Annotated in this window: 115 protein-coding genes, 3 pseudogenes and 1 riboswitch (1 of these 119 running past the window's edge); of the genes and pseudogenes, 82 read left to right on the forward strand and 36 right to left on the reverse strand. The window is 47.1% G+C overall.

Annotation, left to right across the window (positions count from 1 at the left end):
- Nucleotides 1-96: 96 nt before the first annotated feature.
- Together R7V76_RS09720 and R7V76_RS09725 are read left to right on the forward strand one after the other, a co-directional pair.
- Complete coding sequence (locus tag R7V76_RS09720) at nucleotides 97-288, forward strand: hypothetical protein (protein ID WP_318092266.1); 192 nt, start codon at nucleotides 97-99, stop codon at nucleotides 286-288.
- Nucleotides 289-608: 320 nt separating this feature from the next.
- Nucleotides 609-2,828: a P-loop NTPase fold protein gene (locus R7V76_RS09725; RefSeq protein WP_318092267.1), complete on the forward strand. Its 2,220-nt coding sequence runs from the start codon at nucleotides 609-611 to the stop codon at nucleotides 2,826-2,828.
- Nucleotides 2,829-3,050: 222 nt separating this feature from the next.
- Here the strand turns inward: R7V76_RS09725 and R7V76_RS09730 are convergent, their stop codons facing one another.
- From R7V76_RS09730 to R7V76_RS09750, 5 genes are all read right to left on the reverse strand, one after another.
- Nucleotides 3,051-3,593: an NADPH-dependent FMN reductase gene (locus R7V76_RS09730; RefSeq protein WP_440137045.1), complete on the reverse strand. Its 543-nt coding sequence runs from the start codon at nucleotides 3,591-3,593 to the stop codon at nucleotides 3,051-3,053.
- Nucleotides 3,594-3,671: 78 nt separating this feature from the next.
- Entirely contained in the window at nucleotides 3,672-4,655 is a 984-nt protein-coding gene (locus R7V76_RS09735) for a ring-cleaving dioxygenase (protein WP_318092270.1), read from the reverse strand.
- A 57-nt stretch (nucleotides 4,656-4,712) separates the two neighbouring features.
- Complete coding sequence (locus R7V76_RS09740; RefSeq protein WP_318092272.1) at nucleotides 4,713-5,147, reverse strand: MarR family winged helix-turn-helix transcriptional regulator; 435 nt, start codon at nucleotides 5,145-5,147, stop codon at nucleotides 4,713-4,715.
- A 170-nt stretch (nucleotides 5,148-5,317) separates the two neighbouring features.
- Nucleotides 5,318-6,055, reverse strand: a complete 738-nt coding sequence (locus tag R7V76_RS09745) for an alpha/beta hydrolase (protein WP_318092273.1) — start codon at nucleotides 6,053-6,055, stop codon at nucleotides 5,318-5,320.
- Nucleotides 6,056-6,105: 50 nt separating this feature from the next.
- Nucleotides 6,106-6,456, reverse strand: coding sequence for a hypothetical protein (locus R7V76_RS09750; RefSeq protein WP_318092274.1), 351 nt, complete (start codon nucleotides 6,454-6,456; stop codon nucleotides 6,106-6,108).
- Between the two features lie 390 nt (nucleotides 6,457-6,846).
- On the opposite strand from R7V76_RS09750, the gene R7V76_RS09755 reads away from it, so the two are divergent.
- Nucleotides 6,847-7,944: an ISL3 family transposase gene (locus R7V76_RS09755; protein ID WP_318092408.1), complete on the forward strand. Its 1,098-nt coding sequence runs from the start codon at nucleotides 6,847-6,849 to the stop codon at nucleotides 7,942-7,944.
- 336 nt (nucleotides 7,945-8,280) lie between these two features.
- On the opposite strand, the gene R7V76_RS09760 is transcribed toward R7V76_RS09755, so the two are convergent.
- On the reverse strand, nucleotides 8,281-9,000 hold the full coding sequence (locus tag R7V76_RS09760) for a peptidoglycan DD-metalloendopeptidase family protein (RefSeq protein WP_318092275.1): 720 nt from the start codon (nucleotides 8,998-9,000) through the stop codon (nucleotides 8,281-8,283).
- Nucleotides 9,001-9,230: 230 nt separating this feature from the next.
- On the opposite strand from R7V76_RS09760, the gene R7V76_RS09765 reads away from it, so the two are divergent.
- The 4 genes from R7V76_RS09765 to R7V76_RS09780 are packed head-to-tail and all read left to right on the forward strand — an operon-like array spanning nucleotide 9,231 to nucleotide 12,813.
- Nucleotides 9,231-9,929, forward strand: coding sequence for a cytochrome c biogenesis CcdA family protein (locus R7V76_RS09765; RefSeq protein WP_318092276.1), 699 nt, complete (start codon nucleotides 9,231-9,233; stop codon nucleotides 9,927-9,929).
- 37 nt (nucleotides 9,930-9,966) lie between these two features.
- Nucleotides 9,967-10,773 (forward strand): hypothetical protein, encoded by an 807-nt coding sequence (locus tag R7V76_RS09770; RefSeq protein WP_318092277.1) that lies wholly within the window; start codon nucleotides 9,967-9,969, stop codon nucleotides 10,771-10,773.
- A gap of 55 nt (nucleotides 10,774-10,828) precedes the next feature.
- Nucleotides 10,829-12,145 carry a sensor histidine kinase gene (locus R7V76_RS09775; protein WP_318092278.1) on the forward strand — a complete coding sequence of 439 codons (1,317 nt, stop codon included), beginning with the start codon at nucleotides 10,829-10,831 and terminating at the stop codon, nucleotides 12,143-12,145.
- The gene (locus tag R7V76_RS09780) at nucleotides 12,142-12,813 is read left to right on the forward strand and encodes a response regulator transcription factor (protein ID WP_318092280.1); all 672 of its coding nucleotides are present in this window, start codon (nucleotides 12,142-12,144) and stop codon (nucleotides 12,811-12,813) included. Before R7V76_RS09775 ends, R7V76_RS09780 begins: the two co-directional genes overlap by 4 nt.
- A gap of 61 nt (nucleotides 12,814-12,874) precedes the next feature.
- Here the strand turns inward: R7V76_RS09780 and R7V76_RS09785 are convergent, their stop codons facing one another.
- Nucleotides 12,875-13,447: a YdhK family protein gene (locus R7V76_RS09785; RefSeq protein WP_318092282.1), complete on the reverse strand. Its 573-nt coding sequence runs from the start codon at nucleotides 13,445-13,447 to the stop codon at nucleotides 12,875-12,877.
- Nucleotides 13,448-13,630: 183 nt separating this feature from the next.
- Between R7V76_RS09785 and R7V76_RS09790 the strand changes: the two genes are divergently transcribed.
- The 3 genes from R7V76_RS09790 to R7V76_RS09800 all read left to right on the forward strand — a co-directional run bounded on the left by R7V76_RS09790 (nucleotide 13,631) and on the right by R7V76_RS09800 (nucleotide 16,562).
- Nucleotides 13,631-15,145 carry a multicopper oxidase family protein gene (locus tag R7V76_RS09790; RefSeq protein ID WP_404277108.1) on the forward strand — a complete coding sequence of 505 codons (1,515 nt, stop codon included), beginning with the start codon at nucleotides 13,631-13,633 and terminating at the stop codon, nucleotides 15,143-15,145.
- Between the two features lie 94 nt (nucleotides 15,146-15,239).
- On the forward strand, nucleotides 15,240-15,566 hold the full coding sequence (locus R7V76_RS09795) for a four-helix bundle copper-binding protein (protein WP_318092283.1): 327 nt from the start codon (nucleotides 15,240-15,242) through the stop codon (nucleotides 15,564-15,566).
- A gap of 318 nt (nucleotides 15,567-15,884) precedes the next feature.
- Nucleotides 15,885-16,562 (forward strand): response regulator transcription factor, encoded by a 678-nt coding sequence (locus tag R7V76_RS09800; protein WP_318092284.1) that lies wholly within the window; start codon nucleotides 15,885-15,887, stop codon nucleotides 16,560-16,562.
- Between the two features lie 40 nt (nucleotides 16,563-16,602).
- Here R7V76_RS09800 and R7V76_RS09805 read toward each other — a convergent pair whose 3' ends face one another.
- Both R7V76_RS09805 and R7V76_RS09810 read right to left on the reverse strand, forming a co-directional pair.
- Complete coding sequence (locus tag R7V76_RS09805) at nucleotides 16,603-17,106, reverse strand: PCYCGC motif-containing (lipo)protein (RefSeq protein WP_318092285.1); 504 nt, start codon at nucleotides 17,104-17,106, stop codon at nucleotides 16,603-16,605.
- Nucleotides 17,103-17,267 carry a hypothetical protein gene (locus tag R7V76_RS09810; RefSeq protein WP_318092286.1) on the reverse strand — a complete coding sequence of 55 codons (165 nt, stop codon included), beginning with the start codon at nucleotides 17,265-17,267 and terminating at the stop codon, nucleotides 17,103-17,105. The genes R7V76_RS09805 and R7V76_RS09810 overlap by 4 nt, the downstream gene beginning before the upstream one ends.
- Nucleotides 17,268-17,533: 266 nt before the next feature.
- Between R7V76_RS09810 and R7V76_RS09815 the strand changes: the two genes are divergently transcribed.
- The gene (locus R7V76_RS09815; protein WP_318092287.1) at nucleotides 17,534-19,540 is read left to right on the forward strand and encodes a copper-translocating P-type ATPase; all 2,007 of its coding nucleotides are present in this window, start codon (nucleotides 17,534-17,536) and stop codon (nucleotides 19,538-19,540) included.
- Between the two features lie 142 nt (nucleotides 19,541-19,682).
- On the opposite strand, the gene R7V76_RS09820 is transcribed toward R7V76_RS09815, so the two are convergent.
- A complete protein-coding gene (locus R7V76_RS09820; protein ID WP_318092288.1) occupies nucleotides 19,683-20,180 on the reverse strand; it encodes a hypothetical protein in 498 nt (165 codons plus the stop codon).
- Nucleotides 20,181-20,435: 255 nt separating this feature from the next.
- On the opposite strand from R7V76_RS09820, the gene acnA reads away from it, so the two are divergent.
- The 10 genes from acnA to R7V76_RS09870 all read left to right on the forward strand — a co-directional run bounded on the left by acnA (nucleotide 20,436) and on the right by R7V76_RS09870 (nucleotide 31,819).
- Nucleotides 20,436-23,159 carry an aconitate hydratase AcnA gene (gene acnA / locus R7V76_RS09825; RefSeq protein ID WP_318092290.1) on the forward strand — a complete coding sequence of 908 codons (2,724 nt, stop codon included), beginning with the start codon at nucleotides 20,436-20,438 and terminating at the stop codon, nucleotides 23,157-23,159.
- Between the two features lie 66 nt (nucleotides 23,160-23,225).
- On the forward strand, nucleotides 23,226-23,690 hold the full coding sequence (locus tag R7V76_RS09830; protein WP_318092291.1) for a DUF3939 domain-containing protein: 465 nt from the start codon (nucleotides 23,226-23,228) through the stop codon (nucleotides 23,688-23,690).
- Nucleotides 23,691-23,886: 196 nt separating this feature from the next.
- On the forward strand, nucleotides 23,887-24,594 hold the full coding sequence (locus R7V76_RS09835; protein WP_318092292.1) for a hypothetical protein: 708 nt from the start codon (nucleotides 23,887-23,889) through the stop codon (nucleotides 24,592-24,594).
- 75 nt (nucleotides 24,595-24,669) lie between these two features.
- A complete protein-coding gene (locus R7V76_RS09840) occupies nucleotides 24,670-26,913 on the forward strand; it encodes an AAA family ATPase (protein WP_318092294.1) in 2,244 nt (747 codons plus the stop codon).
- A gap of 12 nt (nucleotides 26,914-26,925) precedes the next feature.
- Nucleotides 26,926-27,360: an acyl-CoA thioesterase gene (locus tag R7V76_RS09845; RefSeq protein WP_318092295.1), complete on the forward strand. Its 435-nt coding sequence runs from the start codon at nucleotides 26,926-26,928 to the stop codon at nucleotides 27,358-27,360.
- A 95-nt stretch (nucleotides 27,361-27,455) separates the two neighbouring features.
- On the forward strand, nucleotides 27,456-28,496 hold the full coding sequence (locus R7V76_RS09850; protein WP_318092296.1) for a M15 family metallopeptidase: 1,041 nt from the start codon (nucleotides 27,456-27,458) through the stop codon (nucleotides 28,494-28,496).
- A 17-nt stretch (nucleotides 28,497-28,513) separates the two neighbouring features.
- The gene (plsY, locus tag R7V76_RS09855; protein WP_318092297.1) at nucleotides 28,514-29,134 is read left to right on the forward strand and encodes a glycerol-3-phosphate 1-O-acyltransferase PlsY; all 621 of its coding nucleotides are present in this window, start codon (nucleotides 28,514-28,516) and stop codon (nucleotides 29,132-29,134) included.
- 203 nt (nucleotides 29,135-29,337) lie between these two features.
- The gene (locus tag R7V76_RS09860) at nucleotides 29,338-30,102 is read left to right on the forward strand and encodes a DeoR/GlpR family DNA-binding transcription regulator (RefSeq protein ID WP_318092298.1); all 765 of its coding nucleotides are present in this window, start codon (nucleotides 29,338-29,340) and stop codon (nucleotides 30,100-30,102) included.
- A 25-nt stretch (nucleotides 30,103-30,127) separates the two neighbouring features.
- Nucleotides 30,128-30,793, forward strand: coding sequence for a copper homeostasis protein CutC (locus R7V76_RS09865; RefSeq protein ID WP_318092299.1), 666 nt, complete (start codon nucleotides 30,128-30,130; stop codon nucleotides 30,791-30,793).
- 387 nt (nucleotides 30,794-31,180) lie between these two features.
- Nucleotides 31,181-31,819 carry a DUF975 family protein gene (locus tag R7V76_RS09870; RefSeq protein WP_318092301.1) on the forward strand — a complete coding sequence of 213 codons (639 nt, stop codon included), beginning with the start codon at nucleotides 31,181-31,183 and terminating at the stop codon, nucleotides 31,817-31,819.
- A 55-nt stretch (nucleotides 31,820-31,874) separates the two neighbouring features.
- Here R7V76_RS09870 and R7V76_RS09875 read toward each other — a convergent pair whose 3' ends face one another.
- Together R7V76_RS09875 and R7V76_RS09880 are read right to left on the reverse strand one after the other, a co-directional pair.
- Nucleotides 31,875-32,756 (reverse strand): NAD(P)-dependent oxidoreductase, encoded by an 882-nt coding sequence (locus tag R7V76_RS09875; RefSeq protein ID WP_318092302.1) that lies wholly within the window; start codon nucleotides 32,754-32,756, stop codon nucleotides 31,875-31,877.
- A complete protein-coding gene (locus R7V76_RS09880; protein ID WP_318092303.1) occupies nucleotides 32,753-34,501 on the reverse strand; it encodes an ABC transporter ATP-binding protein in 1,749 nt (582 codons plus the stop codon). The genes R7V76_RS09875 and R7V76_RS09880 overlap by 4 nt, the downstream gene beginning before the upstream one ends.
- 130 nt (nucleotides 34,502-34,631) lie before the next feature.
- On the opposite strand from R7V76_RS09880, the gene R7V76_RS09885 reads away from it, so the two are divergent.
- The 4 genes from R7V76_RS09885 (at nucleotide 34,632) to R7V76_RS09900 (ending at nucleotide 38,905) form a co-directional block, all read left to right on the forward strand.
- Nucleotides 34,632-35,072, forward strand: a complete 441-nt coding sequence (locus R7V76_RS09885) for a YaiI/YqxD family protein (RefSeq protein ID WP_318092304.1) — start codon at nucleotides 34,632-34,634, stop codon at nucleotides 35,070-35,072.
- Between the two features lie 78 nt (nucleotides 35,073-35,150).
- Nucleotides 35,151-36,794, forward strand: coding sequence for a sensor histidine kinase (locus R7V76_RS09890; RefSeq protein WP_318092305.1), 1,644 nt, complete (start codon nucleotides 35,151-35,153; stop codon nucleotides 36,792-36,794).
- Between the two features lie 21 nt (nucleotides 36,795-36,815).
- Entirely contained in the window at nucleotides 36,816-38,570 is a 1,755-nt protein-coding gene (locus tag R7V76_RS09895) for a sensor domain-containing diguanylate cyclase (protein WP_318092306.1), read from the forward strand.
- A 53-nt stretch (nucleotides 38,571-38,623) separates the two neighbouring features.
- A complete protein-coding gene (locus tag R7V76_RS09900; RefSeq protein ID WP_318092307.1) occupies nucleotides 38,624-38,905 on the forward strand; it encodes a hypothetical protein in 282 nt (93 codons plus the stop codon).
- A gap of 115 nt (nucleotides 38,906-39,020) precedes the next feature.
- On the opposite strand, the gene R7V76_RS09905 is transcribed toward R7V76_RS09900, so the two are convergent.
- Both R7V76_RS09905 and R7V76_RS09910 read right to left on the reverse strand, forming a co-directional pair.
- A complete protein-coding gene (locus R7V76_RS09905; protein WP_318092308.1) occupies nucleotides 39,021-39,992 on the reverse strand; it encodes a DUF4003 family protein in 972 nt (323 codons plus the stop codon).
- Between the two features lie 55 nt (nucleotides 39,993-40,047).
- Nucleotides 40,048-40,569, reverse strand: coding sequence for a DUF1836 domain-containing protein (locus tag R7V76_RS09910; RefSeq protein WP_318092309.1), 522 nt, complete (start codon nucleotides 40,567-40,569; stop codon nucleotides 40,048-40,050).
- Nucleotides 40,570-40,682: 113 nt separating this feature from the next.
- On the opposite strand from R7V76_RS09910, the gene trhA reads away from it, so the two are divergent.
- From trhA to R7V76_RS09930, 4 genes are all read left to right on the forward strand, one after another.
- A complete protein-coding gene (gene trhA, locus R7V76_RS09915) occupies nucleotides 40,683-41,330 on the forward strand; it encodes a PAQR family membrane homeostasis protein TrhA (RefSeq protein WP_247857523.1) in 648 nt (215 codons plus the stop codon).
- 119 nt (nucleotides 41,331-41,449) lie between these two features.
- Complete coding sequence (locus R7V76_RS09920) at nucleotides 41,450-43,177, forward strand: M3 family oligoendopeptidase (protein ID WP_318092310.1); 1,728 nt, start codon at nucleotides 41,450-41,452, stop codon at nucleotides 43,175-43,177.
- Between the two features lie 46 nt (nucleotides 43,178-43,223).
- Nucleotides 43,224-43,922: a ribose-5-phosphate isomerase RpiA gene (gene rpiA / locus R7V76_RS09925; RefSeq protein WP_318092311.1), complete on the forward strand. Its 699-nt coding sequence runs from the start codon at nucleotides 43,224-43,226 to the stop codon at nucleotides 43,920-43,922.
- A 30-nt stretch (nucleotides 43,923-43,952) separates the two neighbouring features.
- A complete protein-coding gene (locus R7V76_RS09930) occupies nucleotides 43,953-44,210 on the forward strand; it encodes a hypothetical protein (RefSeq protein WP_318092312.1) in 258 nt (85 codons plus the stop codon).
- A 40-nt stretch (nucleotides 44,211-44,250) separates the two neighbouring features.
- On the opposite strand, the gene R7V76_RS09935 is transcribed toward R7V76_RS09930, so the two are convergent.
- The 3 genes from R7V76_RS09935 to R7V76_RS09945 are packed head-to-tail and all read right to left on the reverse strand — an operon-like array spanning nucleotide 44,251 to nucleotide 46,022.
- Entirely contained in the window at nucleotides 44,251-44,655 is a 405-nt protein-coding gene (locus R7V76_RS09935) for a DUF350 domain-containing protein (RefSeq protein WP_026828679.1), read from the reverse strand.
- 12 nt (nucleotides 44,656-44,667) lie between these two features.
- Entirely contained in the window at nucleotides 44,668-44,844 is a 177-nt protein-coding gene (locus tag R7V76_RS09940; protein WP_290830598.1) for a hypothetical protein, read from the reverse strand.
- A 56-nt stretch (nucleotides 44,845-44,900) separates the two neighbouring features.
- Nucleotides 44,901-46,022 carry a GGDEF domain-containing protein gene (locus tag R7V76_RS09945; RefSeq protein WP_318092314.1) on the reverse strand — a complete coding sequence of 374 codons (1,122 nt, stop codon included), beginning with the start codon at nucleotides 46,020-46,022 and terminating at the stop codon, nucleotides 44,901-44,903.
- A gap of 254 nt (nucleotides 46,023-46,276) precedes the next feature.
- Here R7V76_RS09945 and R7V76_RS16735 point away from each other — a divergent pair.
- The 9 genes and pseudogenes from R7V76_RS16735 to R7V76_RS09985 all read left to right on the forward strand — a co-directional run.
- A pseudogene (locus R7V76_RS16735) lies at nucleotides 46,277-46,922 on the forward strand (GntP family permease); the annotation flags it as partial.
- Between the two features lie 86 nt (nucleotides 46,923-47,008).
- Nucleotides 47,009-47,716 (forward strand): annotated as a pseudogene (locus R7V76_RS16740) (GntP family permease); the annotation flags it as partial.
- A 32-nt stretch (nucleotides 47,717-47,748) separates the two neighbouring features.
- Complete coding sequence (locus R7V76_RS09955; RefSeq protein WP_318092317.1) at nucleotides 47,749-48,450, forward strand: CoA transferase subunit A; 702 nt, start codon at nucleotides 47,749-47,751, stop codon at nucleotides 48,448-48,450.
- Nucleotides 48,451-48,462: 12 nt separating this feature from the next.
- On the forward strand, nucleotides 48,463-49,125 hold the full coding sequence (locus R7V76_RS09960) for a 3-oxoacid CoA-transferase subunit B (protein WP_318092318.1): 663 nt from the start codon (nucleotides 48,463-48,465) through the stop codon (nucleotides 49,123-49,125).
- 5 nt (nucleotides 49,126-49,130) lie between these two features.
- Nucleotides 49,131-49,907, forward strand: a complete 777-nt coding sequence (locus tag R7V76_RS09965; RefSeq protein WP_318092319.1) for a 3-hydroxybutyrate dehydrogenase — start codon at nucleotides 49,131-49,133, stop codon at nucleotides 49,905-49,907.
- Between the two features lie 13 nt (nucleotides 49,908-49,920).
- Nucleotides 49,921-51,111 (forward strand): acetyl-CoA C-acetyltransferase, encoded by a 1,191-nt coding sequence (locus tag R7V76_RS09970; RefSeq protein WP_318092320.1) that lies wholly within the window; start codon nucleotides 49,921-49,923, stop codon nucleotides 51,109-51,111.
- A gap of 355 nt (nucleotides 51,112-51,466) precedes the next feature.
- Nucleotides 51,467-52,213, forward strand: a complete 747-nt coding sequence (locus R7V76_RS09975; RefSeq protein ID WP_318092322.1) for a methionine ABC transporter ATP-binding protein — start codon at nucleotides 51,467-51,469, stop codon at nucleotides 52,211-52,213.
- Nucleotides 52,206-52,868, forward strand: coding sequence for a methionine ABC transporter permease (locus tag R7V76_RS09980; protein WP_318092323.1), 663 nt, complete (start codon nucleotides 52,206-52,208; stop codon nucleotides 52,866-52,868). The genes R7V76_RS09975 and R7V76_RS09980 overlap by 8 nt, the downstream gene beginning before the upstream one ends.
- A 19-nt stretch (nucleotides 52,869-52,887) precedes the next feature.
- Entirely contained in the window at nucleotides 52,888-53,706 is an 819-nt protein-coding gene (locus R7V76_RS09985) for a MetQ/NlpA family ABC transporter substrate-binding protein (protein WP_318092325.1), read from the forward strand.
- A 95-nt stretch (nucleotides 53,707-53,801) separates the two neighbouring features.
- Here R7V76_RS09985 and R7V76_RS09990 read toward each other — a convergent pair whose 3' ends face one another.
- Nucleotides 53,802-54,746: a DUF2268 domain-containing putative Zn-dependent protease gene (locus R7V76_RS09990; protein WP_318092326.1), complete on the reverse strand. Its 945-nt coding sequence runs from the start codon at nucleotides 54,744-54,746 to the stop codon at nucleotides 53,802-53,804.
- 295 nt (nucleotides 54,747-55,041) lie between these two features.
- Here R7V76_RS09990 and brnQ point away from each other — a divergent pair, with 295 nt between their 5' ends.
- Both brnQ and R7V76_RS10000 read left to right on the forward strand, forming a co-directional pair.
- The gene (gene brnQ / locus R7V76_RS09995; RefSeq protein WP_318092327.1) at nucleotides 55,042-56,382 is read left to right on the forward strand and encodes a branched-chain amino acid transport system II carrier protein; all 1,341 of its coding nucleotides are present in this window, start codon (nucleotides 55,042-55,044) and stop codon (nucleotides 56,380-56,382) included.
- Between the two features lie 138 nt (nucleotides 56,383-56,520).
- Nucleotides 56,521-57,630: a glycerol dehydrogenase gene (locus R7V76_RS10000; protein WP_318092328.1), complete on the forward strand. Its 1,110-nt coding sequence runs from the start codon at nucleotides 56,521-56,523 to the stop codon at nucleotides 57,628-57,630.
- An 81-nt stretch (nucleotides 57,631-57,711) separates the two neighbouring features.
- Here R7V76_RS10000 and R7V76_RS10005 read toward each other — a convergent pair whose 3' ends face one another.
- The 4 genes from R7V76_RS10005 to R7V76_RS10020 form a co-directional block, all read right to left on the reverse strand.
- Nucleotides 57,712-58,641 (reverse strand): cation diffusion facilitator family transporter, encoded by a 930-nt coding sequence (locus R7V76_RS10005; protein ID WP_318092329.1) that lies wholly within the window; start codon nucleotides 58,639-58,641, stop codon nucleotides 57,712-57,714.
- Nucleotides 58,642-58,850: 209 nt separating this feature from the next.
- On the reverse strand, nucleotides 58,851-59,078 hold the full coding sequence (locus R7V76_RS10010; protein ID WP_318092330.1) for a M23 family metallopeptidase: 228 nt from the start codon (nucleotides 59,076-59,078) through the stop codon (nucleotides 58,851-58,853).
- On the reverse strand, nucleotides 59,059-59,640 hold the full coding sequence (locus R7V76_RS10015) for an SH3 domain-containing protein (RefSeq protein WP_318092331.1): 582 nt from the start codon (nucleotides 59,638-59,640) through the stop codon (nucleotides 59,059-59,061). Before R7V76_RS10015 ends, R7V76_RS10010 begins: the two co-directional genes overlap by 20 nt.
- Nucleotides 59,641-60,028: 388 nt before the next feature.
- Nucleotides 60,029-60,763: a peptidoglycan DD-metalloendopeptidase family protein gene (locus R7V76_RS10020; RefSeq protein WP_318092332.1), complete on the reverse strand. Its 735-nt coding sequence runs from the start codon at nucleotides 60,761-60,763 to the stop codon at nucleotides 60,029-60,031.
- A 338-nt stretch (nucleotides 60,764-61,101) separates the two neighbouring features.
- Here R7V76_RS10020 and R7V76_RS10025 point away from each other — a divergent pair, with 338 nt between their 5' ends.
- The 8 genes from R7V76_RS10025 (at nucleotide 61,102) to R7V76_RS10060 (ending at nucleotide 66,303) form a co-directional block, all read left to right on the forward strand.
- Nucleotides 61,102-61,560 (forward strand): NUDIX hydrolase, encoded by a 459-nt coding sequence (locus tag R7V76_RS10025; protein ID WP_318092333.1) that lies wholly within the window; start codon nucleotides 61,102-61,104, stop codon nucleotides 61,558-61,560.
- A gap of 149 nt (nucleotides 61,561-61,709) precedes the next feature.
- Nucleotides 61,710-62,585, forward strand: coding sequence for an SDR family oxidoreductase (locus R7V76_RS10030; protein WP_318092334.1), 876 nt, complete (start codon nucleotides 61,710-61,712; stop codon nucleotides 62,583-62,585).
- A 13-nt stretch (nucleotides 62,586-62,598) separates the two neighbouring features.
- On the forward strand, nucleotides 62,599-62,787 hold the full coding sequence (locus tag R7V76_RS10035) for a hypothetical protein (protein ID WP_318092335.1): 189 nt from the start codon (nucleotides 62,599-62,601) through the stop codon (nucleotides 62,785-62,787).
- A 129-nt stretch (nucleotides 62,788-62,916) separates the two neighbouring features.
- Nucleotides 62,917-63,207 carry a hypothetical protein gene (locus R7V76_RS10040; protein ID WP_318092336.1) on the forward strand — a complete coding sequence of 97 codons (291 nt, stop codon included), beginning with the start codon at nucleotides 62,917-62,919 and terminating at the stop codon, nucleotides 63,205-63,207.
- Nucleotides 63,208-63,353: 146 nt separating this feature from the next.
- Nucleotides 63,354-63,734: a GntR family transcriptional regulator gene (locus tag R7V76_RS10045; RefSeq protein ID WP_318092337.1), complete on the forward strand. Its 381-nt coding sequence runs from the start codon at nucleotides 63,354-63,356 to the stop codon at nucleotides 63,732-63,734.
- Nucleotides 63,727-64,407, forward strand: coding sequence for an ABC transporter ATP-binding protein (locus R7V76_RS10050; protein WP_318092338.1), 681 nt, complete (start codon nucleotides 63,727-63,729; stop codon nucleotides 64,405-64,407). Before R7V76_RS10045 ends, R7V76_RS10050 begins: the two co-directional genes overlap by 8 nt.
- On the forward strand, nucleotides 64,404-65,213 hold the full coding sequence (locus tag R7V76_RS10055) for a hypothetical protein (protein ID WP_318092339.1): 810 nt from the start codon (nucleotides 64,404-64,406) through the stop codon (nucleotides 65,211-65,213). The genes R7V76_RS10050 and R7V76_RS10055 overlap by 4 nt, the downstream gene beginning before the upstream one ends.
- A gap of 10 nt (nucleotides 65,214-65,223) precedes the next feature.
- Nucleotides 65,224-66,303, forward strand: a complete 1,080-nt coding sequence (locus R7V76_RS10060) for a hypothetical protein (protein ID WP_318092340.1) — start codon at nucleotides 65,224-65,226, stop codon at nucleotides 66,301-66,303.
- A gap of 71 nt (nucleotides 66,304-66,374) precedes the next feature.
- On the opposite strand, the gene R7V76_RS10065 is transcribed toward R7V76_RS10060, so the two are convergent.
- Nucleotides 66,375-66,872 carry a C40 family peptidase gene (locus R7V76_RS10065; protein ID WP_318092341.1) on the reverse strand — a complete coding sequence of 166 codons (498 nt, stop codon included), beginning with the start codon at nucleotides 66,870-66,872 and terminating at the stop codon, nucleotides 66,375-66,377.
- Nucleotides 66,873-67,059: 187 nt separating this feature from the next.
- Nucleotides 67,060-68,247, reverse strand: coding sequence for an MFS transporter (locus tag R7V76_RS10070; RefSeq protein ID WP_318092342.1), 1,188 nt, complete (start codon nucleotides 68,245-68,247; stop codon nucleotides 67,060-67,062).
- Nucleotides 68,248-68,451: 204 nt separating this feature from the next.
- Between R7V76_RS10070 and R7V76_RS10075 the strand changes: the two genes are divergently transcribed.
- From R7V76_RS10075 to R7V76_RS10140, 14 genes are all read left to right on the forward strand, one after another.
- Complete coding sequence (locus R7V76_RS10075) at nucleotides 68,452-68,877, forward strand: OsmC family protein (RefSeq protein WP_318092343.1); 426 nt, start codon at nucleotides 68,452-68,454, stop codon at nucleotides 68,875-68,877.
- Complete coding sequence (nagZ, locus tag R7V76_RS10080; protein WP_318092344.1) at nucleotides 68,874-70,112, forward strand: beta-N-acetylhexosaminidase; 1,239 nt, start codon at nucleotides 68,874-68,876, stop codon at nucleotides 70,110-70,112. Before R7V76_RS10075 ends, nagZ begins: the two co-directional genes overlap by 4 nt.
- A 58-nt stretch (nucleotides 70,113-70,170) precedes the next feature.
- A riboswitch (TPP riboswitch) is annotated at nucleotides 70,171-70,273 on the forward strand.
- Nucleotides 70,274-70,364: 91 nt separating this feature from the next.
- Complete coding sequence (locus R7V76_RS10085; RefSeq protein ID WP_318092346.1) at nucleotides 70,365-70,961, forward strand: thiamine phosphate synthase; 597 nt, start codon at nucleotides 70,365-70,367, stop codon at nucleotides 70,959-70,961.
- Nucleotides 70,958-71,947: an FAD-dependent oxidoreductase gene (locus R7V76_RS10090; RefSeq protein WP_318092347.1), complete on the forward strand. Its 990-nt coding sequence runs from the start codon at nucleotides 70,958-70,960 to the stop codon at nucleotides 71,945-71,947. Before R7V76_RS10085 ends, R7V76_RS10090 begins: the two co-directional genes overlap by 4 nt.
- The gene (gene thiS / locus R7V76_RS10095; protein ID WP_318092348.1) at nucleotides 71,944-72,147 is read left to right on the forward strand and encodes a sulfur carrier protein ThiS; all 204 of its coding nucleotides are present in this window, start codon (nucleotides 71,944-71,946) and stop codon (nucleotides 72,145-72,147) included. The genes R7V76_RS10090 and thiS overlap by 4 nt, the downstream gene beginning before the upstream one ends.
- A 3-nt stretch (nucleotides 72,148-72,150) precedes the next feature.
- The gene (locus tag R7V76_RS10100) at nucleotides 72,151-72,918 is read left to right on the forward strand and encodes a thiazole synthase (RefSeq protein WP_318092349.1); all 768 of its coding nucleotides are present in this window, start codon (nucleotides 72,151-72,153) and stop codon (nucleotides 72,916-72,918) included.
- The gene (locus R7V76_RS10105) at nucleotides 72,915-73,940 is read left to right on the forward strand and encodes a ThiF family adenylyltransferase (RefSeq protein ID WP_318092350.1); all 1,026 of its coding nucleotides are present in this window, start codon (nucleotides 72,915-72,917) and stop codon (nucleotides 73,938-73,940) included. Before R7V76_RS10100 ends, R7V76_RS10105 begins: the two co-directional genes overlap by 4 nt.
- A gap of 112 nt (nucleotides 73,941-74,052) precedes the next feature.
- A complete protein-coding gene (locus R7V76_RS10110) occupies nucleotides 74,053-74,442 on the forward strand; it encodes a hypothetical protein (RefSeq protein ID WP_318092351.1) in 390 nt (129 codons plus the stop codon).
- A gap of 84 nt (nucleotides 74,443-74,526) precedes the next feature.
- The gene (locus R7V76_RS10115; protein ID WP_318092352.1) at nucleotides 74,527-74,733 is read left to right on the forward strand and encodes a hypothetical protein; all 207 of its coding nucleotides are present in this window, start codon (nucleotides 74,527-74,529) and stop codon (nucleotides 74,731-74,733) included.
- A gap of 148 nt (nucleotides 74,734-74,881) precedes the next feature.
- Nucleotides 74,882-76,003: an exonuclease SbcCD subunit D gene (locus tag R7V76_RS10120; protein ID WP_318092353.1), complete on the forward strand. Its 1,122-nt coding sequence runs from the start codon at nucleotides 74,882-74,884 to the stop codon at nucleotides 76,001-76,003.
- A complete protein-coding gene (locus tag R7V76_RS10125; protein ID WP_318092354.1) occupies nucleotides 75,985-78,993 on the forward strand; it encodes an SMC family ATPase in 3,009 nt (1,002 codons plus the stop codon). Before R7V76_RS10120 ends, R7V76_RS10125 begins: the two co-directional genes overlap by 19 nt.
- A 10-nt stretch (nucleotides 78,994-79,003) precedes the next feature.
- A complete protein-coding gene (locus R7V76_RS10130) occupies nucleotides 79,004-79,795 on the forward strand; it encodes an aminoglycoside N(3)-acetyltransferase (RefSeq protein WP_318092355.1) in 792 nt (263 codons plus the stop codon).
- A 58-nt stretch (nucleotides 79,796-79,853) separates the two neighbouring features.
- Nucleotides 79,854-80,591: a Bax inhibitor-1/YccA family protein gene (locus tag R7V76_RS10135; RefSeq protein WP_318092356.1), complete on the forward strand. Its 738-nt coding sequence runs from the start codon at nucleotides 79,854-79,856 to the stop codon at nucleotides 80,589-80,591.
- Between the two features lie 29 nt (nucleotides 80,592-80,620).
- The gene (locus R7V76_RS10140; protein ID WP_318092357.1) at nucleotides 80,621-81,010 is read left to right on the forward strand and encodes a thiol-disulfide oxidoreductase DCC family protein; all 390 of its coding nucleotides are present in this window, start codon (nucleotides 80,621-80,623) and stop codon (nucleotides 81,008-81,010) included.
- A 184-nt stretch (nucleotides 81,011-81,194) separates the two neighbouring features.
- Here the strand turns inward: R7V76_RS10140 and R7V76_RS10145 are convergent, their stop codons facing one another.
- Nucleotides 81,195-81,509 (reverse strand): hypothetical protein, encoded by a 315-nt coding sequence (locus R7V76_RS10145; protein WP_318092358.1) that lies wholly within the window; start codon nucleotides 81,507-81,509, stop codon nucleotides 81,195-81,197.
- 122 nt (nucleotides 81,510-81,631) lie between these two features.
- On the opposite strand from R7V76_RS10145, the gene R7V76_RS10150 reads away from it, so the two are divergent.
- The 3 genes from R7V76_RS10150 to R7V76_RS10160 all read left to right on the forward strand — a co-directional run bounded on the left by R7V76_RS10150 (nucleotide 81,632) and on the right by R7V76_RS10160 (nucleotide 84,016).
- Nucleotides 81,632-82,375: a nuclease-related domain-containing protein gene (locus R7V76_RS10150; RefSeq protein ID WP_318092359.1), complete on the forward strand. Its 744-nt coding sequence runs from the start codon at nucleotides 81,632-81,634 to the stop codon at nucleotides 82,373-82,375.
- Between the two features lie 115 nt (nucleotides 82,376-82,490).
- Nucleotides 82,491-82,913, forward strand: a complete 423-nt coding sequence (locus R7V76_RS10155; RefSeq protein WP_318092361.1) for a MarR family winged helix-turn-helix transcriptional regulator — start codon at nucleotides 82,491-82,493, stop codon at nucleotides 82,911-82,913.
- Between the two features lie 74 nt (nucleotides 82,914-82,987).
- Nucleotides 82,988-84,016 carry a YhgE/Pip domain-containing protein gene (locus R7V76_RS10160; protein ID WP_318092363.1) on the forward strand — a complete coding sequence of 343 codons (1,029 nt, stop codon included), beginning with the start codon at nucleotides 82,988-82,990 and terminating at the stop codon, nucleotides 84,014-84,016.
- Between the two features lie 43 nt (nucleotides 84,017-84,059).
- On the opposite strand, the gene R7V76_RS10165 is transcribed toward R7V76_RS10160, so the two are convergent.
- Complete coding sequence (locus R7V76_RS10165; protein ID WP_318092364.1) at nucleotides 84,060-84,701, reverse strand: SDR family oxidoreductase; 642 nt, start codon at nucleotides 84,699-84,701, stop codon at nucleotides 84,060-84,062.
- A 204-nt stretch (nucleotides 84,702-84,905) separates the two neighbouring features.
- Between R7V76_RS10165 and R7V76_RS10170 the strand changes: the two genes are divergently transcribed.
- The 3 genes from R7V76_RS10170 to R7V76_RS10180 all read left to right on the forward strand — a co-directional run bounded on the left by R7V76_RS10170 (nucleotide 84,906) and on the right by R7V76_RS10180 (nucleotide 87,435).
- Nucleotides 84,906-85,727, forward strand: a complete 822-nt coding sequence (locus tag R7V76_RS10170) for a transporter substrate-binding domain-containing protein (RefSeq protein ID WP_318092366.1) — start codon at nucleotides 84,906-84,908, stop codon at nucleotides 85,725-85,727.
- A gap of 123 nt (nucleotides 85,728-85,850) precedes the next feature.
- Complete coding sequence (locus R7V76_RS10175; protein WP_318092367.1) at nucleotides 85,851-86,768, forward strand: ATP-binding cassette domain-containing protein; 918 nt, start codon at nucleotides 85,851-85,853, stop codon at nucleotides 86,766-86,768.
- 1 nt (nucleotide 86,769) lies between these two features.
- Nucleotides 86,770-87,435: an ABC transporter permease gene (locus tag R7V76_RS10180; RefSeq protein ID WP_318092369.1), complete on the forward strand. Its 666-nt coding sequence runs from the start codon at nucleotides 86,770-86,772 to the stop codon at nucleotides 87,433-87,435.
- Between the two features lie 46 nt (nucleotides 87,436-87,481).
- Here the strand turns inward: R7V76_RS10180 and R7V76_RS10185 are convergent, their stop codons facing one another.
- From R7V76_RS10185 to R7V76_RS10205, 5 genes are all read right to left on the reverse strand, one after another.
- Nucleotides 87,482-88,846 carry an amino acid permease gene (locus R7V76_RS10185; RefSeq protein ID WP_318092370.1) on the reverse strand — a complete coding sequence of 455 codons (1,365 nt, stop codon included), beginning with the start codon at nucleotides 88,844-88,846 and terminating at the stop codon, nucleotides 87,482-87,484.
- A 193-nt stretch (nucleotides 88,847-89,039) separates the two neighbouring features.
- Nucleotides 89,040-89,909, reverse strand: a complete 870-nt coding sequence (locus R7V76_RS10190; RefSeq protein ID WP_318092372.1) for a hypothetical protein — start codon at nucleotides 89,907-89,909, stop codon at nucleotides 89,040-89,042.
- Between the two features lie 58 nt (nucleotides 89,910-89,967).
- A complete protein-coding gene (locus R7V76_RS10195) occupies nucleotides 89,968-90,561 on the reverse strand; it encodes a DedA family protein (protein ID WP_012370129.1) in 594 nt (197 codons plus the stop codon).
- A 198-nt stretch (nucleotides 90,562-90,759) separates the two neighbouring features.
- Nucleotides 90,760-92,082 carry a Na+/H+ antiporter family protein gene (locus tag R7V76_RS10200; protein ID WP_318092374.1) on the reverse strand — a complete coding sequence of 441 codons (1,323 nt, stop codon included), beginning with the start codon at nucleotides 92,080-92,082 and terminating at the stop codon, nucleotides 90,760-90,762.
- A 140-nt stretch (nucleotides 92,083-92,222) separates the two neighbouring features.
- On the reverse strand, nucleotides 92,223-92,774 hold the full coding sequence (locus tag R7V76_RS10205) for a beta-class carbonic anhydrase (RefSeq protein ID WP_012370131.1): 552 nt from the start codon (nucleotides 92,772-92,774) through the stop codon (nucleotides 92,223-92,225).
- A 333-nt stretch (nucleotides 92,775-93,107) separates the two neighbouring features.
- Here R7V76_RS10205 and adhE point away from each other — a divergent pair, with 333 nt between their 5' ends.
- Nucleotides 93,108-95,702: a bifunctional acetaldehyde-CoA/alcohol dehydrogenase gene (gene adhE, locus R7V76_RS10210; protein WP_318092375.1), complete on the forward strand. Its 2,595-nt coding sequence runs from the start codon at nucleotides 93,108-93,110 to the stop codon at nucleotides 95,700-95,702.
- Nucleotides 95,703-95,808: 106 nt separating this feature from the next.
- On the opposite strand, the gene R7V76_RS10215 is transcribed toward adhE, so the two are convergent.
- On the reverse strand, nucleotides 95,809-96,219 hold the full coding sequence (locus R7V76_RS10215; protein WP_318092411.1) for an Lrp/AsnC family transcriptional regulator: 411 nt from the start codon (nucleotides 96,217-96,219) through the stop codon (nucleotides 95,809-95,811).
- Nucleotides 96,220-96,336: 117 nt separating this feature from the next.
- On the opposite strand from R7V76_RS10215, the gene R7V76_RS10220 reads away from it, so the two are divergent.
- Nucleotides 96,337-97,095, forward strand: coding sequence for an MBL fold metallo-hydrolase (locus tag R7V76_RS10220; protein ID WP_318092376.1), 759 nt, complete (start codon nucleotides 96,337-96,339; stop codon nucleotides 97,093-97,095).
- Between the two features lie 247 nt (nucleotides 97,096-97,342).
- On the opposite strand, the gene R7V76_RS10225 is transcribed toward R7V76_RS10220, so the two are convergent.
- Nucleotides 97,343-97,837 carry an SMI1/KNR4 family protein gene (locus tag R7V76_RS10225; RefSeq protein ID WP_318092377.1) on the reverse strand — a complete coding sequence of 165 codons (495 nt, stop codon included), beginning with the start codon at nucleotides 97,835-97,837 and terminating at the stop codon, nucleotides 97,343-97,345.
- Between the two features lie 47 nt (nucleotides 97,838-97,884).
- On the reverse strand, nucleotides 97,885-98,907 hold the full coding sequence (locus R7V76_RS10230; protein ID WP_318092378.1) for a phosphotransferase enzyme family protein: 1,023 nt from the start codon (nucleotides 98,905-98,907) through the stop codon (nucleotides 97,885-97,887).
- A 162-nt stretch (nucleotides 98,908-99,069) separates the two neighbouring features.
- Between R7V76_RS10230 and R7V76_RS10235 the strand changes: the two genes are divergently transcribed.
- The 9 genes from R7V76_RS10235 (at nucleotide 99,070) to R7V76_RS10275 (ending at nucleotide 111,431) form a co-directional block, all read left to right on the forward strand.
- Nucleotides 99,070-100,464, forward strand: coding sequence for a hypothetical protein (locus tag R7V76_RS10235; protein WP_318092379.1), 1,395 nt, complete (start codon nucleotides 99,070-99,072; stop codon nucleotides 100,462-100,464).
- A gap of 202 nt (nucleotides 100,465-100,666) precedes the next feature.
- The gene (locus tag R7V76_RS10240; protein ID WP_318092381.1) at nucleotides 100,667-103,384 is read left to right on the forward strand and encodes a bifunctional 2',3'-cyclic-nucleotide 2'-phosphodiesterase/3'-nucleotidase; all 2,718 of its coding nucleotides are present in this window, start codon (nucleotides 100,667-100,669) and stop codon (nucleotides 103,382-103,384) included.
- A gap of 84 nt (nucleotides 103,385-103,468) precedes the next feature.
- Nucleotides 103,469-103,984 carry a GrpB family protein gene (locus R7V76_RS10245; protein ID WP_318092383.1) on the forward strand — a complete coding sequence of 172 codons (516 nt, stop codon included), beginning with the start codon at nucleotides 103,469-103,471 and terminating at the stop codon, nucleotides 103,982-103,984.
- Complete coding sequence (locus R7V76_RS10250) at nucleotides 103,977-104,423, forward strand: DinB family protein (protein ID WP_318092384.1); 447 nt, start codon at nucleotides 103,977-103,979, stop codon at nucleotides 104,421-104,423. Before R7V76_RS10245 ends, R7V76_RS10250 begins: the two co-directional genes overlap by 8 nt.
- Before the next feature lie 12 nt (nucleotides 104,424-104,435).
- Nucleotides 104,436-105,305 carry an alpha/beta fold hydrolase gene (locus R7V76_RS10255; RefSeq protein ID WP_318092385.1) on the forward strand — a complete coding sequence of 290 codons (870 nt, stop codon included), beginning with the start codon at nucleotides 104,436-104,438 and terminating at the stop codon, nucleotides 105,303-105,305.
- Between the two features lie 154 nt (nucleotides 105,306-105,459).
- On the forward strand, nucleotides 105,460-106,584 hold the full coding sequence (locus R7V76_RS10260) for a GTP-binding protein (protein ID WP_318092387.1): 1,125 nt from the start codon (nucleotides 105,460-105,462) through the stop codon (nucleotides 106,582-106,584).
- A gap of 103 nt (nucleotides 106,585-106,687) precedes the next feature.
- Nucleotides 106,688-108,211, forward strand: a complete 1,524-nt coding sequence (locus tag R7V76_RS10265) for a cardiolipin synthase (protein WP_318092388.1) — start codon at nucleotides 106,688-106,690, stop codon at nucleotides 108,209-108,211.
- A gap of 159 nt (nucleotides 108,212-108,370) precedes the next feature.
- Entirely contained in the window at nucleotides 108,371-110,746 is a 2,376-nt protein-coding gene (locus tag R7V76_RS10270) for a glycoside hydrolase family 31 protein (RefSeq protein ID WP_318092389.1), read from the forward strand.
- Between the two features lie 169 nt (nucleotides 110,747-110,915).
- On the forward strand, nucleotides 110,916-111,431 hold the full coding sequence (locus R7V76_RS10275; RefSeq protein WP_318092390.1) for a GNAT family N-acetyltransferase: 516 nt from the start codon (nucleotides 110,916-110,918) through the stop codon (nucleotides 111,429-111,431).
- A 94-nt stretch (nucleotides 111,432-111,525) separates the two neighbouring features.
- Here R7V76_RS10275 and R7V76_RS10280 read toward each other — a convergent pair whose 3' ends face one another.
- On the reverse strand, nucleotides 111,526-112,107 hold the full coding sequence (locus tag R7V76_RS10280; RefSeq protein WP_318092391.1) for a DUF1643 domain-containing protein: 582 nt from the start codon (nucleotides 112,105-112,107) through the stop codon (nucleotides 111,526-111,528).
- Nucleotides 112,108-112,121: 14 nt separating this feature from the next.
- Complete coding sequence (locus R7V76_RS10285; RefSeq protein ID WP_290830738.1) at nucleotides 112,122-112,805, reverse strand: lytic transglycosylase domain-containing protein; 684 nt, start codon at nucleotides 112,803-112,805, stop codon at nucleotides 112,122-112,124.
- Nucleotides 112,806-113,224: 419 nt separating this feature from the next.
- On the opposite strand from R7V76_RS10285, the pseudogene tnpA reads away from it, so the two are divergent.
- The 3 genes and pseudogenes from tnpA to R7V76_RS10300 all read left to right on the forward strand — a co-directional run.
- Nucleotides 113,225-113,630: pseudogene (tnpA, locus tag R7V76_RS10290) on the forward strand (IS200/IS605 family transposase).
- Between the two features lie 5 nt (nucleotides 113,631-113,635).
- Nucleotides 113,636-114,727 (forward strand): IS200/IS605 family element RNA-guided endonuclease TnpB, encoded by a 1,092-nt coding sequence (tnpB, locus tag R7V76_RS10295; RefSeq protein WP_318092392.1) that lies wholly within the window; start codon nucleotides 113,636-113,638, stop codon nucleotides 114,725-114,727.
- A 204-nt stretch (nucleotides 114,728-114,931) separates the two neighbouring features.
- Nucleotides 114,932-115,343 carry the 5' portion of a hypothetical protein gene (locus tag R7V76_RS10300; RefSeq protein WP_318092393.1) on the forward strand. Its footprint extends 11 nt past the window's final position, so 412 of the gene's 423 nt are visible here — the first part of the coding sequence; the start codon lies at nucleotides 114,932-114,934; its stop codon lies off the right edge, out of view.

Here is a 115,343-nt window from a genome sequence, read left to right on the forward strand (position 1 = left end):
AAATGGATGAAGAAAGCTACCGGATGCGCTATCGGTCTACTATTTTTACAGAACATACAGAATGATCGAAAAGTGTTGTGCTTAAATCATCGTAAAATGACTTTTCTTCTTGACGGTCACACTTGCGTCAAATCGACGTGCTTTAATTTACGTAAACTGAATTATGACGTGACGGTGATCACAGACGGCATTACAAGTTATGATAAGAAGAAACTGCCGGAAATGATTGAATACTACACGAAAAAGGGCAGTCACATTGTTCAATTGAATGATTTAATTCGGAATTGACTAATGCAATGCTTTCGGGCAGATGAAGTTATTAAACATCATTAAAGAAAGTTATATAGAATTTTAAGTCAGTATTGATGTGAAATAATAAAGTAAGAAGGGATAATGGACTATTGATCAAACGTATATTTACTTTAATATTAATTTGGCTTGGGTTTTCCATACTTGTAATAACAATATTTAAATTTAATGTGACTATCTACATGATTGGGTACTTTGTAATTTTCTCAATCATTAGAATAAATTTACCCCTGAAATTGAATAGATTATTTTATATAAATTTACTGATTTTCAATATAGTTTTTTTTCTGATATACATAGTGGAAAGATTCTATATTGAAAATAACATAATAACCTTTGCTACTTTTTTAGGATTATTTTTTATCTTTTTAGATATATATATAACGTCTATAATCCTTTATATAGAAAAACATAATAATATTAATCTTATAGAAGAACCTAAACTAGAATTGCTACCTCAAAGAGAAAAAGAATTAATTCTATTAGAAGAACATTTAAATAAATTTAATGTTATAGGTTTGAACGGGGAATGGGGATCAGGAAAGAGTTTTTTAATGCAAAAATTAAAAGAAAAATTAGAGGATAAATATGAATATATAGAAATTGATTTATTAACAAGTAATTTAAATGAAGTTTCTGTATTTTTAATAGAAACAATTGAAAAAAAGTTGTTGGAAAACGGGATATTGCCTAGATATACAAATAATTTAAAAAGAAATTTATCATCTGTTAAACTTTTTGGTAAGTTTCAAGATTTAATAAGTATTACTTTAAATTCGAGTGACTTGAAATCTGGTGTATTTAAAAATTTTGTTAAAGAAACAAAAAAAATACAAAACAAAAAGCTCTTGATAATTTTCGAAGATATTGATCGAATTGAGAATAAAGAAGTGATGAAAGAAATTTTTTCTATATCAGAAAAATTTTCTGGCGATAATATTAAAATTATCTATCAGTATGATGAAAATATTTTATTAGAGAAAGAATTTACATTTCAATATTTAGAAAAATACATTCCATTTAAAATGTATCTAACGCCAATAGATATGAGAGAGATAGTAGATTTCCTAATAGACAATAGATATCAAAAATTTAACAGAACTATAGTTAAAAGTGACTTTGATTTTCTTCATATTTTATATCAATCTCGATTTAATATTCTAACAAAATTTTTAGGGAGCAAAATAGAAATTGACTTTCGTTTTAAGAATTTATCCTTTAGAAAAATAGAAAACATGATTTCTGAAACTACGTATAGAATTGAAAAACACAAAGATATATTAAAGTATAAAGAAACTATAATAACTTTTTTTGTAGTGAAACATTTTCTTCCAGAACAATTTCGAATGATTTGGAATAGTCATGAAGTAAATTTATTTGACATCTTTATTTTTAGAGACAAGGCGTATAATGAATACACTATATTAGATCTAATTAATTCTAATGAAGATAAGTACCAAGAATTATTTTTTGATAATAATAATTCGTTTAAAGATGATAACTCTATAAATTATTTTATTCTAAAACTATTCAATTATAAATTAATAAATGTTGCTGAAGTTAGTGATGAGCAACGTTTTAAACATTTAAAAAAAATTGAATCTAATAACCATAAAAAACAAAATAGAATAATAAAAAAGCTTATTTATGAAGGCAAATCTCAACTAACAGATGAAGAATTTTTAAAAGAAAAATTTGTTGAGATAGTCTTAAATAGTGATAAAGATAAATCTGTAGAGTATAAAAGATTTTTAGAGTATATGTATAATTTAAAAACATATCAAACAGATAACAGAACTGTATTTTTATTAGGTGAAGATAATATAGAATCTTTGTTTAAAGCATATAATGCATCTTATTCATCAAGCGAAGAATATTTTGATTTACTTGAATTTTATTTTGAACATATTAATAAAGAAAAAATTTTAGATATTAATTTGATCAAATCATTAAATAAGGTTAGCATTGACTCTGTAGATTCATTGATAAAGTTTATGGATATATTTAGTAACTTAGATAACAAATCAAATTTTAATAATCAGAGTGAATTTTATTCTCTTATAGAAAAAGTCATTGTAGAAATTTTCGGTATGGGCGTTGTAGAATCAAGTTATAATGTAAATTATTACGAACTTACTAATTTAAATAGTGAAAATTTAGAATTGTTTAAATCTAGTCTAGAAGAACTTAAAAATGATTTAGAAGAATCAATTATAAAGATGAATCAATTAGCATTGAGTAGCTTAATCGAAACACTAAATATTACCCTAAGATTTGTTGAGAAAGTACTTATTATAATAAACACTAAAACTAACTTTAAAGAAGATGAAAAAAAGTTTGTTACAACAACATTTAAAACTGAATTTTTAAACCAAAAAACTATAAATGAAATAGTGGATATGAAAGATCAAATTTCGAATCAAGAAATTCTTTTAAGAATAAATGATAACTTCAGAAATAATTGTTTAACCATTACGGAAGCAAGTATGCTAGTTGATATGCTGAAGTTAAACGAATAGATTGTTCATTATTTTGGTCTTGTAAAATCAGAGCGTCCGATCAGTTAGCAATTTTAATAAGCCAAAAAATACGCGCCTATTTAATTAGATACGTAGTTTTAGATCGCAAACAAACCCTCACTTCAATTTTGAAATGAGGGTTTGTTTGCGATCTGTGCTCTTTTTAAACTTTTAAAAGTTCTGTTCAAAAACTTTTTAGAATGAATAAATGAGTTTTAAAAATCAGCGGATCGTTTTTAAAGCGCCAGTCCAAGGGATGACTTGATCGAGCATTTGGTTGACAGAATCTGCTTGAACCGGTGCTGCTTTTAACACGGCTCCATTCTCAAAGTCAGTGAACAGCGAGAGGGCAGGGTGGACGCGGACGTCGGCGATCAACAATTCGCCCAAAATCCCGCGTAAATGTTCTGCTGCCCGGGCACCGCCGACCGAACCGTACGAGACGATTCCTGCTGCTTTGTTGTTCCACTCTACACGGAGATAATCGAGGGCATTTTTTAAGGACGCGGCAATCGAGTGGTTGTATTCCTGCACGATGAACACAAAACCGTCTTGAGCAGCAATGGCTTCAGACCAGGCGGCTGCACCGGAAGCATCCCCGTCTTTTTCACCGAGCAACGGTAATTTGTAGTCGGCAATGTCAATGATTGTATAGTTGGCATCTCCGCGTTTGTCCGCGAGCTCTTTGACCCAATTTCCGACTTGTGGGCTTAAGCGACCTTCACGTGTTGATCCCAAAATGATTCCAATGTTTAACTTTGTCATGTTCGTTTCCTCCTCTTGTTGTGGTGTTTCCTTTGAACCAAATAGTTTACTGAATAGAGTCAAGATAATTCCTCCGTTTTACAAATATTCTTTTTCGATCTTGCGTGTGCTGCGGACGGTATCAATCGGACGGACCATTTGTTCAATCTGCTCACGCTTCGCTTCCAGGAATGGGGGTAACGATAATTTTTCTCCGACTGTTTCATACGGCTCGTCTCCCATGAAACCAGGACCGTCTGTTGCCCATTCGAACAGAATGCCGCGTGCGACACGTGCATACAAGGATTCGAAGAAGAAACGATCGACGTAGCCCGATGTGTTGAATTGTAAGTTGTGCATCCGTTCGATCCATTCATTTAAAGCGGCTGTATCTTCGACCCGGAACGCCACGTGATGGACGGTTCCGAATCCTTGGCGTCCGCTCGGAAGGAGAAGGTTATGTTCGACGATGACTTGCGCACCGTTGCCGCCTTCGCCCATTTCAAACAGATGCAGGGATCCGGATTTGTCGATTTCCCGCATCAGCATCGCTTTTTCCAGGACGTCTTTTAACCGGTCAAATTCGGCAATCCGGATGTGGATCGGACCTAAGCCGGTGATGGCGAATTCCAGTGGAACGGGACCGTTTTGCCATGGCGTTCCGGAAGAGATGCCTGCGTTATGCTCATCTGAAATCAGCATGTACTGCTGGTCATCGAAATCGACGAACGAGAGGGTCTTCTTCCCAAACTGTTCTTTGATGCCGCGATGTTTGACGTCATATTTGTCAAACCGTTTGATCCAGTAGTCAAGTGCATCGTCCGTCGGTACGCGGAAAGCAGTTTTGTAGATTTCGTTTGTGCCGTGTGTTCCTTTCGGGATGCCTGGAAAATCAAAGAATGTCATATCGGTGCCGGCTGATCCTTTGTCGTCGGCGAAAAACAGATGGTAGGTCTGAATGTCATCCTGGTTCACCGTCTTTTTGACCAAACGCATGCCTAAGACGTTGGTGAAGAACGCATAATTTTTCTCGGCACTGCTCGTGATGGCCGTGACGTGGTGGATTCCTTTTAATTCATTCATGTAAATCGCTCCCTTAGTCGTTATTATCTCGAATTCGAGATATATCGTTAAAAAATTTTAATGATTTTGGGCTTGATAGCCTATTTTTTTAGCGGTCTTAATAAAAGATTCGATTTCTGCTTGATCAATCCCTTGGAAAACCTGATTAATGGTGTGTTCATGTTCCGGGAAAATCGTGTCCATCAAGTTTTGACCGTCTGGGGAGAGTTCCGCAAATGTCACACGCCGATCCTCCGGACAGGCTTTACGGGCGACATAGTTCTTTTTTTCAAGCTTATCAATCACGTAGGTGATGCTGCCACTCGTAATCAATACTTTTTTCCCGATCAGCTGAATCGGCTGCCTTCCTTTGTGATACAGCAACTCGAGTACCGAAAAATCTGTCGGATTTAAACCGGACTTCGCGACATCCTGTTTGATGACCTCATGAAGTGCATCGACGGCACGGACCATGACCGTCAGTGCTTTTAAGTTCGGATTCGGCTGTTCCATTTCGTTCACCTCTTTTATCTTCAATTCATATATCTTTAATTCGAGATAAATATACCATCTGTTTTTGAGTGCGTCAATTGTTTTGATTGGTTTCTGATTACAGATCTAGACAGTAGGACAAAAAGAGACAGCCCGCTGAGTGCGGACTGCCTTTAAAAGGGATGAATAGATCACCAGTTCAGTTTATTTAAAAACGCAAGAATGTCTTGATTGACTGCGTTCATGTCTTTCCCTAACGTCATTAAATGTTTCGAATGCGCAAATCCTTTAATCGCTTTTTGATCCGAAGTTACGCTTTGGAAAATCTTCTCGGCACTCGTCTTGTACGAGGGGTCATCCATTTCCCCATACATGACGCAAACAGGCGAGACGACCCGTGTCAACTGGTCTCTCGTCCGGTTAATGAGTTGTTCAAAGTCGGCTAGCGAATCAAAGGGAAGGTGATGAAGTTCTGCCATTTCAGATTCGATCTGCTGCTCCTCTTTTCCTTCAAGTTGTTTATACCGCCGGCCATAATAAACGATTCGTTCTTTTAGAACAGTTGCTTCCTTATACATCGGTACGGACATGGTTACTACGCCGTTTACTTTGGAATCCTGTCCCATTTTTAGAGCAAGTACACCGCCAAGGGAAAGACCAACGACTGCTATACTTTCAAACCCTTTGTCTTTTAACAGTTGATAACCGTCGAGTGCATCCTGCCACCAGTCGGATGGTCCATACGACAAAAGGTCTTCTGCTGTCAGACCGTGTCCACTCAATGTCGGAGCGTAGCAAGAGTACTGATTTTGTTGCAAGTAGCGGCCGAGCTTTTTCATGTCGTTTGGATTGCTGGTGAAGGAATGTAAAAGTAGAACAGCTCGTTCGCCGCCTTCGTAATAAAAGGGCTTTGGGGGTAATAATTTCATGGAAGAGTAATTCCTCATTTCATAGTAGTTCTCATTTTCATGGACGTACGTTAGTTTGGCTTCACTTCGTAATCAGATAAGATTGTATTTCCGTTAGCGATAAGCATCTCTGAGTTAACAAAAGAGTTTACTAGAAAAAGCAAATTATCTTTGCTGAAAACGGGATTAATCAGTAGTGCTTTTTGTTCAAAAGCAAAACGGTTTTGATCATAATTAATTATTAGGTCTTTTAACTTTCGTAAATCATTTTTTGAGAGATCGAACAGAATGACCGCTTCATGTATCGTCGTATCTTCCATTGCATCTGGATGTAAATTTCCGAGTAAAGTCAATAACGTACGATTGTGAAATTTTAGCTTTTCGATTTCCTCTATCAAATAAGTATAATTTTCATCTGACATATCTGAGCTCATTCTCCTTTGAGTACATATGATAATATTGTATCAATTTACCAATGGTTATCGTAAGAGATGTTGAAATTTCCTGAACAGAAATGAGTTGGAGGTGTCGATTAAATGCAGTTGCCTACACGACTTGGCACCGATGAGGCCAGCTATATTCTTGTTCTATAAAAAAAGACATAAAAAAAGGATATTTTGTATGAAAACTGGCTCATCACCATAAGGTGTGGTTGACACATAAAATCCATCGGATTTTAAATCGAACATAGAAAAAAAGCGAAAACCCCGGTATCGTAATTGTTGTCTAGACAAACCACGATTGGAGTTTTCTCCTTGTCCCAACAGTTTATCAAATTAATTCTTCCGCTTCCAGCCCTTTTTCAAATCCAGATGTCGTCCGATGAAGAACCGCACGTATTTCCTGTCATTCCTGATACACATGAAATCCCTTGTCCGCTATGCGAAAAAAAGACCATCTTGCATTCGAAAAAGCGTCGTCGTTTTCGACACGGTCATGCGTGGGGAGTCGGTGCCTTGTGGATCGAACTGGATGTCCCACGTCAAAGATGCCTCTCTTGTGATTTGACGTTCGTATATGACTACGGTCTCGGACTCGTCCGTACTTCTACCGAAGTGTTCCGAAAAGGCATCACAGAACGGTGCCATGGCCGGACAATTTCAGATGTTGCGCATGAATATGAACTTCCTTATACGACTGTGGAACGGTGGTTTTATCAGTACGCTTCAGTGGATACAGTGGGACAGGCGACACACATCCTCGTCGATGAGTTCGCCACGAGAAAAGGACACCACTATGCGACGATTGTTCTTGATGCTAAGACGGGACGTCTTCTGTCTATCGTCCCGGGCCGGGACGTATCGGCGATTACGGCTGCGCTTCAAGGTGTACTGGGAGATGTTCGTTCTGTCGTCAGTGATTTTGCACCTGCGATGGCGAAGGCAACTACTCGTGTCTTCCCGAATGCAGCACATGTACTGGACCGTTTTCATCTCATCCAGTTCTTCACGGACGCTCTTCGCCGTCGGCGTCGATTTTTGAACGAGACGAAACGCCATCATCATATTCGTGTCATTGACCGTGCACTGGCTTGTCGCCCAGAAATGTTGGCTCCAGAAGACCGAGAGGTCGCCCGTTCTTGTATTCTAGAAGACGCCTTTACTCAGGATCTATATAGAGGACTCCAACATATCCGGTATGTGCTGAAGGCAACGTGTAACAGGCAGGCTCACCGAAGACTGACGGACTGGCTGGACCGTTACCAGTTCCATCCGTGCGGACCTCTCGCAAAAATCGCGAAAGCGATCCGGGGTCGTGAGGAAGCGATGCGTCAGACCATTGTATCAAGGCTATCGAACGAGAAAATGGAAGGAACGAATAACAAGATTAAGCTCATCAAGCGTCGTGGTTATGGCTACCGAAACCTCGAACGATTCTTTTTGAGATTGTGCCTCGAGCTTGGTCATTAAAATAGCAACCACGTGTTATGGTGATGAGCCAAACGATTGATAAATAGGTAAAAAATGTTAAAAGTAAGTGATACTTTGTCAGCCATCAATCGGACTAAAAGCTAAAGTACTAAAGATACTGCATGGTGATGATGTTAACTGGAGAATTTGATAGACATCTCTCTTCGGTCTTCCTCACAAAAAAAGAGGAGATAAAAAAGTAATCCACTAGTTTGGTCACTGCTTGGTATTGCAACAACCTCAATCCTTGGATTCTTCGCACTCCATCGTCGCCTTTGGTAATGAAGTTAAAAAAGAAAAGATGATGCCCGAGGACATCATCTTTTCTTTTTTAGGTTACAAATAGTTCATTGGGTTGACACTATTAGCTGCAGAATAATTGCTGTATTTATAACTGTTTTTATGAATCTCGAAGTGTAAATGATTTCCGAACGAGTTTCCTGTATTCCCAACTGTTCCAATCTTCATACCTTTAGAGACTGTCTGACCACTTTTTACGGAAAGACTATTCATATGAGCATAAACGGTTACGTATTTTTGATTCTTTAGACTATGTGAAATCATAACGTGTTTACCATATGCACCACTGTTTTTAGATGTAGTGACTTTTCCACTAGCAGAAGCATATACGGGTGTGCCTTTTGCTGCAGCTAAATCAACGCCATTATGGAATGTATAGCCGTAAGTGCCATTAGATTTTCCGTATCCTTGGGTCAATCTTCCTTTAGTAGGAGAAGCAAAAAGAGAGTCATTATAAGACGCTTTTTTGGCAACATGGCTCTTATACTTCTTCAAATAAGAACTATAAATATACCGTGTGTTCCCTTTGTAAAGTACTTTTGTCCAAGCTCCTTTTTTTCCTAAATAAGAAAAGGTCTGGCCAGTGTTAGCGACGCCTACTATTTTGTAATTGAGAGAAGGACCAGTCCGAACACGAAGATCGTCTGTCTTCACTTTTACTTTATATGCACTACTTGCTTCTACTTTTGGACTATGCATTGAAAAAGTTGTTGTGAGTAAGACACTAGAAGCGATAAGTATTATCTTGTTTTTCATTAGTTGTACTCCTTTAAAGGTAAAGATACAGTGACAGACAATTTGTTAAAAGGAGTATAGCATCACTATATTACAAAAAAGTATATCAAATTCATTTCAAAAATTTGCACGAGATTTAATCAAAAAATACATAGATTTTTCACAAACGGATTTTATGATAAAAATTAAACACATTTCTTTTTATATATCTTCTAAAAATAAATCTATTATCAGAGTGCAGGAGGAATTCGATGGAGTTATCTTTTTTGTTAGCTTTTGGAGCAGGTTTTTTATCTTTCATTTCGCCATGTTGTCTGGCTTTGTATCCCGTTTTTTTATCTTACATTACAGGGGTTTCAGTTAGAGAGTTGAAAGAAAATGAAAAGTGGAACTGGAATGGAGTTCCTCATACATTAGTTTTCCTACTTGGATTTTCGAGCGTATTTTTAGTGATGGGTTTTTCAACGTCCTACTTGGCTGATTTTTTTATAGTGTATAAAGATGTTCTACGGATGAGCGGTGCACTTATTTTATTCATATTTGGTGTTATTCTGACGGGTCTATGGACCCCAACATTTTTACTGAAAGAACGAAGATTGAACTTAGGAAAAAGAAAGCGTGGCTACATCGGAACGTTTTTGGTCGGAGTCGGATCAGCTGCTGGATGGACTCCTTGTACAGGACCAATTCTCGCTGGAGTTATTGCTTTGATCGCCACGAATCCTAGTAATGGATTTTTATATATGCTCTTTTATGTTCTAGGTTTCTCCATTCCATTTTTCTTAATGTCATTTTTGGTGGGGAAGTCAAGATACTTAATAAAATATTCTTCAAAGGTTACGAAAATAGGTGGAGGGTTTATGATTGTATTAGGTATCATATTGTATTTCGATGGTCTAACGAAACTAACGACAATATTGATCGATTTTACAGGATTTAGAGGGTTCTGACGCTCTATTTTTTATCTCGAGAGGAGATGAATCATAAATGTTTGGTAAAAACGTCCTGATAACGGGTGTAGAGGAAAACTGGAAGGTAATGGAGAACATAAAACAACTTAAACCCGCAGGTATAGATATTCATATTTCTTCAAAAGAAGGATGGGTTCGAAAGCTACTTCCGGATTTTAAATATTTTGATTCATTTTCCAATAAAGAATCAGAAGAAGGGTATATTAGTAATCTGATTGCATATTGTACTTCTCAAAAAATCGGTTGGATTATTCCTTTGAGCGAACAAGAAGCATCTACGCTATCAAAAAACAAGTTAAAAATGAGAGAAAATAACGTAACATCTATAACATCCTTTGACTTGGATAAAGCAATACTTCATGATTCATTTTCGGTTCAAGGTAATACCTTCACCTTTTCTTTTGACCAAATAAAGAATGAGTATGAATGTGTAAAGCTGGGGAAAATTGATGCATATGTCGATTATCGATCTGATGAAGTGATTTGCTGTTTTATGAGAGAAGAGCATCAACGATACCAAGATACTGTACTTTCTTATGAGGTGTTTTCTAACTCGGTTTTGAAGCAGTGTGTAGAAATAATTGCTCAAAGGCTTAACATAAAGGGTTCTTTTTCTTTAGATTATCAACGTGATTCGGGAGATATGTATACGATTACAAGAATAGAATGCTTTATGACGCATTCTACTCGCGAGGCTATTTTAAGTGATTATGATTTCGCTAACTATTTGTGGAGCAATATTCAAGGAATTGTCCTTTTGAAAGAATCAAATGATAAAAGCCCTTTTGTGTATCGCTTAAATGAAGAATACTTTCTTTTCTAAATATCTATTTTGTTTTACTTCTGAATTTAATCATCTTAAATGAGAAAGGTACTTTATGAATAAACTTTCTTTTAAAATAACACTATTTTATTTTTTCGGGATTCTTATGATTTTCATCCTCTCATCTGCTATCGTATACAATATTCTCGAACATCAACAAGTAGAAAGTGAACTGGAGAGCCTTCAAGACAGAGGCAACAGTCATCGTGATGTTCTTTCCACAAACTTTGATAAGCAAACAGTTGAACATGTTGTTTTAATGGAGGAGAAGGCGATGACTGATGTGATTATTTTAGACAAAAATAATCAAGTCGTCGATTCCTCTAACGACGCCGAACGATTTTTGAATCCGGATTGGATTCAAAAAAAGGAAGGAATCGTAGAAGGAAATTGGAGACAGGGTAAATTTTTAGTGACAGTGAGTCCTATTGAAGATGGTGGTCAAATAATCATGTTGGAGTCAACAAAGTATATACAGCATTTGATGGGGGAATTGAAACAACAAGTAGTGTTCTCTCTATTCTTGTTAGTCCTTTTTCTATTAGTGAGTGTTTATTTTTTGAGTTATATCATTATAAAACCTCTTCTATCAATGAAAGAGGCGACGGTTAAGTTAAGTCAAGGCGAGGTACTGAAAATCAGAGAAGCTGAGAGAAGCGATGAAGTAGGAGATTTAGCACGAGCAATCACTAAGTTATCTGTTGATTTACGTCATATTCAAAATACAAGAAAGCAATTTCTGACTTCGATCACACATGAATTACGTACGCCGATTACCTATATCAAAGGATATGCAGGACTTCTCAAAAAAGACGAATCGAGATTTGGCGACATTATCTACGAGGAGTCCGAAAGACTTCAAGAATTGATTGAAGACTTGTTTGAACTTGCTAGATTGGAAGAACCACATTTTCAGATAGATCCTCAGATCACAGAAATGAATGATTTCTTAAAACAGATTAGTGAAAGAATAATTTTTAAATTTGAGGAGAAACAAGTGAAATTGATTCTTCAAATTAATAAAACCCCGATCTATAAAGAGATAGATCAAGCTAGATTCGATCAGGTTCTCTTGAATTTACTCGACAATGCGCTGAAATATACAGATACGAACAAACGCGTATTTTTAAAACTAGATGAAAACGTTATTGAAGTTATAGATGAAGGTGGCGGCGTGGATGAAAAATCACTCCCGTATCTTTTTGATCGTTTTTATCGAGTAGATTCTTCACGAAATCGTGAAACAGGAGGTACTGGACTCGGTTTAGCCATCACGAAAGAAATTGTTGAAGCGCACAAAGGGACCATTGTAGCTAGTAATGTAGAAAACGGGCTGAAGGTTGTCATTGACTTGAGGGGGATTCCAGGATGAGAACCATTGCTTTGGTAGATGATGAGAATCGAATGTTAGAACTGATTGAACTTTATCTGCAAGACAGTTATACCTGTATTAAGCTGAACAGTGGAAGACAAATATTGAACATGATTGATGTAGAGGAGCCAGACTTAGTCATATTAGATGTGATGATGCCTTTAATGGATGGTTTTGAGACCTGTCAAAGGATAAGGGAAGTTTCGAATGTACCAATCATTTTATTGACAGCACTCGACGGAAAAGAAGAAATCGTAAAAGGATTGCAACTGGGAGCAGATGATTACATTGTGAAACCGTTCGACGAGGCGGAATTGAAGGCAAGGATTCAATCGATTTTCAGACGAACTACAGTTTTTTCAGGATCAAAAATCGAATCGTCGGGTCTAATCTTAAATGAAGACGCCCATGAGCTGTATTACGATAATCATTTAGTCAAAGTCACGCCAAAAGAATTTTCATTACTTGCTAAATTATTAAAAAATCCAGAACGTGTCTATTCAAGAGAGGAACTGCTCTCAAGTTTATGGTTAGCAAATGAGTGGACAGATGAACGAACGGTCGATTCTCATGTAAGAAACTTAAGAGAAAAGCTTAGGAAACTCGAGTTTCCTATTGAAGACCACTTTCGGACAGTATGGGGAATTGGTTATAAGTGGGTTCCTTGAATAAGTGAAAAAGAAGACAAGAGAGGAACGGTTAAAAAACCGTTCCTCTCTTGTCTATCGTTCATTCTGCAGACAGTTCGTCTTCAGTCACCCACTTATGATTTGTCACTTTTTCACCTGTAGTCGATTCGAAATCAATCATATACACTGTTGTTTGCTTAGCTGAATCGATGGTGGCCGTAGCATCTTTCATTCCTTTCATATGATCCGCATCTACTTTTACTTCATCGCCTACTTCATAAGGAGATGACTTGGCATCTGCAATCTCTTCTTGAATAATCCATTTATGATCTGTGACACGTTTCCCACCATTTGTAGGGTCATAAGAAATGCTATAAGCAGTAGTATCATAAGCGCCTACAACTTTTGCTTCGGCCCCTTTCATACCTTCCATGTGTGCTTCTTTGATCATCGCCATGTCGCCAACCTTAAATTTCGGGTTTTTAGCCTCTTGGAGCCCTTTTGGGACCTCTTTTGATCCAGACATGTCCATCGTCGAATGATCCATACCATCCATATTTTTATCCATACTCCCCGTTGATTTAGAATCATCACCATTGCTTCCGCACGCAGCAAGTGCTAAAGAAAGCGAAGCAGCCATAGTTGTCATAAAAATCTTTTTCTTTAATTTCATAAAAATTACCTCCTGTTTTTTTATACTTTCCATAGACTCTATCACATAAATTTGCAGAAAGTTTGCAGAGCGTAGAAAAGTAGCACATTGGAAAAAATATAAAATTCATTGGTGGAAAGACATATTTCTTTCACAATCATTCTTTAAGTTAAAAATAATAATTAGTTGAAAGGAATGATCAATGTGAAGAAAACATGGTTAATCGCAACTATCGGTATCTTTACTCTCGTGATTATAGTGGGCGGTTCGTATTTACTTCTTACCCGAGGTACTATGTCAAATAACAAACAGCACATGGGATCTATGATGAATGGAGGAAACACTAGTACAAATCAGACTATGATGGAAGGTATGGGACATGGTGCGAGTGTCGATTTAAAATCGACTGAAGAAAAAGAGCGACGATTAAACATCCCTAAGATGCTAAAAGCCGATCGTGAAACCAAGAATTCCATTCAATACACGATTGTCGCTAAAGAAGGGGAAACACAGTTCTTTCGGGATGGTGAAAAGACTAAAACTCTAGGGTATAACGGAAATTATTTAGGTCCTGTAGTGGAGTTGAAAAAAGGAAAGACGGTAACAATCCGTACGGTGAATCGCTTATCAGAAGCTACTACATTCCACTGGCACGGTCTTGTTGTACCATCATCCGTAGATGGCGGACCACATCAGGTCGTGAAAGCTGGTGAGACGAAGGTAGTAAAGTTTAAAGTGAAGCAAAATGAATCGACATTGTGGTTTCATCCACATCCAATGGGTAAGACTGCTGAGCAAGTATACAAGGGGTTAGCAGGATTATTGTACGTAAAAGATGAAAAAAATAGTGAGTCAATATTCCCTCAAAAATATGGTGAAAATGATATTCCGTTAATTCTTCAAGATCGAAAAGTTAAAAATAAAAATATTCTTGACTATGCTGATGTAGAAAAAGCAGACGGGGCTTTAGGTGATACCCTTCTCGTAAACGGGACGATTAATCCATATTTTAACGTAAAGTATTCGCAACTTAGAGTTAGATTGATAAATGGATCTAATGCACGTAACTATACAGTAAAGTTGTCTGATGGTTCATCCTTCAAAAAAATTGCTGATGATGGTGGTTACATCTCAAAAACGAAAAACGTAAAGAAAATTGATTTAAGTCCAGGCGAACGTATAGAGGTATTGGTAGATTTTTCAAAAAGAAAAATTGGTGAGACGGTTGCATTGGAGACAAATGGAGTGAAAGTCGTTAACTTCAAGCTGAAGGAGAAACAAGGAACGAGCCTAAGTGCATTGGCACCGAAAAGTGTAAATGAAAAGCTGCTCAAGACCTCATCTAAAGTGAATCAGAAGTTAACTCTCTTCGGAATGGGCAAAAATGTTGAAATCAATGGAAAGAAGTTTGATGAGACAAGAATCGATATTAAAGCAAAAAAAGGAGAGACGGAAGTCTGGGAAATCTATAATAAAAAAGACATGATGGGCGGAATGACTCATCCTTTCCACATTCATGGAGTCCAATTCAAGGTATTAGAGCGAAACGGACAGAAAATGAATGAGCAAGAAACAGGTCTAAAAGACACTATCGCCATAAAACCTGGAGAACGAGTTAAGATTCAGATGACTTTCAAGGAAAAAGGGGTATTTATGTACCATTGCCATATCCTTGAACATGAAGAGAACGGAATGATGGGGCAGTTGAAAGTAGATTAAAAAATAGGTAGCTGTTTTCATCTTTTCTTCACAAATTAAGGAAATAGGCTTTGTGTAACTCAAATAAAAAAGATGAAAAATGGAGGTTTTTTAAATGAATACTGGGCAAAAAGAAGTCTTAGATGTTCTACACAACTGTATAGTGACTTGTAATGAATGTTTTGATGCGTGTTTGAGTGAACATCATGTTTCTTCGATGGTAGAGTGCATACGTTTAGATAGAGATTGTTCTGAAATTTGTAGTCTTTTAGTACAAGCTATTTCTCGAAACAGCAGCAATATCAGTGTTCTTGCTAGAAGCTGTGTTGAAATCTGTGAAAAATGTGCCGACGAATGTTCGAAACATGATCACGATCATTGTAAAAAGTGTGCTGAAGCCTGTAATGAATGTGCAAAAGTCTGTCGTAAATTGATTGCTTAAAGATTAGCGTAAAAAATGAAGGAGCATCTATGCCTCTATACTGACAAAAAGGTATGAGCTAAAAAGGTGATGCTCCTTTATTTATAAGAATTACGATACTTGGTTATGAAAAATCTCATAACCTTTATAGACCAGTAATATGGTTAGAAAAAAGAAGGATACATAGAGGACAACGATTAAACTCTTCATAAACGCTCTCATGAAAATCAACTCCATCTCATAGTTTGAGTTGATTATATAGAAAGTTCGTGAAATTTATGAGGAAATAGCTTAACAATCATTCAGAATTAAATTTTTATGTAAAAGGTGGTGACTAGGATGGATAAAATATTAATTGTTGATGATGAAATAAGAATGAGGCAATTATTAAGACTCTATCTAGAACCAATAGGATATGAATGTAGTATGGCGAATGACGGGATTGAAGCTTTAGAGAAAGTGAAAAAAGAAACCTTCGATTTGATTTTACTGGATGTCATGATGCCAATGTATGATGGGTTCGAAGTATGTAAGAAGATAACGGATTCTCATCCCGAAGTCCCTATCATCATGATAACGGCTCTAAATGACGCTGAATCCATCGTCAAAGGACTAGATGCTGGAGCTACAGACTATGTTACAAAGCCATTTAACGGGGACGTACTTCTAGCAAGAGTTCGATCTGTCATGAGAAGAAAAGCAAAGGAACCCGTTGTATACCAAGGACTTACGTTCGATGAGAGCAACGATTTAATTGTGTTAGATGGTAAGTCGATTGATTTCACACCCAAAGCACATGCGTTACTGAGGTTATTTCTTCAACATCCAGGAAGACTATTCAACAGATTGGAGCTTTACGAATTCGTTTGGTCTTATACATCAGAATCGGATCCAAGGACAGTGGACTCTCACATTAAAATGATCAGAGAGAAGTTAAGAGAGTTAGATTATCCAATTGATAGCCATCTGAAAACAATTTGGGGAAGAGGATATCGTTGGAGTGAGGATGAAACATAATGACACTCTTGCTAGATAAGCAAAAGTGTCATTATAAAAATCATAAAGGAGTGGGTGTCGGTTTCGAGTAGCCATCTTTATAGGAAGAATCGATTTCAGAACGAATATCTTTAATCGATTCTCCATCCCGTTGCTTCAAAATAGACTTTACAGCAATCTCAAGACATGTGCTGCATGTTGTCCCGTGGCTTGTCCATTTCACCGACCCATCCGTCGTATTTTCTTCTATGAAGCAATCATAATTATTTTTGTGATTGACTGTTTCACCACATCCACAATAACAAGGCATTTTCTCTAGTAGTTTACGATTTTTCGCTACAGCTTGATAAACATTTCGTACATCTTCAGGTTGAGTTTTTAAAAACGTAGGGAGTATCGACGATGAGGATGTTTCTTCAATCTTGTCACCGCTCATATGTTTCGCATGATTGACTTCCTTTGAAGGATTGTCAGTAGAAGACTTCGTCGGGTCTTGAGCACAACCGACCGCGATCAAGGATAGGCTAATAAGGCTTACGCTTTTTAAGAGTATGTTAAGTTTCACGATGCTATTCTCCCTCGAGATAATTTTGTAGGTGCATAAAACAAAGCCTTTGAATAAGCATTTTTCGTATTTTCTAGTAGCTCATTTTTCTGTGCATGATAATATCTATTCATCCATTCGAGCATAGTTTTCATTGGTTCAGTTAATTCACGAATCGTCATCAATCGTTTGATGTATACCTCGAACTTGTCCTTCAATACCTTTTAAAGTTCCAGCACTTGTTTTTTTACGCTAAATAGTCTTCTTCAAAAAAGGGTCTTATTTTAAAAGATATACCCTACCTGTATGATAGTTTTTAATTTTTAATGTGTCAAAATACATTTTATATATAAAAATAATTTAAAGAAAAACGATAGGTCACTCTATATGAGTAGGATATCTATATATATACCATACGGGTATACAGTACGTAAAAGGGGGCTTTCTTATGGATCACCATATCGATCACGAACATACTCAGCATGAAGATCAACAAATGGGTCCTTCACATCATGAACATGAAGGAATGATTGGAGACTTCAAGAAAAGATTTCTCGTATCGTTAATATTGACTATTCCAATCCTGCTACTTTCCAAAATGATTCAAGAGTGGTCGGGTATCAACATTAGCTTTCCGTATGACGACGTTGTTTTGCTCTCTTTATCCACAATTGTCTACTTCTATGGTGGATGGCCGTTCTTAAAAGGTAGCTTAGACGAAATGAAACAAAAAAATCCGGGAATGATGATGTTGATCGCTTTAGCGATTAGCGTTGCATACTTTTATAGTGTTGGCATCATCTTAGGTCTAGGAGAGGGGCATGACTTTTTCTGGGAGTTAGCAACGCTCATAGATATTATGCTTTTAGGACATTGGATTGAAATGAAGTCAATCATGGGCGCGTCTAACGCGCTACAAGAATTAGTGAAATTGTTACCCAGTATTGCGCATCGAATTGATGATGAAAAAATAGAAGATATTGCGGTGTCGGAATTACAGACTGGTGACGTGATTCTGATCAAACCTGGGGAGCAAATTCCAGTTGACGGTAAGATAATAAAAGGAGCAACGACAGTTGATGAATCGATGCTGACAGGTGAATCTCTTCCCATCGAAAAGAAAGTGGACGATAACGTAATTGCTGGCTCCATTAACCAAGAAGGAAGCTTGACCGTTGAAACGAAAAATACGGGTGAAGGCACATATCTATCAAAAGTAATCGAATTAGTCAGCGAAGCGCAGGCATCTAAATCTAAAACACAAAATTTAGCGAATCGTGCAGCAAAAATCCTCTTCTACGTCGCTGTTTTGGCCGGTGTACTGACATTCATCATTTGGCTTGCACTAGGATATCCGCTCAGTATTGCGATCGAGCGTATGGTGACTGTCATGGTCATTTCGTGTCCCCATGCACTAGGACTTGCAGCGCCATTGGTCGTCTCTGTCTCGACGGCCCTGGCTGCTAAGAAAGGGTTATTGATTCGAAATCGGACACAGTTTGAAGAGGCGCGGAAATTAGACGCCATTATTTTTGATAAGACAGGTACTTTAACGCAAGGTAATTTTGGAGTGACTGATATAGTGCCAGCTGATAAAATTTCCTCAACCGAACTACTTCGTCTAGCAGCTGGAGTCGAACGTTCATCCCAACATCCTCTTGCTAAAGGTGTAGTGAAAAGAGCAGAAGAGCTACAACTATCACTTCCATCGGTTGAAGATTTTATGTCGATGACAGGAATCGGATTGGAAGGAAAAGTAGAGGGTACATTAATTCGTGTAGTGAGTCCTCGATATATTCGTCAAGAAAAAATAACGATTGATGAGCTCGCTTTTGAAAAATTATCTGAAGAAGGAAAGACTGTCATATTTGTATTGAAAAACAAGCAACTACTAGGAATGATTGCACTTGCTGATTTAGTAAGAGAAGAAGCAAAAGAGACTGTGACTGCTCTTAAAAACAGAGACATAAATTCAATCATGCTCACCGGTGACAATAAAAAGGTCGCACATTGGGTTGCCAAACAGTTAGGTATTGACGAAGTTCATGCAGAAGTTTTACCTGATGATAAATCAAGACAAGTAAAAAACATCCAATCGGAAGGTAGGAAAGTAGCCATGGTCGGTGATGGCATTAATGATGCACCCGCACTGGCGCAAGCTGACGTAGGGATTGCGATTGGTAGTGGAACCGACGTGGCAGTTGAGACCGCTGATATCGTACTGGTCAGAAGTAATCCGAAGGATGTTCTCGCTATTCTTGAACTTTCCCGAAGCACTTATAACAAAATGATTCAAAACCTATGGTGGGCAGCTGGTTATAACATTATAACAATACCACTAGCAGCAGGCGTTCTAGCTCCCTATGGTGTGATCTTATCTCCAGCGATTGGGGCAGTGCTAATGAGTCTTAGCACCGTCATTGTTGCTGTAAATGCTAGGATGTTAAAAATATAAAAATATTATGTGACCTAATTCACCCTATCAAGTTAATTGTGATAATTACCTATTATTACAATTAACACGAATAAGTATATACAACTATCGACATCAAAAACGCCCCCGAAACAACGGGGGCGAAGCAACAATATTTTTTTAATTAAACCGTCTCATCCGTAAACGTTTCACCGGTCCGGCGCACGGTCGCTCCGAGTTCAGCGGCAATCGCGTTGATCGCTTCCGAATCCTCGTTGACCTCACTGATGATGATGACGCCGTAGTGGTCAGGATTAATTTGGTTGAGTGTCCGGTTAAACAAATCAAACGAATCGCGTTCGTTTTTTTCGTCACGGTTCGCGCCGATCAGGTAACCGGCGACGGAACCGATGAGCATGCCGAACGGTCCGCCGACAACGCCGACTGCCATTCCGATCATGGAGCCTTTAAACGATTGATCCTGTTGCGTGAAGTCGATCGCATCGATGAACGAGAAGCCGTCCGTCTCATTGCGTTCAGCAAGCACCATCTGTTCCATTTCAATCTCTTTGATTGCTTCGAGGTCCTTGATCGTCTCAAAACCGGTTTTGGCTTTTTCCAGATCGTTGAAAATAATCGTTGTGACGACGTGCGTTGCTTCATTGTTTTTATATTGTGCCATAATTTCCGCCTCCAGAAAATTCTGATGTCGTTCTACAATTTACTTGTACCCGTAACAGAACCATTAAAAACTAGAAACGGTGTGCCGTCATGAGCATATGATTGATATAGCTTCTCAATTAGGTGATAAGTAAAACTTATTGAAGGTCTTTTGTTCTTTCAAATTGTAACGGGGCTCATATTATACTATGATAGAGCTGTACAAGTAAGCGGTATCAGGGGCTTGATGTCGTCAACACTTAAAGGGGGAATCAGCATGAAGCAAACGCAACCATCGCAAGACGTCTTTGGTGCACGCCGTTCGTTTGAAGCAAACGGTAAAAATTACAACTATTACAGCATTGAAAAATTGGAAGAACTCGGTCTGACGGAAGTCAAACGTCTTCCGTATTCAATCCGTGTGCTGCTTGAATCTGTTCTTCGTCAACAAGACGGTCGTTCGATTACACAAGAGCATGTCGAAAACTTGGCGAAATGGGGAACTGCCCAAGTATCGAATGATATCGATGTGCCGTTCAAGCCGTCACGCGTCATCTTACAGGATTTCACAGGCGTTCCGACTGTCGTCGACCTCGCGTCACTCCGTAAAGCGATGCAGGACCTCGGTGGAGATCCATCAGTCATCAACCCGGAAGTTCCGGTTGATCTCGTCGTTGACCACTCGGTTCAAGTCGATTCTTACGGATTTGCCGGTGCACTCGCTGAAAACATGGATCTTGAGTTCGAACGTAACGAAGAACGTTACAAATTGTTACGCTGGGCGACAACAGCATTCGATAACTACCGTGCTGTACCGCCTGCAACAGGAATCGTCCACCAAGTTAACCTTGAGTACTTGGCATCTGTCGTTCTTGAAAAAGAAACAGCAGACGGTTCGGTTGATGTTTACCCGGATACACTCGTTGGAACGGATTCTCACACAACAATGATCAATGGACTTGGTGTCCTTGGTTGGGGTGTCGGTGGAATCGAAGCAGAAGCAGGGATGCTCGGACAACCGTCATTCTTCCCGGTTCCTGAAGTCATCGGTGTCCGCATCACAGGTGAAATGCACCCTGGAACAACAGCGACGGACGTTGCCCTTCGCGTAACAGAAATGTTGCGTCAGCAAAACGTTGTCGGTAAATTCGTTGAGTTCTTCGGACCGTCACTTCACTTGATGTCACTGTCTGACCGCGCGACAATCGCCAACATGGCACCTGAGTACGGCGCAACTTGCGGATTCTTCCCGGTTGATACGGAAACGTTGACGTACCTTCGCTTGACAGGCCGCGATGAAGCATTGATCGAAAAAGTGGAGAACTACTCAAAAGCAAACGGCTTGTTCTACACGCCGCAAAACGAAGATCCAACATTCACGAAGACGGTTGAACTGGATCTTTCAACAATCGTTCCTGCTCTTGCCGGACCAAAACGTCCACAAGACCGGATTGATTTGACGGACGTCCACACGTCGTTCCAAAAAGCATTGACGGCACCACAAGGTAACGCGGGCTTTGGTCTTGCGGAAGACGAAGCAAGCAAAGTCGCGGTCGTTCAATACGAAGACGAAGCGGTAGAGATGCGTACGGGAGACCTTGCGATCGCAGCGATCACGAGCTGTACGAATACATCGAACCCATACGTCATGATCGGTGCCGGACTCGTCGCGAAAAAAGCAATCGAACTTGGATTGACGGTTCCGAAATACGTCAAGACATCCCTTGCACCGGGATCAAAAGTCGTAACGGATTACCTTGAGAAATCAGGACTTCAACCGTACCTCGATCAACTCGGCTTCAACACAGTCGGTTACGGATGTACGACATGTATCGGAAACTCGGGTCCACTTGACCTTGCCGTCGAAAACGCGATCCTCGGATCAGACCTGCTCGTCTCGTCTGTCCTCTCAGGAAACCGGAACTTCGAAGGACGGGTTCACCCGCTCGTCAAAGCGAACTACTTGGCATCACCACCACTCGTCGTCGCCTACGCGATTGCCGGAACAGTCGACGTCGACATCATGAACGCGTCACTCGGAACAGGCAAAGATGGACAAGAAGTCTTCTTCGCGGACATCTGGCCGTCACGTGACGAAATCCAAACGATCATCAACACGGTCGTCACACCGGAAAGCTTCCGTGCCGAGTACGATTCAGTCTTCACAGGAAACGAACGCTGGAACAATCTTGACGTGCCGACAGGCGATCAGTATGACTTCGACGAAGAGTCGACATACATCCAAAACCCGCCGTTCTTCGAGAACTTGGCGAAAGAAGCCGGTCATGTCGAAGCATTAAACGATCTCCGTGTCTTCGGTAAGTTTGCGGATTCTGTCACGACAGACCACATCTCACCAGCCGGTTCATTCTCGAAAACGACACCAGCCGGACAATACCTTGTCAGCAAAGGTGTCGCACCAAAAGACTTCAACTCATACGGTTCACGTCGTGGTAACCACGAAATCATGATGCGCGGAACATTCGCGAACATCCGGATCCGTAACCAAGTTGCTCCAGGTACAGAAGGCGGCTTCACGACGTACTGGCCAACAGGCGAAACAATGGCGATGTACGACGCTGCGATGAAGTACAAAGAAGATGGCACAGGTCTTGTCATCCTCGCTGGTAAAGATTACGGAATGGGTTCATCACGTGACTGGGCAGCAAAAGGAACAAACCTTCTTGGTGTCAAAGCCGTCATCGCCGAGAGCTTCGAGCGGATTCACCGTTCGAACCTCGTCATGATGGGTGTCTTGCCGCTCCAATACGTAGCTGGCACATCGGCTGAATCACTTGGCTTAACAGGTGAAGAAGCAATCAGTATCGCAATCGACGAGTCAGTTCGTCCGCGTGACATCGTCGAAGTCACAGCGACAGCTGCAGACGGAAAAGTCACGAAGTTCGAAGCGATTGCTCGTTTTGATTCAGAAGTCGATATCGATTACTACCGTCACGGCGGAATCTTACCGATGGTTCTCCGCGAACGCTTGCAAAACTAAACCGTTTACATTAACGTTTGAGGTGGGGGCAACCCCACCTTTTTTGATGCAGAAAGGGGCGAGACCGTGAACCGATTCAAGAAATGGTTTCAAGCAAAAGAAGAACCCGAGCTGCCGGTTCGCGACGTCACGCTCGATGAAGTCAAACGGGCGACACATGCGTTTGAATCGGCGTTGCCGAAAGGAACGAACCGGACGATTCTGCTCGATGAAGAACAACGGATTGATTTAACGCAACTTGCGCCATATCTTGGTGCCCGCTCGACGCAAGTCTTCTATATGTCACGCGAGACGTTTACGATCATGGAAGCGAAAGACCATTTGACGGTCTATGAGATGGATCATGTCCAGATTGCAGTCGACCGGTACTTCGAGAAAGAACGGAAGTTGCCGCTCAAACCGCACTCGAAGACATTCCAGGTCGATGGTGCAAAGCTGTTTGAGCAGGGATATTTACGGGAGTTGCCGAAGCATCTCTATTACCTGGTTGATGAATCAATGATTGTCTCGCTCGAACCAAAAACCGATTAACACAGCCGGATTGCTCTGAACGGGCAGTCCGGTTTTTTGATGAACCGGCTACTTTTCTAAAAAACAGAATCAATTGTTCAAAAGTCTGACGTATTTCTTCAGAAATGCAGGAATCTTGGACAAACCCTTTGTATTCTAAGCCTAAAACCGATACCATTAACATGAAACGAGACAAATATAGGATGGTGTACATGGCATGACGAAACGAACGAGCACATGGATTGCAGTCGCAATCGTGGCAATGGCGATACTCCTTGCCTATAATTTTTACCTATTGAATAAGACACAGACCGCTAATGAAGATAAAGCTGATCCGGTCAAACCGTTTTATACGATGTCGCGCATCCAATACGTCGAAAAGAAATTGTCGACGACAGAAGATGCACTCGAGACACGGACATATGAAGTCGTTTTTGATGATAAAGGACATTTCCGGACAGAAGTCATCGACGGTCCGTCAAAAGGAACGATGGCGATTTGGGACGGGAAGATGTTCCGTGAGTATGATGCGGACGGTAAACTGTTGAATGAGACGAAAGCATCGAAAAGTGTCAGTGCGCCGCGTCCATTCTTGTCACGCGGCTTTAACGAACAAATCATCAAGTTCATTGAAGACGGTGACTTTGGTCAAGTCGAAGGTGAAGCCGATATCGCCGGAAATGCGGCTGACGTCTATGTCAAAAAAGAGCCTTCGAGCACAGTCCCGAAAGAATGGATCAAACAGTATCCATCGTTCTTCGACAAGGATGACAATGCGGAAGAAGCGACCTATTATGTCGCGTCCGATCGGTCGAAAGTACTCGGCGCCGAATCCCGCAATAACGGAAAGCTGTTTTACTCCGTCAAGATGAAAAAGATCGAGACACTGGATACATTCGATCCAAACTGGTTAAAAGCTAAATGAGGACAGACCGACTTGAGCGTCACAACGTGGCGACCAAAGTCGGTTTTTTCGAGAAGCAGGAGGAATCAAGACAATATGGAGACGTTCTCAAAAGAGGAGATGTTCAAACAGATTACGGCTTGGGAAAATGGGGCGAAGGTCGAAGAAGTCCTGGCCTTACGTTATGCCCAGAGCAGCCGTCTATTACAGGAAACGGAAGCGTTAGTCCGGATTTTAGCCTTACTCGTCGAACATCGTTACATCATGACGGGACGGATTGATGCCTTGGCCGAAAGTTGGATGCAGGAAATCCGTCAACACGACCGTCTGCCGGAGCGGCTCGAACAGTTGTTGATCGAACAACAACTCCAGAGCAGTTATCAACTACTGGTCGCGAATACGTTTCCGACAATCCGCGAGACGGACAATGCCAATGCGAAACGGTCCGCGACAAAGGAATTGATTCAACAGGCGGCTCAAATTCTGCACGAGACGGAGCGGGTCGTCGAACTGACGGAACGTTTACGCCGGATGGATACGGCGCGTTGGTCGGAACTGTTTGAAGCCGGTAAAGCATTGCTGTTGTCGAGCGCGTCGCTCGAACAGATTGCGACGGAATTTCTCGACAGTCTGCAGGAACGGTTTTATTCGCGCGATGCCTTCCGGGAGATGACAGAGCTGAAGGCGACGGCACTGCAGGATTTACGACGGGTCGTGTCCTTGCTGCCGGCAGAAATCAAACAGGTCGAACGGTCGGCGCTTGAAGAACTTGACGCGATGATTGGTCTCGATGACATCAAACTGCGTGTGCATCAGATGTACCGCTTCTTGAAATATCAGCAAAAACGGACGTCAGACGGCTATCGCTCGAGTGATCAACCGTCACTCCACATGATTTTCATGGGAAACCCCGGAACCGGTAAGACGACACTTGCGCGGCTGATGGCAAAAATCTATCACGAACTCGGTCTGCTCGAACGGCCGGAAGTCGTCGAGACGGATCGTTCGTCGCTCGTCGGTGCGTTCGTCGGTCAGACGGAAGAACAGGTCATGAGTAAAGTCCGGGAAGCGGTCGGCGGTGTTCTCTTCATTGACGAGGCCTACGCCTTAAAACGCGCCGGACAAAGCGGAAATGATTACGGACAGGCGGCCATTGATACGCTGGTTGCCGCGATGACGAGCGGGGAATACGCCGGTCGGTTTGCCGTCGTTCTGGCCGGGTATCCGGAAGAAATGCGCGATTTCCTGAAAGCGAACCCCGGTCTGCGGAGCCGTTTCCCGGAATCGAATCATTATCTGCTCGCAGATTATACCGATACGGAACTGCTTGAAATCGGTCGTTCGATTGCGACGGTCAACGATTATGTCTTGACGGAACAAGCCGAGCGGGCCTTATTGTCCCGGCTCGAACGCGAACGGGTCGACGCCAGTTTCGGTAACGGACGCGCCGTCCGTAATATCGTCCTCGATGCCATCTTCAAAAAAGGGGCGAGTCTCGGGGAAAGCGCCAGTCACGAAGATTTTGCACTGCTCGAACAAGCTGATTTTGAACTTGTCGCTTCAGATGATAATACCGTTGAGGAACGACTCGAACAATTGGTCGGATTACAGCCGCTGAAAGCAGAAATCAAACAGATCCAAGCGTTGTTATCGATGCAGAAGCGCCGACAGGAAGCCGGATTTAAAGTGTTGCCGGTCGAACTGCATGCGGTCTTCAGCGGCAACAGCGGAACCGGGAAAACGACCGTCGCGGCTTTGTATGCCGATGTCCTCCGCCAGTGTGGTTACTTGAAGCGGGGCCACTTGAAAGTCGTCAGCCGGGCCGATCTTGTCTCGGGCTACGTCGGTCAGACCGCGCAACAAACACGTGACGTCATCCGTGATGCTCTCGGCGGTGTCCTGTTCATCGATGAAGCGTACGCGTTAAACGGCGGTGCCAACGATTTCGGCAAGGAAGCGATTGATACGCTCGTCGACGAGATGACGAAACATGCCGATAATCTGGTGGTCGTCCTCGCGGGTTACGAGCAGCCGATGCAGGCGTTGCTCGCAAGCAATCCCGGTCTGAAATCCCGTTTTAAACGCGAATTCCATTTCCCGAACTACGCCAAAGACGAGTTGATTGAAATCATCATCAATTACGCCGCCCAGTACGGATATCAGTTGACGGAGGAAGCGAAAGAGACACTCGAGGGAATGATCGAGACGGTTCCGAACGGAAATGCCCGTGCCGCGATTACGATCGTCGAACGGGCAATTGCGAAACAATCCGTCCGATTAATTGACAAACTTAGCTTAACCGGTTCAGAATGGTCCTATCTTGAAAAAGAGGATTTTTAAGGGGGAAGTTGCATGCACACGATTGAAATACCGGTCCGTTACGCGGAAACCGATATGATGGGCATCGTCTATCATTCGAATTATCTCGTCTATCTTGAAATCGCACGGACGGAACTGATCAAGTCGCTCGGACTTGATTATAAGGAAATGGAAGAAGCCGGATATGTCTCGCCGGTCACAAACGTCAATCTCGATTACAAACGGTCGTTGACGTACGGAGATGTGGCACATGTCTCTGTCTGGATTGATCATTATGACGGTCTGCGGACGATTTACGGTTACGAAGTGAAGAATGCGGATGGTCAACTGGCTGTGTCAGCAAAAACGACACATGTCGTCGTTAAAAAAGAAAACTTCCGACCGATCCGCTTACCAAAAGTCTTTCCGAACTGGCACGCAATTTACGAACAAATGCGTACCGACGATGCCGCACTCGTCTCCAATTAAGCCTCCGCCCTCAGCAGGATTTCTTGCGTGAGGGCTTTTCTAATCAGTCGATTAGAGGTAACATAGAATAGCACCAAGGAAGCGGGGAATTAAAAATGAAAAAAATCGTAGCAGTCAGTACATTGGCGCTCCTCCTTGCAGGATGTAACCCTGGGGATCAGGAAGCGCAAGACAACTCAAAAACCGAACAGGCGAATAAAAGCGCAGACGAAAAGGCCACTTCAGATTCTGAAAAAAGTGATGCCGAAGTAGCAAAAGAAAAAGAAGCAAAAGAAGCAGCGGAAACCAAAAAAGAAGCCGAAGCGAAAGCGGAAGCTGAGAAAAAAGCAGAAGAACAGGCAGCGGCCGATAAAAAAGCGGCGGAAGAAAAAGCGGCCGAAGAGAAAGCAGCGGAAGAAAAAACGACGGAAGAGAAGTCATCGGACGCATCTTCGACAGAAGACAAAGCGACCGATAAAAAAGACGACGGGAAAACCGATTCTGCTCAGGATCCGGAACCGGCCAAACCGTCGAAACCGGAGTCCGAAACACCGGACGTCGATAAATCAGATACAAAAGCCGATTTGTCACTGGGTGAGTTAGTCGTCGTCAACAAAAAGTACAGCTTGCCGATTGATTACAAACCGTCGGATTTAGTCGTACCGAACGTCAGCTTCTCGTATTCCGGCGTCCTCGAACAAAGTTACATGCGGGCACCCGCAGCGAAGCAAATGGAAAAAATGTTTGCCGATGCGAAAGCAGACGGCGTGACACTGAACGCCGTCAGCGGATTCCGTTCCGGTTCACGTCAGACCGTCCTTTACAACAACTATGTTGCGCGTGACGGAAAAGCGGCTGCCGATCAGTATTCTGCGCGTCCCGGTCACAGTGAACACCAGACCGGACTTGTGTTTGATATCTCGGCTCCAAGTGTCGGGAACGGATTGACAGCAGAGCTCGGCGATACAAAAGAAGGAAAATGGATTGCGAACAACGCAGCGAAGTATGGCTTCATCGTCCGGTATGACCGTGGGTTCCAGTCGCGGACTGGGTACACGTATGAACCATGGCACATCCGGTATGTTGGTGTCGGTCCAGCCACACAAATTAAAAATAATGGGCAGACTCTCGAAGAATATATGAAGGTCGGTCACTAATACGTTGGAGGTTGACCATGATTGAAATCATCGGGATTTTAATTTTAGGCTATTTACTCGGATCGATTCCATTTGCCCTGCTTGTCGGAAAATGGGGACACGGCATTGATATTCGGCAGCACGGCAGCGGGAATCTCGGGACGACGAATACGTTCCGGGTCTTAGGGAAAAAAGCGGGAATCATCGTTTTGATTGGTGATCTCGGTAAAGGGGCAGTCGCGAGTCTCGTGCCGATTTTGCTCGCTTCCGAATTACACCCGCTGTTTGCCGGACTTGCGGCCGTCATCGGACATATTTATCCGGTCTTTGCCAAGTTCAAAGGCGGAAAGGCGGTCGCGACGTCCGGCGGGATGTTGCTCGTGACGAGTCCGATTTTGTTCCTTGTGTTGTTGATTTCCTTCTTGACGACGTTACGACTGAGCCGGATGGTTTCACTCAGCTCGATTGTCTCGGCAAGTATCGGTATCGTGGCTGCCATCACGATTGGTATCGTCGAGCAGGACTGGATCGTCCCGACGTTCTTTACGATTCTCGCCCTGTTCGTCATCTTTAAACACCGTGAAAACATCAGCCGGATCCGTCAAGGGACGGAATCAAAAATTGGTATGTTTGCGAAAGATAAAAAAGAAATCGACTGATTTCGACCGAATGCTGTTGTTCTTCTGTGATCGAAGGGCAATAGGATTCGGTTTTTTTGTATGAATATCTCGTTAATCTGAAAAATAAACGAATTCAACAACAATTCATAGGAATTACACGTTTTTTTACACCGGATTTACAAGACCTTTACAGACGTTCGCTACACTAGAAGTAGTACTTGTCTGTAAAGGGGGAAGGTCATGTGTCGTTATTAGGAGAGGAACGAAAATCACAAATCATGCAATGGCTCGAAGAAGAAGGGAAAGTCATGACAAAAGATTTGATCGATCGGTTGGATGTCTCCGGTGAGACGGTCCGACGGTATCTCGAAGAACTCGAACGGGAACGGCAACTGAAGCGGGTCTATGGTGGGGCCATCTATCAGGGCGGCAAACAGGAGTCACCGATTTCGCGGCGGACAGACCAACTGTCACGGCGACTGGCGCGTTATGCCAAAGGCTGGCTCAGTGACTACTCCTGCATCTTTTTAGGAAAGGGCGAACCGGTCGAGCATCTGTTACCGTACCTCAGTGGGGGAGCGACCATCGTGACGAACTCCTTATCGATTGCCAGTCATCTGGAACAGTGCCGGGAAACCGGACCATTCCACGGTGAAATTCGATTGCTCGGCGGAACCGTCGATTCATTTGGACAGACGGTCGGGGTCGAAGTTCTTCAGGCACTGGATGCCTATGCCTTTGATGCCTCGTTTTTAACATTTGACGGGGCCGAGATCGAGCGCGGGTTCGTCAGTGATGACATCGAATCATCCCTGATTCAAAAGGCGATCATCGGACGGACGAAGGATGTCTATGCCTTTTTGGCGTGTGACGAGTTCGAAGGAAACCGGAAGTACAAAGTCGCGGAATTCCGTCGTGCTAAAATCGTCCTCAGCCCCTCTACCTATCCACCTTCCTGGGAAATGAAACTGTTCAACGAACGGGTGAATTGGACCGTCGTCTCGTGATACACTAGGGCGGGAGGGATGTATCATGTTAGAAATCATTGCAGCAACAGTCGAAGAAGCAACAGCAGCCGAGCGGGCGGGAGCTGACCGGTTGGAACTTGTCTCCGCCTTATCGGAAGGCGGTTTGACGCCAAGTTACGGGTTGATCCGGCAAGTTCTGTCGTCGGTCGAGATTCCGGTCCATGTGCTTGTGCGTCCGCACAGCAAGTCATTCGTTTATTCGAAAGCCGATCAGGAAACAATCATCACGGACATCGATTTGATCCGGGAACTCGGAGCAGCAGGAATCGTCGTCGGTTCGTTGACACCGGACGGTCGTGTGGACGAAGGATTCCTTGGACGGATCATCAAACATAAAGGCGACTTGTCGTTGACGTTCCACCGGGCAATCGACAGCAGCCGTGACATCATGGAAGCGGCGGAAGTGTTGGCTGATTTTCCAGAAGTCGACCGGATTTTGACGTCCGGGGCACAACCGACAGCACTTGAGGGTCAGGTTGTCATCGCCGAACTGATCGAACAGTATCCCGACTTGATTGTTTTACCGGGCTCCGGTATCACAGTCGAACGGGCGGAAGAATTACTTAAAACAACCAACGCCACCGAGTTACACGTCGGATCCGCTGTCCTCGTGGACGGTCAAGTCGATCCGGAGAAAGTTAAAGCGTTAAAACAATTGCTGGCACGTTAATCAAAGTTATTCGTTGACGCGACAGTCAACCTTATGAAAAATGAGGACAGATTTGAATCTGTTCCTCTTTTTTTATTTCGAAGAAACCACTTCATTCACGAGACTCCTACAGGAAAAAGCGCAATTTCGATTGCGCTGTCAGAGACAAACAAGACCCGCTTCCCTAACCATAAGGGCAGGGAAACTGGCTTGTGTCTCGCCTGAGGAATGCGAGTGAAGAAAAAGTGGTTTCGGTTGCGTCGTTTTTTAAAGAAGAGAATGAAATCCAATTATTACAGCTGTCCAAAAATCGTCACATCTTCAGTCTTGTGAGGGGATGATTGCTATTTTTTCAAAGCAGACTACGGTACACTGAAACAAGAATGTTGATAGATAAAGGAGTTCATTATGACAAATTTACAGTACAAACAGGCGGCACTTGCGACATTAAAAGGCAAGTGGCTGACGGCACTCAGTATTTCGATCATCTACTTCCTGATTTTTGCGCTGGCAGCCAGCCGGATGTCGTTTGACCAGGACAATATCGACAGCATGCTGCGTTTCGTCGCCTTGAATATCGTCGTGACGATTGTGCTCGCACCGGTCACGCTTGGTCGGACGATTGCCTACTTACGTTTTGTCCGCGGTGAGTCGGCCGGGATCGGGACGTTATTTGAAGGATTTGCGTCGATCCGTTTCTACCTGAAGACGATGGCGGCCTACACACTGGTCACGCTGCTCGTTTACATCGGCTCTTTTTTAATCCTTCCCGCAATCTACTTTTATCTGATGTACCGTTTGGTGCCATTTTTATTAGTCGATCGACCGGATTTGTCGTTTTTCCAAGTACTCGGGGAAAGCCGTCGGATGATGCATGGTCATAAATGGCGCCTTGCGAAACTGTATCTCAGTTTCATCCTCTGGGGGATTCTTGCGCTGCTCAGTACTGTCGGCGTCGTCCTGCTGACACCGTATTTTGATACGACGATGGCCCATTTCTATGAACAATTGAAACAAGAACAACAGACAGCAACACGTACAGCATAAAAAACGAGTCTGACTTCCCCCGGCTGGGAGTGTCAGACTCGTTTTTGTCGTCCATTTAATCCGACGGTGTTTTTTCTTTTAACAGCAGGTAGAGTGCCTGTGTTCCGGATTCGGCATGACCGGAAGCCGCCAGTTCGTCATACAGATCCTTGACGAGTGCAAGTCCCGGTGTCGCAATCCCCATTTCCTCGGCCCGTTCGAGTGCCAGGTTCATGTCTTTGATGAAGTGTTTGACGAAGAAGCCCGGTGAATAGTTTTCCGCAATGACACGCGGGATCAGGTTTTCGAGTGACCAGCTGCCGGCAGAACCGCTTTTGATCGTCTCGACGAACTGTGTCGGATCAATCCCGGATTTCGTGACGAACAGCAACATTTCGGCTGTTCCGATCATCGATCCGGCAATTGCGATCTGATTGGCCAGTTTAGCCGATTGACCTTGTCCCGGACCACCGAAGCGGGCGATTGATTTTCCCATTGCTTCGAATAACGGTCGGACGGTGTTGAACGCGTCTTCGTCGCCGCCGGCAAGAATCGCGAGCGTCCCGTTTTTTGCACCGAGATCTCCGCCTGTGACAGGGGCGTCGAGCGCTCGCAGACCTTTCGCGTCCGCCTGTTCCGCAATCCGGATCGCAAGCGCCGGACTTGATGTCGTCATATCGATGACGATTGTTCCTGGTTTCGCGGATGCTAAAATCCCGTCCTCCGCCAAATAAATCTGTTCGACGTCCTGCGGATAACCGACGATGGAGATGACGACATCGACATCTTGGACGGCTTCCTGAATCGTATCGACGATGACAGCACCGTCCTGTTCGAGCGGTAAGCCCTTTTCTTTTGTCCGGTTATAGCCTTTGACGGAAAAACCGGCTTTTAATAAGTTGCGGACCATGCCTTGACCCATGACGCCGAGTCCGATGAAACCAATAGTTTTTGTCATGTATTACTCCCCCTGGACGTTTCGGTTTGACCGATGAATTGTTGCGTTACGAGTTTATTATACAAAACATTTGTCTCAACGAGGGTGTCATGTGTTCCGATACCGGACACACGCCCTTGTTCGAGAACGACGATCTGATCCGCATGCCGGACGGTGGCGAGACGATGGGCGATGACGAATGTCGTCCGTCCTTCCATCAGCCGTTCGAGTGCTTCCTGGACGACCCGTTCCGATTCGGAATCGAGACTTGAGGTCGCTTCGTCGAGTAGTAATAATTCCGGATCGCGTAAGAGGGCCCGGGCAATCGCAATCCGTTGTCGTTGACCACCGGACAGCTTGACTCCGCGTTCACCGATTTCCGTATCGTATCCGAGTGCGAACGAAGAAATGAATTCATCGGCATTCGCCATTTCAGCAGCATCGCGGATTTGTTGCTCCGTGACCTGTTGCGTCAAGCCGTACAGCAGATTGTCGCGTATCGTTCCGGACAGGACCGGTGAATCCTGGGCGACATAGCCAATCGCATTCCGCCAACTCGCAAGCTCGAACTGATCAATCGCATGACGGCCGAGTTCGATTTGACCGTTCGTCGGCAGATAAAACCGTTCGAGCAAGGCGAATAACGTCGATTTCCCGGAGCCGCTCGGACCGACGATTGCGGTTGTTTGACCACGCGGTAACGAGAACGTGACATCGTGCAACAGTGTCGCCTCGTCGTAGCCGAACGATAAATGATTAAAATGAACGGCTGCAAACGGACGCTCGACTTGTCGTGTCCCGTCCTGTTCCGGTTGTTCTTCGAGCAGTTCGGAAATTCGTTCTGTTGCGCCGCGTGCTTTTTGTAATTTCGAGACGAATTCAGTCATCGTCACGAGCGGCGTCATGATTTGAAACAGATACAACGAGAAAGCGACGAGTTCACCGGCTGTAATCTGGTTCGTCGAGACACGGTAGGCACCGAAGCTGATGATGACGATCAGCATCGATGTCAAGGCGACATTGAAGACAGGCAGTAAGATGGCCTGAATTTTTCCTTCCTTCACACCAAATCCAAACAGATGTTCAATCCGCGTTTTCCCGCGGTCCATTTCGTAGGTTTCGGTCGCCTGTGATTTGACGAGCCGGACTTCACCAAGCATTTCCGCAAAAAATCCGGATAAGCCGGCGAGCTCCTTTTGTGTCTCCCGTGAAATCTGATGCAGCTTCCGGACGAGCGGAATGATGATCAAGAGTGTCAACGGGACGGCGATGACCATGACGAGCGTCATTTGCCAGTCGAGGAAAAATAAAATCGTGATGGCGCCGACAATCGAGACGATGGAGGTCAACAGACGGACGAGTTGCTCCGATAATAACTGTTGTAACGTCGTCGCATCATTGTTGAGGCGTGAGACGAGTTCGCCCGACTTCGTTTCGTCATAGAACGGAATGGGTAAAGCTAGCAAGTGTTTCCATAACATTGTCCGTAAGTTGGCGACGATCCGTTGTCCGGCAACTTGCAACCAGTAAATCGAAAAAGCATTGCTGATCATCTGGACGATGAAGACGGTGACAAAAAGGGCAATCAGACCCGGTGTCACCTGATCGATGGAGAAGTTGTCAATCAGGGACTTCAAGAACCAGGGAATCATCAGTGCAGCGAGTGCCTGGATGATCGAGACTATCACGGCGGCTGACAGCAGTCCGACCGGTGGCTCGCTTTTCTTCAGTAAGGATAAAAATGAGCTAAATGTAGCAGGTTTCAAGTCGGCACATCCTTTCCTTTCTATTGTCGGTTCTACGGCAGTTACGGTCAACTGAGAGGGATTGACTTGACAGTAATTCCGGTCGTCACAGACACTAAATGAAAGGGAATTGAAAAAGGAGTGGCAGGACATGAAAATATGGATTGATGCGGACGGGTGTCCGGTCGTCGATTTGACGATTCGATTAAGTAAGGGGTACGAAGTGTTTTTAGTGTGTGATACGGCACATCAGTTCAACCGGGAAGGGGCGACGACCATCACGATTGGTCAGGGTGCTGACGCGGTCGACTTTGCCATCGTCAACCGGATGGCACCGGGAGATATCGTCGTGACCCAGGATTACGGGTTGGCAGCACTTGCTCTTGCCCGCAACGGACGAGCCGTCGATCAAAATGGCCGGATTTTTACGAATGAAAATATAGATTTCCTTCTACATACACGACATGTCGGTCAAGAAATCCGACGGGCTGGTGGACGGACGAAGGGACCGAAAAAGAGAACACGACAAGAAGATGTTGCCTTTGAACAATCGTTTCAGCGCTTATTGGCAGAAACGACTCCTCATTCTTGAGTTAAATGCGCAACGAAAAATTAAAATCTCATGTTATAATTTGAAACATGAATGCATGTATTGGAAGGAGGAAGCCCATTGAAAAAAATCGTACGATATCGTCCGGAAAAAAAGACGAGACCGTATCGTCTGAAAACGAGTCCATTTCCGGTCAAGGAATTGCAGACGACTGATCGTCAACGAATCGGTCAACTGACACAAGATTTGGCGGAAGTTGAACATAAACTGAAACACCGGAACGAAATCATGGAAGCATTGGCGACCCAAAACGTGGAGTCTGCCTGTGAGACGTTACTCGTCAAACTGCTGAAACTGATTAATCTTGAATCGGGAGCCATTCTGTTATATCGCCGGGAACAATTGAGCCATCTTGTGACACAAGGGGTGGAAGACATTGAATTGATTGAAAAGGATTTAGATCAGTATTCTGTGTTGCGCCGTGCTTTTGTCATGCGCAAGTCGGTTCAGCTCCCGTTGGCAGAGCAGATGTATGAATCCGCGATTCCTGTCCAGTCGCCAAGCAATGGCGGTGTCGTCGGTGTCATCTATCTTAAACATCCATTTGAACAGTTTAACTTGGAGCAGGTCGGGGATATTTTGGATTTGTCACGTAAACTCGGCATGACATTGGAACGTCACCTGTTGTTTTATCAAATGGAACACGAAAAAATCAAAACCTACCAATTACTCGACTCGATTCGGGAAGCGGTATTGTATATCGAAAGTAGCGGCGAACAGATTTATGCTAACCAGGCATTGTTGAACATGTTTCCGCCGAAGCTCGTCAGTCAATCTCAAGGTTTTCGCCACGCCTATGAACGGGCGACTTCTTTATTCGAACATGTCGATCAGCCGGATGCGCTGCATGACTACATTGGTCAATTGATGAACGGTGAGATTCCGGGCGAGACGATTGAACTGTCGGCGTTTCGCGGGAATTTGTTGCTGAGTGCCTATGCGGAACGAATCGCCATCGCCAATGTCGAGTGGGGGATGATGCTTGTCCTGCGTGATGTCACGAAAGAAAAAGAACTCGATCTGAAGCAGTCAGAATTCGTCTCGATCGTTTCGCATGAACTCCGAACACCGCTTTCGTCCATCATGGGCTTTACGGAACTATTGATGCGCCGTTCACTTGATGGTCCGCGTCAAAAAAAATACCTTGAGACGATTCATTCGGAGACGGTCCGACTAGCAGAATTGATCGATGATATTTTAGAAATCCAAAAAGGGGAGGATGTCTCCCAAGGCATCGTCAAAAAACAGCTTGATCTAAAAAAACTGGTTTATGAAATGCGACCGATGTTTGAACTGGCGAGCAGTAAACACCGCATCCGGGTAAGCTTTGACGCGGGTGATTATCAGATGACGGCCAGCGAAGAAAAGATGAAGCAACTTTTCACGAATCTGATCATGAATGCCATCAAATATTCGCCGGATGGCGGCACGATTCAAGTCCGGGGTCATATGAAGGGATCCCAGATGGTTTTGACGATTGAAGATGAAGGAATCGGAATTCCGGAAAAAGCATTGCCGTATGTATTTGATAAATTTTACCGGGCCGATAACTCGGATACGCGAAAAATTGGCGGAACGGGTCTTGGTCTCGCGATTTGCCGGATGATTGTCATGGATCACGGCGGGTCGATTGCCGTCCAGTCGGAAGAAGGGCGAGGCAGTACGTTTACGCTTCAATTTTCGGTCGAACTGACAGAAGACTAAGAACGAAAGGAGGGACGGAACGTGGATAACTCGCAAATGCGATATGAAGCCTTACACCCGCTTGTCGAAGATATCTTAAATCAGTTAAGTGAGAAAATCGGCGTCAACACACTGTTTTTTGCATTAAATGATTTAAACAGCAATTTTATCGTCAAGGCGATTAATCATGGGAAAGAACTGATTGAAGAGGGGACGACACATGTCTTTCAACATGTCCTCTGTAAACTGGTCATCGATGAAACGGACGGTAAAATTCAAATCAATGAATTATTAGCGAACCCCATGACAAGCGATCACCCGGTCACACAAACGCTTGGCAACGGAAGTTTTCTCGGTGTGGCGATTAAAAATGCCAACAACGAGAAGATCGGAACGTTGTGTGCTTTTGATGATCAACCTTACGAGTTTAGTGAAACAGAGTTAGAGATGATTGAAAGTTACGCCGACATCATCAGTAAATCAATCAGTGTTGAGACGTATGTCATTAAGGATGCATTGACGAACGTCTACAACGAACGCTATATGGATCGTTTGATTTCAAGTGTCTCGAGCCAACCGACTTTTTTGATGGTTCTCAATCTCGATAACTTTCATGCCGTCAATGCGAAGTATGGATACCGGATCGGAAATCAGGTCCTTCAGGAAATCGCATCTCGGCTGAAATATGTAGCGATTCCGGAACACGTCGTTGGACGAATGGAAGGCAATGAGTTCATCATTTTGGCGCCGTTCGAACAAGCTGATTTTTCAGACCAGGGTCGAGCATTTGCCGAATTAATCATCGAAGCGATTGAGCAACCGATCATGAACCTTGCCGATGAACCGATTCGTCTGACAGCTTCATCCGGTGTCAGCCTGTTGACGGGTGACCATATGAACCGCGAGACACAAGTTTATGCAGCAGAAGCGTTGATGCAACAAGTTAAACTGGATGGCAAAGCAGGCATCTTATTCGTCGATCAACAGCGCGAGGTCGAACAACATCCGTTTAACCATGTGTTGGAACAGGAATTGGACCAGGCACTGGAACGCGGTCAGTTTGAATTGTATTACCAGCGGATATTTAATGCGAAACTGGGACAAACAATTGCCGTTGAAGCTCTACTGCGTTGGAATCATCCGGTCCTCGGATTCGTCAGTCCGACAGACTTCATCCCGATCGCAGAACGGACAGGCAAGTTCGGTCAAATCGGTCACTTTACAGTTGCGCAGGCACTTTTGGATAGTGACCGGCTAGAGAAGGAACTCGGGCGTCCGGTGACGATTTCTGTCAATCTCTCAGCCAGTCAGTTTAAGTCGGATGAGATGCTCGGTGATTTGCTGCAATTTGCGAACTGTGCATCGTTTAAGAAAGACCGGATTGTGCTTGAAATCCGGGAAGAAGTCTTGCAAATCGGGAAACGAAAAGTCATCGAGCGTCTTGAGAGGTTACGACGGGCAGGGTACCGCCTGACTGTTGACCATTTTGGCAGTCATTATGCGTCTCTCAATTCACTGCTCCGATTACCGGTGCAATCCGTCAAGCTGGATCCGATTTTCACACGACGTCTCGTTCAAAATCAGCTGGAACAGTCGATGGTCCAGTCCGTCTACTCGTTGACACAGGTGCTTGGTATCTCTCTTGTCATCCAAGAAGTCGAAACAAGCGCTCAATTCCAGCACATCCTTGCAGTGGGAGATCCGCTTTATGTCCAGGGACATTACATGCATCATCCGCAACCGATCGCGAACTTGATTGCCGATTTTTCAAAGACCACGCATACTCAGGATGTTTAACCGTCTCTTGTAAGGGAATACTCTAATCATTATGATTTGAGGGGGATGTTACCATGTCAGAGCAACACGAAAAAGAAACGGATCCGATTACATCGGGGAATCGCATGACAGATGACGAGATTGCGGGTCGTGACCAGTCGGATACGGCAAAACAAAAAGATTCCGATTCAAAATCGGAGCATCAAAAGGACGTTCAAGATAAAAAGTCGTCGGATTCAGACACTTCGGAACAACCGGATTCTGAACCATCGTCGGAAGAAGCACCTGATTTATCTCACGAAGCTGATGAAGACGGCGATGTTACACCGTCTGATGCAGACGATCAACAAAAATAATCGGAAGCATCTGCCGGTTTTTATACGAACAAGGGAGACGGATTTTTGCAATCCGTCTCCCTTGTTCTGTTTTTTCGAGAAAACCTATACGGAAACAGGTGCTGGATAGACGAGTTTAATCGCCACCACCACCACCATCGCCGCCGTCAAGTCCGCCGTCCGCCATTCCACCGTCTGTTGCGTGGGACGTATCCGTCAAGTCGACCGGGAACAAGAAAACAGGAATGAAATCAGTCGAATTCGTCCAGTCAGCCGGGCTGTACGGGGCAAACAATTGGTGCAACGTCGGATGATCCGCCAGATACAGCCGGACCGCCGTCAGGAAAACTAAATCCTTCCGGTATTTAAAGTGTGGGTTTTGGCGCAAGCGTTCCGATAACTGGTCAAGCGCGTCTTGATGGGTTTCCGGTTGACCGAGTAATGCGAGTAATGCATGAAACGATAACGGAATCCCCTGTTTACGGTAAAGATTTCGGGATCGGACGAGCTGATCCAGATAAAGCGGATGATCCGCGTCTGGCAATAACGCAAACAGCAGGGCCGTGACATATGATTGCTGGGACCGGCCGAACCGCTTTTTCAACATATTGTACAACGATTCAATCTGCTCATGGATATTTGCGATTTCGCCCCGGCGGAGACTGTTCAAAAACAGGAACGAGATGAGCAGGGGAGTGACGATGAAGCGATGAGAGGTTTTGCAAAGGCGGTACAACGAAACGGTCCGTTCGAGCTGAATATCCGTTGCTTCCAGTCGGCTGATCAATAGAGCAGTGGAATAGGCATTCAGCGGATGGACGAGCCGGTGTGTTGCAAAGAAACTGTAGATTGACATCATCGGGGCAATCCGTTCCGACGGTTCCGCATCGTACGCGTGAATTTTTGAAGCGAGCAGCAAGGCTTGTGTCTGATGCGAGCGGAGATGATCCTCCAAAAATTGAGCCGTTTTCTCCAATGCGGGAAAAGGTGAGGAATGGCGTCCGACGGCAGCATCAAAAGCAAGCTCGATGATAACGCCGTCCTGGTAACTGACGAAATAATGTCCTGTTTCATCTAATCGTTCCAAAAAACGTTGTCCGATATCCATCCCGCACACCTCATCCTTTTTTCCCTATTTTACCATGAACGTAAATGAAAGAGGCTTACTTTTCTAGACCGTCGATTAAACGTTCCGCCGCGCGACGGTATAAGTTACTCATATGGGCGAGTGACAGAATCAGTTGCAACTGTTCGAGATGATCCAAGTCATCTGTTGGTGGCTGCTGCTCCTCGAAGACGGTTAAGTTGGCTGCCGTCGTGTCCAAATAAGACTGATAAAAATCTTCTAAATCAATCGTCTGTTCGGTCACACCGGTGTTCAAGTCCGTCAAAATCGTTTTGATGTCATTGATCGAAAATGTGCCTTTCAATTGATAAATCAGACTGATCAGGATCAGATGATTTTTTGTATACTTTTTGTTTGTGACCGGGAAAAATAGTTTTTTCTTCGCGTAATTATTGATCATCGTCTTTGTTAAAATCGTTTCGCCTTCTGTCCGCGTCGTCTCTTCAAATGTCCGTTCGAACAATTGGATGACCTGATCCATGTAGAGGTCGATGTTCGGGATATCCGCTAAATCCAATTGCCGGTCGAGTGATGGTTTCGGTTGATCTGACTGTGTCATGAAAATACCTCCAAAAAAATAATGCGGAATGGCTTCCTATTTCTCTAGTGTATGATAGAATGTTCATATAACGCCATGTAGTATTGAAAACTACATAGTAATGGAGGGAAATTATGAAAACGTATATGAGAGAACCCATCAATGGTCTGACCCATCTTGGCGGAGCCGTCTTCGCCTTTATCGGATTGCTGGCTCTAGTCATCAAAGCAGCACTGGAACGGGGAGCCGGACTCCCGATCGTCGCGACGATCATCTTTGGTGTCAGCATGATTGCCTTATACGCGGTCTCGGCGACGTATCATATGGTACTGGCCAGTGACCGGGCGATTGCGACGTGGAGACGTCTTGATCATTCGATGATTTATCTGCTGATTGCCGGGTCCTACGCCCCGTTTTGCCTGATCAGTCTGAACGGACCGACCGGTTGGGTCCTGTTCAGCATCGTCATGCTGATTGCTGTCTTCGGTATCACCTTTAAACTGGTCTGGTTCAACAGTCCGCGCTGGTTGTCGACGACGCTGTACATCGGAATGGGCTGGATCATGGTCTTTGCCATCACGCCACTCGCAGCCGTCCTGTCGCCGGTCGGAATCGGTCTCTTGTTCCTTGGTGGAATTTTCTACACGATTGGTGGTATCATCTACGGATTAAAACCGCGTGTTCTTTCGTTCAAACACCTCGGCTTTCACGAGATTTTCCACGTGTTCGTCCTGCTCGGCAGCTTGGCGCATTTCCTGTGTGTCTATTTCTTTGTCATTTAATGAGTGTAACCAAACATCCTTCCTTTAGCGGAAGGATGTTTTTATTTGGGAAAAAAAGGTTTTTCGGAACGGGACACGAAAACTAGAATATAGAACGTATAGATAGAGGAGGAAAACCTATGCCTACGACCGATTCCCGCTGGCAACTGGAACAGCTGTATTCGATTGAGGAAACAGAAAGAATGATTACCACGTTACAGGAACAACTTGACGGGTTTGGTACCGGTCAAACATCGGTATCATCAGAATTATCGACATTAGAGCGAATCAGATGCCACGTTGAAGAACTGAGTGATTTTGTTTATTGTTTGTATGCGGAAGATGTTTCGCGTCAAGAAGTGAACCGGCTGCTCGAGCAGACCGAGACGCTGCAAGCAAGTCTCCGGACAAGTGAAACGGTCTTCGAGGAACGGTTATCGAAGCTGTCAGAAGCAGAGTGGACAATTCTTCAATCTGAAACGTCGTCTTATTATCTGACCGAACGACGCGCCATTATGGAACGACGTCTGCCGGCAGAACAGGAAAAATTAATTCAAGCACTGGCGGTTGACGGATTTTCAGCATGGGAACAATTATATGAACAGCGTTTGACCGGATTACGGGTTCCGCTTGCTGAAACAAACGTCACAATTGGACATGCCCTGCATCAAGCGTTCTATGGAGCGACACGAAGTGAGCGGCAAACAGCGGCGGCAGCTGTTGTTGAAACATGTGCTGCTGAACGCGATGACTTTGCGATGATTCTAAACCGGATTGCCGGATTTCGGTTGCAAGTCTATGCGAAACGGGGATGGAATGATCCGTTAACCGAACTGTGTGAACAAAACCGGATGAAACAATCAACGATTGAGGCAATGCTCGCGGCAATTGATCAAAATCGTCCGCTGTTCCGCTCTTATTACGAACGCAAGTTGTACCTTGCACATGTTGCGGATCCGGAATGGCACGATTTAGAGGCGAATATCTTTACTTCACATGATCATATTTCCTATGGGAAAGCACAATCGATCATCCTGCATCAATTTAATCGACTTCATCCGCGGCTGGCAGCTTTTACAAAAGACGTTTTTGACAAGGGATGGATTGATGCGGAAAACCGGTCGCATAAAGCGGAAGGCGGTTTCTGTGCCTCTTTCCCGGTCGCTAAAGAAAGCCGGATTTTCATGACGTACCGCGATGCCTATCAGGATATGGTTACACTTGCCCATGAACTGGGTCATGCCTATCATAATTCACTGTTGCATGAATTACCGTTTCTCGACCAGATCAAAGGAACGAGTATTGCTGAGACGGCCTCGACGTTCATGGAAAACCTGGTCCTTGATGCTGTCATAGAAGAATCGGCGCGTGAAGAAAAACTGGCGATGCTTGAAATCAAAATTCAGGAAGGCTTAAAATATGTCGGAACCATCCCGACCATGTTCCGATTCGAACAACGTTTTTACGCCGAACGACAGCGGGGAGCGGTCTCGAGCGAACGGATTGCCGAACTGATGCGGGAGGAAGACACACGTTTATATGGCAATCTATTGGCAGAACCAGCTCCTTATACCTGGATCTATGTCGGTCATTTTTATGATACAGGGAAACCGTTCTATAACATTCCTTATACAGTCGGTTATTTATTGAGTAACCAATTGTATGCGTCCATCAAACAATCCAAAGTGGCATTCACCAGTCAGTTTGAACCGTTGTTGCGCGCATCGGGACAGGCGACAATTGAAGAACTGATTGAACAGTATATGAACGGCAAACCGGATTCTGTTGATTTTTGGCATCAAGCACTGGAACCACTGCTTTCTACGATTGAGATGTACTTACAAGAGACGTCGAGACTCGTCGATTGAACTCCTGAGCAATCGGGAATAGGGTAGTAACGAAGGAGTGGTGCGGATGTATGAACAGGAGAAGACGATGCTGGCAGAAGCTGCCATCAAGCATGTCAAAAACGGGATGGTTCTCGGTCTCGGGACAGGTTCGACGACCCGGATATTCATCGATGTCCTCGGCAAGTGGATCGAAGCAGGCGGACAGGTCCAAGGGGTGGCGACGTCAGACGAGACGGCGGCACAAGCCGAACGGTTGAACATTCCGCTGCTGTCGCTCGAACAAGTGACGCAGATTGATCTGACCGTCGACGGGATTGATCAAATCGATCCGCAGTTCCAGGTGCTCAAGGGCGGCGGTGGTGCGCTGTTCCGTGAAAAGGTTGTCGCACTGATGAGTCGCGAAGTGCTCTACTTAGCAGACGCTTCGAAATTCGTCCATCATCTGACCGGACCGTTACCGGTCGAAATCGATGCGTTTGCGAGACCGTATGTCGAACGTTTTTTACAGGACAAGCATGTCGACGCGACGCTACGGGAACACGATGGGAAACCGTTTATCACGGATGGTGGACATCTGATTTTGGATGTGGATCTCAAACGGATCCAGGACGTGCATCATTTTGCGAAGGAACTGAAAAGTTTGACCGGTGTCCTCGAAACCGGTTATTTCGAACGGCAGCCGGATCATGTCCTGACAATCGAACAGGGACAGGTCAGACGGCTCGCGCATCCTGAGTTACGGGACGGAGGCGGACTTGTCTGAGTCGTGTTTTTAGAGAAAGAAGGGAAACCGATGCGGTTACGAAAACGATATGTATTCGGAGCAAGTGTCTTGGCGGGGGCCGGACTTCTATTATTGAAGAACAAGGATAAACGAAGTGCGGATCCGCTAAAAGAATATTTAACGCATCTCGATCAGGACTCCAGTCCGGATGCCGATAAGGATCCGGATGAAGTCGGATTGACGAAACTCGACTCGATTTACCGGGCGGAGTGGCAGGCAAACGGCTATCCCCGTTCGCAAAAAGAACTGGAAGATCTGGAAAAATAAAAAGCGCCGACAATCCATTAGCGGATTGTTGGCGCTCTTTTTAGTATGTAAGGGAACCTGCGATGATCAGACCGATTGAAATCGACAGGAACAGCAATAACAAACCGACGGCTTCATTATTGGCATCAATTTCTTTTGTCATGCTGATCCGCGGAATGATCAAGTCTGCCAAATAGAACAGGACGATTTGGAAGACGATGGCGAGGGCACCCCATAACACCATATCGAGAATACTGACCGAGTTTGTGATACTTGAGTAAAGGACGATCGCAAGACCGAGAATCCGTCCGCCGAACGCGTAGACGGCCGCTTTTTTCCCCTGACGGATCAGTTCCATCTCTTTTGATTTCGTCGTTACTTCAAACAAGACGACTCCGATTGCAAGCAAAAGTGTGGCGACACCGATGTACGCAAGGGTCGAGACAAACAGTTCACTGAAGCCCATCGTATTTCCTCCTTAAGAATGATTGGATTTGTTTCGTTCTTTTCGTTGTTGCCAGGCGACATACCCTTCGAGCATCGCGCCGACTAAAATCCCGGCAGAGACATACAGGTAAAAGTTATCGCCGATGTAACCGAAGAGCAGACCAAGCAATAGACCGATGATAATGTAAGGTCCTTTTGTTAATTTCATGATGAATCACCTTCCTCATCATCAAACGTAGCCGATTTTTCCGGATTCGTCCATCCCTAATCGACAGGATGGGTAATCGCCACTTCAAGTTCCTTTACAAAAAGCGTTACTTGATTCCGTCCGTTTTGTTTGGAATGGTACAATGCGACGTCCGCATCTGTGACCAGCTGCTGAATCTCGGGTGTGGATTTCGGAAAATGAGCGACGCCGAATGAGGCGCTCAACGGTAACAGCGTACCGTTTGGCAGTTGAAACGGCGAAGTGGCAATCCGTTCCCGTAATTGTTCTGCGAGCGCCAGGACTTTCGGGACCGTCAACTGTTCGACGAGAACAGAAAATTCTTCGCCGCCGTTGCGGGAGATGAATCCGGCATCCGTCACACCGTCCCGCAAACGGGAAGCGAATTGTCGCAGGACCGCGTCGCCGGCTTCGTGACCGAACGTGTCATTGACATGCTTGAAGTGATCGATGTCAATCGTAATCAAAGCCACTTCATGCTGCTGTAAGATCGTTTGTTGCTTTAAATCATCAAAATGATCCGTAAAAGCACGGAAATTATGCAGCCCGGTCAAGAAGTCGCGTTGTGCCGTTTGCTGCCAGGTCCGCATCGACTGTTTTGTCAACCGGATATCGCGGATGACGACAAGCGCGAGCCAACTGCTGATGAACGAGGCCGGCAACACCACACTGAGAATATCGAAGATCAGTCCCGTGTCAGCTAAGACGTACGTCAAGACGAGCCCGTGCAGAACCGTCCCATAAATCGTCACGATTGTAAAAGTCCGCTTGGAGTAGATTGGTAACCATTTGACGAGAAGCGACGTTCCGGCAGCTATCAAGAGAATGAACAGTGCCGCGGCATACGCCGAACTGTTCAAACTGACGCTGAAACGGTACAGGATGATGACGGCAGTCACAATCATCGTCGGCAACGGACCGGCGAAATAGGCGGCGACGATGACGGGAATGTGCCGCAAATCGATCAGGATACCGGGAGCCGGTTCAAAAGTCATCTGCATCAGCAACCAAGATAAGATACTCAGGCTGATTCCGTACAGAATGCGGACCGAACGTTTGGAATCGACGGTAATCGGATGAGGTGACAGCTTTCCAAGGAGATAAAAGCCGCTCATCAATAGGGTCAGGTTATGGAGAAGGTCATACAGAATCGTTTTCAAATTTACGCACCTTGCTTTCGTCTTATAAATCCTTCTACCGTTAGAATACGCTATTAACGTTAAATAGTCCTTCATCCGGCTATAAGATTTCCAAAAAAGACTTCAAAAATGAAATGTGTCTATAATGTGAAGTTATAGGACCTATAAGTTGTACTTATAGTTTTGCGGTTTTTGATTGACCATTTGTGGATTCAATTGTTAAATGATGAAGAAGCAATTGAAAGCGCTTACTAAAAATTAAAAGGAGATTCATCATGGAACTGATTATTATTCTTCTTGCCTTATCTTTATTAATGTTCGTGGCGTACCGTGGCTTTTCAGTCATCCTGTTTGCTCCGATCTGTGCATTGTTCGCCGTCCTATTGACGAACCCGGATTGGGTCTTACCGTTCTTCTCGAATATCTTCATGGAAAAAATGGTCGGATTCATTAAGGCCTACTTCCCGGTCTTCCTTCTCGGAGCCATTTTCGGGAAAGTCGTCGAGATGTCAGGAATCGCCGAATCGATTGCGAAGTCAATCATTCGGATGATCGGAGCGAAACGGGCGATTCTCGCCATCGTGCTGCTCGGAGCCATCTTGACATACAGCGGCGTCAGCCTGTTCGTCGTCGTCTTCGCCGTCTATCCGTTCGCAGCCAATCTGTTCCGGGAAGCGAATATCCCGAAACGTCTGATTCCGGGAACGATTGCTCTCGGTGCGTTTACATTTACGATGGACGCTCTGCCGGGGACACCGCAAATCCAGAACGTCATTCCAACGACGTTCTTTAAAACAGATATTTACGCAGCACCGATCATGGGATCGGTCGGCGGTTTGATTATTTTGACGGTCGGGATGTTCTATCTCGAATCGCGTAAACGCAAAGCTCATCAAGCAGGGGAAGGGTATGCCGGCTTTGAAGCGACAGCCGCCAGCACGGCTCCGCAAATGGAGTTGAAAAATGAACCGGAAATGACGCTTGAGACAGCGCAGCAGCCGGTCTATCGCCAAGTCCTGGCATTTGTTCCGTTAATTTTAGTCGCCGTCATGAACAAATACTTTACGCTGGCGATTCCGAACTGGTATCCGGAAGGCTTTGATTTCGCTGCGATTGGTCTCGAAGCGTTCGGTAAAATCGAGACACCGGCTGTTTTGGCCATCTGGTCCGTTCAAATGGCCTTGATTATCGGTATCATCTCCGCCATGCTGTATGACTTCAAAAAAATCCGGACGAACTTCCAGGCCGGTCTGAACCTTAGTATCGGTGGTGCGTTACTGGCCGTCATGAATACAGGTGCCGAGTATGGCTTCGGTGGTGTCATCGCCGCGTTACCGGGCTTCAAGACGGTTTCGAACGGTATTTCGTCAACGTTCACCGATCCGCTCGTCAACGGGGCGGTCACGACGACGGCACTTGCCGGTGTGACCGGTTCCGCGTCCGGCGGTATGGGAATCGCCCTCAGTGCGATGTCGGATAAATATACACAGGCAATCACTTCCGGCGGCGTTCCGCCGGAAGTCATGCACCGGGTCATCTCGATGGCGTCCGGCGGTATGGATACGTTACCGCATAACGGAGCGGTCATCACCTTGCTTGCGGTTACCGGCTTGACACACCGTCAATCGTACCGGGACATCTTTATGATTACGATTTTAAAAACAGTGACGGTCTTCCTGATGATCGGACTGTACAATCTGACAGGTCTGTATTAAGCAACGGGGATTAAAAAAGGGGGAAATGAACGATGCAACAGGGAAAAATCTACGATTCATTTACAGAAGCGACAGCCGACATCTTTGACGGCGCGACGCTCGTCGTCGGCGGGTTCGGTTTGTGCGGGATTCCGGAAAAATCGATTGCTGCCTTACAGGAACAAGGCGTCAAGGACTTGACGGTCGTCAGTAACAACTGTGGCGTCGATGACTTCGGACTCGGCATCTTATTACAATCCCGCCAGATCAAAAAGATGGTCTCATCGTACGTCGGGGAAAATAAGACGTTTGAGCAACAGTACTTAAGCGGTGAGATTGAAGTCGATCTCGTGCCGCAGGGCACACTGGCGGAGCGGATCCGGGCCGGCGGAGCAGGCATTCCCGGCTTTTATACACCAACCGGCGTCGGGACACCGATTGCGGAAGGGAAGGAACAAAAAGAGTTTGACGGCAAGACCTATCTGCTCGAGGAAGGCATTGTCGGCGACTTTGCCCTTGTCAAAGCCTGGAAAGCGGACAAGCTCGGGAATCTCGTCTTCCGGAAAACATCGCGGAACTTTAATCCGCTTGTCGCAACAGCTGGAAAAGTGACGATCGTTGAAGTCGAAGAACTGGTCGAAGTCGGTGAACTCGATCCAAATGAAATTCATACACCGGCTGTCTACGTCCAACGGATCATCGTCGGGACGGACTACGAAAAACGGATCGAACGCCGGACAGTCCGGGAAGCATAAGGGGGAGATATTATGGCAACGTCAAGAGAAATCATTATTAACCGTGCCCTGCAGGAAATCGAGGACGGCATGTACGTTAATCTCGGCATCGGAATTCCGACACTGATCGCCAATGCGATTCCGGATGATGTCCACGTCATGCTGCAATCGGAAAATGGATTGCTCGGCATCGGACCATATCCGCTTGAGCATGAAATCGATGCTGACGAAATCAATGCCGGCAAAGAGACGGTCACGGCACAAAAAGGCGCGTCGTACTTCGACAGTGCCGAATCGTTTGCCATGATCCGCGGCGGTCATATTGATCTCGCGATTCTCGGCGGGATGGAAGTCGCCGAAAACGGGGATCTCGCGAACTGGATGATTCCCGGCAAGATGGTCAAAGGAATGGGTGGAGCAATGGATCTCGTCAACGGCGCCAAGCGGGTCGTCATCATCATGGAACACGTCAATAAGTACGGCGAGTCAAAGGTTAAAACACGTTGTACGTTACCGTTGACGGGCAGCCAGGTCGTCAACCGGTTGATCACGGATAAAGCTGTCTTTGATTTCACGGAAGCCGGAATGGTCTTAATCGAGACGTTAAACGGATTGACGGTCGAAGACATCCGCAACGTCACGGAAGCGGACTTTACCGTCAGTCCGGAACTTGAACGCATCAGCATAGGGGAGTGAGTCAGATGGTCAACGGAGATATCGTCCTCGTGACGGGAGCAGGAAGCGGAATCGGGCTTGAAATTTCAAAAGCCTTCGCCGAAGCAGGAGCAAAGGTCGTCATTACGGACGTCAACACGGAAGCAGCTGAAACAGCGGCAAAGTCATTGCAGGAAGCGGGACACGATGTCATCGGACTGACGCTGAACGTGACGGATGAAACCGAAGTCCAGTCTGTGTTTGCCGAAACGATAAAACAGTACGGTCGGATTGATGTATTAATCAACAACGCCGGTCTGCAACATGTCTCACCGATTGAAGATTTTCCGACGGAGAAGTTTGAGTTGATGATCAAAATCATGTTGACGGCACCGTTTATGGCGATCAAGCATGTTTTCCCGATCATGAAGGACCAAAGATACGGTCGGATCATCAACATGGCATCAATCAACGGGCTGATCGGCTTTGCCGGAAAAGCGGCCTATAATTCTGCGAAACACGGTCTCCTCGGTCTGACGAAAGTGGCAGCACTCGAAGGGGCGGAACACGGGATCACGGTCAATGCCTTATGCCCGGGTTATGTCGATACACCGCTCGTCCGTAATCAGATGGCGGATCTTGCGAAGACACGACAAGTCGAACTGGAAAAAGTCCTCGAAGACGTCATCTATCCGCTTGTCCCGCAAAAACGGTTGCTTGCGGTCGAGGAAATCGCGGATTATGCGTTATTCCTCGCGAGCCGTAAAGCAAAAGGCATTACCGGTCAGGCAAACGTCCTGGACGGCGGTTACACGATTCAATAAGGGGGACATCAGGATGAGTGAGCAAGTTGTCATCGTCAGTGCGACACGAACAGCAATCGGCAGTTTTAACGGCAGTTTAAAGGACGTCCCGGCAACGAAACTCGGGGCAACGGTCATTCAGGCGGCACTCGAACAAGCGAATGTCGCGCCGCATCTCGTTGAAGAAGTCATCATGGGCAACGTTTTGCAGGCGGGACTCGGACAAAATCCGGCCCGTCAGGCAAGTCTCTTCGCCGGTCTTCCGGAAACGGTTCCGGCCATGACGATCAACAAAGTCTGTGGTTCCGGTCTGAAGGCAATCCACCTTGCCTTTCAAGCCATCAAATCCGGGGAAGCCGACATCATCGTCGCCGGCGGAATGGAAAACATGAGTCAGGCACCGTATCTCTTGGGCGGAGCCCGGACCGGCTTACGCATGGGCGACCAGCCGTTAGTCGATACGATCATCAAAGACGGTCTCGAATGTGCCTTTAATGATTATCATATGGGGATTACAGCGGAAAACCTGGCCGATCAATATGCGATTTCCCGCGAAGCCCAGGACCAGTTCGCAGCAGCCAGTCAACAAAAAGCGGGACAGGCGATCGAAGCGGACCGTTTCCAGGCGGAAATCACACCGGTTGAGATTCCGCAGCGTAAAGGTGATCCGGTTGTCTTTAAGGAAGATGAGTTCCCGCGTGCCGGAACAACTGCAGAGTCACTGACCCGCTTGCGTCCGGCCTTCAAAAAAGGCGGTACAGTTACAGCCGGCAACGCCTCCGGCATCAATGACGGAGCGGCAGCAGTCGTCGTCATGTCGGCCCGCAAAGCGAAAGAACTCGGTCTGACACCACTCGTTGAAATCGTTGCGAACGGAACGTCCGGCGTCGATCCGAGCATCATGGGGATTGGTCCCGTCAAGGCGGTCGGACAGGCGTTGCAAAAAGCCGGTCTGAGCCTGGACGCAATCGACGTCATCGAAGCGAACGAAGCGTTTGCCGCCCAGTCACTGGCAGTCGACGCAGAACTCCGGTTTGATCCGGCGAAGCTAAACCGTAACGGCGGCGCGATTGCGCTCGGTCATCCGATTGGCGCGAGCGGAACACGCATCATGGTTACCCTGATTCATGAGATGTTACGGACCGGCGAAAGCCATGGTCTCGCAACTCTATGCATCGGCGGCGGTCAAGGAATCGCGACGATCGTCAAGAAATTTGAAGGATGATCCTGGTTGTTAAACAGTAAAAATTGAAGAGGCTGACTCTAAAAGGAAGCACTCATTTTTCACGCCATTTCCTCAGGCGAGACACAAGCCAGTTTTCCTGCCCAAAGGCAGGAAAGCGGGTCTTGTTTGTCTCTGACAGCGCAAAAATGCGCTTTTTCCTGCAGGAGTTGCGTGAAAAGAGTGTTTCTTTTTTGAAATCACGGTGGCGGAATAACAATCTGCCACCTTTCTTTTAGCGTTGGTTTGAATGGTTTACCTAATTAGCGAAATGACGCGGGAAAGAAAAAGAGCACAGGGCATGACAAAAAGAGCCGGTTTACGGTAGAATGGAACACGTTGTAAGGGAGGGTGTCAGATGATTTCATTACAGAATGTCAGTAAAGCTTTTTCCGGACAGCCGGTCATCCAGTCTGTCGCCCTCTCGATTGAACAGGGCGAAGTGCATGGAATCATCGGAGCGAGCGGAGCCGGGAAATCAACGTTGCTCCGGCTGATGAATCTGCTGGAACGACCGGATACCGGTCGGATCGAATTTGATGGAATGGATTTAACGAACCTGTCGAACCGACAGCTTCGGCAGACCCGGCAAAATATCGGCATGATTTTTCAGGACTTTAATCTGGTCGGGAACAAGACGGTCGAACAAAACATTGCCGTTTCGCTTGAACTGGCCGGTGTCAAAAAGCGGGAGCGGACGGAACGGATTCAGGAGTGTCTCCGGTTTGTTGGACTGGAATCCTTTGCCCGGAAGTATCCGTCTGAACTGAGCGGGGGACAGAAACAGCGTGTCGCGATTGGCCGGGCGCTCGCCAATCGGCCGCGTGTCCTGTTATGTGACGAACCGACGTCGTCGCTTGACCCGAGTACGACGTCAGAAATCCTGCGTGTGTTGCAGAATATCAATCAGACGCTTGGCGTGACGATTGTCCTCGTCAGCCATGAGATGAACGTGATTCAGAGCATCTGCAACCGGGTCACGGTCATGGCGGACGGCCGGATTGAAGCGACCGTAGCGACCGAGCCGGCGGGGATCACGGAAATTACAAGTGATGCCGGTTGGTTCCTGACCCAATTGACAGATCGGAGGGATCCACATGCCTGACATCGTGCTTGAATATGCTTCGGAAATCAGACTGGCGATCGGACAAACGTTCGTGATGGTCGGTATCTCGATTCTCGCGGCAGTTCTCGTCGGTTTACCGCTCGGAACCTGGCTCTATCTGTCACGTAAAGGACAGTTGTTATCGAACCGGTTCGTCTTCTCGAGTCTTAATTTATTCGTTAATACAATCCGCTCATTTCCGTTTTTATTGCTCGTCGTTTTCCTGATTCCGTTTACGCGGCTCATCATCGGGACGGCGATTGGAACAGCAGCGGCGACCGTCCCACTGGCGGTCATTGCCATTGCCCATTACTCACGGCTCGTCGAACAATCGTTGCTTGAAGTGCCGAAAGGTGTCATCGAGGCGGCCGTCTCGATGGGCGCCTCGACGCGAGAAGTCGTCCTGAAGTTTTTATTTGTTGAAGCCCGGTCCGGCCTTGTCCTCGGTCTGACGACATCAATCGTCAGCTTCATTTCCTACTCGACGATCATGGGGGTTGTCGGGGGCGGAGGTATCGGCGACTTTGCTGTCCGGTACGGCTACCAGCAATTTCAGACGGAATTAATGCTCTATATGATTTTAATCATGGTCGTCCTGGTCCAACTGATTCAATTTGCCGGGACGACCGCAGCACGCTTGCTCGATAAACGTTAACCGAAAGTAGGAATTCAAGATGAAAAAAATCATGGCAGTACTCAGTGTTGTTGTATTGGCGTTAGCTGGATGCGGCAACGCCGATAAAAAAGACGAACAGGAATCGGCGTCAAAAACCGAGACATTAAAAGTCGCGTCACTGATCAAACCGATGACGGAAATTCTCGATCTCGTTAAACCGGAACTCAAAAAAGAGGGCGTTAATCTGGAAGTCGTTGTCCTCAGTGACAACGTGCAGCCGAACAGTGCCCTCGCAGCAAAAGAAGTAGATGCGAACTTCTTCCAGCACGTTCCGTACATGGAAGAATTCAACCGCAATAACAAAGCCAATCTTGTACCGATCAAACCGATTTACTTTGCGAACTACGGTCTGTACTCAAAAGAGTATAAAAAGATGAACCAATTGCCGAAAGGCGCTGTCATTGCCGTCGCAAATGACGTCTCGAACATCGACCGCTCGCTCGCTTTACTTGCCCAACATGATGCGATTCAGTTGAAAAAGAAAAGCGGTCCGTATTACACGATGAAAGACATCACGGAAAACAAACGCGACTTTAAATTCAAGGAAGTGGATTTACTGATGCTGGCCCGTCTTTATGACGATGCAGATGCGGTCATCATGACGCCGGCCTATGCCTCACCGCTCGGTCTGACGCCGAAACAGGATGCGCTCGTCACGGAAGGCGTCGAGAATGACTTTGCGATCACGCTCGTTGCCCGTGAGGACAATCAGGATTCAGAAGCGATTCAAAAACTTGCGAAAGCAATGACAAGTCCGAAAGTCAAAAAATTCCTCGAAGATAATTATGACGAAACGGCGATTCCGGCTTTTAAATGAGTGAACAACTAAAAATATCAAAACCACGAGTTATGTACCTTTTAACAGATACACAACTCGTGGTTTTTGTTATCCTCATTCTGTCCGGATGCTGCTTACCGGATCGTTAATTTTTTCGCATAATCGGTTTTTTCTAAAATATCAGCCGGCGGCATCTGGGTCCATTTGGCGACGGGAACATCTGAATTTTTTTGAATGAAATCCGTCATGATCATAAAGCCGAGCGTATACTGGGCAAGTGGCGGAATGTCTTTGTCATAGTTGCCATATCGTAAATCGTACGCATCGACGTTATGGTTGTTGATCTGTGTCAACAGATTTTCGAGCGTATGATCGAGTAACGGTTCGGTCGCTTCCGATTTCCCTTTTGGATAGACCTGTGCAGCAAACATGTCCGCTTCACCTTCTAACATGATACTGTTGAAGATCGAGTCGTGCGTGTTGCTTTCAAAAGCAACGGTATGGTGGTATTCATGAGCAACGGCATTTGCGAGTGTATCTTTTGAGAAGTCTTTCGCTAAGTAGAGCGTGAACATATCGGTTCCGGAGGCGAAACCGTTGACTCCGCCATGGCGCTTGATCTCGGCCGCATCATGGACATCATAGGGCGCGACGAAGACCGTCAGCTTATCGGTTCGCGGCAATTTTTGAATTGAAGTCTGCAGACTTTTCTTAATCTGTTGCTGAATGGCATCTTGATGTTTTTTTAAGTAGGCGATCGTTTTGTTCAGTTCTTCTGCATTATCGGTCGGAATTTCTAAAATCCGCCGGTCTGTATAGGTATCTGTCAGTTTTTCTTTTTCAATCCATTTGTTTTTCGCAGCCATCACATGTTTTTCAAACAGGGCCCCATTCTCGGTCGGCTCTTTTAATGTAGCATCGACATACGACTGATAGGCATCATACAGTGGAATGATTTGAATCGTCTGATGATCTTGTTTGAAGGTCAATTTCTGCGGTTCGGCCTTTTCGGCTTCCGGCGCATCGGAACAGCCGGCAAGCAAACCAGTCAAGGTGGCGGCAAGTAAAAATCGTTTCATATAGATTCCTCCTTTGTCTAAAAAAACCATAATTATCCATACGTGAAGTAGTTGGTGAAAGTTTCATGATTTCCTCCTAGTCAGATGAACTTATGTTACCGATTTCAAAAGAGCAGCCCAAAATGGTAATATTTCGCTATTAAAGGATACGAGAACGTTTTCAGCTAAATTTTCAGAATATTCACCAGATAAACTCCTAGCACGAGGTCATAGACCTATGTTATTCTTTCGAACGAAGTACCTGATTTTGCTGGAGTCAACGAATCAGGTCGTAATTTAATAGTGGAGGTTTCTTATGTCTAAAACAGTTCCAACATCCTTTATCGTCGTCATCGGTATGATGCTGTTTGCCTTGTTTTTCGGGGCCGGAAATTTGATTTTCCCACCGATGCTCGGACAAATGGCAGGGGACAACGTCTGGATTGCCAACGCCGGATTCCTGGTCACAGGTGTCGGTTTGCCGTTACTTGCCATCTTGGCATTTGCTTATTCCGGTGAACCGGACTTACGGGCGATGGCGTCCCGGGTCCATCCGATCTTTGGTCTTGTCTTTGCCATCATCCTGTACTTGGCAATCGGGCCGTTTTTTGCGATTCCGCGTGCCGGAACCGTTTCGTACGAGATTGGCATCAAACCATTCTTCGGAGAAGGGGCATCGTCGACACCCTTGCTGATCTTTTCGATTCTGTTTTATACGGTCGCTTGTCTGTTGTCACTGAATCCGACAAAAATTGTTGATGTCGTCGGCAAAATCCTGACACCGATTAAGATCACATTCATCGGCTTATTGATTCTCGTCGCCGTGATTAAACCCATCGGAAGTTTTCAGAATCCTTTGACGACATATCAGCACAATGCCTTTTTTAACGGGTTCCAGGAAGGCTATTTGACGCTCGATGCACTCGGAGCGTTTGTGTTCGGAATCATCATCATTTCGGCGATTAAAGAAAAAGGCGTTACGTCGAAAAAACAGTTGCTCGTCATTTGTTCGAAAGCTGCTTTGATCGCGGCAAGTTTACTGGCCGTAACGTATTCAGCCCTTGCTTTCATGGGCGCATCGAGCATCTCGAAAATCGGTCCATTGACGAACGGAGCGGAAATTCTGTCGGCGGTGTCCGATTATTACTTCGGCTCATACGGTTCGATTTTACTCGGGTTGATGATCACGGTCGCGTGTCTGACGACGAGTGTCGGTCTGATTACTGCCTGTGCGTCGTTCTTCTCGCTATTGTTGCCGCGGATTTCGTACGTCAAATGGACGATTGGTCTGTCGATTTTCAGTGCACTTGTCGCCAATATCGGACTGACACAGTTGATTGCGATCTCAAAACCGGTTCTGTTGACACTGTATCCGTTAGCGATCTGTCTGATCTTCCTGACGTTCTTACATAACGTCTTTAAAGGAAAACCGGCCGTCTATCAAGGCGCGATGTGGATGACGTTTGCCGTCAGTCTGTTTGACGGATTGAAGGTGGCGAAAGCACCGGTCGAACCGGTCTTGCGTGTCTTTGAAAACGTGTTGCCGTTCTTTTCCGTTGGACTCGGTTGGGTCGTTCCGGCCATCATCGGGGCTGTCCTCGGCGGATTGTTCGGTCGGAAAAAAGCGTACCGGACGGAACAGTCGCGGGTTGCTTAAATTCAATTGGTCTAGAAAGAAGCCGTTTCGATTTCGAGTCGAAACGGTTTTTGGCGTTTAACGAACAGACTGAAAAGGAATGGTTTAAAATGTAAGCCATTGTTGATACTGTCGTTGAAGAAAGAAAGGATGTTGAACATGTCAGAACGTGTTTTCATTAGTCCGGCGAAGTATGTCCAAGGAAAAAACGTCATTGATCGGCTCGGTACATATGTGAGTCCGATTGGCGACGTGGCTCTTGTGATCGCCGATGATGTCGTTTGGAAAATCGTCGAGGAACGTGTCCATGCTTCGTTTTCAGCAGAAGGAATCAAAATTGAAAAAGCAGACTTCAGCGGTGAAGCCTCAAAACATGAGGTCGAACGGATTGCCGCACAAGCAAAGGACGCCGGTGTGAAATTTGTCATGGGAGTCGGGGGCGGGAAGACGCTTGATACGGCAAAAGCCGTGTCGGACGAGTTCCATCTGCCGGTCGTCATCGTACCGACGATTGCTTCGACCGATGCGCCGACAAGTGCACTGTCCGTCATCTATTCGGATGAAGGAATTTTTGAGAGTTACCGTTTTTATAACAAAAATCCGGATCTTGTACTGGTCGATACAAAATTGATTTCCGAAGCACCGGCCCGTTTCTTTGCCTCGGGGATTGCCGATGCACTGGCGACATGGGTCGAAGTCCGGAGTGTCATTGCCTTCGGCGGCACGACAATGGCCGGAGGACGGCCGACGATTGCGGCCGAAGCGATTGCAAAACGCTGTGAAGAAGTGTTGTTTGAGCACGGGCGACTTGCCTATGAGTCGGTTCAGGCAAAGGTTGTCACACCGGCGCTTGAAGCTGTCGTTGAAGCCAATACGTTGCTGAGTGGTCTTGGATTCGAAAGTGGCGGACTGGCAGCAGCACATGCTATCCATAACGGATTCACGGCACTTGACGGAGACATCCACCATTTGACACACGGGGAAAAGGTCGCGTTCGGGACGCTTGTCCAATTGGCGCTCGAAGAACACCCGCAGGAAGAAATCGAACGGTACATTGCGTTCTATATGGATCTTGGACTGCCGGTCACACTGGAAGACGTCAAACTGAAAGATGCGTCACGCGAAGACATCTTAAAAGTCGGACACGCAGCGACGGCAGAAGGTGAGACGATTCACAGCGGCTTTGATGTGACGGCGGATGAAGTGGCGGATGCCATCATTGCCGCTGACCGTTATTCAAAAGCCTATCAGGCGAAATTAAAGATCTGACGAAACGTTGTATGGATGGTAAGCAAAAAGGCGATTCCCGATTGAAGGGAAATCGCCTTTTTGGTTTAAGAATGGTTCTTGTTAATGGACATGCTTCTGTTCCCCATGACAGTACAGCTGATTCTCATGGTCATGCTGAGCGGTCTCAACCTGTATCGTGGCATGAGTGATGCCGACATGTTTTAAGTCATGGTCCAGTTGCTCCCGGATCGACTCCGATTCACGTACTGTCATGTCGTCTTTGACGACGACGTGGCAGGATAACGCATTGTAACCGCTCGTGATTGACCAAATATGAAGATCGTGCAGGCCAAGAATCGCTTCGTTTGTTTGAATGGTCGAGACAACCTGTTCGATATCAACGTCGCTCGGTGTGCCTTCCATCAAGACGTGGACTGCAGCCTTCGTCACGTAATAGCCGCTGCGCAGAACGAGGATCGCGACGATAATGCTGGCGAGCGGATCCGCGATTCCCCAGCCGAAGAACAGAATCAACAGGGCGGCAATGATGGCTCCGATGGATCCGAGCATGTCACTTAAGACATGCAGGTACGCACCGCGCATGTTCAGATTGTCTTCATGCCCGCCGCCGCGGGTCATGATCCAGGCAACGAGCAGGTTCACCAAAAGTCCGAGTGTACTGATGATTAACATCCCGGTCGTTGCGACAGCCGGAGGATTTACGAATCGCTGTACGGCTTCGACAAAGATATAAAGCGAAATGCCGATCAGGGCGACACCGTTAAAGATCGCTGCGAGAATTTCAAACCGTTTCGAACCAAACGTCTTGTTTGCATCCGGCTTCTGGTTTGAGAAGTGAAAGGCCGCGAGTGCGATTGCAAGTGAAATCGAGTCGCTCAGCATATGTCCCGCGTCTGATAACAAAGCCAGACTGTTCGTCCAAAATCCGCCGATTACCTCGACGATCATAAACAGCGTGATGATGGTGAACGAGAGAAGTAATACTTTTTTATTGTTGGTGTGATGATGGTGATCATGATTATGCGCCATAAAAGTCCCTCCTCATAAATTCAAACGTCTATTTGAATTATAAAATATCACATGCCTTAGGTCAATTGATGTATGGTTCATTTCCCACGGATGAAAGAAGATGAAACGCAATCATTGGGCGGTATATATGGTTGTATGAGACATATGAAAAAAACAAAACGCCTCCTTACTTCATGAGAAATAAGGAGGCGTTCGAGTTGTTTGAGTTGTTATAGGTAGTTCAACGGATTGACACTGCTTGCCGCCGATGTTGCACTGTAAACATACGTTCCGCGGTGCAGTTCGAAATGAAGGTGCGTTCCGAACGCATTTCCTGTTTGACCGACAGTGCCGAGTAGTTGACCTTTAGAGACCGATTGTCCGACCGAGACCGATCGGCTGTTCAAATGGGCATAGAGGCTTGTGAATGAAGCACCATCAATCGAATGCTTGACCATAGCCTTGCGTAATCGGACCACTCGTCGGAGTGACGAAATCGTTTGATGCTTTTGTTGCACCACCCGAACTTGTTAAGCTTGTGACGGTATATTTTTTTACATAATCCGCATGAACGAATCGTTTGTTACCGTTATATAAGAATTTGATCCAGTCACCCGTCCGGCCAAGGTAACGGAACGTTTGACCGCTGTTGACGGTTCCGACCTGGGAACTGCTTGTTGAGGAACTGCTTCTGACGCGAAGACTGTCGACCATGATCTTAATTTTATACGATGTCGTAACAGAATATTTTTTGACATATGTAGAAGAGACATAGACTTTGCGTGATCCGTACAGGATTTTCGTCCAGTTCCCGGTTCGGCCTAAGTATTTGTATGTATCGCCTTTATCAAGACCGGTAATGATGCCGTATGTCGTAGCAGGACCGGTTCGTGCCCGTAATCCGTCGTTCATGACTTTGACCTTATAAAACGTTGCCGCATCTGCTTTTGGTACAGCATATGTCGAGAAACCGGCGACGGCGATAGCGGATACCGTCAGCGTAGTAAGTAATTTTTTCAAATCAGTAAATCCTCCTTTGAATCTGTCGGACTGAATCCGTATGTGGGTGGTGCAATATGTAAGGGTGTTCTATGAATTTCTTAGATGAGTGTACCATTAGTAAATTTGTTTAAATATTACAATATTATTTCTATAATGTTTCGGTATTTTATATTTTAGAGATTAGAAAATCTATTTTACCTTAATTTAGGTCAAAAATCTGTTGGTTATTTTTTGAATAATGTTGATTCATAGTTAGTAAATAAAGCTTTTTTCAAAAAAACAGTAAATCAGTACAAGCAGTATGTTATGATGATTTTTTCCAATAATTAGAATGAATTTATTTCAAAGGATCTATTTTCAAAAAGGTTTAAAAAAACGGATACCCGAAAACGGGCATCCGAAAAAATTATAAAACGCTTAGCGGGTTGATGGTGTTGGCTGCTGACGATCCGCTGTAGATGTAACCGCCGCGGTGAAGTTCGAAGTGAAGGTGTGAACCGGTTGAGTTCCCGGTACTGCCGACGTTCCCGATTTTTGTTCCTTTGGCGATTGACTGACCTGCATAGACCGAACGGCTGCTCAAGTGGGCATAGACACTTGTGTAGGTCAAACCATTCACTTTATGTGTCATCATGACATAGTTGCCGTATGCACCTTGGTAGCCGGATTTGATGACTTTACCGGAAGCAGTCGCACGGACCGTTGTCCCTGTTGCTGCTGCGATGTCGATGCCGTTATGGAACGTGTATCCGTAGCGGCCGCTTGCACTTCCGTATCCTTGCGAGACGCGTCCGCTTGTCGGACGGAGGAAGCCTGTTGAGAAAGAAGCTTTTTTAGCTGTAGCCTGTTTGCCTGTGCTGTATCGTTTTACATAACTGGAATAGACATAGCGTTTTTTACCACCGTATGAAATTTTCGTCCAGTTGCCTTTTTTACCATAATATTTAAAGGTTTGTCCGGCATTTACGCCAGCGACGATTTTATATTTCGTGGAAGGACCGGTCCGGACACGTAATCCATCGGCCGTGACTTTGACTTTATAAGAAGAAGAGCTTGCAGCTTCAACTTTTCCTGTACCCGTGCTAGCGAATCCTGAAACGACGAGTGCGCTCATCGTGACGGTTGTTAAAATACGTTTCATGTAGTAGTTCCTCCTGATGTGAAAACAATTGACGGTCGATGATTGGTGACAGATCGTTTCTGTCTTGCTTAAAGTATAAGGCTGTATATGAATACTGCGTCGAAGTAGTAAATTTGATAAACCGAGTATAGCATCGGTCGTTTTGAAAATAATATTTCAGTTTGATTGCTTAAATATAGCCAATTAATATGTATTGTAATATATCGTTTTGAATGATTCTGAAATGCCGTCAAACCAGGGGAAATTTTATTACAGGTTATCGGATTTCTGACATACTACTGAATATGTGAAAGTATGAAAAAGTATGGGTCGATAACAAAATGGAGGAGGAGTATAAGATGGATATCAAGTTTACAGTAGGGCAACAACGCTTTAACCACCGGGCAGCGGCAGTGATTATCAAAGACGGACATCTGTTGATTCATCGGAATGTCCGGGATGATTTTTGGGCATTGCCGGGCGGACGGATTCAATTGATGGAAAACGGAGAGACGGCAATCGTTCGGGAAATCAACGAAGAGTTGGGCCTGAAAGCTGAGGTCACTCGTTTTTTATCCGTCCATGAGAACTTTTTTACATATGACGAAGTGTCGTTCCATGAAGTCGGTTTTTATTACGAAGTAACTATTTTAGACGATATAAAAATAACGAATAAAGACTTTTTCGGAACAGAAGGCGAAGAATTGATTTATCGATATGTTCCAATCGAGCAATTAGAGACAGTGAAGTTGTATCCAGAAAAATTGATGGAAATGATTCAGTCTGGTGAATGGTCGCCATTATTTTCAAATGAATAATGACTGTGTTATTTTTCTTCTCCTCATAATAGAAGAAACGAAAAAAAAACGATAAAAATTATCGTTTTTTTTTTCGTTAGACGTTTATTGATATATGGCAAGGGAATGTTAATGAAGGTAGTCATCTATTGGAAAAGGGGTTGGGTCATATGCGTGAAGAAGAGTTGGAGCAGATGCATCAACAGGCACGGGGACAAACTCAGGATCAGCAACCGGGAATCGAAGCCAAGATGAATCCGGAGCCGGTCTATGACGATCCGGATTATGTCGGATCCGGTAAACTAAAGGGGAAAGTCGCATTGATCACCGGCGGGGACAGCGGGATCGGTCGCGCAGTCGCGATTGCGTATGCGAAAGAAGGCGCGGATGTCGCGATTGTTTACTTAAATGAAGGACAGGATGCGGAGAAAACGAAACAGCTGATTGAAGGTTACGGGGTCAAAGCGTTAGCGTTTGCTCAAGACATCAGTCAACCGGAGAATGCCCAGCCGATCATCGATACCGTCTTAAAGGAATTCGGACAATTGAACATCCTCGTCAACAATGCCGGTAAACAGTTCCCGCAGGATGATTTTTTGGCCATCACACCGGAACAGCTCAAGGAGACGTTTGAGACGAATCTCTTCTCGATGTTCTATTTGACGCAGGCTGCCTTGCCGCATTTGAAGAAGGAAGACGCGATCATTAATACGTCGTCCGTCACGGCCTATCGCGGTGCACCGTCATTGATTGACTACTCGGCAACCAAGGGAGCAATCACGACGCTGACCCGATCGCTGGCCTCGAATCTAATTGAAAAAGGCATCCGCGTTAATGCCGTCGCACCGGGTCCGATCTGGACGCCGCTTATTCCGGCGACGTTCTCAAAAGAAAAAGTCGAAGCACACGGGGAAGATACACTGATGAAACGCCGTGGACAACCGTCGGAAAATGCTCCGGCCTATGTGTATCTGGCGTCGCGCGACTCAAGTTACGTCACCGGACAGACGATTCATATCAACGGCGGCGATTACATTACATCTTAAGGGGGAAATCATCATGAAGAAAAATCCAAATGAAGTGCCGGAACACGAACCGAATCAACAACCGGATGAGATTCCGAAGACACCTCCGTCAGAAGTACCGGAGACACCACAGGAAGATCCAATCCGTCAACCGGAACCGGATACCTTCCCGGAACCAACGGAAATTCCAGATACACCGCAAGAAGATCCGAATCCCTACTAAGGTGATAAACTGATTCCGAAGCGATTCGGGATCAGTTTTTTTTGTAAAAAAGTAAAAAAATGCATTTTAATGGGAACCCTTACATAAATTGATGCGTATAAAAAAGTATACAAAAAGGGGGAGTCACATATGCAAATTCTGTTAGCATTTGTCGCACTAGGGGCGGGATTTTGGTTTTTCTTCAGTTACTTACTCGGATTCCGAAATAAAAACATCACGATGACATTTGACGACCGGTTCTATGCACTCGAGGACCATGTCAAAGCAATCGAAGAAAAGTTGAAGCAGGACGGGAAGCTTGTGGAATATTTAGGGAACCGTCGCTTTTTAGTCAACGGAAAACGTTACTTGTTCGTCGAACGCACAGTACCGATGTCTGGGATTCCGGTCCAACAGACGATTCTGGAATATCAAAAGTAATGGAATTCAAGGTGCTATCTCTATTTTAGAGACAGCACCTTTTTTTTGGAAAGTAATTGACAGTCAACTGTATTACCCGTATGATACAGAAAGAAAGTGTATTACTGTTTTAATACAGTGAATGGGAAAGGGAGGTCAAGACCACGATGCAATTTGACCAAAGAAGCCCGGTGTATCTTCAGGTCGTCCGATGGTTCAAGGAACAAATCGCGACGGAAGAACTCAAATGCGGGCAGGAAATTCCATCGCGCCGGGAAATCGCCGCGCAACTCGGAATTAATCCGAATACGGCACAAAAAGCGTACAAAGAAATGGAGGATCAGCAATTGATTACGACAGAACGAAACGTCCCAAGTAAAATCACGATGGATCAAGAAATTGTCAAAAAAGTCCGGACAGAGATGCTGGATGAAGCGGTTGCGCAGTTTATCGAAGCCGTCCAGGCGATTCAAATTCCGCTTGGTGAGGTCGTCACGAAAGTCGAAACCGTCTATCAATCAACGGAACGGAGGAAGGTCGATGCTTGAAGTCCATGGCTTGAAAAAACGATACGGTCGGAAAAAACCGATTCTTGAAGGGGTCTCCTTTTCGGTGCGTCCGGACAGCATCACCTGTCTGATCGGCTTAAACGGTGAAGGGAAATCAACGATCTTAAAAGCCATCATGGGTCTCGTCCCGGTCGATGCCGGAACCGTCCTCGTCGACGGCGAAGTCTCACGTGATAAAATCGCCTTCGTTCCGGACCTGCAGACGATGCCCGGCTATATGACGATCGGGGATGCGCTTCTTTACATGAGCGACTATTATCCGGACTGGAATCCGAAAGTCGCCGAAGAACTGATGGGGTTGTTCAAGTTACTGACGACTGACAAGATTTTGGAACTGTCAAAAGGGAATCAGGCGAAGTTCAGTCTGGTGCTTGGTTTTGCACTGGACCGTCCGTACCTGTTGCTCGACGAACCATTTGCCGGAATTGATTTATTTACGAAAGAACAGATTGCCTGGATCTTTTCGAGTCATTATATGGAAGGACGCGGCATTCTGATGACGACACATGAAATCGTGGAAATCGAACACCTGATTGACCGGGTTGTCTTTTTACAGGACGGTCGGATCATTGATGAACACGATACGGAAGAGATGCGCGAAGTATACGGAAAATCGGTCCAGGACCGGATGCGGGAGGTCTATCAACGATGAAACAGTATCTGATGTTAACAAACGAAGAGTTAAAACGAAGCTGGAAAATGATTGTCTCGGTCATCCTCGCGATGGCGGGTATTGAAATCCTGACCGTCGTCGGGCGGGTCATTTATCACGAACGGCAGGTACGGGAGTATATGAGCTACGCGAAAGTAAGCGAATCGGAAGCGATTCGCACGATTGGAAAATTATCGTTTGAACAGGCCAGCTCGTATTTCAGCTATATCATTCTGATTGGAATCGTTCTCGTCATTTTGTATGCTGTTCAAATTTGGTATCGGGATTGGTTCGGTGAATCCAAGTACATATACCGCATATTATTATTACCAGGCAGCCGGGCAAAAATCTTTTTTGCCAAGTTTACATCACTGGCTCTCGTGATTATCAGTTTTATCGGATTACAATGGGTGGTCATCCAGCTCAGTTATGTCATTTTCAATTGGTTGATCAAAGAGGATTATCGTGCATCATCTTTTGATATCTCGATGGCATTAAAACAATTGTATACGATGAACGTAATAGATTTATTTTTCATTTTACTTCTATCACTATTTATCGTTAGTGTCTTGTTTATGCTCGTTCTAGTGGAACGGTCTTATCGTAAAGCGAAAGGATTGATTTTTGTCATTCTTGAAATCGCTTTTTTACTCCTGATTACAGTAGGGAGTGTGTATGTGATTGAAAAGTTGGATATCTTTTTATCCCAAGAAATATCAGCAATCATGTTGGCGATTTTCGTGTTGTACTTTGCTTATACGATTTGGAAAAGTTTGCGTCTATTAAAATGGAAAATTTCGGTCTAAGGAGGACGTCATGCGAAAATTTAAATTTGTACTTATACTGGCTGCCGTCAGTTTCCTGACAATAGGAGTCTACACCATATTTATTCAATCAATCGATGAATCGGACTTTATTGTTGAGACGATCAAAGGAGATCCGAAACAACCGGAAGTCCGGTCTGTTCAAGCGGAACTGTATGATCAAGGTTTAAAAAATGTTGATTATAACGTTGGACTGGATGGGCATGTCGAAAAAACGAAAGATAATCTGATTAGTGGCTTGTTTGAAAGTCCATATAATGAAAATGGCGCACCGGCCGACTTCCGGCGCTTCATCCGTTCCGATTACGTTCTTACGCTGGAACAGGAGGGTATCTCATATGCGATGGGGACACCAGACAACGATAAGTGGGAATTGCAGTACTGGGAGGAAAGTAAACAGCGTGTCGTCAAAAAAATCTTTCCGGCACCTGATGAAGTTCGGAAGTTAATAGAGACCGAGCTTAGTCCCTATCGACGAATTGGGGATGATTTATATGTGAGTGTGCAAGACTATCAAACTAATTCAGGGACGTTGTTGTATAAACTTAATTTAAAAAACGATACGATTCAAAAAATTAATTTACCATATACCTCTAAAAAAGAAGTTGTGATTTTAGGTATCCATGACGAGATGATTGTTTATCGTACGTTGGAATACTTAAATGAGTCAGATGAATCAACAGAAAAGACGTATTGGAGTGATGGGAAAACAGTTCAGCCTTTAAAAGCATTGAATTCGATCAGTGCCAATCAAACCGAACTAAGTAAGGATGGGACAAAACTGATTGTGCTTGAAGGTGATTCGGATCAATCAAGCTGGATTATCTATGATTGGGCATCAAAGAAATCAGAAAAACACTCGATGGATATCCCGTTAGTAACAGACAAGTTTGGATTAGGCTCTTACACTGAACTTAAAGATGATTTGATTTACACGGCGAATCGAATCGATGATGGTGTCATCAATATACGTATCGTTGATGCGGTATCAGAACGTGTCTTGTATGAAGGAAATATTAAAGACAAACTGAAACGAAAAGAAACGTCGTTGAATTCACTTATTCTGAATTGATTACCTCTTACGTTCTATAACAAAAACGCAATCCGAAGCTCTCAAGGAGTTCTGGATTGCGTTTTTTAATCTTATTGATACGATTTGATAATGATATCCTGTTTCGCGTAGTAACTCCACGTCAGGTCTTGCGATTCAACCTTTTTCGTCGTCACAGCGACGAATTTATTCTTACCGGTGTAGATTCCGACGAAGTTCGGCGCTTTCGCCTTTTTCGCCTGGACGAACAACAGGTCACCCGGGACGGCTTTTTTGAGTGTGACGGTTTTGAGCGGCATCGCGGCTTGTTTCGCAATCGTCCGTTCGAGTGTCAGACCGCTTTTTTGATAAACATATTGCGTGAAGCCGGATGCGTCAAATCCTTTTGTTGTCGTTCCGCCTTCTTTATACGGTGTTCCGATCAAAGACGTCGCGAGTTTCGTAATCGCAGCTTTCTTTTTCGCGAGTGCTTTTTCCGATAATGGTTTTGGTGTCTCGGCTTTAGTCGGTGTTGCAGCAAAGGTCGTGACTGGACTGACGGTTGCTGTCAATAAGAGGGTTGCTAATGGAAGGGCATGATACGATTTCATAATAAAATCTCCTTTTACATAAGTGGGATGAAAAACTATCCTTACCGTACCATGCCGATTGGAAAATAAAGCAACAAATTAGATACGTTCACCTAACAGTCTTGTAAGGTTCGGTCTGAGTCTCTGGTACGAAAAGACGCCTGTTCCAAGTTCCTCACGAGAGGACACTCTGGAAACAGGCGTTTTTTTACGAACGTTGATCGAGCCGGTGACTGACTGCTGTCAACGCGGCGGCGAGTAAAGCGACGGCACCGCCGACAAGGGCGATGTTCATGATTGGACCATTCGCGTACACCAGTCCGCCGAGCGCAGAACCGAAGGCAATCCCGACGTTACTTGCGACCGGCATCAGGGAGGCGGCAAGTCCTTTCGCTTCCGGATTAAACTTCTCTGCCAGATCAATTAAATAAATTTGAGTCGAGGTCGTCAATAAAATCGACATCAGGGACATTAAGGCAATGTTGATCAGACCAAGCGACACGGACGCTGTCGTCACATAGAGCGCAGCGAGTACAAGCGCCTGAACGATGAAGACGAACCGGAGACGGCCGATCGGATTCCGGCTGGCGATTTTGCCGGCCAAAATGTTACTGAAAATCGAGACGACACCGTAAGCGAGTAAAATCGGACTGATCCAGGCCGACGGCAGTTTCAGTTCCAGTTCAAGCACCGGGACAAGATACGTATAGACGACGTATGTCGCACCGAATCCGAACGACGGAATGAAAAAGGCGATCATGATCCGTGGATTGGCGAGTAAACTGAGCTGCTCGCGGATCGAGCCGGACGATTCCGATTGCTGGACCGGAACGACTTTCAAGACGGCAAGCAGGGCGACGACACCAAGACTGCTCGTCAGCCAAAACGTGGCGGCGTAACCGGCATGTTGTCCGATGAATGTACCGATTGGCACGCCGAGGACGTTTGCCATCGTAAATCCACCGAAGATGAAGGAAACAGCGACGCCACGTTTCGCGATCGGCACACTGTCACTTGCGACGACCATCGCCAGTGAAATCAGGACGCCTGTCAGAACAGCCGTCACGATTCGTGACAACAGCAACAGTTCATAATTCGGTGCGATCCCGCTGCAGATATTCAGGATGATCCAGACGAAAATCAGACTGAGCATCAACTTCCGCCGTTCAAGGTGTCCGGTCAAGGACATCGTAATCGGTGTTCCGATGGCGAAGGCGATCGCGAAGGCGGAGACGAGCGTGCCGGCTTTCGCAATTGTGATGTTCAGCCCGTCCGCGATTTCAGATAAAATACCGACGATGACGAATTCGCTTGTTCCAAGGACAAAAGTCAACATGGATAACGTCGCGATTAACAGCCAGTCGGCTTGACTCAAACGAGTCGATGATGATGACATATATAATTCCCCACTTCTGGCGCCTGTGCGCAAAAAAACTATCGTGTATCAGAATAGCATGATTTAACATGGGCGGAAACCGGATTTACCTGCCAAAGGAAAAGAAGCATTATTGCGAATTGACAGTCAATTTCACTTATCGATCATTCGGGTATACTAACAGAGTAGGAAACATCATTTAAATCAGAAAAGGACGTGATCTTGATGCAAGCAACAGTCACTTGGAATCACAAGATGGGTTTTAGCGGGGAAACCGAATCCGGACATCACTTAGCGATGGATGCCGCGCCGGAAAACGGCGGGGACAATCAGGCCCCCCGGCCGACAGAACTCCTGCTTCACGCGGTCGCCGGTTGTACCGGCATTGATATCGTCTCGATTTTAGAAAAGATGCGTTTGACGCTGACGTCATTTGAAATGGATATCGAAGGCGAACGGGCGGATGATCATCCCCGGCGTTTCACGACGATTTCGATTCATTACCGGCTCGAAGGTGATTTACCGGAAGATAAAGTCCGCCGGGCGATTGCCTTATCAAAAGACAAATACTGCTCGGTCTCACAATCACTGAATGCAGAAATTGAAGTCTATTATTCGATCAACGGCGTCCGGAACGAGGAACCGATTTGAAGCGGATTGTTCCTGTTCTATTGGCAAGTGTCCTCCTCGCCGGTTGTGCTGACGAGCCGGCACAACCGGTCGAGCCGCAACCGAAGCCGGCGAAGAAAACAAAGCCGCCGCAACCGGATCGACCGACGGCCCGGGAACGGGCGGACAAACAACTGCAAGAAATGATTTCGAAGATGTCGACGGAGGAAAAAGTCGATCAGTTACTGTATATCGGTGTGACGGGAACAGCTCTGACCCAAGCCGACCGAACGCTGTTGCAGGATCATGCGCTCGGTGGGGTGTTGTTACTCGGCGGCAACATCACGTCGACCGATCAACTGAAGACTTTTACGACGGCGATTACTGAAGCACAATCCGCTGATTCGAAAGCGTTCCTCGGCTTTGACGAAGAAGGCGGACGTGTCAGCCGGGTGCCGGATGCACAGCTCAAGTTATCTCCGAGTCTGTCGTTCGGTCAGAAAAATGATCCGGAATTGATGGAGGAAGTCGGACGGACACTTGGTTCGATTTCCCGTTTTTACGGCTTTAATATGGACTTTGCTCCGGTCCTTGACGTCAACAGTAATCCGGCAAATCCGATCATCGGCGACCGGGCGCTCAGTGCGGATCCGCAACAGGTCGCAAGGCTGGGTGTCCCGCTGATGCAGGGGATGAAGACGGAAGACGTCGTTCCGGTCGTCAAACATTTTCCGGGACACGGTGACACGACCGTCGATTCCCATGTCGGTCTGCCGCGGGTCGATGCGACAAAAGCAGAACTCGAACAGACGGAACTGGTCCCGTTCAAGCGGGCGATTCAGGAAGGGGCCGAAATGGTGATGGTCGCGCATATTCTGTTCCCGGCTCTCGACAAAAACCGTCCGTCTTCGTTATCAAAATCGGTCATGACCGGCGTCTTGCGGGATGAACTGAAGTTTGACGGAGTCATCATCACGGATGATCTCGTGATGGGAGCGATTACGGAACAGTATGGTCTTGCCCAGGCCGCAAGTCTTGCGCTCGAAAACGGAGCCGACATGGCGATGTTCTCGGCTCCGGGTGCGTATACGTCGGTCCACAAGGAAATCATGGCACGAATCAAACAAGGAAAACTGTCGGTATCGGACCTTGATCAGAAAGTCGAGCGGGTCCTGCGCTTGAAACAGACGTATGACTTGTCACAAACGAAACGTGTCGACGCGTATGAACGCTTGATCGAGCAGGTCAAAGCGGTCGAATCCGACATGCGACGCTGATAGGGGTAGAATCAACGTCATCGCTCATGGTAAACTACATCCGTACCACATAAATTAATATCTACACTAGGGGAGTCTCGCAGCAGACTGAGACGGAAGTATCCGGACCCTTTGAACCTGATCTAGTTCGTACTAGCGGAGGGAAGTGGATTCCGATCAATCATCCGAGGATGCGACGACTGTCGCCCTTTTTTGTAGGACCACTCCATCAGTTCATGGGGTGGTCCTTTTTCGTGTGGAAAGGGGGAAATAATGACACAGTTACATCTGTTAACAACCGGCAATCAGCGTGCGGACGTGCTCGAACACCTGTTGCCGGAACTCGCGCTGTCCGCCGACCGGATTCATCTGCGGGAGCCGTTATGGTCAGCGAAGGAACTGGTCGTGTGCATCGAAACACTCGTGCGACGAGGCGTAAAGACAGAGCAATTAATTGTCCATGATCGGCTGGACGTGGCAGTCGTCACCGGCACCGGAGTTCAGCTGACAACACGCAGTATTCCGGTCGACCGTGTCCGGCGCCGTTTCCCGGAGCTTGTGATTGGTCAATCAGTCCATTCGTTGACGGAAGCACTGGCGGCGGAACGGGCCGGCGCGGATTACGTCCTGTACGGGCATATCTTTGAAACGGAATCAAAACCAGGTGTACCGCCCCGGGGACTCGACGCCTTGAAACAAGTTGTCGACTGGACGTCGATTCCCGTCATTGCAATCGGCGGCATTACACCGGACAATCTAACGGATATCCTGGCGACTGGCTGCGCAGGTGGGGCCGTCTTGTCGGGTATTCTCAGTCAGGTGTCTCCGATCGAGGCAGCCAACCAGTTCCGGGCGGTGATGCAGGGATGACACAACCGGATGTCTTAATCATCGGAACCGGCATCATCGGTTTGACACTCGGCTATGAGCTGCTCAAGCGCGGACAAGGCGTCCATTTGCTTGAACAGTCAACAGTCGGACAAGGGGCAACACGGGCAGCGGCCGGAATGCTTGCGACGGATGAAGAATTGCCGGAAGCGTTACACGAACTGGCGGCGCTCAGCCGGATGTTGTATCCGGGACTGGTCCAACAATTGTTTGACGAGACCGGTCTCGGAAGCGGGTATCTGGAACAACCGTTTTGCCTGCAACACGCGAATCAACAGATGACGTTTAATCCGGTCGGTCAAGTTGATCCCCGGTTACTCACGCAAGCCTTACGCAGTGCGATTGAACGACGCGGTGGTGTAATCGAAGAAGAAACAACCGTCTCGCGTATCGAACGGGATGAACGGGCGATGATTGGTGTTATGACGAGTCGGGGACTACGGACAGGACGACAGGTCATTGTTGCCGCCGGCCGTGGATCTGAAACCTTGCTAGGAACGATTGGTACAACGATTGACACATTTCCGGTCAAAGGCGAATGTTTGTCTGTCCGGCTCGCGACCGGGCGACTTGACCGGACGCTGTTTGGTGACACCGTGTATCTGGTCCCGAAAGCAGACGGCCGGATCATCATCGGCGCGACGGAACATGTCGGCGATGAATCGACGACCGTCAGCCTCGAGGGTATTCGCTCCTTATTGGCGGCAGCAATCAATCTTTATCCGCCGCTTGCAGAAGCGGTATTCGTCGAAGCATGGGCCGGTGTCCGACCACAAACCGGTGACGGTCTGCCGTATCTCGGAACGGTGGACGGAATCGACGGGTTATTTGTCGCGACTGGCCATCACCGGCACGGCATCTTACTGGCACCGGCGACGGCCAACGTCTTGGCCGATTGTCTCATGGGGCAAACGCCAAGAGTGACACTGGATGGTTTTAACAGCCGACGACAGGAGGAAAGCAGATGACTATCCGATTGAATGGGAAAAACTATGCTTTGACAGGGGAAATCAAGACGTTACACGATTTGTTGGAGGAACTAAAGATTCAGGGACAAGTCGTCATCATCGAGCAGAATCAGCAGATCATCGACCGGTCCCGGTATCCGGACACGACCGTTGCGTCCGGTGATGTCATTGAAATCGTTCATTTTGTAGGAGGAGGATAAATCATGTTAAAAATCGGTGGGAAAACATTTACTTCACGCTTGTTACTGGGGACGGGAAAATATCCGGATGCAATGACACAACAACAAGCGGTCGTAGCATCGGGAACAAACATTTTGACGTTTTCCGTGCGGCGTCTCGACGTCTTTGCAGAGGAACAGACCGATCCGCTCGCAGCGCTTGACTTAAGCCGCTATGATCTCTTGCCAAATACGGCGGGGGCGAAGACAGCGGAAGAAGCGGTCCGTCTTGCCCGCCTTGCCCGGGCATCGGGGATGTGCGATATGGTCAAGGTCGAGGTCATCGGATGCGACAAGACGTTATTGCCGGACCCGATTGAAACATTACGGGCGGCAGAAGAACTGATCAAGGATGGATTTATCGTCTTACCGTACACGTCAGACGATTTACTGCTGGCAAGACGGCTCGAAGAACTCGGCTGCCATGCCATTATGCCGGCCGCTTCGCCAATCGGTTCCGGGCAGGGCATCTTAAATCCGCTTGCCTTAAGTTTTATCATCGAACAAATGACGGTACCGGTCATCGTCGATGCGGGTATTGGTTCACCAGCGGACGCCGCTTATGCGATGGAGCTTGGTGCCGATGGTGTCCTGTTGAATTCAGCGGTCGCCCATGCCGAAAATCCGGTCAAGATGGCACAGGCAATGAAACTTGCGGTTGAAGCGGGACGACTCGGCTTTGAAGCCGGACGGATTGAGAAAAAACGGTATGCGACGGCGAGCAGTCCGACGACCGGGATCAGCCGCCTATGATGGACCGTTATAGCCGACAAATCCGCTTTCGTCCAATTGGACAGGAGGGGCAGGGTCAACTGGGACAGCGGCACGTCGTCATCATCGGTCTCGGTGCGCTCGGGACAGCGAGTGCGGAACAGCTCGTCCGGGCAGGAATCGGACGCGTGACGCTGATCGACCGGGATTACATTGAATGGAGCAACCTGCAACGGCAGCAACTTTATACGGAACAGGACGTGCGGGATCATTTGCCAAAAGCGGTGGCAGCAAAACGCCGGCTCAGCCAAGTTAATTCGACCGTCATTATTGAGTCGATGGTTGAGGATGTCACGGCAGCCAACATCGAACGTCTGGTCCGCGGCAGTGATTTGATGATTGATGCGACCGATAACTTCGGTGTCCGGATGCTGATCAATGATGTGGCTTCAAAATTAAGCATTCCATGGATTTATGGGGCATGTGTCGGCAGTTACGGCATGACCTATACGATCCGTCCGGGACAGACACCTTGTCTGTACTGCCTGCTTGAACATTTACCGAAACAGCAGGAGACATGCGAGACGTCGGGCGTCATCAGTCCGGTCGTTCAGCTGGTTGCAGCGCATCAAATGACGGAAGCCTTGAAGTATTTGACGGGAGCGGAGACAGCGTTACGGCAGACATTACTGTCATTTGATGTTTGGAACAATCAACAGAGTCAAATCGATGTTGCGTCTTTGAAACAATCTTCGTGTCCGTCCTGCGGCGATAATCCGGTTTATCCGTATCTCAATGCGCCGCCACTTCACTTCGTGACATTATGCGGCCGGGATACCGTTCAAATCCGCGGGGAAGGGGCCCGTGATTTAATCCGGCTTGAACAGGAGATGAGTGGCCGCGGGATCAGCTGTCTACGCAATCCGTATCTGCTGATGTTCGAGGCAGAACATTACCGGATTACGGCTTTTACCGACGGACGGATTTTACTGCACGGCGAGCCGGATCCTAGACAGGCGAAACACATATACGAGACTTACTTTGTGGAAACGTTCACAAATTAGTAAAAGAATTTTTTTAATACATGTTTTAGATGTTTAAAAAAGAGGTAAATAAGACTTCAGACGTAAGTCGGAGCTTTTTTGGTGGAATTGAATGCGAAGAGGAGTGATTACGATGAAACAAGAATTCGATCAATCGATCCAGCCATTGGATCAGACGAAGCGGACAGACCATGCAGCTGAAGCTGTTCAGCAAGCGAATTGGAATCCAGACCGGTATCGGACGAACCTGAATCCGTTCTATCTGTCACCTTGCAGCGTCGAACGCCGGGAAGACCGTCAACAGGAAGTTGACCGGATTGTCGAAGTCGAGCCTACATCCTCCCCTCTCCAACAGTTATTCGAGCAGAAACAGGAAGAACATATAACAGCAACCGAACCGGGTTCTGCGAAGAATCCCGGAGGAAAATTTACAACGGGAATCGTCGTCGGAGCAATCATCGGAGGATCCGTATCCATCTTCACGTCGGTCAAACGATTTCGGCAAAAGCGCCATACCCACTGAAGATGACTGATCAGTCGTCCGAAAAACCGCCTTCCGGCCAAACAGGAAGGCGATTTTTGTCTAATCTGTCAGGAGGAAACCAGAATGAATTCAGACAAACCGGAGGCAAATCCGTTTGTGATCCTCTCAACACCGGCGCAACGTGCCCTAAGCGAACATGGAGTAACGTCATTAAAGATTTTAGCGACCTACCGGGAAGAAGAACTATTGCAGTGGCACGGAATCGGACCGTCCTCGATACCGAAACTAAAACAGTTGCTTACGGAGCAGGGGCTAACCTTTCACACATAACGTCTACAGCGACCCATGGATGGACCGGGTATAATCCCTGGTCCATCCATGGGTTTTACTTGTTTTAGAATCGTTCACAGCATCGTCAGAACGACGCGAGTCATGCTAAAATAAGGATATTATAGAGAAAAAGTGAGCGTGATGAGATATGAAATGGATTCATACGGCCGACTGGCATTTAGGGAAAATCGTTCACGGGGAATCGATGCTCGACAATCAACGCGCCGCGCTTCAGGAATTTTTGCGGTTGCTGGACCGGGAACAGCCGGACGCAGTCATCATTGCCGGAGATTTGTATGACCGTGCCGTCCCGCCGACGGAAGCGGTTGAACTGCTCGATACGGTCTTAGCCGACATCGTGCTCGAACGGAAAATTCCGGTCGTCGCAATCAGCGGTAATCATGATTCAGCGGAACGGCTGAGTTTCGGAACGACGTTACTCGAACGGGCGGGTCTGCACCTGGCCGGTAAATTGACGGATACGATCGAACCGGTGGAGATCAAAGGCGTCCGATTTTATCCGGTTCCGTTCGCAGATCCGGCGACCGTCCGGTATGTCTATCAGGATGAAACAATCCGGACGCATGATGACGCGATGCGGAAAATCATCAGTACGATGGAGCTTGAGGGACCAAGCGTCCTCGTCGGGCATGCGTTTGTCATCGGTGGACTTGAGACCGATTCCGAACGTCAGTTGTCGGTCGGTACAGCGGGACAAGTCAGCGCCAGTGCATTTGCTCCGTTCACGTATACGGCACTCGGACATTTGCATAATCCACTTGCAATCAAATCGGAGACAATCCGGTACAGCGGTTCGTTGTTGAAATATTCGTTTTCGGAAGCCAGTCATGTCAAAGGCGTCGATATCCTGACGTTGAATGCCAGCGGGACATTTGACCGGCGGTTTGAAGCGTTGCCGGCCAAACGTGATTTACGCGAACTAACCGGCAGTCTCGCTGAACTGACGGATCCGGTATTCGTTGCGACACAAGCGACAGATGATTATATCAAAATCAACCTGACGGATGCCGAGGCGTTGATCGATCCGATGGGGAAACTGAAAAAGCTCTATCCGAACATTCTCCATCTTGAACGGACCGGCTTCACCCGGGAAAGTACACGCGCGGTCCAGGCGTCACGCGATCAGGTCCAGGAGGCGACGATAACCGATCTGTTCCGTGAATTTTATGAAGCGGTCCGGGAAAAACAACCAACGGATGCGATGCAAACCGTCTTAGAGGAGGAAGCTTCATGCGTCCAGAACGATTGACACTACGTGCGTTCGGGCCGTTTGCCGACGAACAGACGATTGATTTCCGGGAACTCGGTGGACGGACGATGTTCGTCATCTCCGGAAATACCGGTGCCGGAAAAACGACGATTTTTGATGCGTTGACGTTTGCTTTATACGGCGAGACGTCAGGCGGAGAACGGGAAATGAGCGATTTGCGCAGTCATTTCGCGAAACCGGAAGACAAAACGGAAGTTGAACTGGAATTTCTGTTAAAAGGCGAACGTTACCGGATCATCCGGCAACCGAGTCAGCCGCATCCGGTCAATAAGACGGACTACGGCCATGAAGCGGAACTCGCCCGGCATGACGGAACGAGCTGGAAACCGCTTGCGCTGAAGATTCCGGAAATCCGCCAACAGGTCCAGGAATTGTTGCAGCTCGACCACAAACAGTTTTCACAAATCCTGTTGCTTCCGCAAAACAAGTTTCGGGAACTGTTGATGGCGGAGTCGAAGGACAAACTGCAGATTCTTAAGCAATTGTTCAAGACGGAACATTACGGTGAGTTTCAACAGCGGCTGCACCGGAAAGCGTTGGATCTTGCGGCAACGATCAAAGAAACGAAAACGAAACAGCTGGCGAAGCTTGAAGAATTGCCGCTTCAGCTCAACTGGTCGGAAGCGACGGAAACAACGATCCGTCATGAGACCGATACATTACTTACGACACTTGACGAAAAAATCGGGCAGGCAAAAACGGTGGAACAGACGGGACGTCAAACGCTTGAACAGTTGACGGAACGGTTGCGTCAGGCGGAACAACTTGAGCAGACATTCATCGAGTACGATCAATTGGTGCAGCTCGAGCAACGGCTGGCTTTGACGTTGCCGGAAACGTCACGTCAGAAAGAACAGTACGATGCGGCTTCCCGGGCCGCCGCAATTCAAAGCGTGTACGAAACGTTTCAGGCGGAGGAGCAGACAGTCGGACAATTGACCAATACGAAACGGACGGTCCAGTCGGAACTTGAGCACTTGCAACAACAACTGGAACAGGTCAACCGGACAATCGAACAAATCACAGTACAGGAACCGGAGATGCGTGAAGCAGCCCGGCGACTGGAGCAGATCACCGACGAACTGCAACGTCTGCAGGATCAGGAACAATTGATCCGGCAACAACAGGATCTACAGCGTACCGTCGCACAGTTGAATCCGGACGCGTTACGCGAACAGCGGATCCGGCAACGAAGTAACCGGACCCGGTTACAGGCGGAAATCGCGACGTTGTCCGATGACGCGACGGCCCGCTTGACCCTCCAGGAACGCCGGTTTGTCCTGCAGTCAATCGAGCAAAAACATGCCGAGTGGCAACGGAATGAAACAGAACGGCTCCGCCTGATTGAGCAGGGGACACGTGTCAAAGCGGAAAAAGAACAGGCGGAAAAAACATATACGACAGGACGGCAACATGAACGCCGGAAACTCGCCGCGGAGCTGGCGGAGCATCTGCATGACGGAGAAGCGTGTCCGGTCTGTGGCAGCGCGACTCATCCGCAACTGGCGGTCAAAACGGAAGCGCTGGATATCGAAACCCTGCATCAAGCCTATTTAACGGCGCAATCGGCGCACCAGGAATTGCAGGCGACGTACCGGACGGTCGCGGAACGAAAACGTCAGCTCGAACAGGAACTTTCGACGCTGGCGGACGGACAGGCCATTCCGACCGATAGTTCCGTGATTCGTGCGGAAATTGCCGACTTGAAAGTCCAAGAAAGCAGATTGCAGCAACAACAGGAACGCCGACAGGAGCTGGAACAACAGCTGCGGACGATTGAGAAGTCGCTGGAGCAGGCAGACCGGAAAATCGAGGAAGAGACGGACCGGCAGTCGAAACTGCTGCTCGAACTCGCACGCCTCGAAGGGATGCTGAACCGAAATCCGGACGCCCCGTCCCGGCGTGATCTGGAAAATGAGCAACAGACACTGACAAAACGGTTGGCGGAGTTTGAAGCAGCACGGACGGCAGGACAGCAGCAAAAACAACGGCTCGATCAGGACATCGCCGCACGCCGCGGACGTCTGCAACACGTCGAAGAAGGATTGACGATGCATACGGCGAAGCATGCGGACGCAGAAGTCGTTTTAGCGCGGAGTCTGCAGGAAGAACGGTTTGAGACAGTCGAACAATTCGAGCAGGCGCGGATGTCACGTCAAGCAATGGAACAGTTGGCGAAACACCTTGAAACCGACCGTCGGACCCGGCAGGATGTCGAAACCGGTCTGACACGTCTCCGGCAACTGATTCAGCAACAGGACCGTCCGGATCTCGCTGACTTACGTCCGGTCGTAAAGCAGGCGGAGACGGAGCTTTCAACAGCCGTCGATTACCGGATTGGTGTCGAAAAAGAGCGGGGACACATTCAACAACTGGTCGATGCCTGGTCGGGTCTTCAGCAACAAATCGAGGCGGAAGATGCGCGGTACGGTATCATCGGCGAACTGGCAAGGGTCGGGGTCGGTGAAAACGCCCAGCGGATGACGTTTGAGACGTATGTCCAAACCGCTTATTTCGATGAGATCCTGCAAGCGGCGAACCGTCACTTGCACGGGATGACATCCGGACGTTTCCTGCTCGAACGGAAGACGGAAGCCGGCAAAGGCTTGAAGAAATATGGTCTCGACTTAAACGTCTTTGACGCCTATACGTCACAGACACGCCACGTCAAGACGTTGTCCGGCGGGGAAAGTTTTAAGGCATCGCTCGCGTTGGCGCTCGGTTTATCGGAAGTCGTACAGGAAGCGAGCGGCGGCGTATCGCTCGAGACGATGTTCATCGATGAAGGATTCGGCACACTCGATCCGGAATCGCTTGAACAGGCGATCGAGACCCTGCTGTCCATCCAGGCGAGCGGCCGGATGGTCGGAATCATCAGCCACGTGCAGGAACTGAAATCGAGGGTCGATGCAAAAATTGAAGTGACGCAAGGCAAAACAGGATCGACGATTCGCCTTGTCGTCGAGTAAGGGGTGCGAGATGGAAACAAGACAAATGGTCACGAAATCAAGATTGATCGTTGATTTAAAACAGCTTGGTGTGACACCGGGCATGAAAGTGTTTGTCCACAGCTCGATGAAGGAAATCGGTTGGATTCCGGGCGGCGCACAATCGATCATTGAAGCATTGCAAGAGGTCGTCACAGCAGACGGTCTGATCATGATGGCAGCACAGAGTACGGATAATTCGGATCCAAAAAACTGGAGCCGTCCTGTTGTTCCGGAAGACTGGTGGGAAACGATCCGTCAGGAAATGCCGGCGTACGATCCAGCGAAGACACCAACCCGGAGTATCGGCAAGGTGCCGGAACTGTTCCGGACGTTCCCGGACGTCAAACGCAGTGCCCACCCGATGTGGTCGGTCACCGCCTGGGGAAAAGACGCGGAAATGTTTATCGCGGGTCATACGATCGAGAACGGATTTGGTCCCGGTTCTCCGCTAGAAAAGTTCATCGAAGCGGATGGACAAATTCTTCATATAGGGTCGCCGTGGGATTCGACGACCGTTTGGCATTATGCCGAATACGGAATCGACCGCCCGCTCGAGGAATCGGGATGTAAAGTGAAACAAGGGGATGAAGAAATTTTCGTTCGTTATCAGCACCGCATCATCGACAGTGATCCGTTTGGACCGATTGGGGAAGGCATCATGCATGAATCGTTCGTCACGACAGGGAAGGTCGGACAGGCAACGTCGCATCTGGTCTCAGCCAAAGCGTCGATTCCGGTCGTGATGCTGCAACTAAATGCGTTAAATAGTTGGTTAAGCTGAAACTTTTCCGGGAAACAACCGTAATAAGAAATAGAAAAATAGAAGGAGTGAACGCAAGATGGCAACACGTTTTAAAGTGAATCCAGCCTTACGCCGTGGTTTTGAGACGGCGCGTGCCGGTGAACGGCCAATGACGAAGGCAGGGACGATGAGTAAGATTTTCCTCTTGCTAGCGCTCGTCACGGCAGCAGCCGGTGGAACCTGGTTCTTTTTAGCCGCTAATCCACAATTTTTAGTACCGGCCTTGATCGGAGGAGTCGTCCTCGGGTTGATTCTTGCGCTGATTATCACATTTAAACCACGGACCGCTCCGGTACTTTCACCGGTCTACGCGATTGTCGAAGGGGTCGCCGTCGGAGCGATTTCACTGATGTTCGAAAGCATGTATCCGGGGTTAGTCGGTAAGGCGGTCCTCGCGACATTCGTCGTGTCGTTTGCGATGTGGTTCGTCTATTCGACGGGCATGATCAAAGTAACACAACGTTTCCGCTCGGCCGTTACGGCAGCGATTCTGTCGATTCTCGTCTTGTACGGAGTCAACTTCTTGCTCGCTTTGTTTGGTGTTGATCTGCCGTTCATGACGGGCAGTTCACCGCTTGCGATCGGGATTCAGTTCGTCATCGTGATTGTCGCTTCACTGTCACTCGTGATGGACTTTGATTTTATCTCGCAACAAGTCCAGGCCCGTGCGCCGAAATCGATGGAGTGGGTTGCGGCGTTCGGTTTAATCGTCACGATCATCTGGTTGTATATCGAAATGCTCGATTTACTGTATCGTTTGGCGGCACGGGACTGACTCTGATTCAGTTGTAAGGAGAAGAAGACATGAAACCACTGATTTTATTTGATGGGGACTGCAATTTATGTGATGCCAGTGTCCAGTTCATCTTAAAACGTGATCCAGGTTATTACGAGTTTGCTTCGTTGCAAGGGACACTTGGTCAACAGCTGATTGAAAAACACCGGCTGTCGATGGATTTAGACAGTGTCGTCGTCATCGAACAGGGCGTGCCATACGTCAAATCAGATGCGGCGCTTCAGATTACGAAGCATTTAAACAGTGCCTGGCCGCTTCTGTCGGCTTTTCGATGGTTGCCGCGACCGTTACGGGATGTCGTCTATGATTTCGTAGCCGAGCATCGGCACGAATGGTTCGGACAAAAACAGCAGTGTCTGTTGCCGGATCCCAAGACGCGGGCCCGGTTTCATGATTAAAGTAAAACAGGTTCGTTAAACGTAAATCGGATCATTCCTTTCTGACAGAGAGGAATGATCCGGTTATTTTTTTTTGAGTATCATGCATTTTAGAGTACATTCAGGTGACTTAATTAAAACAAGTCCGCTGAACACACGAACAGGCAGGTCTTCCGAAATAGGAGGACCTGCCTGTTTGGTTGGTTTAACGGTTGTCAGATGAATTTTCTTTGATCGCATCGACATATTGTTTCGCTTCGAGCAACGGGTAACCAAGCGTTTCCCGGACGAGTTTAACGGCTTCGACCGTCTGGTAATCAGCAAGAAGCTGACGGATTTGTTCATTGAGTAAGGTATGACTGCTCGCCGCATCCGTCATCCCGAGATGTTCCTGAATCCGGGTCAGTTCGCGCAGAAGCTGTTGTTGCATGACCCGTTGCTTCGCCAGTTGTTGAGATACGGATTGCCAGAACACGATCAAGAGGATCAAAGGCAACCAAATTGATAAAAATGAGTCCATATGAAAGAAGCCTCCTTTTGTTTACCGTATCATACTAAAAATGATGTAACAATTAGTGGAAATTGAAAAGAATACCGTTTATTCTAGAATAGTGGAAAATTAAGGGTTTAAAAAAGGAAGGAATGAAAAGTGTGGAAGATTTGTTAGCGGCGTTGATTCCGATGTTACTTCTTTCAGGAGGTATCCTGTTGGTCGGGTTTGCCGTCACGCTCGGAAGTTTATTTTACTTCCGCAGACGTTCGTTTGAGAAAAGTACATATAAGCAGGTCACGCAGGAACAGTTTCTGAAAGCCGTTCGCGACAAAGGGATTTGGGGCGAGTATTTAACGACCCGACAACTTGAAAAAGTCGGCGGATACGGGAAGTTTGTCATGAATACGTACGTGCCGAAAGCACGGGGAAAAGGATTGACGGAAATCGATGTGACGTTTATTCATGAGAGCGGGATTTATGTACTCGAATCGAAAAATTACAGCGGCTGGATTTTCGGAAAAGAAGCGGACCGGCAGTGGACCCAGATGTTTAAAAACCGCTACAAACAAAAGTTCTATAATCCGATCAAACAAAATGAACAACACTTGAAGAGCATGGAACGGTTTTTGGAAGGCACGGTCGGAGAAGAAGTGTTCCAATCGGTCATCGTCTTCAGTGAACGCTGTGAACTCAAAAAAACCACGGTGGATTCGAGCCACGTTCATGTCATTAAACGGAATGACTTACGGCGGACGATCAAGAAGCTGGCGACTGTTAATCGTTTGACTCTAGCGCAGGTCGATGCGGTCTATGAACAACTCAAGCAACAATCCCAAGTTGAGCAACAGGTGAAGGATGAACATGTTGAGTCGATTAAATCCTATACGTCCTAATTTGTAAACATGATAAAGAAAAAGAGAGATTTGACAATCCACCATTTCCGGCATATAGTGAATAAGTTGAAATAATAAGTAGTGCAACTATTATACCGGAAGTGGGGGAGTCTTCATGAAAGAATCGGATTGGTCACTGGGTATGCAATTGTCACGCAGCTATCTGTCTTTTAAACGGGCGGCCACAAAACGGATGGAACAACATGGTCTGACGCCGGAACAATTTTCAGTCTTAAGTGAACTGCATAAACAAGAAGGCATTTCACAAAAACAGCTCGCCTTGACGACTGAGCGGGATCAGACGACAGTTGGGAAAATCCTCGATAAGCTTGTCAAGAAAGGGCTTGTCATTCGTTCGGCAGATCCAAGAGACCGGAGAGCCTTCATTTTACTGACGACAAAAGAGGGTATTCAAACGATTCAGTTGCTTGAACCGGCACTCGATGAACTCCAACAACAGGCGTTTTCCGGTCTGACGAAAAAAGAGATCAAACAATTCATCAAGACACTCGAGACCATTTACAAAAATGTGACGTAAGTGGTTTCTCTTTTTGGATTAATAGTTGCACATGCTATTATAAGTAATGCATATATAAAAGGAGAGCAAATTACATGAAGAGTTTTAAAGACGTATGGTCGATTACACAAACGAAAGTCGGATTAATGTTTGCCTTGATTGTACCGGTCCTATTCCTTGTCGTTTGGATGACCGGTTACCACGGGGCGACGGAGCGGCTGGATCAGTTACGGATTGCTGTCGTCAAAGATACAACGACGGAAGGACTATATAAAAACCTCAAAGCGGATAGTCCGTTTACCGTCAAAGCCGTTTCGTCCGAAGCGGAAGGACTGAAACAACTGGATGCTGGAAAAGTCGAGATGGTGCTTGCTGCGGATTTAACCGATGAGAAGCAGATGACGTTTCACGTCAATCAAGCGAATGCCGAGTTTGCGAACGGTATTCTGAAACAGGCGACGGCTGAAATCACCCAAGGGATAAACGGCCAACCAGCTGTCCGGTCGGATATCATCATCGAACACCAAGTATCCGATTTCTCAGTGTCGATGCTGCCTCTGTTGCTCGGGTTCGTAATCTATATTGCCGTCATGACAATGGGAATCCAGTTTAATCTCGTGACGCAAATTTTACAAAAACGTTTTTCAAAGTGGTCACTCTTTTGGAGTAAACAACTGTTGCACGGGATTGTCCTGCTGATCGTTCCACTCGTCATGGTGTCACTTGCGTTTGCCTTTGCCGAGATTGAGACATCCTTCTTGAAAGTCTGGGCGTTCCAACTGTTGTTGACAGCAGCCTGTATCAGCATCACGCAGATGAACTTTGCGATATTTGGTCCGATTGCGCCGCTTGTGAACGTTGCCTTGATTCCGTTTCAACTCATGACAGCGGGCAATATCGTTCCGTCTTCGATGCTCGCTCCGTTTTATCAGACGATCGGTCATTATCTGCCGGTTCCGAACGCGGTCGGCGGATTAACCCGGTTGCTGTATTTTGATGGAGATATCTCGGTCTACGTGTTGCGACTTGCCGTTATTCTGCTCGTTACGTTGGCGGTCACCCTGATAGTGACGTCCGTCCGGCGGGAACAGGCACATGTTGTTGAGGTCAACCGGGCTTCCTGAAATAAAAAAGAGCTGATCCTGACCGGATCAGCCCTTTTTTTGATTAGGCAAACAGTTCAGCAACTGCCGTGTTACCGGTTAATAAAGGAATTGTTTGATGGTAGGCCGATTTTTGACCGATTGATGCCACGACCACACGTGCGACATCCTCACGAGCAATCGTTGTTTCGTCCGTTGAAGTCGGATCGGTTGTGACCATACCTGTACCCGCCTCATCCGTCAAACCGCCCGGACGCAGAATCGTATAAGCGAGCGAACTTTCACGCAACAGACGATCGGCGTAATGTTTCGCGACGTAATACGGTTTCATGCTGTCGGACCACGTTTCCGGGGAATCAGCGTTCAAGGCGCTGACCATGATGAACTGGCTCGCTTGAATCCCTTCTGCTGCCGCTACTGCTTTTGCCGCTCCGTCAAGATCAATCAAAATGGTTTTATCCGCGCCGGTGTGACCGCCGGATCCGGCTGTAAAGATGACGATATCACTGCCTTGGATGGCATCTTGAATCGATGCGACATCGTGCTCTAAATCGAGAGCGACCGGTGTTGCCCCGAGTGCTTCAAAATCGGCGTACTGCTCTTTTGAGCGTAACCCGACGCGGACATCGTGACTCGATCCGCTTAATTGTTTCGCCACCTGTCGACCGACTTTACCGTTTGCTCCAATAATGAATACGTTACTCATCTTTCATTCCTCCCATTCGTTGATACGTTCTTCGTCAGTATGAAAGAAAGTACGTGTATTCTGCAATCAAGAGGACTTGACGGGAGAACATCGGCGCTTTTTGACGAAATAATCAAAAAATTGTTGGAACGGATAGAACAATATGATACTGTTTTGAGTATTATACAAAAACACAGCGTCAGACAGAGAGAGGAAGCGAGCAGAGTGAATAAACGAGGGTTAGCACTTGGAGGAAGTCTGTTGCTTTCCGGTCTCATGGTAGCGACACGATTAAAAGACGCGGCAGGTTCATTCAGCGTCGGGAAACAAAACGTCTTCATGACAAAAAAGATTGTCGTCGGGACGACCGGGGATTATAAACCGTTTACGTACCTGAACCGTCAGACCAACCAGTACGAAGGATTCGATATTGATGTCATCCGCTCGTTTGCCGCGGTGGCAGGACTCGAAGTCGAATTCGTCGCGACAACATGGGGAACCTTGACCCGTGATTTACGTGCCGGGAAATTTCATATGGTCGTCGGTGGCGTCACGAAAAACATCGAACGCGAAATCGTCGGCGACTTTACGAAAAGCTACCTGTCGTTCCAAAAGACGCCTCTTGTCAGAAGGACGGATCTCGACCTGTTGACGTCCATTGAAGCCATCAATCGTCCGGATGTGACGATCGGCTTAAATCCGGGAGGGACAAATGAACAGTTCGTCCGGCAGACATTTGATCAGTCCCGTATCGTCATGTATGCTGATAACCTGACCATCCCGGCAGCAGTCGCTACCGGGGAGGTCGATGTCATGATTACGGATACGGTTGAAGCGATTTACTATGCGTCGCTCGATCCGCGGCTCGGGGCGCCGAAGATTCATGAAAAGTGGATTCCGGCTGAAAAAAGTTACCTGATCCAGGATCATCAGACGGAAGTCCTCGACGTGATGAATCTATGGATGAATTCATATGAAGGAAAAGAACGGATTCAAGCTTTAAAAGAAAAATGGTGTGTGGCTTCAGTCGTTCAGGATGCCATCTAAATAAAGCAACTGATGGGCAAATCCAGTTTTGGATTTGTCCATTTTTTGTGCAATCGTTTAAAAATCGGGTAAAGATAAGGAAGTAACTGAACGATTGTCTGATAAGCGAAAGGGCGGATAAGCATGATTGAAGTAGACCAGCTGACAAAGGAATACAACGGGAAAAAAGTCGTCGATCAGATTTCCTTTCATGTTGATCAGGGAGAAATTTTTGCCTTTCTCGGTCCGAACGGCGCCGGGAAGTCGACGACCGTTCAAATGCTGACGACGTTGATCGCGGTCTCGTCCGGCAGTGCGACAATCAATGAATACGACATTCAACAAAATCAAAAGGATGTCCGGTTGCAAATCGGTGTTGCTTTGCAGGAAACAGGCATCGACAATGATTTGACAGGTGAGGAGTTACTGGTGCTGCAAGGGAAACTGTTTGGCTTTTCGCACGACAAAGCCGTCGAGCGGGCCGTTGAACTGCTTGAGCTCGTCGGATTATCGGCAGACGGAAAACGCCGCGCCGGAACGTACTCCGGCGGGATGAAGCGCCGGCTTGATCTGGCATTGACCCTTGTCCATCAACCGACCGTTTTGTTTCTCGACGAACCGACGACCGGACTGGATCCGGCAAGCCGTCAGCAAATTTGGACCGAAGTCCGACGATTGAATGAAGAATACGGGACAACGATTTTTTTGACGACACAGTATTTAGAAGAAGCCGATCAGCTGGCGGATCGGATTGCCATCATCAATGACGGAAAGCTGATTGCCGAAGGAACGGCGGCAGAGTTGAAGGCATTAAACGGAACAGAACGAATCGAGGTTGTCCTTGAAGGGGAGCAGTCGAGCGAGGCTTTCCGGCAGGCGTTTGACGGGCGGATTGAAAAAGGTCTGATCATTTTGCCGTCAAACGGGACAGAGACGCTGAAACAGGTCGTCCGCTATCTCGATGAACAGCACTTGACGGCCCGTTCGCTTGTCGTCAAACAGCCGTCGCTCGATGATGTATTCATTCAACTGACGGGTCAGGCCTATAAGAAGGAGAGCTGACATGTGGCGCGAAACTTTGCTCTTAACGAAACGCAGTCTGCTCGTGACGTTACGGAATCCGTTTTCGTTCATTCCAAACTTGATCATCAGCGTCTTTTTCCTGCTTGTCTACACGAGCGGTCTGTCGGGCATTTCCAGTCTGCCGCAGTTCGGAGGAGTGGATTACCTGAACTTCATCCTGCCGGTCTCGCGGACGGCAATCGTCCTCGGCCCGATGCTTGCCGGGATGTTGCAATTATTCGTTCAGACATTATTGATTTTCGGAATGGGCTTTTTGCTCGGTCTGTCGATTCCGGCAGGCATCAGCGGATTTTTCCTGACGATTATCTTGGCACTCAGTTTTGGTCTCGCCTTTGCCGGATATTCCGTCGGCGTTGCTTTGAAGACGCGAAACGCGCAGGCGGCGCAAGCCGGTACGCTCCTGTTCTTCCCATTGATTTTCCTGTCGACGACATTCGTACCGAAAGATCTAATCGAAGCCGAGTGGCTCAAGATTGCCGCGACGATCAATCCGACGACGTATATCATGGAAGGGATGCGGGCAGTCCTGTTACGTCCGACGATTGACTGGAGTGTTTATACGCAGGGTGTCCTCGTCGCTGCCGTGCTGAGTATTGCGATGGTCGTCTTTGCGGAACTCAATGCGCGCGGAGCCTTGAAGAAATGACAAAAACGCTGTTTCCGACTGAACAAGCCGGAAGCAGCGTTTCTGTTTAAGACGATTTAGGTGTGCGTACGACGTAGTAAATGCCGGATAGAATCAGGAAGACGATTCCGATTAAAATCGAGACACGCGTCTCATCGTTAAATAACATCCCGACGAGAACGATCAACAGCATGACAATCGTAATGTAGTTCGTGAATGGTGCGCCCGGCATCTTGAACGGATGATCGGCTATCCGGTCCGCTTCGATTTTCCGGTACTGGATGTGACTGATCAGGATGGCGAACCAGGGTACCATTCCTGGTAAGACCGAGGCACTGTAGACATAGACAAAGATGTTCGTATCTTTCCCGAGGAACAGCGGCAGGACGATGTCGAGGATGATCCCGACGAAGATACCGGCTGATACGGCAAGCACCGTATACAGGGGAATACCGTTTTTATTGACCTTCAGGAACAGTGACGGCATCTGTCCTTTTTCCGCGAGTGTATAAATCATCCGGCTGGAACTGAAGATACCCGAGTTACATCCGGACATCGCAGCCGTGATGACGACGACGTTGATGACAGCTGCTGCTGCCGTAATCCCGACTTTCGCAAACGTCGCGACAAATGGACTCCCGAGATCTGCCAGTTGATCCCATGGATAGACGGTGACGATGATGAAGATGGCACCGACATAAAAAATCAGAATTCGCCAAATGACGCCGTTGATGGCACGGGTGATGTTCGTTTCCGGATCCTTGGTCTCGCCAGCGGTCACACCAATCAGTTCAACGCCGATATAAGACGCGAATACGATCGAAAGGGCGAAAAAGAAGCCGCTAAAGCCGTTCGTGAAAAAGCCGCCGTGCGACCAAAGGTTAGAGAAGCCGATTGGCGTCCCGTCGTTTCCGAAACCGAATAGAATAATCCCGAGACCGGCGACGATCATCAGGAGAATCGTGATGACTTTGACGGAGGCAAACCAAAACTCGAGTTCACCAAACATTTTGACGGAGGCGAGGTTTGCCAGTGTCAGGATGACGATGACGACGATGCCCGGAATCCAGGTCGGTAAATCCGGCCACCAAAAACGCATGTAGGTCCCGACGGCGATGACTTCACTCATGCCGACGATGACCCAGTTGAAGATGTTGCTGCTCGCCGTCATAAATCCGGCTGCGGGATGGATGTAATCATTCGCGAACTTCGCATACGATCCCGTGTGTGGATGGGTGTAGACCATCTCACCTAAGGCACGCATGATCAAAAAGATGAAGGCCCCTGCCAACATATAAGCAAGAATGACGGATGGACCAGTCCAGGCAATCGTACTGGACGATCCAAGAAATAGACCAACGCCGATTGTCCCCCCAAGAGCAATCATTTGTACTTGTCTTGCTGTCAGTTCACGTTTTAAATTCGAATCCATAAGTACCCCCATGTACAAAAAAATTAAGAAATATCGAACTTGTAAGACCAGTTCGAAACACTGTAACCATGAGTATACTATCTTAAAAAAGAGAATTGAAAGCTTTTTCTGAAAACATTATTATTTTTCTGAAGAAAAATGAAAGGAAATGAAAAAGCCGAACCGCTTCGAAATGAAGGGATTCGACAACTGGTCATTCTGGAATGAAATCCATAAACGTACCGGCATAGAGGCGGGTATCCGTGGAGAGGACGATTCGATTTTGACGCATCTTGATCGTTCCTTGAAGCGAAGAGCCTTTTTCCGACTCGAACAGGATCCGGGCTTTTTCGACGTATGCATCGCCTTGCTGCTGTAACAAATACGTATACTCATTATCTGTTGAAATCAAATATTCCCCTTGAACGACAAAATCTGAAAAATGGCGAAGCGGGACCTGATAGCTTTTACTGGTGCCTTGATGAAAGTGGACGATGCGGTAATCCGGATGGTAGAAGAACCAGGCATCGTCAGACGCGCAGACGTTCAGGGCATAACAATCATCAATCGGATAATCCTTATTCTTAAAAACGGCTTGTCCAAACTCATCGAATACTACCAAGCCGAATGAACCAACTGAATTGGTCACAGCATCGGCAAAGACGCCCTCATCAAAGTAACTGACCCAAATTTGGTTTTTTTCATCAATATGGACGTTTTGAATCCCGTCATCAAGACAAAAACTATCGAGGAGGTGACCGGCTTGATCGTAGATAAAAGCATTTGGCAACCAAGAACCGTCAATATCATCGTCGCAACGGGAAGCGACAAGAAGAATCCGTCCGTCAGAAAATGAGTCGACATAACTGAAATCTGTTTCAGCCTGAGCGACGATCGTCGTTGTCCGCCATTGATCATGCAGGCGATGGACATGCAGAACGTTTCTACGGCGTTTCGTGTCATAGATTTCTTCGATCATCATGATTTGTCCTGAAATCGTCAGCCCTGTGGCAACGTGTTTTCCGGTAACTTGAGACGCCGTCACGCGATCAAGATGAATTTTTAATGTGTTGGAAGTATCCAAGATAAGTCGCTCCTTTTTAAAAACAGTCTGTCGCGAAGGACAGACTGCAAAACTTGAATTAAGTGGTACGTTGACGCTTTTTCAGGAAGACATATACAAGAATCATCACGACAGCAGCAATCAGGACACCATTCGTATAAGGTGCAGCCACTTCTTTGATGGAGCGCCAGTTCGTGCCGAGCGTCTCACCGAGGTAGAGGAAAAGAATCGACCAGGGAATGATGGCGAGGATTGTATAAAGTGAAAATTTCGTCTGATCCATTTTTGCGAGACCGGCTGGAATCGAAATCGCATGACGGACGACCGGGATGAAGCGGGCACCGAAAATGACACCTTGTCCGTATTTCAGGAACCAGCGTTCTGCGAGATCAAGATGGTGTTCCGTAATCAGCAGGTACTTTCCATATTTCAAAATCAATGGTCGACCGCCATAACGGGCGAACCAGTATAAAAATAATTGCGAAAACAAACCGCCGATGACAGCAGCAACAACAGCGAGCGGCCAACCGATCGTTCCTTGGGAAATCATGAATCCGCCGTAAGACAAGACGATTTCACTTGGAATGATTTCAATCATCAATCCGAGAGCGATTCCGAAATACCCTAAGTCAGCGAGATATAATAAAACGTTATTCACAACTTGAGATAACACATGTAACACTCCTTCAAATTCACTTCATTCCTTTATATTAGAGAAGAAAGTCGGAAAATGGAAGAAAAAATCTTTAATCTGGTGAAACAAATATCCGTGAAGCATCTTTAGTGGAAGGCACCGCGCGGTTAATGGAACAAAATGTTTTAGAAAAAGAACCAATACCTGTCGAGGCATTGGTTCTTTTATGAATGATTCTTATAACACCATCGCCGCAATCGTTCCAAAGATAATCAACGGCAGGTTGTAGTGCAGGAATGTCGGGATGACCGTTTCCCGCATGTGATCGTGTTGTCCGTCAGCGTTCAGTCCGCTGGTCGGACCGAGTGTCGAATCGGATGCCGGGCTTCCGGCATCACCAAGGGCACCGGCCGTTCCGATGATGGCAATCGTCGCTTCAAGGCTGAATCCGTACTGGACGCAGAGTGGAACGAAAATCGCGGCGATGACAGGAACGGTCGAGAAGCTTGAACCGATTCCCATCGTGACAAGCAGCCCGATCAACAGCATGACAACAGCGGCAACGAATTGTGAATCACCCATCAACGACTTTGAATTTTCGACGAGTGGATCGATGTCGCCTGTCTTACGGAGAACATTCGAAAATCCGTTCGCTGAAATCATGACGAATCCGATGAATGACATCATCCGCATACCGCGGGTGATGACGTCATCCGCTTCACTGAACCGGACGAGACGAAGGACGAGGAACAGGACAAGACCTGTCGTTGCAGCGAAAATCATCGATTCTGTCGTCAACTGCACGGCGAGTGTCGCAAGGACGACGAGAGCACTTAAGAACAGTTTTGTTTTTGTAATGACCGGAATCTCATAGTCGTCCGGAGCGATGTTCCGCATTTCATATTCGCGCGGTTTCCGGTAAATATAGAGACCGATCAACAGACCGACAAGCATTCCGAGTGCCGGAATCGCCATTGCTTGAATGACAGAAGCACCGGCTGTGTCCATCCCGTTTTTCGAGATGTTTGGCAGAAGAATCTGGTTCAAGTAGATATCCCCGAAGCCGACCGGCAGGAACATGTACGGTGTGACGAGACCAAACGTCATGACGATCGCAATCATCCGACGGTCGATTTTCATCTCATTAAACAGACCAAGGAGCGGCGGAATGATGATCGGGATAAAGGCGATGTGAATCGGTAAAACGTTTTGCGAGCTGATCGCGAGCAACAGGATTGCAAACGTGATGAAGCCTTTCAACTTCTTGACCGATGCAGCGTCAGCCGATCCTTTTGACCGTTTGATCAAGGCGTGCGCCAAGGCATCCGGAAGGCCGGTTTTTGACAAGGCGACAGCAAACGCACCAAGGAGCGCGTAACTGAGGGCGATTTCAGCCCCTGCGCCAAGTCCTTCAGCGAACGTCGCGATCGTTTTATTGATGCCGAGACCGCCGATCAATCCGCCGGCGACGGCACTGAGGACCATCGCGAGAACGATGTGGACGCGGAAGATGGCTAAAACAAATAATAGAACAACGGCAATAATGACTGCATTAAACATAAACTAAAACCACGCTTTCTTTTGGTATCACTGTACTATACTAAAGTATCATACAGACCGTTCTTTTAGCTGTCAAGAAAAAAACACAAAAAGGTATGACCGACGGCCGGCCATACCTTTCTTCTTCATTAAAACGTCATTTAGCAATCAACCTGGTCGAGTTTACCTGTCCCGGGATCGATGACGAGTCCGTGAACTTCTGTACCCGGCGGCAACAACGGGTGATTTTTAATCAATCCGACCGAGTGGCTGACGTTTTCTTCGACTGATGTGAAGCCGCGCAACCATTGCTTCAAGTCGACGCCGGAAGCATCAAGCGTGTGCAAGACTTGTTCATTGATTCCGCGGTCCTGCATTTCAGAAATCATCTTTGCCGGATCGATTGTGCTCATGCCGCAGTCATGATGTCCGATGACAATGACTTCTTCTGCTCCAAGGGCGTAGAGGGCGACGAGAATCGACCGCATGACGGATCCGAATGGATGGGACAAGACAGCCCCGGCATTTTTGATGATTTTCGCATCACCGTTTTTGAGACCAAGTGCGTGAGGAAGGAGCTCCGTCAAGCGTGCATCCATACAGGTCAGAATCACAACCTTCTTATCCGGGAACTTATCCGAGATGAATGGTTCGTATTGTTTCTCTTCGACGAACTGTTGATTAAACGCAAGCATTTGATTAACGACTGACATGAAACTTCCTCCTTTAAGACAAATGAATGATGGAACTATTCCTAGCGTACACGATGGACGATTGGTCAGACAAGCAGATTTCTATTTTGCTGTGACAGTTATCACAGTGATCAATCGAAAAGACAGACTGTTACGTCAGAACAAGTCCTTTCATTGAAAACGCTCTCAAAAATGTGAAATAGTTCACAGGATAGTCATGCACAAATGAAACAAAAGGCGGTATGATTGATTTGTGAAGGAAAGCACAAACTATTTAAGATCAGCTTGGCATTCCTAACATCTAATAGGGAATTGCAGACTCAGATTCGTTCCAAAATAGGGAGGAAACCTAACATGGCTGTCAAAGAAAAAATCAAATCAGAAGTCACACCTGTCGAACAAGCAATCAATCAAATCGTCGCGAAAGGTCAAACGGCACTTCAAGAATTATTGACATTTGATCAAACAAAAATTGATACGATTGTCCGCGACATGGCGCTCGCCGGTCTCGAACGGCACGTCGAACTGGCCCGGCTTGCGGTCGAGGAGACAGGACGCGGTGTCTTTGAAGATAAAATGATTAAAAATATGTTTGCGACGGAGTACATCTACAACAGTCTCCGGAATGAAAAAACGGTCGGGATTTTGGAAGAGGATGTCCAAAACGGTCTGACGTATATCGCGGAGCCGGTCGGTGTCGTCTGTGGCGTCACACCGGTGACGAATCCGACATCAACCACGATGTTCAAAGCGTTGATTGCGATTAAAACACGGAACCCGATCATCTTCGCGTTCCACCCGTCGGCTCAAAACTGTTCCCTCGAAGCAGCCAAAACATTACGCGACGCGGCCATCAAAGCCGGTGCACCAAAAGATTGTATCCAGTGGGTCGAACAACCGTCCCTTGAAGCAACAAAAGTCTTGATGAACCATACGGACATTGCAATGGTCCTTGCAACAGGCGGGGCCGGCATGGTCAAATCGGCTTACTCAACCGGAAAACCGGCGCTTGGTGTCGGACCGGGGAACGTCCCGTGTTACATCGAAAAATCAGCAAAAATCAAACGGGCCGTCAGTGATTTGGTCCTCTCGAAAACATTTGATAACGGGATGATTTGTGCATCCGAGCAAGCGGTCATCGTCGATCAGGAAATTTATGCCGAAGTCCGGACCGAAATGGAAGCCCTCGGTTGCTACTTCTGTACACCGGACGAGAAAAAACGTCTCGAAGCACTCGTCATCAAAACCGATACATGTGCCGTCAATGCGGATATCGTCGGGAAGCCTGCCACTTGGATCGCCGCGAAAGCCGGTATCGATGTTCCAAGCAATACAGTGATGCTGGTCGCAGAACTGGAAAAAGTCGGAGCGGAAGAACCGTTATCACACGAAAAATTAAGTCCGGTTCTCGGTGCATACAGCGTTGCCTCAACGAATGATGCCTTCCATGTCGCGGAACGGATGCTTGAAATCGGTGGACTTGGTCATACAGCCGTCATTCATACAACGGATGATGAGTTGATGACAGCGTTTGGTCTTCGAATGAAAGCCTGCCGGATTCTCGTCAACAGCCCATCGGCCCACGGCGGAATCGGTGATCTCTACAATGAATTGACACCGTCGTTGACACTCGGCTGCGGTTCATACGGGAAAAACTCGGTTTCTGAAAACGTAACCGCGAAACATCTACTCAATGTCAAGAAGGTGGCGAGACGACGCGTGAACATGCAGTGGTTCAAAGTACCGGAAAAGATTTTCTTTGAAAAAAACTCGGTGCAATACTTGAAAGCAATCCAAAATGTTTCCCGGGCATTGATCGTCACCGATCAATCGATGGTCGAGTTCGGCTATGCCGACAAAGTTATCCGTAACTTGCCGGCCGGCGTCAGCTACCGGATCTTTGACCAGGTCGAACCGGATCCATCGGTAACAACCGTCCAAGTCGGTGCCCAGGCGATGCGTGACTTTAAACCAGACCTGATCATCGCTCTTGGTGGCGGATCAGCGATGGATGCTGCGAAAGGCATGTGGTTGTTCTATGAGCAGCCAAACGAAACATTCTCGAACTTACGCCAAAAATTCATGGATATCCGCAAACGGGCCTATAAATTCCCGGAACTCGGTAACAAAGCGAAGTTCGTCGCGATTCCAACGACGTCCGGTACAGGATCGGAAGTCACACCGTTCACCGTCATCACCGATAAAGAGAAAAACGTCAAATACCCGATTGCTGACTACGCATTGACACCAGATGTCGCGATTGTTGATCCGGAGTTTGTCATGACAGTACCTTCTTCCATTACAGCGGATACCGGAATGGACGTCCTGACCCACGCAACGGAAGCGTTTGTCTCAGTCCTGGCGAATGACTACACGGATGGACTGGCATTAAAAGCGATCAAGATGATCTTTGAGTACTTGCCACGTGCTTACGATAATGGTTCAGACGCCGAAGCCCGTGAAAAAGTCCACAATGCCTCTACGATGGCGGGAATGGCATTTGCGAATGCTTTCCTCGGCATCAACCACTCGATTGCCCACAAAATCGGCGGAGAGTTCCACACGCCGCACGGTCGGACAAATGCGATTTTGATGCCGCATGTCATCCGCTACAATGCAACAAAACCGACTAAACTGGCTGCTTTCCCGAAATACGAGTCGTTCATCGCGGATGAACGGTATGCGGAAATCGCGCGTTACCTCGGTCTGCCGGCTGCCACAACAGAACAAGGTGTCGAATCGTTTATCCAAGCGGTCAGCGAACTCGGACAACGCCTCAACATTAAGATGTCGTTCAAAGCCCAGGGCATCAAAAAAGCCGACTTTGAAGCGAAACTCGACAAGATGGCTGTTGATGCATTTGAAGATCAATGTACGACGGCGAATCCGAAAATGCCGCTTGTGACGGAACTTCGTCAAATCATGGAACTTGCTTACGAAGGTATCTAAAGGTATCTATATAGAGAGAAAAATATCATGGCAATAAAAAAGAGCCTTGCTTCCGGTTAACGGAGGCAAGGCTTTCGTGTGTTCATCATCATGAAGTCGTATTCGCTCATTTGTTGATTACAATTGATAACTGATAATTCACATGCTCATTCAATTCCGTTAAAAACGAATCCAGTTCCTTGTTGGATGGAAAGCGGCATTCGAGCAGATAACAACTGTCCCCGCTGATTTTATAATTATTAAGAACATACAACGGATGTTTCTTCAGGAACGAGAGATACGGTTGATGGTGGGTATCCTTCGTGTAAATACTGATCATCGCATGAATCGTATAACCCATTTTAAAAGGATTGAGAAGAATCGTATATCCTTCAATGATGCCTTGTTCCTCTAATTTCAAAACCCGGGCAGATGTTGCCGGTCCACTTAAGTGAATTTTTTGACCCAGCTCTTTCATCGTGATCCGGCTGTTCTGGGAAAGCTCGTCGATGATTTGTAAGTCCGTCTGATCCAACACAATTTCAAATCCCTTCATAAATAAAGTAAAACAGCAAAAAGACCTTCAGCAAGCTCTGTATCGGGATGACGTTCCAATTATATACTAGGCTCCTAACATCGAAAAGGAGTGGTACACATGAAGATTCAACATATCCGTAACGCAACGTTAAAATTGGAGTATGCCGGTAAAACATTTTTGATTGACCCGTTTTTAGCAGACAAAGGGGCGTACCCGGCGTTTCCAAATTCGGCACGACAAGATCAAAAAAATCCGTTGACGGACTTACCGGTTTCACTCGATTCCATTATTGATGCAGATGCCGTCATTGTCACGCATTTACACCTCGATCACTGGGACGATGTGGCGAAAGAGTCGTTATCAAAAGATATCCCGTTGTTCACTCAGAATGAACAGGATGCCCAAGAAATCAGAAACAGTGGATTCCAACACGTCGAAGTTTTACAAGAAGATACCGTATTTGAAGGGATTCAATTGATGAGAACTAAAGGGGAACACGGCAGAGGACCTATTTTAGAAATCGCCGGTTCGGTATGCGGAGTCGTCTTTAAGCATGAAGATGAAAAAACAGTCTACATTGCCGGAGACACGGTCTGGTACGAAGAAGTAGAAAAAGTGATTCAACGCCATCAGCCGGAAGTGATTGTCGTCAATGCGGGAGACAATCAGTTTCTTGAAGGAGGATCACTGGTCATGGGAACGGAAGACGTTTTAGCCGTCCACGAGGCCGCCCCAACAGCAACGATTCTTTCCGTTCATATGGAAGCCGTCAATCACTGGGCACTATCTCGAACGGAGTTAAGACAGTTTGCTGCCGAACATCACTTTTCTGCCCAACTGATTGTGCCGGAAGATGGCGATGATTTTACGTTTTAAGATGTACTTGCTGTGATGTCGGAAGGTCATTCACTTGAAATCATCAAGTGGACAATCTTCATACTGAACCATAAACTTGATGTGGTCGGGAATGATTTTATTCTTCGGCCAGATTGAGTTTTTATTTTTTCAAAAGGGATGGTAAGTATGTTTTTGGAAAACAGAAGAATTGACGAAAGACCATCTCCTCTTTAAACCGCACATTACTAAAATAGATTTGTGAAATATTATAATTTTTTAGATTGTATTAACGAAACCAGTCCCAATACATTGTTCCCTGCGCAACGATCAGATAATCGAGCCATCTTAAGAAGGAAAAGGGGAGCCGCTCGAAATCAGGATCTTCGTACGTCAGAAATTCACCGGTCCAAATCCGGTTGTCGTCTTCACTGATTGATTCGCATACGAGCCATTCGCCGTCCGGACCGGCACCAATCGGAATGAAGCCCGGCGGACATTCCCAAATCGGGATATAGGTCAAGATGTCTCCAATCGTAAATAACTCAAAACCACCGCCGTCGTCCGGCGTGAAATAAAGACGGGCACCGTTATGGACTTTTAAGAAATGAACGATTTCTTTTGGTGTTTCTTTCGGTAGTCGGGCCAACTCTTCCGGTGTGGCGCCGGGATTAAAGGTAAACGACTCTACCTCGATATAGCCTTCTGCACCTTGTACTTCGAGCTGACCGTTCGTTAAACGGCTTTGTAATTGACGTAATGTTTCGAGGCCAGCATGATGCATGTGTTTATTTCATCTCCTTTCGATATTCGTTCGGGACTGATTAATCCTCAGTCCCTTGTTAATTCAATCCACCACTTTTCAATCAACGGACAAAGCGCTTCATAGTCTTTGAGTGCTGTTAACGTCTCGAGCACCTGCTGAACGGCGACTTGTTGCTCCTGCTCGTTTACGGGCTCAAGGCGAAGCGCTTTTGCCAAACTATAGGCGAGCCATCCGAGTTTACCGGCGTAACCGGCAGACAGAGCCGGTTCGAGCGGGAAATGGAGTTTTGCACCTGTTGAAACATATCCCTTTATAAACGCCTCGAAATGCGGATATTGCAGTCGATTGTTCTCGTCGAGCGACCAATAGAGAGCCGTCTCAACAAAATCATGCATCGGATGAATGTAGCCGGCTGATTCCCAGTCGATCAGCACCGGTAGACCGGACTTCCATAAAACGTTTTTTGCATCCAAGTCACGGTGACTGAGGAAAGCAGTTCCTGTCAATTGTTTCATGGCGGCAGAGGAAGCGTCGGCCCAACGTTTAATTTGTCTCAGGTTCCTTGTGACAGGATCTAACGCTGTCAGTCCTTGCAACCGGATGTGTTCTACAAACTCGTCCCACGATACGCCGGATTCCGATGATTCGGGTGGTTGTTGAATCTGCAACGATGACAGGTCGGCGGAGTGAATATACGCCAACTGTTTACCAATCTGTGCGGCGTGGTCCGCTGTAATTTGATGCGTCGTCAACATGACGGCGTCGACCCAGCGAAAGACGAGATAGTAGTGTGTCTCAATATGTTGCAAGGCGGAACCGTGAAATGAAAGGGCAGGGAGAGCAGAGACTTCGTGCTGTAAAGCCGTGGCAATCCGTTCCGAATCGATGAAGTTTTGCCGGGCCTCCGGTCGGGAGAGGATGGATGGATTTAGTAACTTAATCGCATACGTTCCGCTCGTTGTTTGAAGCCGGAACATCTTGTGGAGGAGACCACCGGACAATGCAGTCGGCTCCGTTAAAATTGGACCGAGCTCCAGTTGAATGCTGATTTTTTCGAATAACGTCGTATACTTTTCTGTTAATGACACGTCTTTCCTCCTCGTGGAATTGAAATCCCTCTTCCATCCATAATTGGTTATAATTAAAGTATAACGTACAGAAATGACCAATCGTCACAAAAATAAGGCGACTGGCGTTTCTGAATGAGACAGAACAGGAATAATCAAACAAAGGAAAAGGAGGGATTGGCGATGGAACAACGACAAGAGCGGCGCAACAGGCGTTTCTCGATTTTGGATTTCGTACTCGGGATCGGGTTCGGTCTGATTTTCTTTGCTGTGCTATATGGTCTGATGACACTCGTGACCGGACAGATCGAATCCTCCAGTGATTATCAATCACTCGTTGCGCAGATGCGGGACGCGGATGTTACCTGGGGCAGTAATGATGTGACGGTGACGTTAATGCTGCTGTTTGTCGGCGGACTCGACGTGACGATGCCGGGTGCCGTCCGGGAAGCGATCATCAATCAGGTGCTCGGCGCCAGTTCGGCCGGAGATGTCCTGTCGATCTTCGGGATTGATTTGAATCAAGTCTTGTCACCGCTGACGTTTGATGTGACCTATGGTTCCTTGTTGCTGTCGGTATTCGGCATCTTATTTGTTTTTATCCTCTTTTTACTGATGCGGATCAAAGCAAACCGGCTCGGATGGACAGTCCGGTCCGGCAGTTTTTTAGTGACGGCGTGGATCGGCTGGTTCCTTCTCGTACAGCGCAGTGACTCGATTTCCTTTTTATCGTTCCAGGACGGTGTGTTGGCGCAAGGGTTGCTCGCGCTTGGGATCGTGATTGGATTAAGTTATCTGGCCCTCTATCCGCAAGGGTTATCCGGTTTGTCAGCGGCAGCCCGGGGAAGTTTGCTTGTATTGATGTTTGCGAGCGCTCTTCAATTGTATCTCGTCATTATGGATGAATCACAGTACGACGGCGACTCGGCCCTTCGAACGGCCTTGACGGTTGCCAGTCTTGATGCCGGTAGCGGCGGCATGTACGACTTGTTGCACGGCGGGCAGATTGCCTATAAGGCGAACGTGCTCGGAGCCAATGTGGACGTACCGGTCACGATGCTGAACGGGGAGACATCCACCGGCAAGTTAAATCAATCGATTGAAGATGTCCTGGCGGAAGTCGATACCGACCGGATAACAGAACAGTTCCTGACGATTCTTGGCGGGGAACGGCCCGATTTGTCGGATACCCGGCTGAATCTTGAACCGATTGATTACGGTATCGCAAGGCAGACGATTCAAGCACTTGATGCCGAATCGGCGGGAGTGACGCCGGAGCCGATCAACTCGGAAAGTGCGTACTGGATTTTGATTTTGATACCATTTATTCTGTATCTTGTTGTCAGTATCCGAGCATTTAAGACAATCATCGATCCGATTGTTTTTGCGGTCCTCGTCGGAGTCACCAGTTTCCTGGTTGCGCAAGCGACGACGGCAGACTTTACGGTCGCCTGGCGCAATGAAGCGTTACTGCAGTTTTCCCAGCAACCCTCCGGACTGACGCCGCTTTATGCCGCCGGGATGGCACTGATTGCCGGTTTGATCGGATTTGTCATTAAACGAAAACCAACAGCATGATGAAATACGTCGGTCGACCTGAAAGGGAGACCGGCGTTTTTATTTGGCATGTAAAGTCAAAATAAAGATTGTAAAGCCAGTATTTGGAATTAGTTAAGTAGGTTAAATAAGACGGATGTCCGACCTATTCAAAGATGCTATAAGCTACAATGAAAGCGTGTTAAATTAGTTGAGCAGTCATTTTTATTTAGGGGGAAATCAGATGAAACAAGTCACAAAAATCGTCATTGCCAGCACGTTGATCGCACCGATGCTTGCTCCTGTCATTCAAGTCAAGACACTCGCCGCCGATAACAGCGTCGTCAAACTTCGTTTTTTAGAAACTACTGATTTACATACAAACTCAATGAACTACGATTATTTCAAAGATGCGCAGGATGAGACGATTGGTCTTGTCAAAGCCGCAACGGTCATCAAACAGGAACAAAACGTCGTCGGTGAAGCCAACAGCTTCCTGTTCGATAACGGGGATACGTTACAGGGAACACCGTTTGGCGATTACGTCAAAAATCAGTACGACAAAGGTAATAAAGGCAAACATCCGATGTATGAGCTGATGGAATACATCGGTTATGATGCGGTTACACTCGGGAACCACGAGTTCAACTTTGGACTCGACTTCCTGAAGTCGGCAATGAAAGCATCAAGCGGCGAAATCAAATTCGTCAACTCGAATGTGCTCGATGCCGTTACAAAAAAACCGATCGTGTCGGAGTTCAACACGGACGGGAAAGATTATCAAATCATCGAACGTCAAGTGAAAGACCAAAACGGTCAGATGAAGACGGTTAAAGTCGGTGTCTTCGGAGTCGTCACACCACAAATCATGGCCTGGGACGCCGGCAATCTGACAGGCAAAGTGACAGCAGAAGATATCGTTCCGGTCGCTAAAGCAACGGCGAAAAAATTAAAAGACGCCGGTGCAGACGTCGTCGTCGCGCTCGCGCACACAGGAATCGGGGACACAGCGGATCAAAAAGACGGCGATGAAAACGTCGGCTACGCCTTAACGAAAGTCGCCGACATTGATGTCTTGATGACCGGTCACCAGCACGGGAAGTTCCCGGATGCGACATCAGCCTTCAATAACTTACCGAACGTCGACGCAGCAAACGGTCTCATCAACGGGAAACCGGTCGTCATGGCGAACACGCAAGGGAAAAACGTCGGTGTCATTGATCTGCAATTGAAACAGGACGGTGACAAGTGGGTTGTCGATACATCGGCTGCGAAACTGGCAGACGTCACGAAAGATACGACGGCAGATGCCGGTGCTGTCAATTTAATTGAAAAAGCGCACGAAGGTACACTCGCTTACATCCGCCAACAGGTCGGAACAATCAACGACGACATCCAAAGCTTCTTTGCCCTTGTTCAGGATGATGATTCGGTCCAGTTCGTCACAAACGCCCAGAAATGGTACGTCGAGAAACAGCTTAAAGAAAATGCGGATCTCGCTCAGTACAAAGACTTACCGCTCTTGTCTGCCGGTGCACCGTTTAAAACAGGCGGTCGCAATCAAGTGAATGCGTCTGACTATACGTTGATCAAAAAAGGTCCGATCGCGTTGAAAAACGTCGCCGATCTGTATGTCTACCCGAACACACTCGAAGTCGTCAAAGTGACGGGTGCTGACGTCAAAAACTGGCTTGAGATGTCAGCCGGTCAATTCAATGAAGTGACGGATGCGAAAACAGACTTGCTGAACAAAGAGTTCCGCAGTTATAACTTCGATATTCTTGACGGTCTGACGTACGATATCGACATCACGAAACCGGCGAAGTTTGACTTTAATGGTGTGGTCGTCAATGAAAACGCAAGCCGCGTTCAAAACATCAAATATCAAGGCAAGGAAATCAAGGATGATCAGGAGTTCCTCGTCGCAACAAACAACTACCGTGCCGGCAGTGCGACGTTCCCGGGTCTTGGTCAAGGAAAGAAAATCGTCTACAAATCGGCTTACGAAACACGCAACGTCATCTCAGACTTCATCAAAGCAAAACAGCCGGTTGATTACCAAGCGGACAACAACTGGTCACTTGTCGCAAGCAAACCGATCACGGTGGACTTTGATTCAGCCGAAGCTGCAGCGGACTACACGAAACGGTATGAAGGCATCACGAACACAGGTGTTAAACGCGCCGGTGAGACCGGAACGTTCCTGAAGTTTAAACTCGACGTCCCGATGAAAGACTTTAACGTCAGCGTCAGCGCGATCAAACCGGGAGCGAAACTCGTTACTGGTAAAGCCGTCGCCGGAGCAAAAGTTACGGTCAAACGCGGCACGACGGTTCTTGGTACGACGACAGCAGACGAAACGGGCAAATATGCCGTCACCGTTCGTCCGGTCAAACTGCGCGACAAACTGACGGTCGTCTCGGAGCTCGGCTTCATGAAAAAAGAAGCGACGGTCACGGTCGGGACAGGTGTCGTCGCGACACCGGCCATCGACAAGAAATCAGCGGTCTACGGTTCGACTGTCTTGACAGGAAAAGCGACGGAAGGACTCAATGTCACGCTGTATAAAGGGTCGACGAAAATCGCGAAAGCGAAAACGACGGCAAGCGGCTTCAAGATTCCGGTCAAAAACGGTCTGATGACAGGCACATATACAGTCAAGTCGACGGACATCTCAAACAAAATTACGAAAAAAGCGTCATTTACGATCAAAAATACGTATCCGGTCAAAAAATGGGCGGGTAAAAAGACATTGACGGGCAAAGTCGAAAAACGTCAAATCGTCCGCTTGTTTGAAAAAACAAGCAGCGGCTACCAATTGATTGCCCAGGACGTTGCGGATAACCACGGCAACTACGTCTTGAAAATGCGGACTGGTCTTGCGACAGGTTCATACAAGATGAACATCTACACAGCATCGGACCGCCTCGATCAATCGCGTTACTTCATCACGAAAAAATAAGACAGCAAAACGGCTTCTCATCTGAGAAGTCGTTTTGGTTTTGAGGGAAAAACTGGCATACTAGTTACGAAGGGAGCGGATACCATGCGGCAAGTCATCGTTACACCATATCAGACGTCTTGGGCGGACGCGTTTCAACAGGAAAAAGAGCAGTTGGAGACGATTTTCGGCAATCGTCTGCTTGCGGTTCATCATATCGGCAGTACATCGGTCCCGGGATTATCGGCCAAACCGATTCTCGATATTCTGCCGGTCGTCGATTCACTGGACGGAATCGAAGCGTTTGACGCGGCGATGGAACAGATCGGCTATGAAGCCAAAGGGGAGTTCGGGATGCCCGGACGCCGCTATTACCGAAAAGGCGGGGACAACCGGACGCACCATATTCATCTCTATGCGGATGGTAATCCGGAAATCATGCGTCATGTCGTCTTCCGGGATTACTTACGGCAGCACCCGCAGGAAGTCGAAGCCTACAGTACGATTAAAGAGCGCCTGGCACGCCAGTATCCGGAGGACATCAGCGCCTACATTGCCGGGAAGGACAGCTTCGTCAAAATGATGGAGCAACGGGCACTGGCCTGGTGGTCGCATGACTGACTGGCAACAGGCACTTGACCGGCATGTGGGTGTCGGGGTCCGGACGACGCGTGCGTTGATTCAACTGATTCAGCCGGAGGACTGGGACAAACGTCCGATTCCCGGCAAACGGTCCGTCTATGAAGTGGCGGTTCATCTTGCGGTCCTGCTCGAAGCCGATTTACGGATTGCAACGGGAGCGACGGCGGAGGAGATGGCACAGTTTTATACCGTTTCCGTACCGTCCGGTCAGCTGATCGAACGGTTGGACCAGTCGTGGCGGTATTATCAAGACCGACTGACGACCGGATTTTCGACGGAGACAACCTACTGGGGCGTCTCTGACAGTTCAACCGGCTGGTTACTGGAAGCAGCCGTTCATTTGTATCACCACCGGTCACAGTTATTTGATTACTTGAACCTGCTTGGGTATGACATCGAGCTGGATTTGTTTGAATAGGAGAGGATTTTAATGGAACGGATTGTCGATACGGCACACGGCCGGTTTGACACGCGTTTGACAGGAACGGGCAATGTGACGTTCATTCTCGATCACGGGATGATGTCGAGTCATTACCAATGGGGCTGGCTCCGCGGGGAATTATTGAAACAGGGGCGGGTTTTTGAATACTCCCGACTCGGTTACGGACGCTCGACCCGCGGTAAAACAAAACGGTTGTTTACGCAACAAGCGGATGAACTGGAACGGGTTCTCGCTTTGCTTGATATTAAAGGTCCGTTCGTCTTCATCGGGCACTCACTCGGCGCCTACATTTCGCTTGAACTCGGACGCCGCCGTCCGGACGAGACGGCAGGCATCGTTCTGCTCGATCCGTCGCACCCGGAAGTCGATGCCGAATTACCGAATTGGTATGAGCGGACGCAGGAAGAATGGAACCGCTTTTTATATGTCTTGAGTCATGTCCGGCCACTCGCCTGGCTGATTCCGGATGACCTTGGCGCTCGGATGTTCACGAGTCTGCCTGAAGTCGATCGTATTCCGATGTGGCGGAATATGGCCCGGAAAAACCACTGGCGGGGGACGCTGGACGAGTGGCAGGCGGTCGAAGCGAACAATCAGCATGTCCTGGAAGTCGTTGAGCATATTACGCCGCCGGTCCTCGTATTATCCGCATCGGACTGGGTCGGCGGAATGCCCGAGAACTGGCTGAATCCTGAACTGACGAAGCGGATTAATGCAGCGCACGAACGGTTTGCTGCCAGTCTGCCGGATGCGGCATTCCACGTCATTCCGAATACGAATCATTATACGATTGCCGGATTTTCGGAAGACGCTGCAGGAACAATCGTCCGCTTGATCCGAACTGCCTTTTTTAAATAAGTCTGATTCAGACATCCCGTTTCTAGGACGCGTCGAGGACCGTCACGGAAACGGGATTTTTTTCATATTGGAAAACAGCAGTTGACAGGGTAAATCGGAACGATTACTATTTAAAACGTAATGATTCCGATTTGACTAAAAAGGAGTAATGACTATGAATCCGATTCCCATCACAGTCCTGTCCGGTTATCTGGGTGCCGGTAAGACAACTGTATTAAATCATTTATTAAACAACCGGCACGGACGGAAGCTTGCCATCATCGTCAACGATATGAGTGAAGTGAACATCGATGCCGTATTGATTGAACAAGGCGGCTTTTCGCGGACGGAAGAATCATTTGTGACATTATCAAACGGTTGTATCTGCTGTACGCTGCGGGATGATTTATTACTCGAAGTCCGACGGCTCGTTGATCAGGGCAATATCGACGGCATCGTCATCGAATCGAGCGGCATTTCGGAACCGATTCCGGTCGCCCAGACGTTTACATACCTGGATGAAGACAGTCAGATTGATTTGACGGAGACGACAAAAATTAATGCGATGGTGACGGTCATCGACGGTTATCGTTTTCTGAAAGACTTTGAGTCGGGAGAATCGTTGATTGAGCGGCAACAGGCAGTCGACGAGACGGACGTCCGGGAAGTCGTCGATCTCCTCGTCGATCAGGTCGAGTTCGCCGATATTATTTTGTTGAACAAGATCGACCGGTTGACAGAAGAGGAAAAGCACGACGTCATCGGCTATTTGAAAGCATTGAATCCGATTGCCAAACTGATTGAGACGATACACGGGCAAGTTGATCCGGCTGAGATCCTCGATGTCGATCTGTTTGACTTCGAACAGGCGGCAGCAAGTGCCGGCTGGATCCGCGAGCTGAATGCCGAGGAACACGTCCCGGAAACAGAAGAATACGGGATCAGTTCGTTTGTCTATAAGCGGGATGTCCCGTTTCATCCGGAACGGTTGCTGGCCTTGATTGAGGAGTGGCCGGAAGAAGTTGTCCGCGCCAAAGGCTTTTTGTATCTTGCGACCCGTCCGGAAATCGCGCTGCTGTTCCATCAGGCGGGATATGCATCGAACATGGAATATGCCGGGCGTTTTGAGAGCATTAACAATCGCCGAACCGAACTCGTCTTGATCGGCATCGGCTTTGATCAGCAGACACTCGAAGCGAAGTTTGACGCCTGCCTTGTTCAAGAACATGAAACGGATTGGGGCAGCCTGAAGGATCCAATTCCGGGGCGAGAGATGTACGACATGAATTTTTCAAAATAGGTCAACTTTTCAAGAAATCACATCCGTGGTTTCTTTTTTTGCTATATTTTTAGAGAAGACAGGGAAATAGAAGAATAGAGTACGTTACAGAGGGGGAAATCTAGTGCGCAATCGGATTTTACAGTTCGCGCTCGTGTTTTTAGTCGCAGGCGGAATCATTTGGGGACTATACCAATTGGGCTACCTGTTTTATGTCCTGACGATTTCCGCGACTGTCGTACCACTTGCCGTCATCATGATCATCTTCATCGAAAACCGGACGGCAGAGTCGACGATCGCTTGGTTTTTAGTCTTAATTTTCCTGCCGATTCTCGGTGTCATCATCTGGATGATGTTCGGGCGCAATCCGCGCCGCCGTCGTCGAAACCGACGATCGCACGATGAACGGATGTTGCTGAAACAGGCGATTCGTCCGGTTCGGTCGCTCGCCGTCAGCGAGTTGCCGCCGAACCATCTGAAGCTCGCCAATACGATCCGGAACTTTGGCGGTGGTGGGGTGGATGTCCATACAGCCAGTCAAATCCTGACGAACGGCAATGAGACGTTCCCGGAAATTCTGCGGATGATTCGGTCCGCCAAGCATCATGTCCACATCCAGTATTATATTTACCGAAACGACGAGACCGGGCAGGCGATCCGGGAAGCGTTGATTGAACGGTTAAACGCTGGTGTCGAAGTCCGGTTTATGTTTGACGGGCTCGGCAGTTACATGCTCGGGGAAGGTTTTTTGAAACCGCTCCGCGAAGCCGGTGCCAAGATTGCCGCCTACGATCCGATTTCCAGTCCGTTGTTCATCTTCACGGCGAACTTCCGCAATCACCGGAAAATCGTCGTCGTTGACGGTAAAATCGGTTTTACCGGTGGTTTGAACGTTGGCGATGAATATGACGGAAAAAGTAAGAAATTCGGTTTTTGGCGTGATACGCATCTTCGGCTCGAAGGACGTGCCGTCAAGGAACTGCAGGCGACATTCCTCGATGATTGGCTTTATGCCCATTTAGAAGGCAGTGATACGTGGGAGACGTTTGCGGGTGAGGGCGCAATCGAACATTACTTCCCGAAACACGATGTCGAGACGGACGGTGCGGTCCAAATCGTGACGAGTGGACCGACATCCAAAGATCCGGCCATCCGAAACGCCTTGATTGCCGCGATCATCTCGGCTCAGCGGTCAATCTGGATTTCGACGCCGTATCTGATTCCGGATAACGAGACGATGACACTGTTGCGTCTTGCAGCCCGTGCCGGTCTTGATGTCCGGATTCTGACCCCGGGTAAGGGAGACAGTTTTACTTCTTACTACGGAACACGGTCCTATTTCGGACCACTGTTGAAGGACGGCGTGAAAATTTATACGTACAACCGGCATTTCATCCATGCCAAGCTGTTCCTCGTTGACGGAAAGATTGCCGTCGTCGGAACGGCGAACATGGATATCCGGAGTTTCGTCCTGAACTATGAATTGATGGCGTTTATGTACGATTCCGAGAGTGCGGCCCGGCTGGAACGCGATTTCATCGATGATTTTGATGTTTCGATTCAGCTGTCCTCAGCGGATTATGTCAAACGACCGATGCGGTTCCGAATCTTTGAATCGTTCTCCCGCTTGATTTCGCCATTGTTATGATTAGAAGCGCACCGTCCTTGAATTTCCAAGGAACTGGTGCGTTTTTTGATTAGTTGTCACTTGAAACGGGAACAACAACTCTTATACACTAGTAGTGTAATCGGTTGCACACTTAATTTTTGGAAGGAAGTGACAAGGACGTTCGCGTCCTGATCCCGTATGCGCACAATTGACGAATCCCATTTCTATACCCGAGACATGAAACCATTGGCACGACCGGAAGCAATTGTCCAAGGGGACACATACCGCTTCACCGTTCTCACCAGTCGTCTGATTCGACTCGAGTACGCAGCAGACGGACGATTTGAGGATCGTCCGACTCAAACCGTTTGGAATCGTGATTTTCCCGTTCCTTCATTCCGGATTGTCGAGGATGAGACGGACTTGCAAATCATTACGGAACACGTCCATTTGCATTATACGAAAGGACCGTTTGCGTCGAACACACTTTATATCGACGTCCTTGGAAACTTCAGTACGTATTACAGCCGCTACACGTACGGCGGACCACTCCGGACCTTAAAAGGAACGGCCCGGACGCTTGATCATGCCGACGGGGAGATCCCGCTCGAAGAAGGCATCATCTCCCGTCAAGGCTACGCGGCGATTGATGACTCGGCATCGTTTGTTCTGACGGAAGATCATTTTGTCGAACCCCGTCAAGAAGGGGCGCAGGACATCTATTACTTCGGTTACGGTCACGACTACAAACAGGCACTGAAGGATTTTTACCGTCTGACCGGTCCGACCCCGATGTTGCCGCGGCAAGTCCTCGGAAACTGGTGGAGCCGCTACTGGCGCTACAACGAAAAAGAATACAAGGATTTAATGACCCGCTTCAAGACGGAAGATGTCCCGTTCTCCGTCAGTGTCATCGACATGGACTGGCACGTGACGGATATTCCGGAGAAATATGGTAGCGGCTGGACGGGTTATACGTGGAACCGCGATTTGTTCCCGGATCCGAAAGGTTTCCTGCAATGGTTAAAAGAGGACGACCGGATGGTGACGCTCAACCTGCACCCGGCGGACGGTGTGCGTGGATTTGAGGAAGCGTACGAAGCGATGGCAGTCGCGATGGGTGTTGATCCGGAAACAGAAGACCGGATTCCGTTTGATTTCTCGGACCGTGAATTCATCGAAAACTACTTTACGAAATTGCACCACCCGCATGAAGCGGACGGCGTCGACTTTTGGTGGATCGATTGGCAGCAAGGTGCCAACTCGAAGATGAAAGGGCTTGATCCGCTCTGGATGCTCAATCATTACCACGCGCTTGATATCGCACGCGACGGCAATCGTCCGTTGATCTTCTCCCGCTATGCCGGACCCGGCAGTCACCGTTATCCGGTCGGTTTTTCCGGTGATACGTTGATTTCCTGGGCGTCGCTTAAGTTCCAGCCGTACTTCACGGCAACGGCATCGAACATCGGCTACGGCTGGTGGAGTCATGATATCGGCGGTCACCAGCGCGGGGAGAAGGACGATGAACTGTCGACCCGTTGGTTACAGTACGGGGTGTTCAGCCCGATCATGCGTCTGCACAGTACGATGAGTATCTTCAACGGGAAAGAGCCGTGGCGCTATTCGCTTGAATCGGAACACGTCATGAAAAAATACCTCCGTCTGCGTCATCAGCTTGTGCCGTACATCTATACGATGAACGCGCGTAATCACTTTGACGGATTACCGCTCGTTTCACCGATGTATTATGAACATCCGGAAGAAGAACTGGCGTATGCCGTTCCGAACCAGTATTACTTCGGAACGGAGCTGATGGTCACACCGATTGTCGAGCCGATGAATCCGAAGCTGCACGTCGCAGCGACGACGGCCTGGCTGCCGGAAGGGGACTGGTTTGATTTCTTCACCGGTCACCGGTATTCGGGCGGCAAACAGATGCGTCTGTTCCGTAAGCTGGAAGAACAAGGGGTGCTCGCAAAAGCGGGAGCCATCGTACCGCTCGGTCAACACCTCGAACAGTCGAATGCACTCCACAATCCGGAGCATCTTGAACTGTTGGTCTTTCCGGGGGCATCCAACCAGTTTACCTTGTTTGAGGATGACAATGTCGGCGTCGCACACCGCGACGGGGAAAATGTCGAGACGGCCTTTGAGCTCGACTGGGCAGCCCGGACCTTGACGATCGCAACACCGTTCGGCAAACGCGAGCTGTTGCCGGAAAAACGGGAAGTGACATTGATTCTTCGCGGAGTCAACGAAGGACATGTCTCGCGGGACGGGGAAGTCCTGCCGAGCCGTTATGACCACAAGACCCAATCGTTGTCGGTTGATCTCGGTGAACTCGGAGAGACACAAGTCTTGTCGCTCCAGGTCGACATGTCGACGAATGGTAACCGGATGGAACGGTTGTATACGTTCCTCGATCAGGCGGAAATCGGTTACGACTTAAAAGACCGATTGTACCGCCTACTGTCACAACGACTCGATCCGGTCAATATGATGCATCAGTTACAGGCGCTGGATCTTGAAAAGGATCTGGTCGACTGTCTGCTTGAAATCATGTTGTTCTAAAACGAGTGGACTTGTAAAAGAGAACAAAAGCAGCGATGGATACGTCCATCGTTGCTTTTTTTATATGGTCTTGTTAAATAAAGGTTAATATTAAAAAGAGATAAAACTGTTTATTGTATTAGAAGAGTATTAAAACTCCAAATTTAAAAATAGGTTGGGGGGATTCAGTATGATACTGGAGGCTGATGTACATATTCGAGCGATGACTAATAATGATTTTGGTTTAATGGTTAAATGGTTAACTGATCAGACAGTCTTACAATTCTATGAAGAACCGCCTTCAGATTTAGATCGCGTGATGGATAAATACGGTCCCAGAATTAAAGGGGACCACTATGTTACACCTTGTATTGTAGAGTACAAAAATGAACCGATCGGATATATACAGTACTATCAGATTCAGGAAACAGATTTGAAAAAATACGGACTTCCGAACAATCAAACTATTTATGGGATGGATCAATTCATTGGTGACTCCCGATTATGGGGCAAAGGGATAGGCTCTGTAATGATTCGAATGATGTTAGATGACCTTTGGGTTAACAAAGGTGCTTTAAAGGTAGTGTTGGATGTTAAGAAAACGAATACGAGAGCAATTTCGAGTTATAAAAAATGCGGTTTTACGCAAATCAAAGAATTAAATCATGACTCGATTTTAATGGAATGTGTAAAAGGAACATACTGATGAACTTCATAACGTTCCTCCGTTTTGAAGAGGATGAAAAAAATAAAAAAGGTGTTCTTCCGCGACTGACGGAAAGAACACCTTTAAAGTATAATCATTTGCGTTTTAATTTCTTCGCCTTCAGCTTCATGTCCGGATAGGTGATCATCGGACTGTCGTCGACGGTCAGACGAAGATGGTTCGGTTCCCCTTTTGAGGTGATGCCGGAACAGAACAGGATATCGGCATACTGGTCAAACAGATTTTCATAAGCCGGCAAATGGTGCATCAGACGGCCGGGTGATCCCCAACCGCACAAGACGACACCATTCGTTTCCTTGACCCGGCGTAGCGTCTCCTCGATGAACTCATAATTGAGTTCGTCGAAACTGGCTTGCGCGAACGGCAAGTCTTCGCTGACAAGCAGATCCGGCATCAGGCTGATGATATCGTATTGTTTGATTGGACCTTCGACATGTTTTTTCATCAAATTATACGCACGTTGGGTCGTCGTACCGGATAAAAAAGCATCCGTCGTCCGCGGCGTGTAAATCAGGGCGGCGATGTGTGCGCCGTCCGTGACGTCGTCAAAGATGTAACTGCGTAAATAGCGTTTTGTTTTTGCTTCGTCAAACGTCGTCTGGACGCGGATTGACGATTCCTCAATCGTCAAGGACGAACGATCGGGCTGTGTCATGGTGGTGCCTCCTTTTAGTTGGTCAAACGTAAGCTGATGCGAAGGAGTTGGGCGAGTGTCTGCTTTTTGAAATCGAGGTCGTTCGCATCAATCGGCTCGATTTTTTGTTGATAGGCATCGTATTGGTTGAGGACGTCAATGACATACTGTTCACTGCGATTGTATTCAAACAGGGCAGTTTCAAGCGTTCCTCGGTCCGAACTTTTCGTGACGTCGTGCTGATTGAGGTACTTCGCGGCCGTGTGGGCGCTGTCCGTCAAATCCGTCGGATCGGCTTTGCCGTCTCCGTTTGCATCGACACCCAGTCCGCCGTATTGTTTGATGGCTTCCGGATCGGTTAAATCAATGCCGTCATGCTCGATGTCGCCAAGTGACGTTCCGCCTTCATATCCCCATCCGACCCATGTTTTCGGCATGAACTGGAAAGGGCCGATTGCACCGACGGAAGACTGCATGGCAGACGATTTCGAGAAGATAGTCTCGACGCGGTGAATCGCGGCAAGTAACTTCCAATCGACCTCGTAGCGGTCACCGGCTTGTTCGTAGATGTCGATATTCTCGGCTGGGACACCGTACTGTCCATAATAGGTGCGATACAGCTCATTTTGGACACGTTCCCGGTTTTGCCAGTAGATGATGCTACTACCGATGAGGACGATCAGTACGAACAAGATGCTTAATCGAAAAACTTTTCGCATATTGTTCTCTCCTCTTTCTGTGATTCCACTGAATGGTATCATATTTCGCTAGCGGCTAATAGTTTTTTTGTAAAGTCCGTTCCCCGGCAACGGTGAGAGCGGTCACATGTTTCAAGGAAGCGACGGACAGCCGGTCGAATCCTTCGTCCGGTGCGGGCATTTCCGATTAAATTGGCTTGAAAATGGGAAAGAGGTTGTTAATTACTGACATCGTCAAAACCATCGGAATTTGATAGACTGGATGTCAGATGAAGTCGATGAAGTTATCGTTCATTTTTAATTAAATTTAGTGAGAATTCTCCCGCCTCTAAGCATCTTGGGACGAAGCCCAGCGTAGGTGGGAGATGAATCGTCCGTCTTGGTAAGAATGCAATTATTTGAAATAATCAGTGTGACTAACCAAAAGAACTGATATATCAATGAAAATGGATACAAATAAACATTTAGTCTTTCTTCTGAATTATCACCTTGTCCTAGTAGTGAAATACAGACGTAAAGTAATCGATGACGTCATCTCGGCGTTCGCGAGACAGACGTTCGAACGAATCGGCGCGTCGTATCATATCACGCTGAACGAGTGGAATCATGACGGCGATCATATCCATGTGCTGTTCAAAGCACACCCGAACACGGAGATGTCAAAGTTTCTGAACGCTTACAAGAGCGCAAGCAGCCGACTGATCAAACGAGACTTTCCGCATGTCAAGAAACAACTATGGAAAATGGAAAGAAATGTTTTGGTCTCGAAGTTATTGTCTGGTGACGACCGGAGGTGCGACAAGCGACGTCATCAGACACTATATCGAAAAACAAGGGAAGGAGTGATCACTTTGCTGAAGGCGTATAAGTTTCGACTTTATCCGATGAAATCCCAACAAGAATATTTCATGAAGACGTTCGGGTGTGTCCGTTTCGTCTACAATAAGATGCTCGAAGAGCGGATCCGACTGTATGAAGACTCGAAGCTCAACCCTGGCGCAAAGCAAAAGCTCCCAACCCCAGCGAAGTACAAGCCTGAATTCGCTTTCCTCAAAGACGTCGATAGTCTTTCCCTTGCGAACGCTCAGATGGACTTGAACAGGGCGTACCAAAACTTTTTTCGGGATCAGTCCGTCGGATTTCCGAAATTCAAATCAAAGCATAACGACCGATCCTCTTACACGACCAACAATCTGAAGGGTAGCATCCGCATCGAAGATAATAAGGTGAAACTTCCTAAAATCGGTTTCGTGAAGTTGAAGCAGCACCGTCCGTTCGTTGGCGTCATCAAGTCCGCGACGGTCTCGATGACGAAGACCCGGAAATTCTTCATCTCGATCCTAGTCGATCAGACCGAAGCGCGATGGGTTCCCGCCAAGAACAAAGTAGGAATCGACCTTGGTCTGGAGCACTTCGCCATCCTGACAAACGATGAGTGGGTTTCTGAGAAAGTTGCCAATCCTCGTTTCCTTCGAAAGTCCGAAGAGAAGATCAAGAAGGCACAACGCGCCTTGTCCCGCAAAAAAAAGGGGAGTAAGAACCGAGACAAGGCGAGGAGGATCCTCGCCAAGAAGCATGAAAAGATTGCACATCAACGTCAAGATTTTCTTCATAAGCTGTCGAAACGGATCGTTGACGATAACCAAGTCATCGTCGTCGAGACACTGAAGTCGAAGAACATGATGAAGAACCATAAGATCGCCAAATCGATTGGAGACGTCAGTTGGTATGAGTTCATCCGACAGTTGGAATACAAATGCACATTCTACGGACGAACACTCATCAAAGCGGACCAATGGTACGCCTCAACCCAAATCTGTTCTTCTTGCGGAGTGAAAGGTGAGAAGAAAACCTTAGATGTGCGCGAGTGGGCATGTACTTGCGGTGCGCGTCATGATCGAGATATCAACGCAAGTATCAACTTATTGCTGTTAGCAGACTAAAAACCCTTCAGGGTGGGAACCACCCGATGAGCTTGGTCAATAACCGTAGCTCGTAAAAGTACGGTCTTCCCAAGAAGCTCCCACTTCAATTTACGAAGAAAATAAGTGGTGAGTAGTTCACGATTTTGACGGTTGCAGGAACCGTCGATGGGCTTGTAAAATGAAGAGGTAAACGCTTACACATCAAAGGAGATGGACGAAACCATGCGAACGATCACTTCCACTGGCGAACGAAAGAAAACAAGTTGGACTCTCGATATCGGGAGTCAACCGAAGTTGATGATGGATGGACTGACGGAGAAAGAAACAGATCAAGAACAACGGATCATCTTCGATCACTTTTACATTCCGACAACGGCTACACTGATTTTTCGGTTCAAGGAACGTTTCCCGAACCATCTCTGCGAGAACGGGTATGATGTGTATGGAGCAGCAGCATTTGATGAACAGGTCGTGGAGCTGATCTCGAACTGGTTCATCGAACTGGTCACCGTTTTGACGGCCATTCAACGCACGAAAGGCGTCCAGCACTTTTTGATCGAAGGCGGAGTCGCCAAACGGACGGATTTCCTTCCGACCGTGCGCCGGACCTGCCGGGCATTAGAATCAACAGTTG

This window comes from Exiguobacterium artemiae (assembly GCF_033342815.1).
Classification (GTDB): Bacteria; Bacillota; Bacilli; order Exiguobacteriales; family Exiguobacteriaceae; genus Exiguobacterium_A; species Exiguobacterium_A artemiae_A.

Bases quoted from the DNA above. Each gene is read 5' to 3' on its own strand.
- R7V76_RS09765 (WP_318092276.1), top strand. From the start codon at position 9,231: ATGGAGTTATCTTTTTTGTTAGCTTTTGGAGCAGGTTTTTTATCTTTC.
- R7V76_RS09935 (WP_026828679.1), bottom strand. From the start codon at position 44,655: ATGGGCTTCAGTGAACTGTTTGTCTCGACCCTTGCGTACATCGGTGTC.
- R7V76_RS10220 (WP_318092376.1), top strand. From the start codon at position 96,337: ATGAAGATTCAACATATCCGTAACGCAACGTTAAAATTGGAGTATGCC.
- R7V76_RS09750 (WP_318092274.1), bottom strand. From the start codon at position 6,456: ATGTCAGATGAAAATTATACTTATTTGATAGAGGAAATCGAAAAGCTA.
- R7V76_RS09845 (WP_318092295.1), top strand. From the start codon at position 26,926: ATGCACACGATTGAAATACCGGTCCGTTACGCGGAAACCGATATGATG.
- R7V76_RS09920 (WP_318092310.1), top strand. From the start codon at position 41,450: ATGCCTACGACCGATTCCCGCTGGCAACTGGAACAGCTGTATTCGATT.
- R7V76_RS10050 (WP_318092338.1), top strand. From the start codon at position 63,727: ATGCTTGAAGTCCATGGCTTGAAAAAACGATACGGTCGGAAAAAACCG.
- R7V76_RS09930 (WP_318092312.1), top strand. From the start codon at position 43,953: ATGCGGTTACGAAAACGATATGTATTCGGAGCAAGTGTCTTGGCGGGG.
- R7V76_RS10100 (WP_318092349.1), top strand. From the start codon at position 72,151: ATGTTAAAAATCGGTGGGAAAACATTTACTTCACGCTTGTTACTGGGG.
- R7V76_RS10105 (WP_318092350.1), top strand. From the start codon at position 72,915: ATGATGGACCGTTATAGCCGACAAATCCGCTTTCGTCCAATTGGACAG.
- R7V76_RS09840 (WP_318092294.1), top strand. From the start codon at position 24,670: ATGGAGACGTTCTCAAAAGAGGAGATGTTCAAACAGATTACGGCTTGG.
- R7V76_RS10205 (WP_012370131.1), bottom strand. From the start codon at position 92,774: ATGTCAGTCGTTAATCAAATGCTTGCGTTTAATCAACAGTTCGTCGAA.
- R7V76_RS10155 (WP_318092361.1), top strand. From the start codon at position 82,491: ATGAAAGAATCGGATTGGTCACTGGGTATGCAATTGTCACGCAGCTAT.
- R7V76_RS09865 (WP_318092299.1), top strand. From the start codon at position 30,128: ATGTTAGAAATCATTGCAGCAACAGTCGAAGAAGCAACAGCAGCCGAG.
- R7V76_RS09990 (WP_318092326.1), bottom strand. From the start codon at position 54,746: ATGAAACGATTTTTACTTGCCGCCACCTTGACTGGTTTGCTTGCCGGC.
- R7V76_RS09965 (WP_318092319.1), top strand. From the start codon at position 49,131: ATGGTCAACGGAGATATCGTCCTCGTGACGGGAGCAGGAAGCGGAATC.
- R7V76_RS10255 (WP_318092385.1), top strand. From the start codon at position 104,436: ATGGAACGGATTGTCGATACGGCACACGGCCGGTTTGACACGCGTTTG.
- thiS (WP_318092348.1), top strand. From the start codon at position 71,944: ATGACTATCCGATTGAATGGGAAAAACTATGCTTTGACAGGGGAAATC.
- R7V76_RS10240 (WP_318092381.1), top strand. From the start codon at position 100,667: ATGAAACAAGTCACAAAAATCGTCATTGCCAGCACGTTGATCGCACCG.
- R7V76_RS10285 (WP_290830738.1), bottom strand. From the start codon at position 112,805: ATGCGAAAAGTTTTTCGATTAAGCATCTTGTTCGTACTGATCGTCCTC.
- R7V76_RS10065 (WP_318092341.1), bottom strand. From the start codon at position 66,872: ATGAAATCGTATCATGCCCTTCCATTAGCAACCCTCTTATTGACAGCA.
- R7V76_RS09975 (WP_318092322.1), top strand. From the start codon at position 51,467: ATGATTTCATTACAGAATGTCAGTAAAGCTTTTTCCGGACAGCCGGTC.
- R7V76_RS09885 (WP_318092304.1), top strand. From the start codon at position 34,632: ATGAAAATATGGATTGATGCGGACGGGTGTCCGGTCGTCGATTTGACG.
- R7V76_RS09870 (WP_318092301.1), top strand. From the start codon at position 31,181: ATGACAAATTTACAGTACAAACAGGCGGCACTTGCGACATTAAAAGGC.
- R7V76_RS09720 (WP_318092266.1), top strand. From the start codon at position 97: ATGACTTTTCTTCTTGACGGTCACACTTGCGTCAAATCGACGTGCTTT.
- R7V76_RS09980 (WP_318092323.1), top strand. From the start codon at position 52,206: ATGCCTGACATCGTGCTTGAATATGCTTCGGAAATCAGACTGGCGATC.
- R7V76_RS10125 (WP_318092354.1), top strand. From the start codon at position 75,985: ATGCGTCCAGAACGATTGACACTACGTGCGTTCGGGCCGTTTGCCGAC.
- R7V76_RS10005 (WP_318092329.1), bottom strand. From the start codon at position 58,641: ATGGCGCATAATCATGATCACCATCATCACACCAACAATAAAAAAGTA.
- R7V76_RS10165 (WP_318092364.1), bottom strand. From the start codon at position 84,701: ATGAGTAACGTATTCATTATTGGAGCAAACGGTAAAGTCGGTCGACAG.
- R7V76_RS10025 (WP_318092333.1), top strand. From the start codon at position 61,102: ATGGATATCAAGTTTACAGTAGGGCAACAACGCTTTAACCACCGGGCA.
- R7V76_RS10000 (WP_318092328.1), top strand. From the start codon at position 56,521: ATGTCAGAACGTGTTTTCATTAGTCCGGCGAAGTATGTCCAAGGAAAA.
- R7V76_RS10175 (WP_318092367.1), top strand. From the start codon at position 85,851: ATGATTGAAGTAGACCAGCTGACAAAGGAATACAACGGGAAAAAAGTC.
- R7V76_RS10060 (WP_318092340.1), top strand. From the start codon at position 65,224: ATGCGAAAATTTAAATTTGTACTTATACTGGCTGCCGTCAGTTTCCTG.
- R7V76_RS09955 (WP_318092317.1), top strand. From the start codon at position 47,749: ATGCAACAGGGAAAAATCTACGATTCATTTACAGAAGCGACAGCCGAC.
- R7V76_RS09905 (WP_318092308.1), bottom strand. From the start codon at position 39,992: ATGGATATCGGACAACGTTTTTTGGAACGATTAGATGAAACAGGACAT.
- R7V76_RS10085 (WP_318092346.1), top strand. From the start codon at position 70,365: ATGACACAGTTACATCTGTTAACAACCGGCAATCAGCGTGCGGACGTG.
- R7V76_RS09815 (WP_318092287.1), top strand. From the start codon at position 17,534: ATGGATCACCATATCGATCACGAACATACTCAGCATGAAGATCAACAA.
- R7V76_RS10010 (WP_318092330.1), bottom strand. From the start codon at position 59,078: ATGGTCAAGCATTCGATTGATGGTGCTTCATTCACAAGCCTCTATGCC.
- R7V76_RS09810 (WP_318092286.1), bottom strand. From the start codon at position 17,267: ATGACGATTCGTGAATTAACTGAACCAATGAAAACTATGCTCGAATGG.
- R7V76_RS10200 (WP_318092374.1), bottom strand. From the start codon at position 92,082: ATGTTTAATGCAGTCATTATTGCCGTTGTTCTATTATTTGTTTTAGCC.
- rpiA (WP_318092311.1), top strand. From the start codon at position 43,224: ATGTATGAACAGGAGAAGACGATGCTGGCAGAAGCTGCCATCAAGCAT.
- R7V76_RS10270 (WP_318092389.1), top strand. From the start codon at position 108,371: ATGCGCACAATTGACGAATCCCATTTCTATACCCGAGACATGAAACCA.
- R7V76_RS10040 (WP_318092336.1), top strand. From the start codon at position 62,917: ATGCAAATTCTGTTAGCATTTGTCGCACTAGGGGCGGGATTTTGGTTT.
- R7V76_RS09745 (WP_318092273.1), bottom strand. From the start codon at position 6,055: ATGAAATTATTACCCCCAAAGCCCTTTTATTACGAAGGCGGCGAACGA.
- acnA (WP_318092290.1), top strand. From the start codon at position 20,436: ATGAAGCAAACGCAACCATCGCAAGACGTCTTTGGTGCACGCCGTTCG.
- adhE (WP_318092375.1), top strand. From the start codon at position 93,108: ATGGCTGTCAAAGAAAAAATCAAATCAGAAGTCACACCTGTCGAACAA.
- R7V76_RS10035 (WP_318092335.1), top strand. From the start codon at position 62,599: ATGAAGAAAAATCCAAATGAAGTGCCGGAACACGAACCGAATCAACAA.
- R7V76_RS10180 (WP_318092369.1), top strand. From the start codon at position 86,770: ATGTGGCGCGAAACTTTGCTCTTAACGAAACGCAGTCTGCTCGTGACG.
- R7V76_RS10280 (WP_318092391.1), bottom strand. From the start codon at position 112,107: ATGACACAGCCCGATCGTTCGTCCTTGACGATTGAGGAATCGTCAATC.
- R7V76_RS10225 (WP_318092377.1), bottom strand. From the start codon at position 97,837: ATGCATCATGCTGGCCTCGAAACATTACGTCAATTACAAAGCCGTTTA.
- R7V76_RS10135 (WP_318092356.1), top strand. From the start codon at position 79,854: ATGGCAACACGTTTTAAAGTGAATCCAGCCTTACGCCGTGGTTTTGAG.
- R7V76_RS10110 (WP_318092351.1), top strand. From the start codon at position 74,053: ATGAAACAAGAATTCGATCAATCGATCCAGCCATTGGATCAGACGAAG.
- brnQ (WP_318092327.1), top strand. From the start codon at position 55,042: ATGTCTAAAACAGTTCCAACATCCTTTATCGTCGTCATCGGTATGATG.
- R7V76_RS09770 (WP_318092277.1), top strand. From the start codon at position 9,967: ATGTTTGGTAAAAACGTCCTGATAACGGGTGTAGAGGAAAACTGGAAG.
- R7V76_RS09820 (WP_318092288.1), bottom strand. From the start codon at position 20,180: ATGGCACAATATAAAAACAATGAAGCAACGCACGTCGTCACAACGATT.
- R7V76_RS09850 (WP_318092296.1), top strand. From the start codon at position 27,456: ATGAAAAAAATCGTAGCAGTCAGTACATTGGCGCTCCTCCTTGCAGGA.
- R7V76_RS09740 (WP_318092272.1), bottom strand. From the start codon at position 5,147: ATGGAACAGCCGAATCCGAACTTAAAAGCACTGACGGTCATGGTCCGT.
- R7V76_RS10275 (WP_318092390.1), top strand. From the start codon at position 110,916: ATGATACTGGAGGCTGATGTACATATTCGAGCGATGACTAATAATGAT.
- R7V76_RS09835 (WP_318092292.1), top strand. From the start codon at position 23,887: ATGACGAAACGAACGAGCACATGGATTGCAGTCGCAATCGTGGCAATG.
- R7V76_RS10090 (WP_318092347.1), top strand. From the start codon at position 70,958: ATGACACAACCGGATGTCTTAATCATCGGAACCGGCATCATCGGTTTG.
- R7V76_RS09960 (WP_318092318.1), top strand. From the start codon at position 48,463: ATGGCAACGTCAAGAGAAATCATTATTAACCGTGCCCTGCAGGAAATC.
- R7V76_RS09970 (WP_318092320.1), top strand. From the start codon at position 49,921: ATGAGTGAGCAAGTTGTCATCGTCAGTGCGACACGAACAGCAATCGGC.
- R7V76_RS09780 (WP_318092280.1), top strand. From the start codon at position 12,142: ATGAGAACCATTGCTTTGGTAGATGATGAGAATCGAATGTTAGAACTG.
- R7V76_RS09940 (WP_290830598.1), bottom strand. From the start codon at position 44,844: ATGAAATTAACAAAAGGACCTTACATTATCATCGGTCTATTGCTTGGT.
- R7V76_RS09795 (WP_318092283.1), top strand. From the start codon at position 15,240: ATGAATACTGGGCAAAAAGAAGTCTTAGATGTTCTACACAACTGTATA.
- trhA (WP_247857523.1), top strand. From the start codon at position 40,683: ATGAAAACGTATATGAGAGAACCCATCAATGGTCTGACCCATCTTGGC.
- R7V76_RS10260 (WP_318092387.1), top strand. From the start codon at position 105,460: ATGAATCCGATTCCCATCACAGTCCTGTCCGGTTATCTGGGTGCCGGT.
- R7V76_RS10045 (WP_318092337.1), top strand. From the start codon at position 63,354: ATGCAATTTGACCAAAGAAGCCCGGTGTATCTTCAGGTCGTCCGATGG.
- R7V76_RS10030 (WP_318092334.1), top strand. From the start codon at position 61,710: ATGCGTGAAGAAGAGTTGGAGCAGATGCATCAACAGGCACGGGGACAA.
- R7V76_RS09730 (WP_440137045.1), bottom strand. From the start codon at position 3,593: ATGACAAAGTTAAACATTGGAATCATTTTGGGATCAACACGTGAAGGT.
- R7V76_RS10075 (WP_318092343.1), top strand. From the start codon at position 68,452: ATGCAAGCAACAGTCACTTGGAATCACAAGATGGGTTTTAGCGGGGAA.
- R7V76_RS09900 (WP_318092307.1), top strand. From the start codon at position 38,624: ATGTCAGAGCAACACGAAAAAGAAACGGATCCGATTACATCGGGGAAT.
- plsY (WP_318092297.1), top strand. From the start codon at position 28,514: ATGATTGAAATCATCGGGATTTTAATTTTAGGCTATTTACTCGGATCG.
- R7V76_RS09910 (WP_318092309.1), bottom strand. From the start codon at position 40,569: ATGACACAGTCAGATCAACCGAAACCATCACTCGACCGGCAATTGGAT.
- R7V76_RS10145 (WP_318092358.1), bottom strand. From the start codon at position 81,509: ATGGACTCATTTTTATCAATTTGGTTGCCTTTGATCCTCTTGATCGTG.
- R7V76_RS10185 (WP_318092370.1), bottom strand. From the start codon at position 88,846: ATGGATTCGAATTTAAAACGTGAACTGACAGCAAGACAAGTACAAATG.
- R7V76_RS09875 (WP_318092302.1), bottom strand. From the start codon at position 32,756: ATGACAAAAACTATTGGTTTCATCGGACTCGGCGTCATGGGTCAAGGC.
- R7V76_RS09775 (WP_318092278.1), top strand. From the start codon at position 10,829: ATGAATAAACTTTCTTTTAAAATAACACTATTTTATTTTTTCGGGATT.
- R7V76_RS10020 (WP_318092332.1), bottom strand. From the start codon at position 60,763: ATGAAACGTATTTTAACAACCGTCACGATGAGCGCACTCGTCGTTTCA.
- R7V76_RS10055 (WP_318092339.1), top strand. From the start codon at position 64,404: ATGAAACAGTATCTGATGTTAACAAACGAAGAGTTAAAACGAAGCTGG.
- R7V76_RS09985 (WP_318092325.1), top strand. From the start codon at position 52,888: ATGAAAAAAATCATGGCAGTACTCAGTGTTGTTGTATTGGCGTTAGCT.
- R7V76_RS10250 (WP_318092384.1), top strand. From the start codon at position 103,977: ATGACTGACTGGCAACAGGCACTTGACCGGCATGTGGGTGTCGGGGTC.
- R7V76_RS10115 (WP_318092352.1), top strand. From the start codon at position 74,527: ATGAATTCAGACAAACCGGAGGCAAATCCGTTTGTGATCCTCTCAACA.
- R7V76_RS09755 (WP_318092408.1), top strand. From the start codon at position 6,847: ATGTCGTCCGATGAAGAACCGCACGTATTTCCTGTCATTCCTGATACA.
- R7V76_RS09735 (WP_318092270.1), bottom strand. From the start codon at position 4,655: ATGAATGAATTAAAAGGAATCCACCACGTCACGGCCATCACGAGCAGT.
- R7V76_RS10150 (WP_318092359.1), top strand. From the start codon at position 81,632: ATGAAAAGTGTGGAAGATTTGTTAGCGGCGTTGATTCCGATGTTACTT.
- R7V76_RS10130 (WP_318092355.1), top strand. From the start codon at position 79,004: ATGGAAACAAGACAAATGGTCACGAAATCAAGATTGATCGTTGATTTA.
- R7V76_RS10235 (WP_318092379.1), top strand. From the start codon at position 99,070: ATGGAACAACGACAAGAGCGGCGCAACAGGCGTTTCTCGATTTTGGAT.
- R7V76_RS10070 (WP_318092342.1), bottom strand. From the start codon at position 68,247: ATGTCATCATCATCGACTCGTTTGAGTCAAGCCGACTGGCTGTTAATC.
- R7V76_RS10120 (WP_318092353.1), top strand. From the start codon at position 74,882: ATGAAATGGATTCATACGGCCGACTGGCATTTAGGGAAAATCGTTCAC.
- R7V76_RS09760 (WP_318092275.1), bottom strand. From the start codon at position 9,000: ATGAAAAACAAGATAATACTTATCGCTTCTAGTGTCTTACTCACAACA.
- R7V76_RS09800 (WP_318092284.1), top strand. From the start codon at position 15,885: ATGGATAAAATATTAATTGTTGATGATGAAATAAGAATGAGGCAATTA.
- R7V76_RS10245 (WP_318092383.1), top strand. From the start codon at position 103,469: ATGCGGCAAGTCATCGTTACACCATATCAGACGTCTTGGGCGGACGCG.
- R7V76_RS10160 (WP_318092363.1), top strand. From the start codon at position 82,988: ATGAAGAGTTTTAAAGACGTATGGTCGATTACACAAACGAAAGTCGGA.
- R7V76_RS09785 (WP_318092282.1), bottom strand. From the start codon at position 13,447: ATGAAATTAAAGAAAAAGATTTTTATGACAACTATGGCTGCTTCGCTT.
- R7V76_RS10140 (WP_318092357.1), top strand. From the start codon at position 80,621: ATGAAACCACTGATTTTATTTGATGGGGACTGCAATTTATGTGATGCC.